The following is a 112160-nucleotide window of genomic DNA, read 5'->3' as shown; positions in this document are numbered from 1 at the left end:
GGCACGTCGGAGCAGGGACCGTTCTGATTTCCATCTAGCGCGGTGACCGCCTCTTCGTCGTCAGGCGGGTACGAAGCAGCATTCACCGTCGAGGCATGAGCGCGACGGCAAAGGGACTCTCCGGCCCCCGACCTCGCGTCTACGGGCGCCTACCGAGCGGCGCTCGGCTCACGACGCCGCCTCCTTCGGCTCGTCCTGCGCGTACGGGTGCACGTAGCGGCCCTCGTTGAATGGCGTGAACCACGAGCCGATCGACATGGGCCCGATGCCGAGGGCCTCCCCGACGGGGCTCTCATCGATCCCGTCCGTCGCGTCGTCGTACAGCCACTCGTGGTCCATGTCCTTATGGAGGTTCGCGGCGAACGATTCGAGCGCGTCCGATACCCCGGAATCAAGGAGACCGACCCCGTCCAGGCAGACCTCGGCCTCGCGCAGCAGCAGCCGGAGGGCGAGCTCCTCCGCAAGACAACTGAGCTGCTCGAAGCTGCCGCTGGTGAACCGGGTGGTCATGGCAATCGCGGTCACCAGGAAGCGGCGCGCGAAATGGGCGTCGTACTGAAGGGCATAGCGCTCGGGCAACTCTTCCAACAGCCAGAACGGCCGGTCGCACTCGGCGACGTTGGTGCGCTCCCGGCTCAGCGTCTCCACGTCCTCGAAGAGTTCGTCCACCAACAGGTGCATCCCGTACACCAGGGCGCCGGCCGCAAGCTTGGCATCCTCCGGCAGGGCACCGAAGTCCCGCTCACCCCCCTCTTCACCCTCTTCCTCCTCGTCATCGAGCACGCCGAACATCACAGGTGAAAAGGAGCGCAGCTCAACCGCCATGGCCAGCATTCGGTCCCGTGTCGCCGCAGCATCTGCCGCCGCGTCATAGTCGTTGCCCCCACTTCCAGCGGCAGCCTGTGTGGCATGGCGGGCCTTGCGGGAAGCCGGATCATCGGGAGGAGCGTTCGGGCCGTCGGCGGCGTCGAGGCTCTCCTTGGCCAGATCGGGGTGGAGCTGGACCTCGCACTTGTCGACCGTCCACTCCGCCAACAGCTCGGAGCGCTCCAGCAGTTCTTCCACCACCGAACGCACTGCCTCCTCGGCGAACTCCAGCGCCGGAGCGTCCACGAAGATCTTGAGCAGCGCCCCGCCCGGATGAACGGCCACGATCGTCTCGTGAAGGTCGACCTCCATCCCGTCCGGGCCTTCGATGCCCTCCACCGAGTCGAGCCCGTCCTCAAGGATCGCTACCGCGCCTGCCCGTTGCAGGGGGTCCATCTCCGGAGCACCCTCCGGGATGTGGGTTTCCACGCTCACGACGTACGTCACGACGACCAGCGTGGCAGCGCCGGACCATGCCGCGAAGGAAAAGGCCCATTTCCCGAGCGCCCTTGCCCTCGTAGCCTGGCTGTCCCGCCGCACAGCGTGCACCGGCCACGGAGCTGATCCGACAAGCCATCGCGCCTCCATGGGCCGCCTCGGCCACCGCATGCCCTAGCCATAGCCTCCAGACCGGAAACCCCGGCCAACAACGGAGCAGCCCAGACCGCCCCGGGAGCCATTGGATCTCCCGTTTTCGCAGGTCAGATAACACACCAGTCCCGCAGACCTCGTCGATTCCCAAGCCCGCAGCATGGGTTCGAGTTCCTTCACTTGCTCCACGAACCCCTGGCCAGCGGCCTGGGGCTTCTTTGTTGTTCAGACCACTTACGCACCGCCGTGCCCTGACGCCCTTCGGCCACCGGGGGCGCCGGTTGCGTCAGCGGAGTTGTCGAAAGGCGGCGTTGGCGAAGACGAGGGGTGGCGCCGTCTGCAGGTCTCCGCAGGACAGAACGGCGCCGATCACCAGGCAGTGGTCCGCGACAGCCTCGATCCTCTGCGCTCCGCACTCGAAGTAGCCGATCGAGTCGGTGAGCAGGAGGCAGCCGGTCCGGGATCCCGCTTCCGTGGGTATCTCCGCGAACGCGTCGGCGCCACCTCGGCGTCCGGGCTGGGCGAAGTTCTGGGCGAGCGGTTCCTGATCGCGTGACAACACGTTGAGAGCGAAGACCCGTGTGTCGGAGATGTGTTCCAGGGCTCGCGAACTCGACCCCAGAGACACGAGGAGCAGCGGCGGGTCGAGGGAAATCGTGGTGAGGGAGTTGACCGTGGTGCCGTGCGGCGCTCCGGTGGCGTCCTTCGTGGTGAGTACGGCGACACCGGTGGGCCACAGCCGGGAGGAGGCGCGGAATCGGGCGGCGGTGGGCAGCTCCGTGCCGGCTTCTGCGAGGCCGGGCCCGCGCGCAACCGACCCTGATCGTGCGGGGGCCGAGGCCCGGTCGGACGTGACCATCGTTCTCACTTGACGGGCTGCCACTGGCGCACGCTCCTGCTGATGAGCGGGGGCACACCGACCAGGAACAGCGCCAGGCCCATGAGTACCAGCGCGCTGCTCGGGCTGCGCCAGGCGGTGATGCCGCCGGCGAGGAGCGGCCCGAGTGCTACGGAGGCGGTGACGGTGGTCTGCAGGAGGGCGAAGACCCGGCCGCGCAGTTCGTTGGGGATCTGCGTCTGGATGTAGGCGCTGACGCTGACCGACGCACCGCCCGAAGGGATGCCGAGGACGACGAACAGGACGACGGCGAGGGGCAGGCTGGGCGTGAGGGCGATGGCGACGACGGTCAGTGCCTGGGCCGCGCAGTTCACCGCCATCAGGGTCCCGCGGTACGCCCGCATGCGCGGTATGCGCAGCAGGAGAAGACCGGAGAAGCGCCCGACGGCCCACGCCGAGATCAGCAGGCCGTAGCCCTTGGGGTCGATGACGCCGTGCTGCAGGAGCAGCGCGGGGAGGAGAAGGGTCACCGCGGCCCCGACCAGGTCGATCATGGGCAGGGTGGGGGCGATCTTGCGGAAGACCGGGTCGGCGAGAGCGACCCTCACGCCCTCTTTCGCCTCGCGCAGGATGCCGGTGCGAGTGGCGGGGCCCGCCGGTGATGGGGTGGTGAGCAGACGCCGGGCCGCCAAGAGGCCGAGCAAGGAGACGCAGAACGTGGTGGCGTCGATCAACAGGGCGGTGCCGAGCCCATGGACGATGACGAAGCCGGCGACGAGCGGCCCGAGGATCGTTGCGATCATCCGTGAGGCGAGCAGCCAGGAGTCGAACCGGAGCAGAGTCGTGTCGTCCTGCGCGACCTGCCCGAGCAGCGAGTGCATGCTCGGCTGGAAGAGCAGGCCGGTGACCTGGACGATGACCACGGTGGCGAGCAGCAGCGGCAGGGACATCGGCTGGGTGATCAGGAAGATCCCCAGGGTTGCCGTGACGATGGCCCGGACGGCGTCGGTGTTCAGCAGCAGCCGGTGGCGCGGGTAGCGGTCGACGATGACGCCGGCCAGCGGGAGCAGCAGGGCCGTCGGCAGGAAGAGCGCCAGCCCGACGCTGATGGCGCCCTGGACATCGCCGAACAGCGAGGTCGCCGACCAGGCGACGGAGGCGAGGAAGATCGCATCGCCGAGGTTCGAGAAGGTCTGAGCCACCCACAGGCGGATGAAGTCCGTGCGTCGGTGTGTAGCGGGTGCCGGCCCGGGTGCAATGCGGGCGGGGATGCTCACGCCGTCACCGCTTCCAGATGCTCGTTGACGACGGGGGCGGTGGGGTCCACGGCGAGGGAGCGCCGGTAGTGCTCGGCCGCTTCGGCGGGTGACCCGAGTTGCTGGTGGACCCAGCCGAGGTAGAAGAGCGCCGCGGCGACGGGCAGGCCGCCCTGCGGAAGCGTCTGCTCCCATGCGACGGCTGCGTCTTCGAGGTGCCCCGCTGCCACGAGTGCTTGCGCGCGGACAGCCCAGGCCCGGTGGTCGTAGGGGCTGAGGTGGGTCAGACGTTCGCTCGATGCCAGCGCTTGCTCGGTCTTTCCCTGGGCGAGAAGGGTCTTGGACAGCGTCTCGAACATGGGGAAGGCATGGTCTTCCCAGGCAAGGCGCTGCAAGCCGGCATCCGGCGACGGGCAAGCGTCCTCCAGGGCGAGCGCGGCCCGGTCCAGGAGTTCCATGGTCTGATCGCCGTCCTTGCGCAGGAACGGCACGTAGGCGATGGCCCGGTACAGGGTGTGCTCCGCCAGGTGACGGTCCATGCCGCTGCCGGTGATCTGCGCCATCGCCTGCTGCCCGAACCAGGCCGCCGTGTGCAGGGCCAGAGTCTGCGTTCCGCGCTTTCCGTTGCGCACCACCACGAAGTTGGCGAGTGCCAGACGGGCCCGGGGCGGCAGGCTCTCGTCGGCGGCGGCCTGCAGCGCCCGTTCCTCCAGGATGTCCTGCGCTCCGGGATGCAGCCGGAACAGGACGGCGAGCTCTGCCCGCACGGTCTCGGGGTGGAACACGTGGGTGTGGATATCGGCGTCCAGCAGGCCGAGGACCTCACCGGCGCGTCGGGGGTAGCCGAGCCGCAGCAGAAGGTCACTGGCGGCGCGCCCTTCGGCGCGGGTCAGTTCGCCGGGGCTTGCGCACACCGCGCCCACGCAGTGCCAGAGGTCGCCGGCCAGGTCGGCGGGCATCTGGTCGAAGTCGCCGGTCATGGCATCGAGCCGGGCCCAACTGGCTGCTTGAAGGATGCGCAGGGCCGGGGGTGGGGCGGTGTTGAAGACGGGCAGCTGGTCGGCGGTGCCGTCCACAAGGTGGCGGGCGATGGCATGGGTGATCGTCGCCAGACTGCTGGAGCCGGGCACGGGATCACCGAGCCCGACGTGAATGGGGCAGACGGCCGGGGTCCCGGCGGTCATGAGCGCGCGCAAACGTTGGGCGAATGCGGGAGCGCCCGGGGTGGGGACGTGTTTGGGGAGGGTGGGGATGGTCATCGCAAGGTGCCTTCGCAGTGCTGGAGCCATGTCTTCATTGCGTGGAGTGCCTGGACCACGGATGAAGCCCGCCGGGGTATGTGCCCCTCGCCGGGCAGGCGGGTCAGGACGATCTCAGGAGCCGCGGCGCACGCTGCCTCGACCAGATCGACGGGAGCGATGAGGTCATCGGTCCCGTGCACGACTGCGGTCGGCAGCTCGGCGCGCAGCCGCACCTCGGGCAGGTGCACCTGTCCCCCGGGAAAGGCGTGCGCGAGGAACGAGCGCAGATCCCCCGGGGCAGGCACCCCGTCATCGATCAGCCGCTGCAGGTCCTGGCTGCGCCACAGAGCGCTCTGGAGGAAAACGCCGTTCACGATGCCGGGGAGCCGGGCGGAGGTTCGGGCGGCGAGGAGCCCTCCGTAGCTGAACCCGTACATCAGCAGGGGCCGTTGGGAGGCCAGTGCGGTGACGGCGTCGGTGATGCTCTCGACGTCCTTGCTGCCGAAGTCGCCTGGTACGAAGCGGGTGTGGGCGCGGCGCAAGGAGGCCGTGTACGGGGCTTCCACCTGATGGACGCGATAACCGTGCGCCGTCAGGAGCTGCATCTGGGGATCCCAGCGCGGGATCCACACACCGAACGGACCTCCGTGCAGCATGACGATGTCGCCGACCGGATCGGCCGCAGGGACGGTCAGGACGCGCAGGCTTCCCCAGCGAGTGGTGACCGCGTGGTGCCGGGGCGGATCCTGGCTGCCCGCCTGGTCGATGAGTTCGGCGAGGCGGACCACTGACGGCGGGTGGTCCGGGCGCGTGCAGTGGACCAGCGGCCCGCTGGCATCTTCGAGGAGGGCCAGGACGGAGGCGTCGATGGTGTGGGAGTCCATGGTGCCGCCGGCGCAGGGCACCTCCAGGACCTTGGCATAGGGCCAGGAATCGTCCACTGCCAGCAACGTGCAGCCGGAGATGAGGACAGCAGTCCGGCCGACACCCGTCACGATGCGGAGCCGGGAGCCGGTCGCGGTGTCGAAGATATGGGCTTCGCGGCCTTCGACCGTACGGACGGCGACCGACAGATGACAGCCGTCCGGACAGAGCGTGAGTTCAGTCGGCACGGCCGAATCCGACGCCTTCAGCAGTGAGCGAAGGGCTTCAAGTCGGCTTTCCAGAACTACTTCTGACCGGCTACCAGATCCTTTGATTCCAGCGATCACCCGGCCGTCATCGCTCGCCGCAAAGGACGATACGGAAAAGGGGAAGCTCTGCCGCTTCCTACTTTCTCCGGGCGTGATGCGCGTCACGCCGGCAGGGCCTGCATGGTAAACAAATCTTCCTTGGACAACGACCTGGCCAGGTTCATCCAGAGTCGCAAGGACTTCGGATTCGTGCCTTTGTACAGCGCGCAGGGTACGGAAGGTCCCGTCGAGAGTGGACAGCACGGCGCGGCCGTCGGCCAGCAGGCCGTGCAGCTCTACGTCATCGTGCGGGCCGGCGGGCATCCGCAGACCCGATCCCTCTGGGCCGATGAGTCCTTCCAGTAGAACGTCGTCGCCCTGGGCGACAAGGACAGTCGCCGTGGCCTGCGACGATCCGACCGCGCGCTTAACGATTCGGGCACGTTGCGCCCCCTCGACCACCGCGGGAGTGGCGGTGAGGCTTCGGCTCCGGGCCACGTGGATCTCCTCCTGGAAGAGCGGATGAGGGGTGCCCTGCGCCTCGACGGCGCACGGCACCCCTCACATCACATCGAGCGGTGATTTTCAGGGGCGGTGCCCCTTCGCATTACGCGTACTCAACGTTGTTGAGGGCCTCGAACTCCTCGGCCATGATCTCGACGATCTCCATGCTGAAACACCTCCTCCCGCCATATCGGTGCAGAAATTCTCAAGGGCAGCACCCCATCGAATTACGCGTACTCCATGTTGTTGAGGGCCTCGAACTCCTCGGCCACGACCTCGACGATCTCCATGCTGAAACACCTCCTGCCCTTATGAATTCTCTCCGGAAGGCCGACGCCCTCCGGAAGTTCATCTCTCGGCACACACGCGACAGCGCGGGTGGCGAGGAAGCTCAATGCGCTTGCCATCGAAGAAGCTCTTTCCTTCGGCGAGGTAGGCGTTCCTGGTGGCCGGCTCCGCCATTCCCGACAGGAAGCGGTACGCCTCCAGGACAATGACGCCCGCCTCGGCGGCCGGATAGGCGACGAGAGACCCTGCGGAACGGCCCGGGAAAACGTTGTCCTGCTCCATGAGGACGTCGCGCGGGCTGCCGGGCTCCGCCTGGGATGCCTGGAGGCAGCCGCTGCAGCTGGACACACCGGGAAGGAAGAACGGTCCGACCCGGCCGCCACCGGCCTCCAGAACCGGAACGCCGCCCAACAGGGCGCCCGCAGCGACCCACCGCCGGATCGTGCGGTGGGGCTGATCCGCCACGTTGATGATCAGGTCACAGCCCTCGGCGAGACGGGCAACGTCATCGGGCGCCGTGACGTACTCAAGGCAGCACTCCACCCGCAGCCTGGGCGCGAAAGCCGTCAGGCGCTCGCGTGCCACTTCGGCCTTGGACCGCCCCACCGTCTCCTCGTCGTAGAGGATCGAGCGGTTGAGGTTGGACAGGGACACCACGTCGGGGTCGACCAGCCGGAGCGAACCCACCCCGGCTGCGGCCAGGCCGTAGGCGATCCAGCTGCCGAGGCCACCGGTGCCGATCAGCAGGACCCGGGCGTCGCGGACGCGGGCCTGCATCTCGAATCGATTCCCGCGGCCATTCTCTTCCGCCGAAAGAAACTCGACCGTACGGGAGTTCCGCTCCAGATCGGCATCCGTGAAATCGTGCGGAACATCCAACCGTTCCAGTGCCCTGATTCCATCCAGGGCTCCAAGGGCGGATTCTAGGTCCTCGGCAGAGATTCCAGAGGATCCATCAAGAACCTCACGTCTACTGGCGCCTTCTGCCAGCTGCGCGACAACCCGGCGATTCGCCGGACTGTCCGGCAAGGAGATCCCCCGATCCCGCATGATGAGCTTTATACGGTCACCATCGATGAACTTCATGACCCTCTGCCGAAGGCGTACGCGTTCCATCACAGTCCTCCTCACCGGGGATTTTCATCCGGCTCTGCCAGGACTGGCCCTACGTCCCGTCCCACGGCCGGCCTTGCCTGGGATCATGCTGAGCGAATGTCCCAGACATGGTCCTGAACTGGTCCGAAGCTCACATCTCGCGCTTCGACCGCACCGACGGAACCGGCGCACAACCCAGTGAAAATTCCCCAGGCCGCTGCCACCGCGGTCAATACAAGGACGCTCTTGCGGAAGGTAATGAACACCCTTCCCCCATTCATATCTTGCCGATCCGGCGCGTTTCCCCCGGCCGGTGATTGAAGTTTGACCCGGAGCAACAGCCTCGATCAACGGTTAGAGTTCGGCACTAGTTACAGCGCCAGAAGGTGAGCCCCGAACCAATGTGCTCCAAATCGGACAAAGACGGTCGAATCGACCTCGGGCTGTGCGATATCGGAGTGCAGTTCTACGCCGATTGCGTGCGCCAGGGTTCGGCCAGCGAGGAAGGAATGCCGTCATGCCTGACCCGTATGGAACTACTGCAGCGGATTCCGGGCTACGACGGCCTTGTCGCCCCTATCCGTCCCTCCACGGCCCTGGCCATGTTGGTGCGCCCCCTCGAAGAGGAGATCCAGCAGCGCCAACGGCGCGCTGCTGACCTTCAGGTCGCACTCGGACCGATCCAGGCGATGTACGAGGCGCACGCCCATCGCTCCCGCGCCAGCGTCACCCTTCTCGTGGGCCTGCCCGCCATCGACGCAGCCGTCGAAGAAGCGGCCACCGCGTGCAAGGAGGAATCGATCACCGTCCAGCCCGGCGGCGGCCGGACGCCGGCGACCCTGACCTCCGCGCTGGAACGCGCCAGGGCACTCGCCGATCGGGGGGTGCGAACCCGCACGCTGTATCAGCACACCGTGCGCCACAGCGCACCCACCATGGCCTACATCGAGAGAATGGCTGAAGTGGGAGGGATCGAGTTCCGCACCCTCGACGAGCTCTTCGAGCGCCTCATCATTTTCGACCGGACGACCGCGTTCGTCCCCGCACGCAGCGACCGCCAGGCCGCCCTGGAGATCCGTGAGCCCGCCCTGGTGAGCTATCTGGCCGGAGTCTTCGGACACGCCTGGGACCGGGCAACCCCGCTGAACGAACCCGCGGGCACGGATCCGACACCGGGCGACCCCATCCCCGAGGTGCAGCGGAGCATTGCCCGGCTCCTCGTCGAGGGCTTCATGGACGAGAGCATCGCCCGCCGCCTCGGCATGAGCGTGCGCACCTGCCGCGCCCACATCGCCAAACTCGCCACCCACCTCGGCAGCACCAACCGCACCCAGCTCGGCTACCTGATCGCCACCTCACCCGAGTTCTCCGACGGCTCGTGACCTCGCCCCGCGTCCGGGAGCCGGTCCGTCGGAACCGTCAGAGGTCTTTGCACCCGAAGAACCCGTTCCGGTCGCACGTATCGCCAAACGTGAGCGAGGGTCAGATGCGCCACCCGCGCTCCCGGGACTACCCGCTCGCCGCGATGTTGACCGGCCGGCCCTACGCCGGGGTGGGCTCGCCGGCGAGGCGGGCGACGGTCGCGTCAAAGGCCCGGCGATCCGCGTGGATATGGCGGGCCCGGGACCACACCCAGCCGAAGAACTGGCGCTGGACCGGAGTGGTCAGCTCCACCAGCAGTTCCAAGCGCTGCGCCCTTACCCGCCGCACGTGCTGATCGCCACGAAGTTCGGCGTGATACGCCCCGGCCCCGACCATTGGGTGCCCCTGGGCCGGCCGGAGTACCTGCGCGCCGCCGTCGAGGCCGGCCTGCGCCGCCTCGCGGTCGGGCGCCCGGAACTGTGCTCCCTCCACCGCATAGACCCCGCGGTACCCCTCGCCGAGCAAGTCGGTGCGCTTCGCCTGCTCCAAGAGGAGGGGAAGATCGGCCACATCGGCGTGTCCAAGGTCGACGTGGAGCAGATCCGTACGGGTCGGCCGAGATCCAGGTCGCGGCCGTGCAGAACGCGTTCAACCGCGACGAGCCGGATGATCCTGCGGTCGACTACGGCCGGGCGCACGAAGTCCCGTTCATCGCCTACCGGCCTTTGAACGCCGGCGCGCTGTCCGCAGCAGCGACCGGGCCGGGCGAGGCCCTGCGATGGCTGCTGGAGCAAGGCGGTTGGCTGCTTTCTCCGGGACCATCCGTCCCAGTATCAGGCTGTCCAGGTCAAGGAGGGAACTTCAGACGTCGCCCGTCGTCCGGAATGAACGCCGTAGGAGCGGCTCAAAGATATGCGCAGATTGCTCATGCTGGCGACTGCGAGAATCGAGGAAACGTGGGTCAGCTGCCTTCGGAGACCCGGGGCTGCCACGAGCCCTCGGGGCCTTCCGGGTTGTGAGTCGGATGCCCAGTGGGAAGTGGGATACCGTCATGTTTGCCTCGCCGCCGGGGCCGCCCGGACGGCCTCCAGCTGTTCCGGACAGCGGTGCCGTGCCTGCGCCACCATGCGTTGGCCCACAGCGCCTGGACCCCTATCAGCATCAATGTCGTTGCCAGCGCGTCCGCGACTGAGAGCCAGTTCGGCGCGGTGAGGAATTCGTCGGCCGAGTGCGCCAGCAGCACCAGCGTCACGTTCGTCCAGCCCAGAAAGACCAGTAGCACGCACGCGGCGGAACCGATGGCCATGAGCACTGCGTAGGTGCGCACGCTGCGCCGCTCGACGCGGTCCAGTCCGGAGAGTGGCGAGGACGTCGCCCGGCCGAGGCACCTGGTCAGGACGTGCTGGCAGTACTGCAGGGCATCGCGGTACAGGTTGCGGCAGCCGAGCAGGTCCTGCAGCAGGAAGTAGAGGTCAGTCCGCATGAAGACCATGAACTCAGCTGCGACTGCGCCGAGTTCCGTGACAGCCACGACCGAAAGAAGTCGGCTGGAGCCGGTTGCCGCCTCCAGGAGGATGCAACCGCCGAACACAGTGAGATCCAGCATCATGCCGGAGAGATACACCGCGATCCGGGTCGGCCTTTCGCGTAGCCAGACCCCTGAGACATCCGTCTGAACCACGAGGAACTGAAGACGCGTGCCCATCCTGATGACGCCGGGAACGTCCGCTGCCCTGGCGGTGAACAGGTGGGCGAGTTCATGAAAGAGGATCAGCAGCCAGGTCAGGGCCGCGTCCCCCAGCAGGGCCGGACTTCCGTGATCACTCCAGAGCAGATCGCCCCAGTGGGGGCGCAGCTCGGGTCTGGCTGCCATCATGATCAGACCGGTCAGGGCAACCGTGACGAGCACCCCGTGGAGAACGGGGCTGAGCATCCACCGGACATGCCCGGGTCGAACGCGCGGAAGCGTCGGGCGCGCGGCCGGCGGGGAGTCGATGCCGTGCCCGTCCATGGAGCGGATGAATCCGAGCGCGGCCATGGACCTGACGAACTGTTCGACGTCAATGCTCTTCCCCGATTCGTTCAGCATTCGCTGCTGCACTTCGGGAGGCGACATGCCGTCCTTGAGCAGCCGGATGGCCGCCATACCCTCCTGGGGGACCGTCACATACGGTCCGGTGTCGCTCCGTCCGACGATCCAGTGGCGGCCGTCAGCCCGGAATCCCAGAGGATGGAATACGACACAGTGTGCTTCGGTGTCCGCCATGTGTCCTGTCTTCGAAGACCCTATGCGTTGCAGTTTCCGCACTCCGGCAGAGCCGGATGCCGTACGTGGACGTGATCGTCCGGGGAGATGAGATTGAGTCCGCGCACGTACCCCGGCGGGTTTCGTGAGATCCCCGTGAGCAGTGCGATGGTCTCGTAGGCGACCAAGTGGCCGGAGATCGCGGCGGACGGGGCGATCACTCCCGGACCACCCAGATGGGGTGGGGTCGATCCTGGCGGGATCAGGGCCTCCTCGCCCGCGGCAAGGCACTGGAAACAGGGACCGTCCGGGCCGAAGACGCCAACGGTCACCAGCGGGCCGTTGTATCCACCTCCGACCCATGGGATGCGGGCCTCGGCACAGGCGGCCGAGGCCCAGCCACGGATCGTTTCCGAGTCGGGTTCGTCCGCGCAGAGGGCGAGCACGTCATACCCTGCAAGCAGGTGCGCCAGCTGCTCCTGGGTCTCCACCCTGCCGAGGTCGAAGGTGACCTCGGCAGCGGAGTTCACACCACGGAGCTTTTCCGCCGCGACCTCGGCTTTCGCGCGGTCGAGGTCGGCCTCCGTGTATAGCGCCTGCCTGGTCAGATTGCTGAGTTCCACCGTGTCGCCGTCCACACAGTGGATGTGGCCGACGCCAGCAGCGGCGAGCGACCAGGCCGCGTGGCTTCCCGTGCCGCCGAGTCCGAGGATGAGGACCCGCGATCTACTCAGGGCGATGTGGGCGTCCCAGGGCCCCTGTTCCTGATTCAGGCCGACACGTCGGAAGAATGCCTGGTTTCGGCTGTACTTCGCCATTTCGTGAGCGCTGAGTTCCTCCGGAATGCGGGCAGCGGCGTCCTCGCAGTAGCCAGTGGCAATGAGCTGCGCGACCAGTCCGGCAGCGGTCTCCGGCGTCAGGGCGGGGTACTGAAGACGGAGCAGTTCGGCGATCTCCGGTTCGGTGTGCCGACCGTCCATCAGGGTGAGTGAGGCCCAGATCCACCCGTGTGGATCACGGATAGCGGCGGCCAACCCGTAGAGCTCGCCTCCGATGCGGACCGTGCCGTCCTCATGCCGGTAGGGAAGATGCTCTTCTTTCACCATTGGGTTTTTCATGGCGCTGGCTCCTCGTAGGTGGGGCCGGCGGGGCGGGTTGAATCCTGCCCCGCCGGCGCCTTCAGTGGTGGGACATCAGCCCGAGGAAGCCTTCACACGGATCGTCTCGATCCTGTCGAGCAGCCGGATCTCGATCAGATCGGCAGCGGCATCCCCTGCCGGCACCTCGATGATCTCGGTGCACGAGTTCTCGTCAGACATGTTCATCCTCTCGATTGTGGTTCGGTCGGCAGGTCTAGTTGCTGCAGGAATAGCCACAGTTAGGCGTGAAGCAGCACGTCTTGTAGCAGAACTGGTTGCCGTAGCGGCAGGGAATCCTCTCGCAGTCGGGAGCACAGCCGGCCGAGGCAGTCTTCCGGCCGATCATGGCGGTCAGAATTCGGTCGCCGAGGTTGCGGGTCATTGCTGCTTCCTTCAGGGTTGGTAACGGATCTATGTATCCCGTTGCTTAAGGCGCTGAAATTGCATCAGGCCTCGCGACGGAAATCTGCGGGACGGTTTTGCGGCCGCGCGGAGCCGACAGCCTGTCCGGCTCGCGGGCGCAGCACTTTGCCGACGATTTCGGCGCCCGCCACGTAGCCCCACTGCTTGGAGTCCTCGCTGGCCCGATGGCGGCCCAGCACCAGGTATCGGCCTTCGGGGGTGCTGTCACCTGCGGCGGCGCCGGTGACACCGACGAAGAGCTCGGGCACCCGATCGCCCGGTGCGGCCACGACGTTTTTGATGAACAGTCCAGGGGTGCGACCACGGTCTCCACCGCCCGAGCGCCTCACGACGACCACGTCGTGCACTTTCGGGCGGCCGAAAAGCCCGCCCTTGACGGCCAGTACGCGATCCCCGTCGTAGTACTGGGGCTCCATGCTCCGACCTCGCACGATGACGAGAAATATCATGCAACGTGCCGCAGCGAGAAGCGCAAGGAATGCAATGGATATGGAGATGATGAGATTCATGGGTACGGGAGGTTCAATCATCAGTAGTAGCTAGGGATATCGTCAATGTTAGACGTAGTCACCGTACGGCGAGGATCGACGTTCCGCCCTGACCGGTGCACTGTTTCCCCGGCCCGGGCGGTTGAATGAGGCGGTTCGATGCGTCATGAGTATTGAACATATCCTGCGGGTGGGCCGGAATAATTCGCCGACGGGCCGGAAGGGACGATCAATGCTGATCCTCGGTCTCGGACTTCGAGTCGGAAGATCGAACGTCGAAACCGTACAGCTTTTTGCCACCCGCTTGGCAAGAGGAATATCAGGGATGTGATGCGCATCACACTCCGAATGGATGTGAGCTGATTCTCGCGACCCGTTCCCGGCGAGTAGGGAATGAAGAGGAAATGCAGAGGGCGACTGGGCAGAATAAGGCGTGCATTCGACAACCGTCCTCCGCCGCTCTCGATGGCGGGGCCCAAGTCTGAAAATCCGCAGGCCACATAGTTAGGGAAGACAATGCTTGTCACGTTGTGCGTGCTCGCCGCGGTCCTCGGGATCGCCACAGCGCTCAACCTCTCTCTCACCTTCGCCGTCATCCGCCGGGTGAAGGACATCGAGGCCGGCTCGGGCGAAGGCGGTAGGAAGCTGCCGCCCGTAGGCCTGTCGGTAGGCGAGTTCCGCGCCGAGACCGTCACCGGCCGACCGGTCGCCAGAACTGACGTCGCGGCCGGTGAGCGATTCGTGGGCTTCGTGATGGTGGGCTGCGGTCCGTGTGCCCAGTTGATCGAATCACTCGACGGTGACGGCGGCTTGCTGCGCACCGGCGGCACCGAGCCACTCTTCTTCGTCGTCGGTGAGGCGGGCTCGGAGGTGATCGCGGCCAAGCTCAGTGCGGTAGGGGAGGTCGCCGTGCTGGCGGACGAGACGGAGGTCGCCGCCGCGTTCGGGAATGTCGCCTCCTACCCCACTCTGCTCAGGCTGCGTGATGGGGTGGTCACCCACGCCGGTCACACTCTCGACGGCGTGGGACTGTCGCTCCCGGAGGGCCGGCCGGTGCGGTCCAGGGAGACCGTGTGACCTCGCGGGCGGCGGCCCGTCTGCGAGTCACGGGCCGAGCACTCCAGCTGGGCTGGCATGCCGCCCCGATGGGAATGGTCGGCCAGCTTTTGCTGGCTTTGCTCTCCGGTGCCGTCCCTGCGGGGGCCGCCTACCTCGGCAAGCTGCTGGTCGACGATCTGGCCGCGCCCGGCGCGGAGAGCGGCCGGGTAAGCCTTCTGGCGGCGGGCGTTGCTGCGCTCGCCGGCCTGTCCGCTGTCCTCAGTTCGGTCTCCGCCCTGACAACGGCCACGACAGGGCAGGCCGTCAACCTCAGGGCACAAGACCTCCTGTACCGCCGTATCAACGACTTCCGCAGCCTCCGGCCTTTCGAGGACCCGGAGACTCAGGACACCATCAGGCTTGCCGAGCAGTCCGCACAGAATGCTCCCCGCCAGGTGCTCGACTTTCTGCTGGCCACCGTACGCAGCAGTATTACCGTCGCGGGGTTCCTGGGCGCCGTCCTTGCGCTCTGGCCGCCGATGGGGCTCTTGCTGGTAGGCACTGTCGCGGTCTCGGTCGCGGGTCAACTGCGGCTGGCGCGGCAGCAGGCCGACACCACGAAGTCCATGATGGCCACCGCACGGCGCCAGTTCTTCTACCGGGCGCTGCTGACGGACCGTCGGGCGGTCATGGAGGTGCGACTGTTCGGCGCCGGCCCGTTGATCCATCGCCGGGCGATGGACAACCTGCGACAGACCAGTGCCGCCACCCTGGCGGTCACCCGGCGCGACGCCGCCGTCCAGTCGGCCCTGGCCGTGCTCGGCGCCGCGGTCGCCGGGGTCGCCGGGGTCGTCATAGCCCGGCAGGTGCTACGAGGAGGCGTCACCCTAGGTGAGATGACCCTCTTCACCGCAGCGGTGGCAGCGATCCAGGGGGCACTTTCCTCCGTGCTGATGCAGCTGGGCCGCACAGACGAGGCACTCCAGCTGTTTGCCCGCTACCTCACTTTGCTGCGGATGCCCGCCGATCTGCCCAGCGGCGAGCTGGTGCCGCGTGCACTGCGCCAAGGCATCGAGTTCGATGGCGTGTGGTTCCGCTACAAACCTGACGACCCGTGGGTGCTGCGAGGCCTCGATCTCATCCTGCCGTATGGACAGGCAGTCGGGCTGGTGGGTGCCAACGGCGCGGGCAAGAGCACCCTCGTCAAACTGCTGTGCCGCTTCTACGATCCCGAACGCGGGCGAATCCTGTGGGACGGGCAGGACATCCGAACTCTGTCGGTGGACGAACTCCGCCGCCGGATCGGGGCCACCTTTCAGGACTACATGACGTACGACATGAACGCCCGGGACAACATCGGCATCGGCTCGCCGGAGCTGATGGATGACCTCGAACGGGTTCGCACCGCCGCGGCTCGAGCCGACATCGACGAGACAATCGCCGGATTGCCCCGAGGATACGACACCATGCTCAGCCGGATCTTCCTGGACGCCTCGAACGAGAAGGGGGTGCTGCTCTCCGGCGGCCAGTGGCAGCGGGTCGCACTGGCCCGCTCGCTGTTTCGGGAGGACGCCGAGTTGCTGGTCCTCGATGAGCCGAGTTCCGGTCTCGACCCGCTTGCCGAGCAGCGCGTGCACCAGGCCCTGGCCCGCCATCGCGCCGGACGGACCAGTCTGTTGATCTCCCACCGCCTTTCGGCACTCCGCGATGCCGACACCATCGTAGTGCTCGCCGGCGGGCAGGTCGTCGAACAGGGCAGGCATGAGCAGCTGATCGAACACGGCGGCCAGTACGCAGAACTCTTCGCCGCCCAGGCCGAGGGATACCAGTACGCGCTGTCCGAGGAACCCCGGTGAGACGGCACCGGACGTGGTCACCCCACCTGCATCGGCTACTACGCGGCCCGATCCATCGAAACACTGAGACGTCTCTGAGCCCGCACCACATCTGGAGGACGACATGACCGTCACCGAGCTGGCCGCCCGGGTCATGCTGGCCGTGGTCTTCGCTGTCGCGGCGATCAGCAAGTGCCGCAGCCGCGCGACGATGACCAGGTTCACGGCGGGGCTCGACGACTTCGTCTGGCTCCCGGCCCGGTTCCGAACACCCACCGCGATCGGAGTGGTGATCAGCGAGCTCGCCGCGGTGCTGTTGTTGTTCACCCTGCGGGAGGCGGGAGCCGCCCTCGTGCTTGGTCTCCTCGTCGCCTTTACGGTGGCCACTGTCCAGGCGGGGCGGGCCGCTGCCTGCCGCTGTTTCAGCTCGGCTACCACTCCAGGGACGGGCAGTACCGCCGCATTCGTGACGCGCAACGCACTGCTCGCAGCCGCCGCGTTGGCTGCCGGGCTGCTACCCGGCGGTGCCGAGACCCTGCCCGTGTGGGGAGCTGCGGCGGGTGCCGGGGCGATAGCGGGAGCCGTCACCATCGGCTGGGACGAGCTGGTCTACCTGCTGGGCGACTCCGCCACGTCCGCCTGATCGTCTGCGGCGCGCCGGGGGAGCGAGTCGGGGACCCCTCGCAGTTCGGCCCGCACCTCGTCCGCCGTGGAACTCCCGACCTCCGACAACACCTGCACAGCCTCGCGCCAGGCATCACGTGCCTCGTCAATCGAGCCCCTCATGGTGAACGTGATTCCGATCTGGTCCGGTATCTCGCCCACCAGCAGTGGATTGCCGGCACGGCGGGCGCCGGCGAGCGCCTCACGGCTGAGGGCAAGCCAGTCCTCCCCCGCGCCGAGCCGCACCGGGGCCGGACCAGATGGCCACGGACGCGCCTGCTCGTGGGCGCCCAAGTTCGATCGGGTCAGGCCGAGATTACTCAACGCCAATGCCGGCATGCAGCGGTAGTCGAGGTCCCGCGCGGATTCCACTGCCGCCACGCCGACACGTGCGGTCTCGGCCAGCAGCCCGAGATTGAGTTGGTGATTCCCGAGATCGAGCCGATTTCCGGCAGCCCGCCGGGTCTCACCGTGGCGGACGGAGATCGCAATTGCCCGCTCGAACGGGTCCGCACTCCGAGGATCGAGCCGCGTGGAGTAGGCGATTCCCAGGTTTGGCGGCGATCGCCGCAGCCTCCAACTCCATCCCAACCTCTCGCGCCGCGTGCTCACCCAGCTGCTGGGTTTCCACCAGCAGATCGAGACGGTGGCGCCTCATCAGATACGTGGATATCGAGGACGATAGTTGCCACACCACGCGGTGATCACGCCGCGCCACGGCCAGCCGGATCAGTGACGCCACAGCCTCTATCTCCTGGTCGAACCAGCGCAGCGCCTCGTCCTGGTCCTCGAACGGCGACAGACCCGACGAGAGATGCTTAAGATCCGGTACAACCCTCGCGCCACCGGGAGTGAGGACTTCGTGAGCTGAGGCTGAGGCACTGATGTACCAGTCGAACAGCCGATCCATGGCTAGCTCCTCCTCGGCCGGTGACAACGGCGCCACCTTCCGGCTGTACAGCCGCACCAAATCGTGCATCGAATATCGGTCGTGCTCCGTCTGATCGAGCAGATGGACCGCATCGAGCGCGCGAAGCGACTGCCGCACCAGCACCGAAGATGTCCCGCCAAGCGTTTCCTGCCGCCCGGCGACTGCCTCGGCGGCTGCGGAACCCAAGCTCGCTCCGGGATGGAGGCTGAGCACCCGGAACAGCCGGGCCTGCTCCGCAGTCAACCGCGCATACGTGTGATCCAGGGCCCGGGACACCGTGTGATCTTCACCCGGCAGACCCAGGCCGGCCAGCCTTCCCTCCTCCGGGGTCAGCTCGGCTACCAGCACAGCTACTGGGATCATTGGTTCCTCGACCAGCCGTACCGCAGAAATCCGCAGAGCGAGCGGCAGACCGCCGCACAACCGGGCCAGATCCCGGGCTGCACCCGGGGCAGCCTCAACCCGCGGAGCCCCGACAATCTGACCGAGTGCCTCCACTGAATCCTCCAGCGTCAGCAGCCCGAGCGGGATGGACACGGCACCTGTCTCCGTCACCAGCCTGCCCATCTTTCCGCGACTGGTCACGAGGGCGAGACACTGTGCCGTCCCGGGAAGAAGCGACCAAACCTGCTGGTAGTCCCGTGCGTTGTCGAGGACCACCAACATGCGGCGGTTGGCCATCCGGGAGCGATACATGTCCTCGCGGTGCGCCATGTCGGCGGGGATTTCGTACCCGGGGACGCCCAGCGCCACCAGGAACCGTTCCAGCACCCGGCCGGGGACCTCGGAGTCCACCGCATCGTAGCCGTGCAGATCTGCGAACAGCTGACCGTCAGGGAAGTCGCCGACCCTGGAGTGGGCCCATCGGAGCGCCAACGACGTCTTGCCCACCCCGGCCGGACCACTTATCAGCGCGACGCCGGTGTCACCCGGTGCGGAGCCGACCAGAATTCCGAGCTTGGCCAACTCTGCACCCCGCCCAACGAATCCTGCTGTCGCCCGGGGCAGCTGAGCAGGACGATGAATTCGGAGCTCGCGGTCGGCCAGGCTGTCGCTCACCGGGGCGGGCCGAACTGGCACAGCGGGCCCGGACGGTTGCGGCGAAGACTGCGGCGAAGACTGCGGCGGGAGGGTACCCCTCAGAATGGCAGCCTCAAGCTCCACGAGGCGCTTCCCAAGGTCCAGGCCGTACTCGTCGGCTAGCAGTCTGCGCAGCCTGCGCACTACCGCAAGAGCGTCGGCCTGCCGTCCACTGCGGTAGAGCGCCACGGTCAGGCGCTCCGCGATCGACTCACAGGCCGGGTACTGGTTCAACAGGTTGGTGAGCTCCGGAAGCAGCTCATGGTGCCTTCCGAAGCTCATCTCAAGGTCTGCCAGCAGTTCGTATGCGACGAAGCGTTCTTCCTCCAACCGAGCGCGGGCCGGTCCCGCGAAGGGCGCCTCCAGCCCGGTCAGCGCATCCCCACGCCAGAGGCCCAGGCCGGACCGCAACAACCGGGCCGCCTCCTCCTTCTCGCCGCTCTCGGCGAACTCTCGTGCGGCGGTGAACCGTCGACTGAACTCCGCTGAGTCAAGGTCCCCCTCCGCCACGCGCAGCCGGTATCCGGACCCCTCTGAGGACAGCCCTCCGGCAAGCTCGTCCGGTAGCCCGCTGCGCAGTGCTGAAACCGCTGTGTGAATCTGGGCACGGGCGGTACGCGGCGGTTCCTCGCCCCAGAGCCCGTCGACCAGTTGCTCGGTGCTGACCCACCGATTGGCGTGAAGGAGAAGAAAAGCGAGTACGGCACGTCGCCTCGGACGGGCCACTTCAACGAGTCGGCCGAAGGACTGGACCTCCAACGGCCCGAGAATCGCGTAGGGCAAGGCAAGCCTCAAATCAGTGGTCGAGCAACAAGCGAACATCCCTCACCCGATGTCGTCTGAGGGGCCTTGTGCTTCTCGGACAGTGGTTTGATGGGCTTCTACGCCGCGAATTGCCTTTGCTCGTAGTCGGATTGGACCTTCCGAGGGGTCCTGTAGCCGAGCCCGGAGTGGAGGCGTTGGCGGTTGTAGAACACTTCGATGTAGCGGATGATCGCGCGTTGGGCGTGTGCGCGTCGGAAATGCGGTGCGGTGAACGAGTTCGAAATGACCTCGTTCGGGATCGCGTCTCACTACTCGGGTTCGGTGAGCCAGCCCCGCCGGCGGATCAGTCCATCGCGGAGCTCCAGGTTGCGCCGTGTTCGCCGGGTGGTCAGGGCGGCGGTCAGCGCGGTCAGGCCGGTGATCGCTGCGAGGGCGGCGAAGCCGAAGCGAGTATCGCTGTGGTCGGTGAGCGTCGCGACGGTGAGCATGACCAGGATGGTCGAGGTGAGTCCGATCGCGTTCGCCCGGCCGAAGACCCGGCCCACCTGGTCGTACGGGGCCGCCTCCAGCAGCAGGGCCCGGCTGGCTATCCGGGCCTGGCCGAAGCTCCATGCACCGAGGAAGACCGTCGCGGTGAGCACAGTCGGGCCGAAGTGGGGCTGCAGCGCCAGCATCGTGTCGTTGACCAGGTAGCCGACCAGCGCGATGCGCAGGTCGGGAAATCGATTGATCCGGCTGTAGGCGAAGGCGGCGAGCAGGAACCCGGTGCCGCCGACGGCATCGATGATCCCCAGCAGACCCGGCCCGTCGGCCAGTTCCTTCAGCACGAGGATCGGCAGGAGCGCGTTGAAGACAGTCACGACGATGTTGCCCTGGGCGTACAGCAGGATGAGCGGCCCGACCGGCATGCGCGAGCCATCGCCGCCCACCGGCTCGCCGGGCGCGGTGGACAGCGGCTTTGCGGGCCGCCTGCCGACTTGGTAGACGAAGAGCCCGGAGACCGCGAAGGTAGCCGCGTTGAAAGTGAACAACAGGTCGGGTCCGAGGCCTTGCACGGCCCATCCCCCGACCGAGGCCGAGAGGAGCGAGCCGGCCTGGAGCGCGATCTCGTACCGGGCGTTGAACCGGCGGAGTTCACCGGATGGCACTCGTTCCTTGATCAGAGCCGCGCTCGTCGGCATGAACAGCGCGCTGACCACGGCGAGTGCGAAGTTCGAGCCGTACACGATGTGGCTGCTGTGGCCGCCCAGCGGAAGGGCGAGGGCGGCCACAGCGCTGGTCAGGTCGCAGCCGAGCCAGAGCCTGCGCCGGTCGAACCGGTCGGCGAGCCGGCCGAACCACGGGGAGAGCACCGCCTGGGGCAGCGCGACCGCGATGAACAGCCAGCCGACCGCGAGCATCGTCCCGTTCGCCCGGACGAGCAGCAGCGTGGAGGCGATCAGCTGGATGTTGTTCCCGAGCGAGGTGACGAACGTCGCCGGGACCAGCAGCCGCGCACTCAGGAGAACGCTCCGGCGTGGGCGGTCGCCCAGTCCTCGAAGGTGCGCGCGGGGCGGCCGGTGACGACCTCGACCGTCGGCAGGACCGGGGCGTCGTCGAAGTCTCCGTCGGAGAAGAACCGGAAGAAGGCGTCGACGTACCGTTCCGGGACCGTACGGCTCATCTCGGCCCGCGCCTCGGCGTCGGGCTGGGCGCGGAACGTCAACGGGCGGCCGAGGACCCTGGCGAGGGTCGCCAGGCGGTCGGCCGGGCGCAGGGCCTCGGGGCCGCTGATGTGGAGGTGCCTGCCGTGGTAATCCGGGTCGTTCAGCACCGCCGCCGCGACCGAGGCGATGTCGTACGGGTCGATGACGGCGATCCCGACCTCGGCGAAGGGCGCATGGACCTCGTCGCCGTCGCGGAGTTGCGGGACCCACTCGAAGGTGTTCGACATGAAGCCGCTGGAGCGGAGGATCGTCCAGCCGACTCCGGACCCGCGGACCGCCGCCTCGGAGTCCTGGTGCATCGCCACGATCGCGTTCGCCGGGTCGCCGCCTGCCACCGACCGGGACGACAGCAGAACGACGTGTCCGGCCCCGGCCGAGCGGATCCGGTCCAGGACGCCGAGCATGTCGGCGAACCCGCCGAGAAGGAAGACGCCCTCCACTCCGTCGAGCGCACCGGTCAGGGTCTCGGCGCGGTTCAGGTCCCCGGTCACGACCTCCACGCCCGGCCGGGCCTCGAACCTCTCCGTGTCGCGGATCAGCGCACGCACCGGCCGTCCGGCCGCGGCGAGCACGCCGACCAGCTCACCGCCGACATTGCCGGAAGCCCCCGTCACCAGGATCATTTCTCAGCCTTTCCGTTGTTCTCGAAGTCCAGGGCCAGATAGCGGGAGTCCTGGTACCGGCAGAAGAGGGTCATGCAGACCACGGCCGCGGGGACGCCCAGCGGCACCATGAACGCGGTGTGCTCCCGCCCCGAGATCGACACTGCGACAAGGACCGCGCCCGCCCCGGCGACGATGCTGTTGATCGCGGCGACCATGCTCGCGGTGGTGGACAGCCCCAGCAGCCGGCTCCGCCGGGTGCCGAGCGAGGCGAGCACCTCGGCGCGCTCGTCGTGGCGGGTCCCGCCGCCCCACTCGGTGAAGAAGTACGGCGCCCGGGGATCCAGTTCCCGGTAGTACTCGCGGATCCGGGCGATCCCCGCGAGGTACCGGAGGTTCTGGACGCCCGTGTCGACCAGCCGCACCGAAGTGAAAAAGCCGAGGATCAGCAGTGCCGGGATCAGCGTCGCCACGAACGGTACGAACATGTGCGGAGACTGGGCGGCGAAACCGGTCGCTACCAGCGAACTGGAGAGCGCCGCCAGATAGAGCGAAGCCCGGCCGGTGGACTCGCTGACCGTGGTGGAAGCCGCCGACTGCAGGACGAAATGCTCTGTCACCAGGGCCGACATGAACGCGGCCTGATTGTCGTCGCTCATCGGGCCGGCACATCGAAGACGGCCTTGCCCCGCAACGTACGGCCGGTCAGCGCGTCTGCGGCCTCGGCAAACCGCTCCCACGAGCCGTGCCAGCCGATGGCTGCCCGGAGCCGCCCTTCCGCGACCAGCTTCAGCAGGACCTTGAGCTGCTGCTGCCGGTCGGTGATTCCGCCGCCGTTGAAGACCGAGGTGATCGATGTCGGATCCTTACGGCCCAGCGTCGACCCGGCAGGGAAGAGCGCGGCCTGCCCGGAGGCCCAGCCGACGCTCTGCACGTTCCCTCCCGAGGCCAGCAGCGCGTACGCCTCGACCAGCTGAGGCCCGCCCACCATGTCGATGATCACGTCGACCGGCTCCGCCACCCCGTCCAGGCCGAGAACGACCTCGGCCGCGCCCAGCTCTGCCAGACCCGTGCCGGAGGTGCGGGAGCCGACCGAGGCGATCACGTGCGCGCCGCCGATCGCGGCGAGCTGCACTGCGAACGAGCCGACTCCCCCGGACGCCCCGGTCACCAGGACCCGCCGTCCGGCGATCGGCCCTGCCTGCCAGACCGCGCGCATCGCCGTACCTGCCGCCACCGGTAGGGTCGCCGCGACCGCCAGGTCCACCGAGTCCGGCACCACCGCCACATCGGCGCTGTCGACCGCGCGGAGCTCAGCCCAGCCGCCGCCTTCAGCGAAGGAGACAACCCGGCTGCCGACCGCGGGCCCGCTGCCGTCGGCGGCCGCCGCGACCACGATGCCCGCAGCATCGAAACCGGGAACCGCCCCCGGTTCCGACAGCCCGGCGAACCGCAGTTCGGCAGCGTTCAGCGAGGAGTTCAGAACCTCGATCAGGACCTGTCCGGGGCCCTGCACCGGGACCGGTGCCTCGCCGAACCGGATCTTCGAGTGGCCGGCCGGATCAACGATCAGGGCGCGCATGGAACGGTCCTCCTTCATGGGTTCCGCGGCCAGGAGCCGAGGAGCCGGGTGGGGGCGGGCATTACGGTGTAGGTCATCGCGAGGGTGCAGAGCCTGGTGACGGCCAGATTCCCCCGGAGCACGAACCGGTCCCGCCGGCATCACCGAACCGACGAGGACGGCCAGGACCACGACAGTCGGAACCGTCTGCCTCAGTTCGGACTTCTGGTGACCCCGGATCCGGGCATGAACGTGTGCTCCTGGAAGCAGGTGGTCAGAACATCGCGCCGTTGGCGCGCACGGTCTGGCCGGAGACCCAGCCGGCCTCGGCGCCTACCAGCCAGCCGACGACGGGCGCGACGTCCTCGGGCAGGCCGAGGCGGTTGCGGGGGCTGTGATGGGTGGCGGCCTCGATCGACTCGGGCGTCTCCGCGCCCCGGTAGAACGAGTCGTCGATCGGGCCGGGAGCGACCGCGTTGACCGTGATGCCGCGCACCCCGAGTTCCTTGGCTGCGGCGAGCACCATGCGCTCGACGGCGGCCTTCGAACCCGAGTACAGCCCGTACGGGCCGGTCATGATCGAGGTCAGCGTGGTGGAGAGCACCACGTAGCGCCCGCCGTCGGCGAGAGCGTTGGCTGCGGCCCGCAGCGTGTTGAACGCGCTCCGGGTGTTCAGATTGATCAGATGGTCGAAGTCCTCGTCGGTGAAGTCGGCGAGCGGCTTCTTGATGACCGCGCCCGGCGTGTGGACGACGATGTCGATCCGGCCATGGCGGGCCACAACGTCGTGGAACAGTTCGTCGACGTCGGCCGAGGAAGTGGCGTCGGAACGGACCGCCTCGGCCGTCACGCCGTGCTTTTCCAGGACGGTAACGGTGTCGAGAGCAGCCTGCTCATTGCCGAGATAGCTGATCACGGTGGTGGCGCCGCGGGAGGCGAGGTTCTCAGCGAACGCCGCTCCCTGGTTGCGCGAGCCGCCGACCACGAGAGCGACTTTCCCTTCGAGGTCACGTACCGGTACGGATGGGGGCATGGGCTCGTCCTTTGCCAGGCTTGAGGGGAACTGGGCCAGTGTGGATTTCGGCCGATCGCCGGGTCCAATACGCATCAGCTATCGACTGATGCCCGAAGGGTCTGTCGGGATCAGCCAGGACTGGGCGCTCGCGGTCGCCAGGACCGTCTGGAGCAGGAGCAGCCCGGCCGGGCACAGGTCGTCGGGACGCCAGAAGATGTCAAGGTCGATCGGTGGCAGATCCTCGTGGAGCGGCACCGAGACGAGATGCCCCGGCAGATGCGGAGCCACCGATCTCGGAACGAGGGTGAATCCCTCACGGCCTCGGAGCGGGGTCCGCCGCAATCCCGGCAGTGGATGCTCCCAGAGCGGGAAGTCCGCCTCGGCGGCGCCGAGCGCCTCCACCACCTGGTCGTAGTAGCCCGGAGCGAGATGCCGCGCGAAGAAACAGAACGTCTCGCCGTGCAGGTCGCCGAGCGAGATGGCGGGAACGGCGGCCAGCCGATGCCCGGCGTCCACGATCGCCACCAGCGGCTCACGACGCAAGACGGCCCTGAGCAGGCCGTCACGCTGGACCATGCCGTACGACAGAGCCAGGTCCAGCCTGCGATCGCGCAGCGCCAACTCCAGATCGGGCGTCCAGGCCTCGCGTGCGTCCACCTGGATGCCTGGATGGCTGTCGTGGACGGCCGCCAGCAGCCTCGGCACGGTGTCATAGCCCGCGACCCCGACGTAGCCGAGCCGGGCATGCCGGGTGCCGGCTGCCCTCAACGTGCGTTCCACCAGCCCGTCGGCCTCGGCCAGCAGCAGCCGGGCCGACTCCACGAAGACCTCTCCCGGCACCGTCAGCCTCGTCGGCCGTCGGTCGAACAACCGTACCCCCATGGCACGTTCCAGATCCCGGATCTGCCGACTCAACGATGGCTGCGCGAGATGCAGCCGTGCGGCCGCCCGCTGAAACCCTCCCTCGTCCGCCACCGCGATCACGTACCGGAGCACCCTCAGATCCACCTGCACACTTCACCCCTCGATCAATGGAGAAGGACCACCCCGCCGGTCACACCCCGGTGGACAGGGTCGTGGAGACGCCTGGCAAACCGCTGGTAGCGCGTGTCAGCGATTCAGGTCGCCCTGGCCGCGGGCGAGTTCGGCCTGGGCCTGACGGAACCGGGCCAGGGCCGAACGGCTCGGGCAGACCCCGGCCGGGGCAGGCGGAGGACCTCCGTCCACCAGGTCCAGGACCCGGTGGAGCCACAGGTCCGCCTCAGCACGGCACCCTCGGAGCAGCCAGTACCAGACGAGCGCTCCGCAGAGCCTCAGCAACCGTTCGACGTCACCGGCCGAGATCGCCCAGTCGAGGGCCGCCACGCAGTTGTCGTTCTCGACGATCAGCCGGGCGATCCAGTCGGCCTGTTCCGAGGTGCGCAGCATGGGTTCGGCTCGCTCCACCAGGTCCAGGAAGTAGTCGGCGTGAGTCCTCGCCACCGCGGTGCTCTCCCCCGCCGCCGCCAGTTCCTCGGCGGCGTACGCCCTGATCGTCTCCAGCATCCAGTAGCGCTCACCGTCGGTCTCCACCAGGGACTTGTCCACCAGCGAAGTGAGCGTTTCGAGCACGTCGCCGCCGCAGACCCGCTCGGCGCTGTCCATGGTCGCGGTTCCGGAGAAGACCGAGAGCCTGCGGGCGAGTTCGCGCTCAGGGCCGGTGAGTGACTCCCAGCTCCAGGCGACGACGGCGCGGAGGGTCTGATGCCGGGGCAGCGCCGCCCGGCTGCCGCCGGTCAGCAACCGGAACCGGTCATCGAGCCGGGCCGCGATCTGAGCCGGGCTCAGCGCCCGCAGCCGGGCGGCGGCGAGTTCGATGGCGAGCGGCAGACCGTCCAGCCGACGGCAGATCGCGCAGACGTCCGCGCAGTTGTCCTTGTCGAGGACGAAGCCGGGCCGCACGGCCACGGCCCGGTCGGTGAGCAGCCGTACGGCCGGGAAGCCGGCCGCCTCGGCCACGGTGGCGTCGGCCGGCGGAAGCGCCAGCGGCGGCACCGGGCAGAGCATCTCGCCGTCCACCCCGAGGGGTTCCCTGCTCGTGCAGAGCACCGTCAGCTCAGGACAGCGGGCGAGGATCCCGTCGATCAGCGGGGCCACCGCCTGCAGCAGGCGCTCGCAGTTGTCGACGATGAGCAGCAACCGTTTGCCGGTCAGCACCGCCACGAGCTGGTCGGACGGGTCGCCTTCGAGGATGTCGCGGACGCCGAGGGCCGACAGTATCGCACTGCCCACCGACGCGCCGTCGGCCACCGGGGCGAGCTCGACCAGCCAACTCCCGCTGGGCCAGCGGTCGGCCAGCCGGATCGCCGCCTCGCAGGCCAGCCGGGTCTTTCCGACTCCGCCAGGGCCCACCAAGGTGACCAACCGGGTGGCCTCGAGCAGCGCACCGGTCCGGACGACCTCGGCGTCCATCCCGACGAAGCTGGTCAGCCTGCTCCGTAGATTGGTCGGCGGACCGACGGGGAGCATCGTGATCCGCAAGGCCTCGGCCAGAGCGGGCGACGGATCGACTCCCAGCTCCCCGGCGAGCAGGTCCCGGGTCCGTTCGAAGGTCTCTGTCGCCTCGGATCGCAGCCCTGCCGCCGCCTGGGCCCGGATCAGCCGGGCCGCGAGGGACTCGCGCAGCGGCTGCGCGGCGGCGGCCGCCGCGAGTTCCCGGACGAGCTCAGCGGCCCGGCCGAGAGCCAGGTAGGCGTCCGCCCTGGCCTCCACGGAGTCGAGCCGCTGGTCCTCGAGGAACCGGAGCTCCGCCGGGGCGGGGCCGCGCCAGAGTTCGAGCGCCTCGTCGAGCAGGGCCGCCGCAGAGCTGGCGTCGCCACGCCGCAGGGACACTCGGCCCTGGGCGGCGAGCCGGGTGAAGCGCTGGACGTCGACGTCCTCCGGCTCGATCGCCAGGGCGTAACCGGAAGCCCCCGCCACGATCGGAAGCTCCGGGCCGAGGGCGGCGCGCAGCCGTTTCACCAGCGTCTGCAGCGCGTTGGCCGCGTTCGCCGGAGTCCGTTCACCCCAGAGTGCGTCGACCAATTGGTCGGCGGGGACCGTCCTTCCCGGTTCCACGGCGAGGAGGGTCAGCAGCGTTCGGACCAGCGGACCTCCGACGTTGACCGGCGTTCCGTCGGCGCGCAGGACCCTGACCGGGCCCAGCAGTGCGACCCACATCAGACGTCACCCGGCTGGTGCACCTTGACCGACAGGAGCACGGCGAAAATACCACCGAGGAGAAGCGCCGGACCGTGGATGTTCTCGGCGGCGGTCAACCCGACCCCGACCGCGGCCACAGCCAGGGCCGTCGGCCGGCCGACGGCCACCCGGTTCTCCGCGCAGATCCGGATCAGCACCGAGCCGGCCACACAGACGAGGGCCGACAGGAGGTAGCCGCTCGACCAGAGGGTGCCGACCAGGGCTCCGCTCCAGAACAGCAGCGCCTGCGCCGTGTATCCGGGCAGAGATGCGTCCTCCTGCCAGAGTGCCAAGGCGACCGCACCGGCCAGCCCGCAGACCGCGATGGAGTTGCCACCGCCGACCGGCTGCCAGGCGTATCCGACGAACTCCGAGGCCAGGCCCACCCCGAAGTACTGCAGGAGCCAGCGCGGCCTCGACAGCGTCTGCTCGGCGATCGTGCCGATCACCAGCAGGAAGACCAGGTTGGTCACCGCGCCGAAGATACCGCCGTCCTGAACGAAGAGCGCGGTGCCCGTACGCCACCAGCCGCCGTGCAGGCCGGCCGGGGTCCGCTGCAGATCCTCGAGGACTCCGTGCGCCGAGAACTGCACGACATCGACCCCGAGAGTACTCAGGAACACCGCTGTGGTCAGCATCGGAAAGCGCTTGAAGATCGGCATGCGGCAAGTATCAAGTCGGAACGGAGGCCTGCGGCAGAGCCGACCGGTCCTGCTCTCGCCAGTACAAATGTCCCGCCGACGAGAGACTCCTGAGGCATCGACCGGTAGCCCACAGGTCTTGGACCGGGTAACGCCGCTGACCGAAGAATCGGACCGACTGAAAAGGGGACCTCACCATGAGCTATACCACCCTGTCCGGCAGGACGGCCGTCATCACCGGCGCGGCGAGCGGCATGGGCGCCGCCGCGGCGCTGCTCCTCGCCGAGCACGGCGCGAGCGTGGCTCTCCTGGCCCGCCGCGAGGAACGCCTCAAGGAACTCGCGGACCGGATCGATGCCGCAGGCGGCCGCGCGCTCGCGTTGCCCGTCGACGTCACCGATCGGGACGCCGTCACCGGCGTGGCCCGACGGGCCAAGGCGGAGCTGGGACGGGTCGATCTGGTGGTCAACGCGGCCGGGGTGATGCTGCCCAACCCGATCGAGCACGGCAGGGCCGACGAGTGGGCCCGAATGATCGACACCAATGTGACCGGTGTCCTGAACGTCATCGAGGCCTTCACCGCCGACCTGATCTCGGCAGCGGCGGACGGGCACACCGCTGACCTGATCAATATCTCCTCGATCGGGGCCCATGTGGCCTTCCCCGGCTACGCGGTCTACGGTGCGACCAAGGCCGCCCTCACTCAGCTGTCGGCCTCGCTGAGAACCGAGTTCGGCCCCCGTGACGTCCGGGTCACGAACATCGAGCCCGGGCTCACCGACACCGAACTCGGCAACCACATCGACAACCCCGGGCTCGGCTCGGACGGCCAGCTCGGCGAGCTCTTCGACCTCATCGGCCCGCTCACCGCCGAACAGATCGCCGACCTCGTCGCCTACGTCGCCAGCCGCCCCCGCACGGTCAACCTCCGCCAGATCGTCGTCCTGCCGACACGCCAGGCCTGAGGAGCCCTCAGGGTTACCGGAGCGCGACCCGGCACCACCGAAGGATTCGCCACGCCAGCGGCTGAACTCCCGTGCCATGAAGGCCGGATCTGCCGGACACGCCGGCGGGCGTTCCGACAACGCAGCGGGGTGCCGTAGCTGTCGTCGGGTGCCCCGCCAGGGACTACGGGACAGCCCTCAGTCGTCGTGTGGCGGCGGCAGGCGGCTCGTCGGGCTTGTGCCCGGACAGCCTGGTCTCGAGCTTTTCGATCTTCGATCGTACCGCCTCCGAAAACCCGTCGGTAAGCCCCGGCCTGCGGTTTCTTTCGACCCTGGTTGATGCAAGAATCAGATGTTTTTCAAGATCGGGGGACAAGTGGACGTCATCATTTTCAACCTCACCACCGCGGCACTGATGGTGCTCATGTTCCGCTGCGGGCTGGCGCTGCTCGGCGAGCGGCCGTGGGAGGGCCGGCCGGTGCCTTGGGCGGCCATCGCGGTGACCACGGTGGCCGTCGGGGCGGTGGTACTGCAGCAGGTTTGGAGCGGGGCAATGGATGCCCTCGACGCCGATCCTGCCAAGAGCGGGTGGTGGCGCGTCGTGACGTCGGTGTTCATGCAGAACGGCGGCATCGGCGGAACGGCCTGGAACCTCGCCACCCTCGCCGTCATCGCGGCCTTCGCGCAGTGGTACTGGAAGTGGCCTATCGCGACCGCGCTGTTCTTCGCGGGCATCCTGCTGCCGTCCTGGATCGACGCCCTCTTCGGCGAAGAACGCAGCACCGACCCGAGGAACTTCGCCGGCAGCTCCGGCGCGACCTACTTCCTCGGCTCGACCCTTGCCGCCGCCCTGCTGCAGCACGCAGCGAATCGCAATCAGCGGTTGCTCGCGCTCGCCGTCCCGGCCCTGGGCCTGGCCATGTGGTTCGGGCAGGACAACGGCCACGGCCTGGTCTCCGCCTACGGCTTCGTTCTCGGACTGGCCGTCCTGTTCGTCTCCCGCCGACTCACCGATCGTGTGCTCGTCGGATCCGCCTGAGGTCGCTCCGCTGATCCCCGGTTCAAAGGCCTCGGACGGCTCCAGGGGACGACAAGTCGTTCTGGTGGCAAGGCTGGTGGCCCAGCCTGCCCTGCTCCCACCCAAGGTCGACCGTTTCGGTTCTCGCGCGGTCGCGTCACTATGGTCTCGGAGGCTTCGTCCCATTGAGCTCCGAGCTGGTCACCCGCGGCGCCCGCCCCCGGGCAGCGATCGACCCGGCGAAAGTGCCGGGGCTGTCCCGTGCCTACCCTAAGGCCAGGTTCAGCTGTCGGTCGCCGCCCGGGTCCTCCGAACTCGCGGATCCGATGGATAGCGGCGAGTCAGGCTCGGCTCTGCACCCGAGAGCCTGTACGGAGCAGGAGGCAGCCGGTGACGAACGTCCATGCCTGCATGCCGAAGACCGCGAACCGTTCCATGCCGCCCATGCCCAGCCCCAGGTAGATCTGGGCGAAGAACAGGAACGTGGCCAGCAAGCCGGCGAGGCCGAGGCAGAGGGCGAGAACTCGGTCGGGCCGCCGCTGGTGCCGCCATCCGTGCAGGATCAGGCCGAGGTTACCGAAGACCGTGACGAGCAGCGCGCCCAGGACGTGCAGGTTCTCGTTGGAGTCCGCAGGCACGAACCCGACCATGATCCATGCGCCTGCCGCGACGCACAGGAGGCCCTGCGCAAGGCGCCGTTCCCACAGGGAGCCGATCACGATCAGGCCGGTCAGGAGCAGCAGTCCTTCCAGCGCGATCCCCACGTTCATCAGGTTGTGCAGCGGCGAGCAGACGTACCGCTTGTTGTCGCCCCACGGCCCGCACCGCAGGTTGCCCAGGTCGCTGACGTTGTTGCGCGACCAGCTGTAGGACGGGTTCTTCCAGCTCAGTTGAACGATCAGATGGATCAGGAAGAACTGGGCGGCGCCCACGATCCACGCCACCGCGCCCGCTCTCGTCCGTGTGGCCGTCGTCATCCGGTGCCCCTCTCAGTCGGTGTGAACACAACCGACGATGCCGGGGCGGGCCCCGTCCCGGCATCGCGGGGACGAGCCAAATCGGCCTCCCCCGTACGAGGGAGAAACGGGACGCTCGGATGAGTGGTGGCACACACCGGATGCACATTGAAAGGATCAGGGCATGTTGCGGATGCTGAGACCAGTGCTCCACGTGGGTACCTACGTCGGCTGGGTGTACGCCTTCACCGGCGCGCTGCTGGGGCTGCTGCCGGTGCTGCCCGCCGCGGCGGCCGCCGCCATCGTGCCGTCCGGGACGTTCCGTACGGTGGCGTTCAGCGTCGTCTACCTGCTGCTATTCGTCCTGCTCGGCTACCCCGAGGCCGCGCGGACGGCCTCAGTGCATGGGGCCAACCGGCTGCTCGGAACGGCCATCCCGGTGCCGATGCACGGCACCCGGTTCCGGGTCTCACGCTGGCTGCGCACGTCGGCCTGGCTGGGCGCGCACGCCTTCACCGGGGCCGTCCTCATGGTCGCGACCGCGCTGCTGCTCGTTCCGGCGCTCACGTTCCCCCTGGTGTGGCGGGACGGCGGCGACCGCGTCGACCTGCCCGGGGCGTCCGTCCGGGTCGGCGGCGGATGGGCGGGCGCCTGGAGCGTTCCGGTGGCGCTCGCCGCGCTGGCGCTGACGGTCTATTTGAGCGCGGCGGCCGTCGCTCTGCTGCGCGGATCGGCCCCGTTCCTGCTCGCGCACGGCGCCGCCGAACGCCTCACCTCCCTGGAGGAGCAGCGCGATCGGCTCGCCCGGAGCAACCAGCTGGCGCAGGAGCTGCACGACTCGATCGGGCACACACTCACCGCCTCCACGATCCAGGCCGCGGTGGCCGCCGAACTGATGGAGACCGACCCGGTCGCCGCCCGCCGCGCCCTGGCGGGCATCGAGGACACCTCCCGCGCCGCGCTCGAGGATCTCGACCACGTCCTGGGCGTCCTGCGCGCCGAACCCACCGCCGCCGATCCCCACCGGACCCTGGACGACCTGCGCGAACTCACTGAGAACGTGCGCGCCGCGGGCACCGCCCTGGACATCGAGGTGGACGGCGATCTCGCCGACGTTCCCGCCGACATCTCCCGCGAGGGCTACCGCATCGTCCAGGAAGGGCTCACGAACGCCATGCGCCACGGCGCGCCCGGCCGCATCACCCTTCGCCTGCGCATCGTGGGCCGCTGGCTGCGCCTGGACCTCGCCAACCCGATCGCCGTCGCCACGCCCTCGCGCGAGCTCCACGAGCCCGCGGGTGAAGCTACCGCTCCCTCTCCGCCTCCGCGCGGGCGAGACGGGATCACGAACGCCAGCACCGCGCCCCGTGGGCGGCGCGGGCTGGCCGGGATCGCCGAGCGGGCCCGGCTGCTGCGCGGCGAGCTCACAGTGGGCCCCGAGGACGGGCAGTGGCGGCTGTTGGCCCGGCTTCCGCTGCGGGACGGGCGATGAACGTCAGCGTCGTTCTCGTCGATGACGACGAGCTCGCCAGAACGGGGTTGCGCACGCTACTGACTGCCCGTGGCCTGACCGTGCTGGCCGACGTCGCCGACGGGACCCAGGCGCTGGCGACGGTCTCCGCGCACCGGCCGGACGTCGTCCTGATGGACATCCAGATGCCCGGCCTCGACGGCATCAAGGCCACCCGGCTGCTCCGCGCTGAGCTGGCCGACCCTCCCAGGATCATCATGGTCACGACGTTCGAGAACGACGAGAACGTCTACGACGCGTTGCTGGCGGGTGCGGACGGCTTCGTCCTCAAACGCACTCCGTCCCAGCAGATCGCCGACGCAGTCCGCACCATCGCGAAGGGCGAGGTGATGCTCTTCCCCGATGCGGTCCGCCGCCTCGTAGGCGCGCACGCCCGCCCCGTACGGCAGGCGGACGCCAAGCTCACCGAACGCGAACTGGGGGTCCTCCAGCTGATGGCGACCGGCCGCACCAACCGCGAGATAGCCGAGACCCTGGTCGTCAGCCTCGAAACCGTCAAAACCCACGTCAGCAGCGTCCTCACCAAGTTGAACGCCGCCAACCGCACCCACGCCGTGGTCCTCGCCTACGAGCACGGCCATGTCATCCCGGGCCACAGCGACCGCTGACCACCCGCTCGGCCCCCCGAGGTGTCGAGACTCGCACACTGCCGCGTCCCGCCGGCAGGGCTGATACGTTCTCAGGCTGCGAGACGAAACAGGTCGAGTACGTGCTCGGGCCGTGAGGTGCCCCCCGGAGTGTGGACACAGGGGTTCATGCTGCGAGTGAGAGTTTAGTTGTCTTGTGGTGCTGCTGTTCGAACTCCATCGGGGAGAGGTAGTTCAGCGCGCTGTGGCGTCGGCGGGCGTTGTAGTAGGTGAGCCACTGGAAGATCTCCAGCCTCGCCTGCCGCATGGTCGAGAACAGCTTCCGGTGCATCGTTTCTCGTTTCAGGCCCTGCCAGAAGCTCTCGGCGAGGGCGTTGTCATAGCTCGAGCCGACCCGGCCCATGCTCCTGCGGATGCCGTACCGGTCGCAGACCTGGGCGAACGCGGCCGAGGTGTATTGCGACCCGCGGTCCGCGTGGAAGATCACTCCGGCGGCGTTGCCGCCGCGGGTCGCGACCGCGGCCTGGAGCGCGTCGATGACGAGCTCGGCCCGTATGTGCGGGGCCATCGAGTAGCCGATCTCGCGGATCTCCTCGACCAGGGCGTCCTCGGCTCCCTGCCGCTCCGACCGCGCCTGGGCGCCGGCGATCCACCGGTAGTAGCCCGAGCGCGGGCCTGGGCGCCGGCGATCCACCGGTAGTAGCCCGAGCGGGAGACCTCCAGCACCCGGCATATCCGCTTGACGCCGAGCATCCCGGCGTGGGCGGAGACGAAGTCCCAAGCGGCGGTCTTCACTTCATCTCCCGCGCGAAATAGGCGGCTGCCCGTCGCAGGATCTCCCGCTCGAGCTGCCATTCCTTCTCCGCCTTGGCCAGCCGGGCGTTCTCCGCCCGCAGCCGGGCCAGCTCGGCCTCGGTGTCCTGCGACGCGCCGGAGGTGACCGGACGGCCGTCGGCGTCACGCACCCAGGTCCGCAGCGTCTCGGGATTGACGTTCAGATCGGCCGCGACGTCCCTGAACGTCCGCCTGCCGGCCGAAGCCCGCCACAACGCGATCGCGTCGGACCGGAACTCCGCACTGTACTTCGAGGGCCTTGCCACGTGGATCTACACCTTCCAGGATCAACAAAATCCATTGTCAGGTGTGTCCACACCACGGGGATCACCTCACCTGCGCCCTGGTACCCCGGCGGAGACACGGTCCAGGACGCCGACCGCCAGAACAGCCCCGCCATCCCGGCCGACGCCCTGACAGGGAGCCGACATGCGTGACCAGATCGACATGACCCCCGCCCTCCTCGACTACGTCCGCGACGTCTCGCTGCGCGAGGAACCCGTGCTGCGAAAGCTGCGCGAGGAGACCGCCGCGCTGCCCGACCGGATCATGCAGATCCTCCCGGAGGAGGCCCAGCTCCTCGCGCTCCTGATCCGCCTCACCGGCGCGCGCGAGGTCCTGGAGATCGGCACCTTCACCGGCTACAGCTCACTGTGCATGGCCCGCGCCCTGCCCGCCGGCGGAAGGCTCGTCACCTGCGACCTGAGCGAGGAATGGACGGCCGTCGCCCGCCGCGCATGGCAGGAGGCCGAGCTCCTCGAACGCATCGAACTGCGCCTCGGCGACGCCCTGGAGACCCTGGACGCCCTCTTCCTCGAGCGCGGTCCCGCCTGTTTCGACATGGTCTTCATCGACGCGGACAAAGCTCACTACCCGCAGTACTACGAACAGTCCCTCGCCCTCACCCGGCCCGGCGGCCTGATCGTCCTCGACAACACCCTGTGGTCCGGCCGGGTGACCGACCCCACCCAGCAGGACCCCGACACCCTCGGCGTCCGCTCCGTCAACGACACCCTCCTCGCCGACGAACGCATCGACCTCTCCATGCTTCCGATGGCAGACGGCATCACCATCGCCCGTAAGCGCTGACTCACGTCGGTCACGTGGGAAAGGTGCGGCGCGACACCATCGGTCCGCCCGCACGGCAGGTGCGTATGGGCACTCACAGGGCCCCGGAAGCCAGGTACGGCTCCCGGGGCCCGTCCACGCGTTCCCCAGGAGACCGGATGCCCCGGGTCCGCACGACCCCAGGCACCGACGGCGCTGGTCAGCGTCTGCGTGGGGAGGTGGCGGTGGTTGCTACGAGGGCCTCGGTGACGAGGCGGACGCCGCGGGCGAGGCGGCTCAGTTGTTCCAGCTCGACGGCGTAGAGGCGGATCGTGTTCTCGATGACGGCCTCGACCATGCCCATGGTGGGCAGCTCGGCCCGGCTGGTGGTCATCGCCACCTGGACCGCGCGCATCTCGTACTGGAGCTGGAGCTGTGCGTGGCGGGCGAGCAGGGCCGGGTGGCGGGTGAGGGTGGAGTATCCGGCGTAGCGGGCCGGCAGCAGGTCACGCAGCCAGCGGGTGGCGGTGCGTTCCCAGTCGGGGTTCCCGGGTGATTTGACCTGGCAGGGCCAGTCCGGGCTGAGCGTGGTGAGGGTCGTCTGGGACATTCTCGTCGCTTCCGAAGAGTGCCGAACTCTGATCAAGAGGTTGTTGGCTGCCTCGGCCCAGGGGTTGACCGAGGCTGCCGTGGGCGCTCCGCGGGTGCGAGCGCCCGGTGTGAACACCCCGGGCGCGCCACGAGGAGGGAGCGTCGGCCCGGGTGTTCCGTCGGGAGGGCGGGTCACGCTCTCCAATGGCGTCCGGTGGGCCCAGGCGCCGCTTGCAGTAAACATATATACCGTCGAGTACGCAAGGGTATGAAAAAATTCATACATTCCGGGCAAGGCGGCGCCGCACGGGCGGTGAAAACGGTTTCTAGAGGGTTCTCCAGCGGGTTCTCAGAGGAAGAAACCGTGCTGATCGGCGACCTGCTCGTACCCCTCGAGCCGCGCCTGCGTCCGCCCAGGATCGGCGTCGGCCATGGCCTGCAGCAGGGCCGCGGAGAGCATTCCCGGGGCCGCGTAGGAGTCGAAGACCAGCCGCGAGCCGGTGCCGGCGGTCAGCACCACGTCCGCCTCGTCCACCAGCGGGCCCAGGGTGAGATCCGTGATCAGCGCGATGCGCAGCCCGGCGCTGCGGGCGGCCCGCAGCGCGGCCAGGGTCTCCTTGGCGTGCCGGGGCATGGCGAACGCCAGCACCCACGCCCCGCCCGCCGCCCGGGACTGCAGCAGCGCGTCGAAGGCGACGCTGCCGCCGCGGGTCACCACCCGCACATCGGGGTGGATGCGGCGGGCGGCATAGGCGAAGTACTCCACGAGCGGCGCCGAGATCCGCAGTCCGAGAACCGTCAGCGGCACGGAATGGGCCAGCTCACGGCCGATGTCCAGCACCTGGTCGGTGTCGGCGAGCAGCCGCCGCACGTTCTCCAGGTTCTCGATCTCGGTGTCGACCGCCGCCTGCAGCTCATTGCGGCGGACCTGCTCCCGGCTCTCCGGCGACCCGGCGACCGCGCTCAGGGCGATCGGCTGCAGCACGTCCCGCAGGGCGGGGTAGCCGCTGAAGCCGAGGGAGGTGGCGAAACGCGTCACGGACGGCTGGCTGACGCCCACCCGCTCGGCGAGCTCGGTGATCGAGAGGAAGGCGGCCTCGGTGAGGTGGTCGATCAGGTACTGGGCGATACGGCGCTGTCCGGGGGACAGGCGATGGCCGTTGAACAGCGCGTGGACGCGGTCCGCTGGGGCACGCTCCTGCTCCTGGGGCTGCCCACCCGGGGTGATCGCAGCCGCCTGTGCCCGTGCCTGCTGCCCCGATGGCACCGGTGCGCCTCCTTATCCATGCCGCTCCTGCTCAACATAGCTCACGCCCTGTGGTCGGCCGGGAAATCTCCCCAGGGCGGTGTTCCACTGCTGAGCGATGGCGTCCGCACGGGCGAAGTGCTCGGTGGCCTCGGCGTCGCGGCCGGGGAGCCGTGCGAGCTCGCCGAGCGTGTACGCGACCGGCCGGATCGCCACGGTGGAGCCCGAGCTGGGCGGCGGTGCGTGGCGGTAGGGCAGCAGCGCCGCGTACGGCTCCTCGGCACCCTCCTTCTCGCCGAGCGCGACCATGGTCATCGCACGGAAGGTCGCGAAGACCTTGAAGAAGTGGTCCGGCCGGACCGGCGGCGCCCGCGCCAGCACCCGCCGGGCCCCGGCCGGCTGCCCGGCGGCGGCCAGGGCCGCGGAGAGCAGATCGCAGGCGATCGGGCCGTAGGCGTCGAAGGCCCGCCGGGCCGGCGGTACGAACTCGCCGGGCTGCTCCTTCGCGAGCGCCCCGTCCCGTCGAGCGCCCCCACGACAGCGGGGCCGGCCGCCCGGGTGGCTTCCCGGACGGCCGGCCCCGCTCTGAAGCGGTGAATTCCGTTCAACACAAGCTCAGTTGGACGTCACCAAGCGGACGGGGCCGGCGGTGCGACCACCGCCGGGCGGTCGTCGCAGGTGATGGTGTTCGGCAGCTCCCAGGGCGCGAGCCAGGGGCCGGTCGTACCGCCGCCGTCGTTGCCGCCGAGATCGGTCAGGGCGAACTCGGATCCGGCGGGCGTGAAGTGGAACGAGCCGCAGTTGTTGACCCCGACCGCACCGACGTTACGGGCGTCCACGTTCTCGAAGGACGAGGATCCCGCCGCGCGGCCGCTGACCACCGAGGTGCCCGTGCCGTCGACCCTGATGTCCTTGAAGTGGACGTTCGTGATCGAGTACAGGTCCTTCACCGGCCAGTCGGAGACCAGCATGATCGCGTTGTAGGTGTTGTCGAGGAAGTGGTCACCGGTCACCCGGATGTCCGCGTCGATGTTCTTCTCCAGCGCGAAGAACCAGATCGCCCCGAGCCCGATGTTCCAGTTCAGCTCGTACGTGCCGGCACGGACCGTGGTGTTGTCGGTGATCCACAGATGTCCGGTGAACGCCTCGGAGCCGAAGCGGGAGCCGACCTGGATGGCGCTGCCCTCCCGGATCGGGTCCGCGATCAGGTTGTTCGAGACCGTGTTGTCGGTGCCGCCGTAGATCGCGATGCCGTTGGCGAGCACCGGTGTCTGCACGGTGTTGTGGTCGAAGGTGTTGCCCGCGTTCCCGGTCTTCTCGGACCACATGGCGAGGCCGTCGTCACCCGAGTTGCGGACGAAGTTGTTCGACACGAGCGAGTGCGTGACACCCGTGTGGAAGTTGAGGCCGTCGGCGATCTGGTCGGCGATGACGTTGTCGGTGATCCGCAGATTCGTCATCGGCCCGTCGAACCACATGCCGACCTTGGTGTGGTGGAGGTAGAGGCCGTCGATCGTCGAGTTGTTCAGTGCCCCGCCGATCCCGTTCACCTGGTCGGTGTCGACCCGGTCGCGCACATCGCCCTCGACGGCGAAGCCGGACAGGTGGACGTTGCTGCTGCCGCCGGCCGCCGCGTCCTTGCCGTAGAAACCGACCCCGGTGTGCACCGAACCTCCCCCAACCTCCGGCCGGGGGTGCCCCCCTAGTGGCGTACTGAGGGAGACCTGGTGACCCTTGATGATCGTGTACCAGCTGCCGGCGCCCTCGATCGTCACGTTGTCGACGACGATGTGGCGGTTCACCTGGTAGGTGCCCGGCGGGAGGTAGACCTTGAGGTGCGTCCGCTGCGCGAAGGCGATCGCCCGGTCGATCGCGTCGGCCGAGTCGCGCCGGCCCGACGGGTCGGCGCCAAACGCCAGCACGTTCGCCGCGACGACGGCGACGTGCGGCGCGCCCACGAGCTGGGAGTCGAGCAGGTCGATGGTGGTGGCCGAGGCCTTGCTCCCGGCAGGAACGGTGAGCCGCACCTTGTCGCCCGCGCGGTACTTCCTGCCGAGCGACAGCCGCTGCTCGTCGTAGAAGTGGTTGGGGCGGAACGGCGTCGCGAACTCCGGGGCGGGCGTCGTGGCGGCGGGCACACAGGCGCACTCGGTGACCCAGTAATCGGGGTGCAGCAGCCCGGCGTTCGGGTCGTTCGAGAACGGATACTGGTTGTACAGCCAGGAGTACTGCGACGTCAGGGTCGCGGTGGTCCGGTTCCTGCCGTTCACGGTGACGTCGAGCGGTGCGGTGATCCCGCCGCCGCCCGGCGCGTCCGGAATGCTGTAGCGCACGGTGATCGCGTCGGCCGCGGCGGGCAGCGTGAACTCGACGTACTGGCCCGGCGTCAGGGAGACCGCCCGGCGCCCGGACGCCTCCGCCGGCAGCGTGTACGCGGTGCGGCCCGGGCCGATGACCGTGCCGTTCGTCGCGGCGTTCTCCGCCTCCTGCTCGGCGAATCCCACGCTCGCGCCCCGGCCCGCGACGAGCGCCGGAGCAAGGGCGGCACGCGTCACCACCGGGCCGGCACCGCCACCCGCGGCAGATCCCGCCGAGGCCGTCCCACCGGCCAGAACGCTGAGCCCGACGGCCGCCGCGGTCAGCGACGCGACCGCCACCGCGGCTCTTCGCCGCGGTGCGTCCGACCACTTCGCCACAGCACCGGTGATGCTCCGTGACATCGCATGCTCGTTTCTCTCGGGAGGACGAACGCCTGGGACCCGCACGGCGAAGCAGCCGCCATGAGGGTGAGGTGACAGTAGGACCCCACTCCCGGTTCCACAAGGTTCCTACCGAAGAATTCCGTCGACTTACCTTCTAAATACGGCAGTCCGTCGAAGTCTTGCGTCAACTTCCTTGATTCATTGCGCCGGTGCCATCCGGACGGTGGCCCGTCGCGACATGCAGGCCGTAGCGGTTCCACAGGAAGCGCTGAACGAAGAGGGTGACCGTGCCGGCCAGCAGCATGCCGGCGAGGTTCACGCCGAGCTGCTGGAACGAGGCGGCGACCTCGTGCCAGTGCGCGAGCGCGACGGCCACGGCGATGTTGCCCGCCGCCGGGACCGTGGTGACCGAGATGAAGACGCCCACCAGGGCCGCGGACTTGCCCGCGGTCATCGACAGGATTCCCGCGACGCCGGCCAGCAGCGCCACGATGAACGACCACTTGTCCGGGTGGATGATGAAGTCGGTCGTCGGTCTGTTGTCCAGCATGTCCGGAGTGATCCAGCCCAGCAGCCGGCTGGTGACCGCGCAGGCCGTCGTGATCGCGATCGCGACGGCGAAACCGATGACGAGGGTGCGCACGGCCGCGCCGATCAGCCGCAGATCGCCCCGCAGCACGCCGAAGCAGGCCGCCGCCACCGGACCGAACTCGGGGCCCAGCACCATCGCGCCGACGATCAGGATCGGCTGGTCCAGCAGCGCGCCGATCGCCGCGATCTGTGTCGCGAGCGCCAGAAAGGCCAGGAACGCCCAGGTGAGGCGGGTCTCGGCGGCGGTGCGCGCGGCCAGTTCCTCCCAGACGACGGCGTCGTCGGGTTCCCCCGGTGCGAGCTCCTCGGCCTTCTCCGCGGCGGTGGAGATCGACAGATACAGCTCCTCGACGGTGATCCCGCCGCTGTCCTTCAACCCCAGCGCGCGCAACCGCGCGAGCACGCCGTTGGCCGCCTCCCTGGCCACGTCGAACTCGACGACGTCGCCCGGCGGCGCGTACGCCGCGCCGGACAGTCGCACCACGTTGACCACCGCGGGGCAGTCGGTGGCGGTCCTCAGCACCTCGTCGGTGCGTTCCACGGGACTGATCACTCGCACATGCAGCACAGCGTCATTGTGCCCGGGTTCGCCCTCCCCGGGCCGGCGCCGCCAGGCCGGCGGCGCCGTCACGCGGAGGCGTAGCGCTCCGCGAGGGTCCGGGACGTCTCGGCCAGCCGGGAGCGCAGTTCCGGGGGGCCCAGGACGTCGACGTCCGTGCCGAGGGCGAGGAACGTGCCGTGGGCGTGGTCGAGGGACTCGATCGGAAGCGTCGCGCGGGTCCAGCCGTCCGGTTCCGGGGTTCCGGTGGCGGCCAGGGCGCGGGCGGCGGCTCCGGTGAGCCGGGACGCGGCGCCCGGCGCGAGCCGGACCAGCGCCTCGCCCTGGTGGAGGCGGGCGTGGAAGTCCGCCTGGTAGCGCTGCCAGTAGCCCGCCAGATCGAAGTCCCCAGGTGGCTGGAACTCCTCGTCGAGCACGGTGAGTTCGAGGATGTGGTCGACGCGGTAGGTGTACGGCCCCGGCCCGGCGACGATGTACCAGCGGCCCGCCTTGAGCACCAGCCCGTACGGCTCCAGGCGCCGGTCGACATCGGTCGGCGCCTTCCAGCGGCGGTAACGGACGTCGAGCACCCGGCTGTGCCACACCGCGTCCGCGACCTGCGGCAGATGCGGGACGTCAGCGTCGTCCGCGTACCAGCCGGGCGCGTCGAGATGGAATCTCGCCTGCATGCGTTCGGCCTGGGCGCGCAGCTCGGGCGGGAGCGCCGCGCGCAGTTTGAGCTGGGCGCCGGCGAGGGCGGCGCCGAGTCCCAGCTCGGCGGCGGGGCCGGGGATCCCGGAGAGGAAGAGCGCCTCCGCCTCGCCCGCGCTCAGTCCGGTCAGCCGGGTGCGGTAGCCGGCGAGCAGCTGGTAGCCGCCGGAGTGCCCGGCGTCGCCGTAGAGCGGGACGCCCGCCGCGTGCAGCGCGTCGACGTCCCGGTAGACGGTCCGTACCGACACCTCCAGCTCCTGCGCGAGCTGGGCGGCGGTCATCCGGCCCCGGGTCTGGAGCAGCAGAAGAACGGAGAGCAGACGGCTGGACTTCACTGACACAAGATGTCAGTGAAGTGGCTCTACGGTCCAGCCATGGCTTTCACGGAGAAACTGCTGCGGGTGCTGCCACCGGTCGAGGTGGGGGGCCGCTCCATCAAGCGCTACCACGTCACCGCCGACCCGGCGGGGATCGAGCCCGAGGTCGAGAAGGCCGCGTACGCGATCCTCCCCGAGCTGCTGCCCGAGCCGGACGGTACGCCGCAGGCCACCTTCATCGTCCTCCACAGGGGAGGGGACGACGGAGCGTACCTGAACGCGTACAGCTGGGCCTGGGACAACGCCCTGCACTTCGCCGGGGCGGCGGGCGGTCAGCCGGTGCTGGGCTGTGCCGACAACGACCCGACGCACTTCGTCCGGCTGGAGCCGACGCTGATCGGCTGCGTCTGGGAGCTGGCACCGCTCCTCCATGAACGGGACGCCTGGGTACGGCACATGCTCGCGCCCGACCGCCCCGACCTTGCCGCCTATCTCGCCGACTCGCTCCCCGAGGGCACTACAGGAGACCGCTCATGAACGACTTCGACTTCCTCACCGGCAGCTGGGACGTCGCCAACCGGTGGCGCACCGACTTCCTCGACGAGACCAGCGAGTGGGAGGAGTTCCCGGCCGTCAGCCACGCCTCGGGGCACTTCGAGGGGGGCGCGAACTTCGACGAGATCGTCTTCCCGACCAAGGAGTTCGCCGGGCTGACCGTGCGGCTGTACGACACCGAGCGCAAGGAGTGGTCGCTGTACTGGGCCAGCAACCGCACCGGGACGCTGTTCCCTCCGGTGACCGGAACCTTCACCGACGGCGTCGGGGAGTTCTACGGAGACGACATGCACGCGGGGCAGCAGGTCAGGGCCCGTTTCATCTGGTCGGCGATCACGGAGGACTCCGCGCGCTGGGAGCAGGCGTTCTCGGTGGACGGGGAGAAGACCTGGGTGACCAACTGGATCATGGAATTCACCCGCCGCTGACCCCTCTGACCCCTCACCGCTGAACTCTCACCACAGCCCGCCGCCGGCCACGCGCGGGGAGGGGGCCGGGTCGCCGGAGGAGATGGGCCGGCGACCCGGAGTGGTGCGTGGCAGGCGTCAGCCGTTGTGGGCGCCGTTGCCGGAGAGCACCGGGATCTGGTTCAGGATGTGCGACGCGGCCTCGTCTCCCTTGCCCTGGGTGGAGTTCTCGGCGCACTGCTGGTTCTGCGGCGACGCCAGGACGTTGATGTCCTGCGCCGTGACCGGAACCAGGATGCCGACGAGCGAGCCGACGTTGGCCTTGACCGGGACGCCCGCGCAGAGCTTGTTGACCGAACCCTGCACGAGGCCGATCTGCGGGCTCTGCATGCCGTCGGTGTGGGTGTTGCCGTAGGACTGTTCCGACCCGTTGCCGTTCACGGTGTTGAGACCCGACTCATCACCGATGGCCATCGCCTGCGGGGCCGTGGCGGCACCGACGGCGACGACAGAGGCCGCCAGGGCGGCGCCGGCCAGGAACTTCTTGATCATGATCAGTCCTTTGTCTGCGGGGGGATGCCCTACGTCGGGGCGAAGAGATCAACCGTTCAGAACGGGTTTGGTTCCGGAGCTTCATTCCATTGGCGGAAATCGCCCCGCACAGTGAAGTCAGCCGCCGAGGGGCAGGCCGCCGAGCAGCGACGTGGCCTTCGCGGCGCCGGCCAGCGTCGGCGTCAGGTTCTTGGCGGCGTCGGTCGTCTGGCCCAGGAGCGAGTTCGTGGAGGTGTCCGACCGCAGCTTGTCGGTGGTCTTGGAGACCGCGCCCACCACGGGTCCGAGGCTGGCGTCGCCCGCCTGCTGCACCGGCTGCGCCGCGAAGGCCTGGTCGAGGCCGCCGTTGATGCTGGTCGGCATCGGGGCCCCGTCGGCGGCGAACGCCGGCGCGGCGGCACCCACGGCCATCACGGAACCGGCGACGACCACAGCAACCTTGGAGAACTTCACTGTCAACCCTTTCAGTGGCGGCGCCCGGGACGGCCACCGAGGTGGCGGCCGGGTGAGCGGCTGGTGGCTCACGACGCCGTAGTCCCCCTGGCTAACGACCCCGCCGCGCAACGGAAACCATGAGGAAAGATCCTTCTTGGCAATCACTCGAAAGTGAAGAACTCATGCAATTCTAGTATCAATTGAGTTCTCTGGATTCCGGCCCGTGAGTACCGGAAAGAGGCGAACGCATTTGAAACAAGCGAAATGACATATTCTCGTTCGCGTGAAGTCGCGGTGCGGCCAGGGGGACCGTGGCGTCCGGCCCGTACTATCGAAGACGCACGAGGAGTCCGCAGATTCCTGCGCACGGCCTGCCCGAGGTGGGCCCCCAGCCGCCGGCGAATTCGCCGATTCGGGCACCTCGCGAATCTCCTGTCGCGGGACACCGGGGCAGGCCGTTTCCCCATCGCGTCAACGGATCAATTCGATCAGACCCTCGCGGCGCGCGTTCGGCGGTAGAGCATTGCTCCACTCAGCAGCAGCCCGGCACTGACCGCTCCGGCCGTACCGAGGTCCCCGGAACCCGTCTCGGCGAGCTGCGCGCGCACCGGAACGACGGGCCGGGTCGCGGCCGCGTGCTTCGGCGGCGTGACCTGCTCGACCGGCGGCGGGGTGAGGTGCGTCGGCGGCGGGGTGTGCCGGACCGGCGGCGGCAGGGGGTGCGTCGGCGGCGGGGTCCACTCCTCCCCACCGCAGTTGGCGCCCATGGCCGGGTTCAGCAGCGCCACGACGTCGATCGAGTCGCCGCACACGGTGACCGGGGCCTGGACGGGGACCCGGACGCTGTTGCCCGAGCCCACACCGGGCGAGCCCGACGTGGTGTTCGCCTCGTCGTGCCGCATGCCGTGGTGGCCGCTCTGTTCCTTGCGGTGCCGGCCGCCGTGCTGGGCCTTCCCGTGCACGGGTGCCCCGGTGTGCTGCGTGGGTGCCCCGGTGTGCTGCGCGGGTACCGGCGCGTGCCGCTCGTGCGCCGGGGCGGACCCGTTGCCGCAGCCGTTGCCCATCGAAGGGTTCAACAGGGCCACGACGTCGACCGTGTTGCCGCACACGTTCACCGGCGCGTCCACCGGGACCTGGATGCTGTCGCCGGACAGCACGCCCGGCGAGTTCGACGTGGTCGCCTGGGCCTCCGTATCGGCGTGTGCGTAGCCGCCGGTCATGGCGAGCACTCCGCTCGCCGCGGCGACGGTGATCAGACTCCTGCTCAAGGCCTGTCGCATCGACTCTCTTCCCTGCCATGGGTGTTTCACGAAGCGCGCGGGAAGGTCTCCCGCACGCCGCAACCGAAGCGGCCCCGGAGCACAGGCGAGCGCTCCGGGGCCGCAACGGGTCGCCCTCACGGGCTGGGGACCAACGTCACTTGTTGGTGCAGGCGTTGCCGAACGCCGGGTTGAGCAGCGCGATGACGTTGACCGTGTTGCCGCACACGTTGACCGGGATGTGGATCGGGATCTGAAGGCTGTTGCCCGACAGCACACCCGGCGAGTTCGTGACCTCGGCCTGGGCGCCGGCGTCGGCGAATGCGGGGGCAGCGCCACCCATGACCATCAGCGTTCCTGCGGCGATTGCGGCAACCTTCGAGTACTTCACGTTGAGCTCCCTTTCCGTAGGGGCGTCGATCACAGTCACGACCGTCGTGCTGCCCGGGGGAATTTCTTGCCGCCCGTAACGCCGCTACCATCCGGGGTAACGACTGCCGATGGCTGGAGAAACCCTTCACGTACCGCTGCCGTGATCATCCACCCGAATGCCGTAACTTCGGCTTCCGTAATTCACGAATTGCCGTACTGAATACGGCTCCAGGTGCGAATTAGGGCAACGCAAAACAGCCCTGGCCGCCGGTGGTGGTCACCGGCGGCCAGGGCCTTCAGGCAATGCGGATCAGTGGTTGCCCGCGCCGTTGCCGGAGAGGACCGGGATCTGGTCCAGGATGTGCGACAGCGGCTCGTCGCCCTTGATCTGCGAGGAGTTCTCGGTGCACTGCTGGTTCTGCGGCGACGACAGGACGTTGATGTCCTGGACCGTGATCGGAACCAGGCCGACGAGCGAACCGACGTTGGCCTTCGCCGGGAGGGCGATGCACGGCTTGTTCAGGGAACCCTGGACGAGCGCGAACGAGGGGCTCATGTAGCCGCTGGTGTAGGTGTTGCCGTACGACTGCTCGGAACCGTTGCCGTTGGTGGTGCTGGCACCGCTGTCGTCGCCGATCGCCATCGCGGGCGCGGCCATCGCGGCGGTGGCGCCGACGACGGAGACAGCCACCGCAGCCGTGGCGAGGAACTTCTTGATCACGATGATTCCTTCTTGTGCGAGATTGCCCCGGTACCGGGTCGGACTGATCAACCGTCCATCGCAGGTTTGGTTATGGTCCTTCACCCGAACGGTGACAGCCCCGGCCCGGACGACGAGCCGTGCGGTCAGCGGTTCACGCAGGCGTTGCCGAATACCGGGTTGAGCAGGCCGATCACGCTGACGGAGTTGCCGCACAGGTTGACGGGCACGTGCACCGGGACCTGGATCTGGTTGCCGGAACCGACACCGGGCGACTCCACAGCGGCACCCTGGGCACCGGAGTCCGCGAAAGCGATACCGGACGCACCGGCGACAGCGGCACCGGCGAAAGCGGTCAGAACGGTTGCCTTGGCGAAGCGTGACAAGGGAGCACCTTTTTCTACTGGAGGGCCGGAAAGCGGCGTTGGCCCGGATGGGCCAACGGCACTATCAACGCACCGGCACACCCGGGGGTATCTCCCCCGGAAGGTGAATTCCCGCGCATGTGTACGGGCTGCGGAACGGTTCGGCACCCGCTTTCGTGAACCCGTTCGACAAACGTCGGTACGTCAACGCATGTCATTGATTGATCAGTTGGTCGTAAGAATGTGCTAGGAACCGTGGTCAGCGCGTCCTGCGTGATTTTCAACCCGCGCTCTGTCACGGTGCATTCCTGTTCGGATGGTTGACTGTGGAGAGCAACCAGCATTCCGCCGGCATTTGCGAGCGGGCGAACAGGAGTTCGTCAATCGACCTGCGGGCGCCGGTCGGTGAACCAGGTTCCGCCGTTGGCCGCGGGCGGCACTGAGCTCCGATTTCGCGCCGGCGCGCCGAACAAGGATTACCTGCCCGGCCGACCCCTCGTTGATAGCGAGACAGCCCGCTGATGTGGCGGACAGGGCAGGCAGCACACATCCGATTCTTCATGTCGCGGAGAGAGAGAACGGCGCGCGATGCCGCAACACCAGCAGGACCCGGGCCGGCTGACGGTGCTCCACCTCGTTCAGCCGGTCGACGGCGGGGTCGCCCGCGTCGTCACCGACCTGGTGCGGGCCCAGGTACGTGACGGGGTCCGTGCGGTCGTGGCCTGCCCTCCCGGCGGTGTCCTGGCCGACGACGCGGCCGGGGCGGGCGCCGAGATCGTGCCCTGGGCGGCGGGCCGTTCCCCCGGCCCCGGGCTCCCCGCCGAGACCGCCCGCGCCCGCCGGGTGGTCCGCGAGGTGCGTCCCGACCTGCTGCACGCCCACAGCGCCAAGGCCGGACTGGCCGGACGGCTGGCGGTGCGCGGCCGGGTCCCGACGGTGTTCCAGCCGCACGCCTGGTCCTTCGAGGCGGTCGGCGGAGCGACCGCGTACGCCGCTCTGCGCTGGGAGCGGTGGGGCGCGCGCTGGGCCACCCGGGTGCTCTGTGTCAGCGAGAGCGAACGGCTGACGGGGGAACGCGCCGGGATCGACGCCCGCTGGGCGGTCGTTCCCAACGGCGTCGACCTCGACCGTTTCACCCCCGACGGCGGTCCGCCGGACGCGGCGGGCGGGCTGCGCACCTCGCTGCCCGCCCTCACCGACCTGGGTCCCGCCGACCGCCTGGTGGTCTGCGTGGGCCGGCTGTGTCCGCAGAAGGGCCAGGACCTGCTCCTGCGGGCCTGGCCCGAGGTCACCGCCCGGCTGCCCGCCGCCCGGCTGGTCCTGGTGGGCGAAGGGCCCGACCGCGCCCGGCTGCTCCGGGACGCCCCCGAGGGGGTGCTGTTCGCCGGGGCCACCCGCGACGCCGTCCCCTGGTACCGGGCCGCCGACGTGGTCGTCCAGCCGTCCCGCTGGGAGGGGATGGCGCTGGCCCCGCTGGAGGCGATGGCCTGCGGCCGCCCCGTGGTGATGACCGACGTCGACGGCGCGCGGGAGAGCCTGCCGCCCGGTCAGGACCGCTTCTGCCTGGTGCCGCCGGAGGATCCGGGCGCCCTCGCCCAGGCGCTGCTCGGCCTGCTGACCAACCCCGGCGTGTGCGCCACCGCGGCCCGCCGGGCCCTCAACCACGTGCGCACGACATACGACGTGCGGCGGACGACGGCATCGGTCGCGGACCTCTACCGCGACCTGCTCGATCCGTCGCGACCCGAGTGCAGGGAACGCATCACGCGATGACGACGGAGAGCGCAAGCGCGCCCCACCCGGCCCGGAACGTGCGGCAGACCACGGTCGCACCCGCCACCCACGCCCCGATCTCGCCACCCCGGCAACCGTCCGACGCCGCCGTGCAGCGGCGCCCCCACGCACGGGTCGCCGTCCGCCACCGGGCGGTCGTCCCGCTCGTCGTCACCGACTGCCTGGCCGCCGCCGGCGTGCTGGCCGTCCGCCCGGGTTCCCCGGTGCTGCTGCTCGGCCCGCTCCTGGTGTGCCTGACGCTCCTGCACACCTACGCCGGGCTCTACCGCACCGGCCTCGACCCGGCGGCACTCGACGAGTTGCCCGCGCTGGTGGGCTGCTCGGCCCTCGCCTGGTGCGCCTCCGCCACCACCCTGGCCGCCGTCCGCCCGGCGCACTCCCCCGGCTGGCCGGTGCTGCTCACCACGATCGCCGCGACCAGCCTGCTGGCCTGCGCCGCCCGTGCCGTCATCTACCGGTTCCAGCGCTGGTCGGCGCGGCGCCACCCGAGCTCGACGCTGCTCGTCGGGGCGGGTCCCGTCGTCCAGCAGGTGGCCGACGTGCTGTACGCGCACCCCGAGTACGGCATGCGGCCGGTCGGCGTGGTGCACCCGTACAACACCCCGGGCACGGACTCGCCGCTGCCCGTGCTCGGCTCCGTCGGCGACATCCACCGGGCGATCATCCAGAACTCCGTGCGCTACGCCGTGTTCGCCGGCCCCCCGGCGGGCAACCCGGCGGCCGCGAACCTGGTCCGGCTGCTCGCCGCCCGCGGCTGCTGTCTGTGGCAGGTCACGTCGGGGCCCGGCTCCAGGACCGCCGGGCGGCCGGCGGCCGGGCATCTGTGGGGCTTCGCCTGCGCCCGGCTCGACCCCTACCCGCGCCCCGGCGCCGGCCTGATCGCCAAGCGGGTGCTGGACGCCCTGCTCGCCTTCCTGGCGCTGCTGCCCGCCGCCCCGATCCTGGCGCTCAGCGCACTGGCCGTCCGGCTCTCCGACGGCCCGGGGGTGCTCTTCCGGCAGGAGCGCGTCGGCCTGGACGGCCGGCCGTTCGTCCTGCTGAAGTTCCGCACCCTGCGGCCGAGCGACGAGCGGGAGTCGGCCACCCGGTGGAACGTCTCCCACGACCGGCGGATGAGCGCCGTCGGCCACTTCCTGCGCCGTACCTCGCTGGACGAGCTGCCACAGCTGTGGAACGTCCTGCGCGGCGACATGAGCCTGGTCGGCCCCCGGCCGGAACGGCCCTACTTCGTCCGCCAGTTCAGCCAGACGTACCCCGGCTACCAGGAGCGGCACCGGATGCCCGTCGGCATCACGGGCCTGGCGCAGATCCACGGGCTGCGCGGCGACACCTCCATCGAGGACCGGGCCCGCTTCGACAACCACTACATCGAGAGCTGGTCGCTGTGGCAGGACATCCGGATCCTGCTGCGCACCGCGACGGCGCTCTTCCGGTTCGGGGGGAGCTGAGCGTGGCCGTCCTCCCGGACACCGCCCCCGCCCCGTCCGGCACGCGCCGGCCGCCCGCCCCCCGGCCCGCGGCGCCGTGCGCCGATGGGCCTGGCTGGGCCCGCTGCTGCCCGCGGTGGCGACCGTGCTGCTGCTCGCGGCCCCCGTCGGCGCGGGGGATGTGAGCGCCTCCGGGAAGATGACCCCCGCCGACGCGGCCTCGGGAGTACTGGTCGCGTTCTGCGCCGTCCGGGCGCTGCGGGCGCCGACGCGTCCGCTGACCGCGGGGGCCGCCCTCGTCCTGGGCGCCCCCGTCGTCGCGATCGCGGTGGCCACCCTCACCGCCGCCGATCCGGCGGCCGGTGTCGCCGGATTCGTGCGGTACCTCCAGGTCTTCGTCCTCGTGCCGACCGCGCTGGTGCTGCTGCTGCGCACCCGCCGCGACTTCCTGGTGGTGGCCGGCTCCGTCGTGCTGCTCGCCCTGGTGCAGGGCGCGTTCGGGGTCTACCAGTACGCGACGGGCACCGGCGCCTCGTACGTCGGCGAGAACATCCGCGCCGTCGGCACGTTCGGGCCGTCGGACGTGATGGGCATGGCCACCGTGGTCGCCTACGGGCTGGTGATCTCCGTCGGCCTGGCCCTCGCGCCGGCCGCGCCCGGCTCCCCCCGCCGGCTGCGGCCGGTCGCGCTCGGCTGCGCCGCCGCGCTCGTGGTGCCGCTGGTGCTGTCCTTCAGCCGCGGCACCTGGATCGCCACCGTGCTGGCGTGCTCGGTGATGACCGTGCTGGCCGGCTGGCGCCAGGCGGTACGGATCCTCGCGGTGACGGCCGCGGCGGGTGTGGTGCTGGTCGGCGGCGCCGGGGTGGGCTCCCAGCTGATCAGCGACCGGGTCGCGAGCATCACGCAGGTGACCGACGCGCCCGACTCGTCGGTGACGGACCGGTACAGCCTGTGGGCCGCCGCCACCGACATGTGGCGCGAGCGGCCGGCCACCGGCGTCGGCCTCAAGGGCTTCCCCGCCCACCGCGACGGGCACGCCGCGCTCAACCTGTCGTCCGGCAGCGACACCGACGGCGCGGGCCAGGGGTTCGCGCGCGAACCCCTGCTGTCGCCGCACAACATGTACCTGCTCATCCTCAGCGAGCAGGGGCTGATCGGGATCACGCTGATCGTCGGCAGCTGGGCGGCGCTGCTGGCCGTCGGGCTGAGCCGGCTGGCCGGCGCCCGGCGCGCGGGCCGCGGCACCGAGTGCGGGCTGATCGCGACCGGGCTGCTGCTCTGGCAGTGCGTCGACTTCCTGTACGCGGACATCGGCGGGCCCTCGACCGTGCTGACCGCCATGCTCTTCGGGCTGGCCGCCGCCTGGGCACTGCGCCCGGAGGCCGCCCGGTGACGGACACCACGGCGCCACCCGAACCCCCCGCGCACCCGCCGCGATCCGCCGTCTCCGAGGGCGTCCCAGCAGTCGTTCCCGGTGTCGTCCCGGGTGCCGTCCCCGCTCCTTCCCTCTCGCCGGACGGCGGCGGACCGGCGAAGGAGCAGCCCCAACCGTCCGGCCTGGGGCGGGTGCTGGCGCGGGCCGCGGCCGTCACCGCCGCGCTCACCGCGCTCGGCTCGCTGCTGGGCCTGGTCCGCGACCAGACGATCGCCCACCTCTTCGGCGCAGGACCCGCCACCGACGCGTTCCTGGTCGCCTGGACCGTGCCGGAACTGTCGTCCACCGTCCTCATCGAGGACGCGATGGCCCTGCTGCTGATCCCGGCCTTCAGCCTGGCCCTGGCCCGGCGCGGAGCGGGACAACGGCCGGACCCTGTACGGGCGTTGCTCACGGCCACACTGCCCCGGCTGCTGCTCGCCCTGGGCGCGGCGATGGTGCTGCTCGAACTGGGCGCGCCCGTCGTCGTCGGGATCCTGGCGCCCGGCCTGAAGGACCCCGCGCTCGCGGTCGACTGCACCCGCCTCACCGCCGCCACCGTCCTGACGTTCGGCCTCACCGGCTACTTCAGCGCCGCGCTGCGCGCCCATCGCCGGTTCGTCCCGCCGGCGGCCGTCTACGTGGTCTACAACGTCGGCATCATCGCCACCCTGCTGCTGCTCCACGCGCGCTGGGGAGTACGCGCCGCCGCGGCGGGGGTCGCGGTCGGCGGGCTGCTGATGGTGCTCGTCCAACTCCCCTCGTTCCTGCGCCGGCTGCCGCCGCGCGGGCCGCGCCCGCGGCGCTCGGTGCGGGCCGCCGCACGGGCCGCCGGAGCCACCGGCGCCGCGCCTCTCGGGGTCGCGCTGCTGGCGCCCGTCATCATCTTCAGCCTCTGCCGCCAGGCGCAGGTGCTCATCGAACGGTTCCTCGCCGCCTCGCTCCCGGCGGGCGCCATCTCGCATCTGAACTACGCGCAGAAGGTCGCCCAACTGCCGATGGTGCTCTCGTTGATGATCGTCACGGTCACCTTCCCGGTGGTCGCGCAGGCGCTGGCCGACGGTGAGCCGGAGAAAGCCCGGCGCCGGGTGGAACGTGATCTGACGCTGGCCGGCATCGTGGTGCTGCTCGGCACCGCGTTCGTCATCGCCTGCGCGCCGCAGATCATCCAACTGCTGTTCCAACGTGGCGCCTTCGACGCGGCCGACACCGCCGCGACCGCGTCCGTCATGCGGGTCTACGCGCTGGGCCTGCTCGGCCAGAGCATGGTGGGAGCCCTGGTCCGGCCGTTCTTCTCGGCCGCCCGGCCCACCTGGTACCCGGCCGCCGCCATGGGCGCCGGACTGCTGATCACCATCACCGCGGGAGCCGTCACCGTCGGGTACTGGGGCATCTACGGCATCGCCGGCGCCAACGCCGCGGGCATCACGGCCACCGCCGTGCTGCTGCTGCGCGGCCTCGGCGCGCAGGTGATCGCCATCAGGGCCCGCACCGTCGCGGCAGCTCTCGGCCGGCTCGTCGTGGCCGCCGCGGCCGCCACCGGGGCCGGCTGGGCCACCGCCCGCCTGCTGCCGGGACCGCTCCTGTCCACCGCCGTCTGCTGTCTCGTGGTACCGGCCATTTTCACCGCGGCCGCCGCCGCCGTACGGGTGCCGGAAGTCCCGCACCTGCTCGCCACCGTGAAACGGAAGCTGCCCCATGTCCGCTGATATCGCACCCGCCCACGTCCCTCCGCGCCGCTCCGCCGCCCGCGACACCCTGTCCAGACGAGGCCGTCGGACAGCGCCGTGGGTGCTGATGTACCACTCCGTCGGGGAGTGCGCCGACGATCCGTATCTGATCACCGTCAGCCCCGACCGGCTCGAACGGCAACTGCGGTGGCTGAACAGCCGCGGCCTGACCGGGGTGGGTGTCGCGGAGCTGCTGCGCACCCGCGCGGACGGGCGCGGGAAGCGGCTCGTCGGGCTGACCTTCGACGACGGCTACACCGACTTCGTGGAGCACGCGGTACCGCTGCTGCTCCGGTACGGGCACTCCGCCACCGTCTTCGTGCTGCCCGGCAGGCCCGGCGGCGGCAACGACTGGGACGAACTGGGGCCGCGCAAACCGCTGCTGACCGAGGAGGGCATCCGCGCCGCGGCCGCCGCCGGCATGGAGGTCGGCTCCCACGGCCTCGTCCACCTGGACCTGACGGCCACCGCCGACGACGTGCTGGCCGCCGAGGTGCGCGGCAGCCGCGACCGGCTCCAGGAGATCACCGGGAAGGCCCCCGAGGGCTTCTGCTACCCGTACGGCAAGCTGGACGCCCGCGTCGTCAACGCCGTACGCGCGGCCGGCTACGCGTACGGCTGCGCCGTCGGAGCGGGCCCGCTGACCGGGACGCACGCCCTGCCCCGCGCCTACGTCGGGGAGCGGGACACCGCCGGGCGCCTCCACCTCAAGCGCCTGCACCACCTGCTGCGCCGCCGCCCGCTGCCGTTCGAGGCCGGCTACGCCGCGCTGCCGTACGCCCGCACCACCGGCGCCACCGACACCGCCACCCGGGATGCCACGGCCGCCCCCGAAGTGCCGGACGCGCGTGCCGCCGAGGGCTCGCCGGTCCCCTCGGAACCCCGGGTCGAGCAGGACGGCCGATGAAGGTCCTGCACATCATCACCGGGCTCGGCATCGGCGGGGCCGAACAGCAGTTGCGGCTGCTGCTGCGGCATCTGCCGCTGTCCTGCGAGGTCATCACCCTCACCCACCCGGGCCCGGTCGCCGAGGGCATCCGCGCCGACGGCACCCCCGTCACCCATCTGGGCATGACAGGGAACCGGGATCTCACCGCGCTGCCCCGGCTCACCCGGCTCATCCGCGCCGGGCGCTACGACCTCGTCCACACGCACCTCTACCGGGCCTGCGTCTACGGCCGGATCGCCGCCCGGCTGGCCGGGGTGCGCACCGTGGTCGCCACCGAGCACTCCCTCGGGACCACCACGATCGAGGGCCGCCCCCTCACCCGCGGCACCCGCGCCCTGTACCGGGGCACCGAGAAGCTCGGCAGCGCGACCGTCGCCGTCTCGGACACCGTCGCCGAACGGCTGCGCGCCTGGGGCATCCCCGGGCCGCGGATCCACACGGTGCCCAACGGCATCGACGCCGGGGCGTTCCGCTTCGACGCCGCGGCCCGCAAGGCCACCAGGACCCGCCTCGGACTCCCGCAGGACGCCTTCGTGGTGGGCGGCGTGGGGCGGCTGGTGCCGAGCAAGCGGTTCGACCTGCTGGTGCGCGCGGTCGCCGGGCGCCCCGGCGCCCAGCTGCTGCTGGCCGGCGCGGGACCCGAACGCGACGCCCTGCTGAGCCTGGCCGCCGGACTCGGCGCGGCCGACCGGATCCATCTGCTGGGCGAGAGCGGCGGCGCGGACGACCGCGGCACGGCGCCGGCCCTCCCCGCGCTGCTCGCCACCGTCGACCTCTTCGTCTCCGCCTCCCGCGAGGAGACCTTCGGTCTCGCCGTACTGGAGGCCCTCGCGGCCGGGCTGCCCGTCCTGTACGTCACCTGCCCGGCCATCGACGACCTGCCCGCCGCGGACGCACCCGGCGCACGGCGTATCGGCGCCGGCGCCGACGCGCTCGCCGCCGCCCTGCGGCAGCACCAGGAGGCCGGACCGCACCGCCTTCCGGTGCCCTCCGCCGTCGGCCACTACGACATCGCCGGCACCGCCGGCCGGCTGGCCGAGCTGTACGCGCTCGCCGCCGCCCGGCCCTGACCCGAGCCCACAGAAAGAGCGAACCCATGGACGAGACCCCCACCCACGCCCCCGGCGCGCCGACCCGGCTGCGGGACGCGTCGCGGCGGCTGCCGCGCTGGTGGCCGCTGCCGCTGTGCATCGGCCTCGGGCTGGCCGGCGGCCTGGGCTACGGCCTGGCCACCCCGCCGCAGTACTCCGCGACCAGCTACGTCATCGTCGTGCCGCAGCACTCCGACCCGGCCACCGCCCTGGGGTTCGCGCAGGCCTACGGCCGCGTCATCACCGGTTCCACGGTGCTGGCCGACGCGCAGGAGGACGCGGGCGTACCCCTCGCGCGGCTGCGCGAGAACGTGCAGGTGGCCACCTCGCCCGACGCGCCGATGATCGCGATCACCGGTACCGGTTCCCGGGCCCGCGACGCCTCGGACATCGCCAACGCGGTGGCGAACTCCCTGACGGCCACCGGCAACCGGAACGCCGCCAACACCGGGGTGCGGCTGCTGATGTTCTCCCCGGCCGCCGTCCCCGCCTCGGCCGCCTCGCCCTCGACGGCACTGTCCGGTGCCGTCGGCGGCAGCGCCGGCGGCCTGATCGGGGCGCTGGTCCTGCTGGTCCGGCCCGGCAGCCGCGGCCGCCGGGCGGCCGGTCACGCCACCGTTCCCGCCCCGGCCCAGGGCAGCCGTCCGCCGGTCAAGGAAATGGCGTGATGACCGGGGGCGACACCACGGCCGTCCGCTCGGTGACGATGTGCCGCGACCCGCTGCAGTTCGCCGCGCTGCGGGAGGAATGGGGGCGCCTGCACCGGCACTGCCGGACGGCCACCCCGTTCCAGAGCCACTCCTGGCTGCACTCCTGGTGGACGTCGTACGGGCGGCCCCGCCGGCTGCGGGTGCTGCTCGTCCGGCAGGACGGGCAGCTCATCGGCGCCGCGCCGCTGATGCTCGTCCACCGGCCGCTGCCCGTCCTGGTGCCGCTGGGCGGCAGCATCACCGACTTCTCCGACGTGCTGCTCGACGACAACGCCACCGACGCCGCCGTCACGGCGATGGCCACCGGACTGCGCCGCGCGGCCCGCGGCGCGCTGATCGACCTCCGCGAGGTACGGCCGGGCGCCGCCGCCGAACGGCTCCACGACTGCTGGCAGGGACCCAAGCGGCGGCTGGCGGACTCCGTCTGCATGGAGTTGCCCGGTGTCCCGCTGGCCGAGCTGATCACCCGGATGTCCACCTCTCGCGGCCAGCGCACCCGGGCCTATGTGCGCAAGCTCGACGCCCTGGGCATCGAGGAGCGCGTCGTCCCCGAGCACGAGGTGCCCACCGCCGTCGAGAACCTGCTGCGCCTGCACATCCTGCAGTGGGAGGGACGCGGGGTGACCCCGGAGCACGCCAGGCCGCGCTTCGCCGCGCACCTCAAGCGGGCCGGGCAGCACATGGTGGCCGGCGGCGACGCCGTCATCACCGAGTACCGGCTGGACGGCGAAGTGCTGGCGGCGGACCTCAAAGTGCTCTCCCCGCAGCTCGTCGGCGGCTATCTGTTCGGCGCCGACCCCCGGCTGCGCGCCACCAAGGCCGATCTCACCACCATGCTGATCAGGAACGGCGCCGGTCACGCCACCGCCGCGGGCGGCGGCGGAGCGCTGAGTCTGCTGCGCGGCAACGAGGCGAACAAGCTGCCCTGGTGCCCCGACCTCGTGGCCAACCAGCGGCTGCTGATGACGTCGCCGCTGTTCGCGCCCGCCCTCCGGCTCCAGGTCGCACGGGCCGCGCTCCGGGACCGGGTGGCCGCGGCGGTGCGCCGCCATCTGCCGGTGGTGCGCGGCTGGCGGTCGCGGCTGAACACCTGGCGGGCGAAGCGGGTCTGAGGCCGCCTTCCCGCCGGCACCTTCCGGAAACGACCACGACCTGCGGCGCGCGTCCATCCGCGTGCCGCAGGTCGTCGGGGTCCTGAACGCGTCAGCCGGGGAGGTCGCTGAGCGGCAGCGGCGGGACCGGGACCGGGAGGGCCGGGAGCGCCGGGAGCTTCGGCAGGCCGGGCAGGTCCGGGGCGGGCAGCGCACCGCCGAGGACCGTGGCGACCAGGAAGTTGACCAGGCCGGTCACGGTCGCGAGCGCACTGCTCAGGACACCCGCCACGTCACCCGACGTGGCCGCCTTCAGCAGGTTGTCGACGGCCGTCTGCAGACCGGCCAGCGCGTCACCCGCGACGTCGGCCGCACGCGGTGCGGAGCGGTCCGCGGCACTGACGCCGTGCGTCGGCAGCCCGGGCACCGCCGGAACCGCGGACAGCGCGGGGGCGGCCGGGACAGCCGGGACGGCCGGGAGGGCAGGGAGGGCAGGGACGGCAGGGACGGCAGGCACAGCGGGAACCGCCGGCACGGCCGGGGCGGCCGGAACAGCCGGAGCGGCGGGCGCGGCCGGGACGGCCGGCGCCGCGGGGACCTTCGCCGCGGCGATCGCGGCCTTGACCGCGTCGGCGTGCTTCGTGGCGTCTTCCGGCGACAGCTTGTTGCCGGGGGCCGCGAGCACGGCCTTGACCGCGTCCGTCACCGGCGTCAGGACGGCGCCGACATTGCCGAGGGAGGTGACTTGGGCGAGTAGTGCGGCGGGATCAGGAGCCGCCGGGGCGGTGCGACCGGTGAAGGTACCGGTGGGAGCGACGTCGGGGGACGCGAATGCCGTTCCGGCAGTGCCGAATGCGAGTGCGCCGACGAGGGCGGTGGAGACGATCACGCCGGTCGTCCGGTGGGTGCGCATGAAGATGTTTTCCCTTCGCTGAACAGACGGGTGTACTCCACAACCGTCGAAAGCGAACGGCGGCCCCGCAACCTGTCAACTACCGGCACCCGCGTGTCGCGCCGCCCCGTCCCACCGGGACCGGCGGTGAACAGCCCCTGGACACAGCACATTCGGCGGCCCGAGCCGCCGCGAAGGGATTGACGGCGGCCGCGTGCGCCAACCGGGTGCCCCGGGAAAACCGGGGGCGCCGGAAAACGCGACGGTGGCCGCGTACGGAGTACGCGGCCACCGTCGTGCGATGAGGTGTCAGCTATCAGCCGTTGCCGACGCCGTTGCCCGAGAGCACCGGGATCTGGCTCAGGATGTGCGACAGCGGCTCGTCGCCCTTGATCTGCGAGGAGTTCTCCGTGCACTGCTGGTTCTGCGGCGACGACAGGACGTTGATGTCCTGGGCCGTGATCGGCACGAGGCCGACGAGCGAGCCGACGTTCGCCTTGAGCGGCAGGCCGACACACGGCTTGTTGAGCGTGCCCTGGACGAGGCCGACCTGGGGGCTCATCACACCGTCGGTGTGGGTGTTGCCGTAGCTCTGCTCCGCCCCGTTGCCGTTCGTGGTGGAGGCTCCGTCGTCGTTACCGATGGCCAGCGCCTGCGGGGCAGCCATGGCGGAGAGACCGACGATGGAAACGGCAACTGCTGCACTGGCCATGAACTTCTTAAGCACGGTTCGCCCTTCTTGAAACGATGTTCCTGTCATTGAAGCGAACTGATCAACTGCCCATCTCTGGTTTGGTTCCGCGATTTCACTCCACTAGCCCAACCGATTTTCCATGCGGGCGCCCGGCGGCATTGCCGCCGGGCGCGTCGCGTAACGGTCAGCTCTTCTTGGGGGTCTGCCATTCGACGCGGAAGCACAGCTTTCCGGTGCCGAACTGGCGCTTGAATTCATCTCCCATGTCGAGCGGCAGGCAGACCTCGGCGGGCGCCGTGGGTGAACCGAGCGTCGGAGCGGGCTTGAACGGCCCCACCGGAACCGCCGTGCACACGGGTCCGGCCACCTGGACGATCGGCGCCGGCGGCACGGCCGCCGCGGACGACGTGGGCGACGTGGGCGACGTGGGCGACGGAGTCGGCGTCGGGGTCGTCGCGACCGGTGCGGGCGACAGGCTGGGGGCGGGACTGAAGCCGGGGTCCGGCGTCGGCGTGCAGGGCGCACCGATCGTCGGGAGGGTCACCGGCACCGGAACCATGACGGTCGGAGCGGGCGCGGGGGCCGTGCCGCCGGTGGCGGCCGGGTCGGGCCCCGGAGCCGGCAGGGGGGTGAGCGTCGCGGCGGGACTCGGCGCGGGCGCCGGGCTCAGACCGGGAGCGGGCGCCGGAGCCACCACCGGATCGACGGTCGGCGGCACCGCCGGAGCCGCGGGCGGCGTCACCGTCGCCGGCGGCGTCGTGGCGTCACCCGGCGCGGGGCTCACCGGCGCGGCCGGGGACTCCGCCGGGGCCGGGGACTCCGCCGGGGTCGTCGCACCGTCCGTCGGCGTCGGTGCCGGTGCCGGTGTGGGCACGACCGCGGGCGTCGGCGGCACACTCGGTGTCCCGCTCGGCGTGGTCGTCGGCGTGGTCGTCGGCGTCGTCGTCGGCGTGGGAACGGTCGTCGGCGTGGTCGTCGGCGTCGGCACGGTCGTCGGCGTCGTCGTCGGCGTCGCAACAGGGGTCGGTACCGGCGCCGGCGTCGGCGTCGGCTCGATGCGGGCGAAGTTCGTCGAGCGGAACACCTTCGACGACTTGGGGTTGTCCGTGCACTGCCACACACCGTGCGGGCAGTAGTCGGTGAGCGTCTGGTAGACCGGCCGGTGATCGTTGATCCACCCCAGCATCATCCGCATGTAGTCCGCGTTGTCGCCGTTCCGGAAGAGTCCCCACTCCGGATAGGAGATCGCCTTGTCGTGCTCGGCCGCGAAGTCCACCTGGGCCTGGAGACCGAACGGCTCCTCGACCTGGTCGTAGAAGGAGTCGCCCGGCGGCTGGTCGTAGGAGTCCATGCCGATGATGTCCACGGTGGAGTCACCCGGGTAGCACGACGTCCAGCCGATGGCGTCCTGGCCGCGGTTCGGCGCGAAGTCGAACCGGAACCGCTGCCCGGGAACGGCGCGCATCGCCGTCACGATGCGGTTCCAGTACGTCTTCCAGGACGCCGGATCCGGACCGCAGCGGTGGGTGTACGTCGTGCCGTTCATCTCCCAGCCCAGCACGACGACCGTGTCGGGCACACCCAGCGCGACCAGTCGCCGCGCCAGCTCCGTGAAGTGGCTGTCGAACCGGCCCGCCGCGCCGGAGCGCAGCAGCGACCGCACCTGGCTGTCGGAGATGTGCTGCTCGTTGCGCTCCTGCATCGGCACGTTGAGGACGAAGAGCCGGTCCGGCTCCGCCTTCTTCCACTTCGCCCACGGCTGCAGCAGCTCGGGATCGCCCTCGATGTTGTCCCAGCTCTCACCGGGGAGGTAGGTGTGGCCCACGGTGAGGTTGGTGCCGCCCAGCCACTGCTGCAGATCGGCGATCCGCTGCACACCGTCGGCACCGGAGGACGTGAACGCCCCCATCGGCGTGTATCCGGCGGTCGACGCGGGGCGCGTGACCCCGGTCGATCCGGGCCCCGGCGGTCCGGCGGCCGGTGACGGCGGTGCCGCATCGGCGGTGTCCGCCGCGATGCGCAGGTCGTCGACGGCGGTGTGGGTCATCCCGAGCATGAGCAGGCCGGCGGTGGCCGCTCCGACACATGCACCAGTCAGTCTCTGGCGTCGGTGGGCCATGTTTGCTCCTCCTGCGACGTTACCGACGCGGAGCACTGTCTCCGGACGGTAATTCAGAAGGTATGAGCAACCGGGTGAGCGGGCCTCTTCTGATAGTCCATTAGGAAACGTGCACCGGTCAGAACCGCCGGAGAATCCGTCGGGTCGTCAGATCGGGTGAATACCCGGGCCCCGGTTGACTTCCGCCGCCGTACATCGGATTTACGTTCGTCACGGGTCTGAGGCAAACGCCACCCGCACGAATGGAGTTCTGTACTCCGGCTGCCGGGATGAGCGAGCGCCTCACGCCGGGAGCAGGATGATGGTGCATAGCTGACGGACAGTCGGCGCCGCCCGTCCGGGCGAATGCGGCGCGATACCGCCGCTCCTCACAGGTCCGGCCCTGTCGGCCGATATCGAGGAGAGCTGAGCATGAGCGAAGCCAAGGAAGACGGCGGCGGGAAAGCGTCGCCATCCGCCCACACCCGCCGCCGGGTGCTCCGGGCGGCGTTCACCGCGGCCGTCGCCGTCACCGGCACGACCGCGGTACTGCACCCGATCATCACGGCCGGGGAGTCCGAGGCCGGGAAGACCGGGAGCGGGAAGACCGGGTCCGGCCGGTCCGACTCCGGCAGCGACCAGGCGCGGTCCGCCCCCGATGCGGCCGCCGGGGCCTTCGACGAGGTCTACCGGGGCCGCCGCATCCAGGGTGTGCCCACCGGCACGGCCGGCGCCGCCACGACCGAGGGTTCCCCCGTCGTCATCCTCATCGACGGCCGGCAGCTCCACCTCATGCGGCGCGCGGACGGCAGCTACCTGAGTGTGGCCAACCACTACCAGCCGTACGCCACCCCGCTCGACACGGCCCGCGGCGCGGTCGACGTGATCGGCAAAGCCAAGCTGTCGCTCGCCGGCGGCGCCTACCACCACTGACCGCGGAAGGGCCGACACGGTGTACACCCGCCAGAACCAGAAGAACATGACCAGTGCCCAGCGGGCGAAGTTCGTCCGCGCGGTTCTGAAACTCAAGAGCAAGGGCATCTACGACGACTTCGTCCGCATACACGGTCAGTACTACGTCTCCGACGGCGACACCGGGCTCCGGGTCGGCCACATGACGCCCTCGTTCTTCCCGTGGCACCGCCGGCTCATCCTGGAGTTCGAGCGCAAACTGCAGTCCGTGGACCCGAGCGTCACCCTGCCCTACTGGGACTGGACGCGGGACAACGCGAAGACCTCCTCGATCTGGGCGTCCAACTTCCTGGGCGGTGACGGCCGGCAGTCCGACGGCCAGGTCATGACCGGCCCCTTCGCGTACGTCAACGGCGACTGGCCGATCACCGTCGGCGTCACGGACGAGAAGTATCTGACCCGGCAGTTCGGCCGCCCGGACCGCCCGATCGGGCTGCCCACGAAGGCGGACCTCGACAAGGCGGCCGCGGAGTCGGTCTACGACACCTCCCCGTGGAACTCCACCTCCACCACCAAGGGCTTCCGCAACAGGATCGAGGGGTGGACGGTCAGCGAGACGCAGGGCGGATTCCTGCACAACCGGGTCCACCAGTGGGTCGGCGGCCATATGACGGGCGCCACCTCGCCCAACGACCCGGTCTTCTGGCTGCACCACGCCTTCATCGACCTCATCTGGCTGCGCTGGCAGCGCAAGTACCCGAAGTCGGGCTATCTGCCGGCCCGGCCGCTGGCCGCCTCCGACCCGCAGCACGGCCGCGTCGTCAGCCTCAACGAGCCGATGCCGCCGTGGAACACGAAGCCGTCCGAGGTCATGAACCTGCAGAACATCTACCGGTACGAGGAGAACTGACCCGTACCGGGAGCAGTGCGCGAACGCACGAGTGCGGCCTCCCGCGAAGGCATCGCGGGAGGCCGCACCAGTTGGATGGGGGTGTTCACCCCGGGCCGCCGGACGGACAGGTGACGGGACGGTCAGACTGCGTCCCGCCGGCCCGCTGTGCCGGGCCGGTCGTCGTCCGGTCCAACGGCCTTACAGCTGTTGAGAACCGGGACTACCAGCCGCCCGAGACGTTCTCGCAGTGGTTGCCGAACGCCGGGTTCAGGAGACCGATCACGTTGACGGAGTTACCGCAGACGTTGACGGGCACGTGAACGGGGACCTGGGCCTGGTTGCCGGACAGAACGCCGGGCGAACCGACCGCAGCACCCTGGGCACCGGCGTCGGCGGCAGCCATGCCGGCGCCCGCGGCCAGAACGGCACCGGCCGCGGCGGTGATGGCGGCTGCCTTGGCGATACGCGACATCGAAATCTCCTTGATGGTGAAACCCAACCGCAGGACCTGCGGCATTGACGCCCTGCGCAACGCGTATGTATGCCGCATAGTCACGCAGGTTGAGCTGAACTGGTGAACGTCACCGCCGGTGAGGGCGGCCCCGACACCAAAGGCTCCGAAGCTTGGACGCTCCGGAGCCTTCGCGCGGGGGTGATGCGCCCTGTCCAACGACCACGGGCCCCACCGGTCACGGGCGGGGGTGGTGCATCACGCCTCTTCCACGGACATACCGTCGTATCGCATGTGCGATCGACAAGACCTCGTTCGGTGGGTTTAGCGGTCAGGACTCGCTCTCTCAGGTGACACGCGGGCCCGGTCGGGCCCGGCCCGCCGTTACAGTCCGTTGCCATGAGTCAGACCAGCACCGCTCCGGACATCACCCGGCAGAGCCAGATGGGCACCCTCGCGGTGATCCCCTGGGCCGGCGAGCACATCGAGGACCAACGGGACATCGCGTTCCTCCTGGCCTACTCCCTCGGCGATGTCGAGGGCGGCCACGAGGTCGCGGAGGCGGCCATCACCGCGGCGATCGAGGAGGTCGGCCTGCCGCTCGGCGGGACCATCCTGGACATCGCCCAGGTGCCCAAGGCCCCCGTGAAGCTCCTCGTCGAGGGCGGCCAGGCCGTCCTGACCATGCCGTACCTGCACGCGGCCTGCCCCGTGCCCGAGCAGTGGGTGGACGCGGCCCGCGAGCGCGGCATGGTGTATTTCATGTTCGCCACCCGGCCGTGGCCGGAGGCGGCACCGGGGAAGCCGGTCAGCGAAGAGGTGCTCAAGTCCTTCGTGGGCGACGAGACGATGCTGGCCGGTTCCGCGCACTGCTTCGTCCCGGTCGGCTCCCTCCAGGGCTGACCGCCCGGCTGTCAGAACACGAAGGTCCCCCGCCGGAGAGTGCCCGGCGGGGGACCTTCGCGCTGAAGTGCTGAAGCGCTGACGTTCTGACGTGCGTGTTACGCCTGGGTGAGCAGCCCGGTGCGCAGCCGGGTGAGCGTCCGGGTCAGCAGCCGGGAGACATGCATCTGGGAGACGCCGAGCTCGGCACCGATCTCGGACTGCGTCATCTCCTGGCCGAAGCGCATCCGCAGGATCGCGCGGTCCCGCTCGCCGAGTTCGGCCATCAGCGGCTTGAGCGCCTGGAGGTTCTCCACCGCCTCCATGCCCGGGTCGTCCTCGCCGAGCCGGTCGACGAACGAACTGCCCGCGGCCTCCTCGGTGTTCTCCCCCGCGGGGAGGTCCAGGGAGCCGGCGGTGTAGCCGTTGCTGGCCACCAGCCCCTCGTTCACCTCGGCCGGGGTCAGGTCCAGGTATTCGGCCAGCTCCGCGGTGGTCGGGGAGCGGTCCATCCGCTGGGAGAGCGCGTCCTTGGCCTGGGCCAGCGCGATCCGGCGCTCCTGGAGGCTGCGCGGTACGTGGACGGCCCAGCTGGTGTCACGGAAGAAGCGCTTGATCTCGCCGGAGATGTACGGAATGGCGAAGGTGGTGAACTCGACCTCGCGCGACAGGTCGAACCGGTCGATCGCCTTGATCAGGCCGATCGTCCCGACCTGGACGATGTCCTCCATGTCCTCCGACCGGTTGCGGAACCGGCCGGCGGCGAACCGGACCAGGGACAGGTTCAGCTCGATCAGGGTGTTCCGCGCGTACTGGTAGTCGCGCGTCCCCTCCTCCAGGCTCTGCAGGCGGTCGAAGAACAGCTTGGACAGGGCCCGCGCATCCTTCGGCGCGACCTTGCCCGCCTCCTCGATCCACGGCAGCTCCGTCATCGACGAGGCACAGCCGCCCGTGGTCGGGACATCAACCACAGCTGTGTCGTCCGAGTTCACTAGCGCTGTCATGTTCCTCATCCTCCCAGGAGCAACCGGCAATGGCACCCGCCTACCCGGGTCCATCGGTCCCACACCCATGAATCCCGAAATCGCTGTTGCACGTCCGTGACAGCGGTCACACACGCCACGGACGTTGAATCGTCACCCTTCTCCTATCAACGTCCTTGGGGGGAACCGCTCATGTCCGCTCGTACCCGTGGCAGCACCGCCGTCGCCGTCGCTCTCACCGCCACCCTCACCGCCGCCACCGCGGCACTGCTCACCGGCTGCGGCCCGACGTCGGGCGCGCGGGCGGTCAGCACTCCGCCGGCCGCCACCGGCGCCCCGGGCGGCGGCGGTTCCACCGCTCCGGCCGGCGGTGCGGCCCCGTCGGCCACCACCGCTCCGAGCACGAGCGCCGCCACGACACCGGCCGGCGGCTCCACCCCCGCGGGCACGGCCACCACGGCGGGCAGCACCCGCGCGCCGGTCCTGAACGGCACGGCGCACAGCGGACTGACCATCAGCGACGGCACCCGGTACGTGGTGATGAACGGCACCAGGGTGGACTTCGGCACCGCCGTCAGGGATCTGGCCTGGTCACCGGACGGCCGCAAGGCGGCGTTCATCGACGGCGCGGGCAACCTCGCCGTCGCCGACCCGAACGGCACCGGCCGCGTCACCGTCGCCAGGAACCCGGGCGGGCAGAACTGGTCGCACCCGACGTGGCAGGTGACGGGGTACGACACGATTCCGGAGCTGTCCCGGCGCAACAACATCTTCTTCGCGGTCCGCAGGAACGGCGTCTCCGAGCTGGACAGCGTGCCCGCGAACGCCGTCAGCGGAACCCCGAAGAAGCTCGGCCTGGGCGGGGAGCCCGGGGACGGTGCGCAGCGGATCCCGCAGACCGGCAACTCCTGGCCGAGTGCGGGCGGCACCCACGGCAGCGCCGTGTACGCGAACTCCGGCGGCGAGGTCTTCATCCGTGACGACTACGTCCGTCAGCAGGGTTCCGTGCTCACCCACGGCTCGCAGCCGGCGATGTCGCACACCGACGGCGAGGAGATCGTCTTCGTCCGCTCGGCCGGCGGCCACGACCACCTGTTCCTGGAGACCCCGACGGACGCCGGCCCCGTCTTCCGGGACCTGACGCCGCACGCCACCACGGACTACACGGAGCCCGCCTGGTCCCCGGACGGCAGCACCATCGCCGCCAGGACGCCGGCCGGCATCGTCACGCTCTCCACGAAGAGCTCCGCCACGCCGGAACTGGTCTCCACCTACACCGGACTGCCGTCCTACCGCGGCTGATCCCCGGGTTCTCCCGGCCGGTCCCGGGCGGCGAGTTCGGCGCGCAGCTCCTCGAGGTGCGCGTCGGACGTGTCGTGCGGCAGGAACTCGACGATGTCGAGGAACCGGAACAGCACCTGGGTGCCGGTGACGGCGAACTCGTAGTCGCCGAAGCCCACCACCGCGCCCGTCGCGCCCCGCACCGCGCCCCGGACGACATGCCCGGTCAGCTCGTCCGGCTGCTGCGCGGACAGCCCGCGGCGCGCGTTCGGGCGGGCCAGGTAGGGGCAGACCATCGAGGCGTAGAGCATGCAGGCGCGGTGCCCCGGGCCCTCCAGGGTGGGGGCGAGATTGCGGTACGGCCGCCCGGCGGCCAGCGCGTCGGCGATGGCGGCGCTCTCCGAGGCGCCCACCACACGCCACACCGGTCCTGGCCGCATGAGCGTGTCGCAGACCGAACACCGCCGCATACGGGCGCAGTCGGCACTGCGGTCGTAGTCCGTCAGCGCGAACTGCGGCGCGTCCCCGTCCCACGGGGTGATGGCCGGTACGGGATAGCCGCGGAGGTCACGCGGCCTGGCCCGGACGGTCGACGGCATCGGCACTGTCTCGAATCGCACGGGCCATGCCTACCAGGCACGTGCCCTCGCCGGCAGGCCGGGTGGGGGATGGGTTCCGAACATCGAGGTCTTGGGTTCTGTGGGTCGTGGAGATTCCCGCGCTCCGGGGAGGCGGTCTCGACACGACATGTGGTGCTGTGGATCAGGGGTGTCGGTTCAGACGTACTGGTCGAGATGGTCGCAACGGTCGCGACGGTCGAACGAGGGTGGTCCTGACCGGGTCAGGCCGCGCAGGGGAGGCGGTCGAAGCGGTCGTCGTCCGCCGGGACCAGGGTGTCGGCGGGGGCGTCGGCGGCGGGGGTGAGGTGCGTGTCGCCGAGGCCCGCGGTGCGCTGCCGGGAGACGGGTGAGGCGCCGTGGGCCTCGGCACGGATGCGCTGCTTGATGGTGGGCGGCAGGGACCGTTCGCCGCGGGGCGCGCTCCCGGCGAAGGCCGCGAGGGGCGACAGCGGGGCGGCCGGCGCGATCCGCTCGGCCGCCGCGACCTCGCGACGGGCGGCACGGGCCGGGGCGGTGAGCCGCAGCGCGGTGAGGATCCCGGCGAGAACGCCGAGGAAGACGGTCCAGAACTGCGCGACCCTGGTGGTTGCGGCAGTTGCGGCGGTTGCGGTGCTCGCTGTGGTGGCCACGGCCCCTCGCTTTCGATCGGTTGGTCTGCGTATGTCCCTCATCATGTGGACGGGGCACGGCGATCTCGGGATCCGCGCCGCTTTTCGTATGAACACCACTCGGACGGGCCAACGACCCCGATCCGGGGCCCGTACCCCGGGCTACCGTGTATCCGCGACGGACCGCCGTAGCGTGCTGCCCGTCCGAACAGATCCGCTCCGCCAGGAAAGAGCCCGCCATGTCGGACCGGCGTCCCCGGGCACTGCGCCCGCACAAGCGAGACCAGCGCGACCAGGCCGCGGACGCGGCCCCCGAGCGCTCGATGGAGCCCCGGCACCCGGCGGAGGAGACGACGGAGTCGGGTCCCGTGGAGAACAGCGTGATCGACGCGGCGCTCTACCGCGACGGCCGCCGGATCGACACCCCGGCCACCCTCACCGAGGCCTACCGGAAGCTGCCCGACACACCGGACGCCATGGCCTGGATCGGCCTCTACCGGCCGGCGGAGGACCAGCTGCTGGCCGCGGCGGCCGCGTTCGGGCTGCACGAGCTGGCCGTCGAGGACGCCGTCGTCGCCCATCAGCGGCCGAAGCTGGAGCGCTACGGCGACACCCTCTTCGTCGTGCTGCGCGCCGCCCGCTACCTCGACGACGCCGAGGAGGTCGACTTCGGCGAGCTGCACCTCTTCGTCGGCCCGGACTTCGTCCTCACCGTCCGGCACAGCCAGTCGCCCGACCTGTCGACCGTGCGCGCCCGGCTGGAGGCCGACCCCGAGCTGCTGCGGCTGGGGCCGGAGGCGGTGCTCTACGCGGTGCTCGACTCCGTCGTCGACGGGTACGCGCCGGTCATCGCGGGGCTGCAGAACGACATCGACGAGATCGAGACCGAGGTCTTCGGCGGCGACCCCAAGGTCTCGCGCCGCATCTACGAGCTGTCCCGCGAGGTCGTCGAGTTCCAGCGCGCCACCCGCCCGCTGCTGAACATCCTCTCCGCGCTGACCGCCGGATTCGAGAAGTACGGCACCGACGAGGAGCTGCGGCGCTATCTGCGGGACGTCGACGACCACGCCACCACCGTCGTCGAGCGGGTGGACGGCTTCCGGCAGATGATCGCGGACATCCTCGCCGTCAACGCCACCCTGGTCACCCAGGCGCAGAACGAGGAGATGAAGCAGCTCGCCGAGGCCAGCAACGCCCAGAACGACGAGATCAAGAAGATCTCGTCCTGGGCGGCCATCCTCTTCGCCCCGACCCTGATCGGCACCGTGTACGGCATGAACTTCGAGTCCATGCCCGAGCTGAAGTGGGCCTTCGGCTACCCGTTCGCCATCGGGCTGATGGGCGTGGTCTGTGTCGGGCTCTACATGGTCTTCAAGCGGCGCAACTGGCTGTGAGGGGCGGGGCCCGGACCGCCCGGGATCAGGTCCAGAGCGTCTGGGCGAGGGCCACACCGGTGTAGACGGCGCCCAGTCCGGCGGTGATGCTCACCACCACGTTCGCGGCGGCGAAGAACCGGGCCCCGCTCTCGGCCAGCCGCAGCGTCTCGAAGGAGAACGTCGAGTACGTCGTCAGCGCCCCGCACAGGCCGGTGCCCAGCAGCAGCCGCACGGCGGACGAGGCGGCCCCGGCGGTCACCGCGCCGGTGACGATGCCGAGCACCAGGCAGCCGGCCACGTTGACGGTGAACGTTCCCCAGGGGAAGGCCGTCTCGTGCCGGGTCTGGACGAAACGGTCGGTCAGATAGCGCAGCGGGGCGCCGACGGCGGCGCCGGCGATGACGAGCAGCCAGTTCACCGCGCCTCACCCCTGACCGCCAGGCGGCGGGTCAGCACCGCGGCGGTCCACACGGCCGTCAGGGCGGCGAGCGCCGTCCCCGCCAGATAGGCCAGACCGGTCCTGGCCTCGCCCCGCTCCAGCAGGTCGCGGATGTCCACGGCGTAGGTGGAGAACGTGGTGAAGCCGCCCAGCACCCCGGTCCCGAAGAACGGCCGCACCAGCCGGTGCACGGTCCACACCTCGCTGATCAGCACCATGAACACCCCGATCACGGCGCAGCCGACGGTGTTGACCAGCAGCGTCGTCCACGGGAAACCGCCGGCGGGCGTGGGCCAGAGCAGCGCGGCGCCGTACCGGGCGCAGGCGCCGGCCGCACCGCCCAGCGAGATCACGGCGAGTACCGGCACCTGGCGGCGCAGCAGCTCGTCGCGCTGCGCCGGCACGCGCAGGTCGGCATCGGGGTCGATGGGCTCGTTCACCACCTCGCGACGGGACATCGCACGTCACGATAGCGGCCGGGGCCCCTTCAGCCCCGTGGGTCGGCGCGTCAGCGGGTCAGCGGGTCAGCGGGTCAGCGGGTCAGCGGTTGAAGGTGTCGATGTTGCCGATCTTCCAGACACCGTCCTGGTGGACGGCGTCCACGGCGAACATGGCCGCCGCGTAGGTCGTCTCCTCCTTCGGCGCGGTACGGGTGTTCCGCTGGTCCGCGAAGATCAGCACCCGGGCCCGGTCGCCGTCGATCAGCTCCACACCGCTGTCGGTGACCGTCGTCGTGAGGACGAGCTTCTGCACCGGCGCCTGCTTGCGCACCTGGGCGAGCATGTCCGCATACTGCTGCACCGCCTTGCCGGTCAGCAGCTTCTTCGCCGCCTGGTCCGTCCGTGCGGGGTCCGCGTAGTTGTAGGAGAAGACCGAGTTCACCGCCTGCGTCACCATGCCCTTGACCTCGCTGGTACGGGCGGTGTCGGTGAGGGCGGTGTTACGGGTCGCCGCGGTGTCGTGGAGCGTGGCCGCCTCCATGGCGGCCCAGCCGGCGAAGCCGCCGAGCAGCACCGTCAGCACGGCCAGGGCCACCACGACCCGGTACCGCACGCTGCCGACGCCACCCCGGTCGGGCTCCTTGGCCGACGGCTTCGGCGCGGGCTTCGGCGCGGGCTTCGGTTCCGGCTTCGCCCGGGGTTTCCGATCCTGCTGGTCCGGCTCCTCGGGCGCGGGCGGCGGTCCCGGGCGCGTCCGGTTCGCGGGCGGTGCGGCGGCCAGGCGGCGCTGCCGGTTGATGAGGTGGCGGGTCGTCGACATGTACGCGGGTCCTCTCGGGTCCTCTAACCGGCGGCGGACGGCTGCGGAGTGGGGGCGGTCTCGCCGACCGGCGCCTGGCCGAGGGCGCTGAGCTTCCAGCCGTCGGGCGTACGGGTCAGCTCGCCGAGCAGCCGGCTCTCCTTCGCCGAGGGCTGGCTCTTGGGCGCGGTGACCGTGATGCGCAGCGCCACCATCACGCTCGCCTTTCCGGTCCGGACGTCCAGCTCGGTCACCGAGCCGGACAGCACCTTCGCCGTGGTCACCGTCTGCGCCTGCTGCACCTGCTTCTCGAACGCCGCCCTGCCCTGCACCAGTTGGGTGCGCAGGTCTCCGGTGGTGGAGTTCTGCCAGGTGTCGAGCCCCTGGGTCAGGTTCCTGTGGTCGAGGGTGTTCATGTTCTGCACGCCCTGTTCCCCGGCGGCCAGCACCTGGTCACGGGTCTGCGCGTACGCGGCGGAGTCGTCGTGCGCCGCCCCGTACCAGGACCGGCCGCCCCAGCCCGCGGCGGCGACCGCGAGGACGGCCAGCGCGACGGCTGCCACCAGCAGCGGGTTCCACGTCTTCGTACCTGCCATCTGCCTCTCCCCTACCGGGACGTGATGTCGGTGATCTGCCAGTGACCGTCGTGGAACCGGGCGGTCACCGACAGCTGGGCCGCCGCGGTGGTGGCCTTCTTTCCCTTGCGCTCCGCCGTCTGGTCCAGGAAGACGAGGAGCTGTGCGCGGTCGCCGTCGAGCCGGCTGACCCCGGCCCGCACCACATGGGTGGTGAGCGTCAGCTTCTGAGCGGCCACCTGCTGCTTGACCTGCCCGAACAGCGCCTCGTACTGTCCGGCCGCCGTTCCGGCGAGCAGTTCCCTCGCCGCCAGCTCGGTGGCCTGGGTGTCCTCGGGCGTGTAGGAGAAGACCTTGCCGAGGGTGTTGCTGACATCGCCGATGACCCGGCTGGTGGCTCCGGTGTCGGTGAGCGCCGTGTTGGACGTGGCTCCCGGGTCCGTCAGCCGGGAGGTGCGGATCAGCAGTCCGACGCCCGTCAGCAGCAGTACGGCGAGCAGGCCGGCGACGATCGCGGCCGCCCTGGTGACGCGCCGCCGCCGGCCCGGTGCGGGCGCGTCCCCGGTCTCCTCGGCCGCGTCCACCGTCCCGACCGTCTCCGCCGCCTCGTCGGCGGGCTCGGTCCTGGTGTCTTCCGTGGTGCTCACGTTCGCCGCCCTCTCTCCGGATCAGCCCGCGCCGACGGGTACCGCGTTGATCGCCGTGAGCCGCCAGCCCCCGGAGGTCCGGGCGAGCCCGGCCTCGAAGCGCTTGCGGTCGGTGGTGGGCGCGCCATCGCGCGGGACCACCGCCACCTGCACCGTCGCGATGAGCCTGGCCGTGCCCGAGCGGGTGTCGAGTTCGGTGACGGCGGCGTCGGTGACGGTGCAGCGGGCGCTGGTGCCGGCCTGTTGCAGCGCGCTGCCGCTCTTGGCGTTGGTGCGGGCCATCTCGTCGTGCAGGGGTCCGGTGGTGGCGTCGAGCCATTGCCGCAGACCGGCCTGGACGTGCTGGGCATCGGTGCCGTCGATGCTGTTGAGGCGGACGATGTTCTGCCGCCCGTCGGCGAGAACGGCGTCGCGGGCCTTGGCGTAGGCGAGCGACTCGTCCGTCCGCGCCTGCCGGTACGACCAGCCCGCGAAGGCGCAGAACACCACGATCGCCGCCGCCACCGCCCAGGCGACGGCTCCTCTGACCGCCGCCGGAACGGTCGGCGGAGTGGGAAGGGAGATCCGCCGGCCGGTCACGGGCGCGGCTCCAGTCCGAGCAGTCCGCTCATGCCGGAGGGGCCGGCGGCCGGCAGCGACGGCAGGCCGAGGGCCGCGGGAAGGGTGCCGCCCGCGTCGGTGCCGAGCAGCAGCGCACCGGGCCGGGTCGCGGCCGGTACGCCGCCCTTCGGGGCGTTGGCGGACCCGCGGACGTTGGTGCCGCTGCCCGGCGAAGCGGTGCAGCGCGCCCCGGTGTTGAGGGCCGGCGCGGCACTGAGGTCGAGCCCGTTGCGGTACGGGGTTCCCCCGTATCCGGCGGTGCAGGGCAGCGGCGAGAAGAACGTCACCGACATCCCGAGGTTGGCGCCCTTGCCGTTGATGGCCGTGGCACCGGCCGCGGCGACCGCCGGGAGCCGGACCAGGAGCTCCTCGATGCCGTGCTGGCGGGTGACGGCCACGTCCGACGTGGTCAGCAGGTTCGCGAGCACCACGCTGAGACTGGGGTTGAGGTCCCGCAGCAGCGCGCTGATCTGGGTCGCGGCCTGCGGCGCGGCCGTGATCAGCCGCCGCAGATCGGCGTCGGAGCCGCTCAGCTGGGCGGCGAGGTCCTTGGCGCTGGTGGCGAACGACCGGATCGCGTCGCCCTCCTGCGCCTGGGTGCCCAGCACGGTCGCCCCGTCGATCAGGAGTCTGGTGGTGGTGGGCTCGGCCCGGTTCGCCGCCTGGATGAAGTCGGTGCTGTTGTCGACGAGGGACTGCAGGTTGTCCCCCTGGCCCTGGAACGCCTTGCCGAACTCGTCGACCACGGTCTTCAGCGACGCCAGCGGCACGGAGGAGGCCAGGGTGTCGACGCTGGTGAGCAGGTTCGTCACCGGGGCGGGCGTACGGGTGTCGGAGACCGGGACGCGCGAGCCGTCCGCCAGGTACGGCCCGCCGTCCGCCGTCGGGCGGAGGTCGATGTACTGCTCGCCGACCGCGGACAGATTGGCGACCACGGCCTGCAGCCGGGAGGGGATGGGCGGCGCCGAGTCGTTGATCCGCAGCTCGGCCTCCACGCCGTCGTCGGTGAGCGTGATCGGTCCGACCCGGCCGACGGAGACTCCGCGGTAGGTGACGTTGGAGTGGGTGAACAGGCCGCCGGTCTCCGGGAGTCGGACCTTGACCACGTAGTAGCCGCGCATGCCGAAGTAGTGGCCGAGGTCGGCGTACCGGGCGCCGATGAAGCCGAGGACGAGGACGGCGATCACGAGGAAGGCGACGTTCTTCAGCCGGGTGCCGAGGGTGATCATGAGTGGCCCCCCGCCGAGGGGGACGGCACGGTCCTGACGGGGCCGACGGACGGCAGCGGGAAGAGCGACGACCTGACGCCCTCCGTCCCGCCGACGTCGGCACCGCCGGTATCGGTACCCGCATCCGTACCGCCGGTATCGGTACCGGCATCCGTACCGCCGGTATCGGTACCGGCGTCGGTGCCCGCATCCGTACCGGCATCCGTACCTGCGTCGGTGCCCGCGTCCGTTCCCGCGTCCGTCCCGGCATCGGTCCCCGCGTCCGTGCCTCCCACGTCCTCGCCCGGGTCGCTGGTCGGCGGCGGGTAGACGTTGTCGGCGAAGTCGAGCTCGGGGACGATCCGCGTGCCCGGCGCGGCCGTCATGTCCAGGTAGACGTTGAGGTAGTCGCCCTTGACGCCGCTGAGCACCTCGTCCGTGAACGGGTACGTCAGCAGCACCTGGAGCGAGTCCGGCAGCGCCTTCCCCGAGTCGGCGAGCCGCTGCAGGGTGGGCGCGAGCGCCTTGAGATCGGCGACCATGTCGTCCTTGCTCCTGTTCACGGTGGTGACCGCGACATCGGACAGGGTGTCCAGCGAGCGGAGCATCGTCACGAGCGAACCGCGCTGCTCCTCCAGCACCTTCAGGCCGGGGCTGAGACCGGTGAGCACCGTGCCGATCTGCCGGTCGCGGGTGGCGAGGGTCGCGGAGAGGTGGTTGACGCCGTCGAGCGCCGCGGTGATGTCCTGCTTGTGGCCGTCCAGGTCGGTGACGAGGGCGTTGACGCGGGTCAGCATGGAGCGCACCTGCGGTTCGTTGCCCTGCAGGGCCTTGTTGAGCTCCACGGTGATCGTCTTCAGCTGGTTGACGCCGCCGCCGTTCAGCAGCATCGACAGCGCGCCGAACACCTCCTCGACCTCCGGGTTGCGGTTGGTGCGGTCGAGCGGGATGCGGGCGCCGTCGCCGAGCCGGCCGGTGCCGGTCTCCCCGCTGGCCGCCCGGTCCGGGGCGGCGAGCTGGATGAACTTCTCGCCGAGCAGGCTGGACTGTTCGAGTTGGGCGTACGCGTTGGCCGGCAGCACGACCTTGCCGTTGACGCGCATCGTGACCTTCGCCGTCCAGCCGTTCGGCGCGAGGTCGATGGCGGTGACCCGGCCGACGGCCACGTCGTTGACCTTGACCGCCGACTGCGGGACGAGGCTCAGGACGTCGGCGAACTCGGCGGTGACGGTGTACGGATGGCTGCCCAGGTCGGCGCCGCCCGGCAGCGGCAGGCTGTCGATCCCGCCGAGCCCCGGCGCCGAGCAGCCGGCCAGCACGAGCGTGAGGGCCAGCGCGGCGGCGGCCCGGTTCGTCTGTCTCACCGGGTCGCTCCCCGCGTGCCGTAGACGGTGCCGACGGTCGGCAACGGGAAACTCAGCTCGTTGATGTCGGCCCGGCCGTCGATCGTCCGGTGCTCCGGGTCATAGGCGTTGAGGACGTTGTCGGCCGCGAGCGGCGCCGTGTCGAGCGCCTCCGCGATGGAGGCCCGCTGGTCGACGAGGGACTGGGTGAGCGGCGCGAGCTGGTCGACGACCGACTTGAGCCGGGTCCTGTTGTCGTGGATGAAGCCCTTCACCTCGCCCAGAGCGGTGGCGAGCTGCTTCAGGGCGCCGGCCAGGTTCTCCTTGTCCTCGGCGAGGAAGCCGGTGACCTCGGAGAGCTGCTGCGCGGCCCGGCGGACGTTGCCGTCGTTGTTCTTCAGCATCGTCGTGAAGGACTGCAGATAGCTGATCGTGTCGAAGAAGTTGCCGCTGTTCAGCGAGAGCGTCTTGGTGACCTTGCCGAGCTGCTCGATGGTGTCGCCGAGCAGCTTGCCGTTGCCGCCGAGGTTCGCGGCGCCGGTGTCGAGCAGCGCGGACAGCGAACCCGTGGAGTTGGCTCCCTTGGGGCCGAGCGCGTCACTGATCCTGGTGATGCTCTGGTAGAGCTGGTCGACCTCCACCGGGCTGGCGGTGCGGCTCGACGGGATCGTCGCCCGGTCGCCGATCTGCGCGCCGCCGGTGTACGCGGGGCTCAGCTGGATGTAGCGGTCGGAGACGATGCTGGGCGCCACGACGACGGCACCCGCGTCGGCCGGCACCTTCACCCCCTTGTCCAGCGTGAGGTTCACCCGCACCTGGCGGCCTTCGGGTGTCACCGAGTCGATGCTGCCGACCTTCACGCCCAGCACCCGCAGATCGGAGCCGGGGTACACGCCGACGGCCTGGTCGAAGTAGGCGGTGATGCGCTTGCCGCCGCTGCCGCCGAAGACGTACACGCCGCCGGCGACCGCGACCAGGACGAGCAGCAGGACGGTGCCGAGCGCGATGCCGCGCCGTCTGGACAGGTGTGCCGTCATCAGCGACCGCCCTGGGACTTGGGTGGCATGCATCCGGTGGTGGGAGGCGTGCCGGCGGGCAGGTAGGTGCGCGGGACGAGCCCGCAGAGGTAGCTGTCGAACCAGCGGCCGTTGCCGACCGTGTTGCCGACCAGCCGGTAGTAGGGCCCGATCGCGGCGAGGGCGGCGTCGAGGCTCTTCTGGTTCTTCAGCAGGACGGTGGTGACCCGGCCCAGCGCGCTGAGGGTGGGCTCCAGCTGCTTGTTGTTGTCCTCGACGAGGCCGGTCAGCTGGGTGCCGAGGTCCTGGGTGCCGGTGAGCAGCCCGTGGATGGCGTCCCGCCGCTTCTGCAACTCGCCCAGCAGCAGGTTCCCGTCCGTGATCAGCTTCTCGAACCTGCTCTGCTGGCCGGCCAGCGTCCCGGTGATCTGCTTGCTGCCCGCCAGCAGCTCGGCCAGCTGGGTGTCGCGGTCGGAGACCGTCTTCGACAGCGCGGAGAGCCCGGTGACGGCGGTGCGCACCTGGGGCGCGGTGTCCTTGAACGTGGCGGAGATGGTGTCGAAGCTCTCGGCGAGCTGCGCGGTGTCGATCTCCCCGAAGGTCTGCCCGAGTCCGTTGAACGCCTGCGTCACGTCGTACGGGGAGGTGGTGCGGGTGGCTGGGATGCGCCGCCCGGGGTTCTGCGCGGCGGAGCCGAGCGGGTCCAGGGCCAGGTACTTCTCGCCGAGCAGCGTCTTGATGCCGATCGCGGCCCGGCTGGCGTCGCCGATCCAGGTGTCCTTGACCTTGAAGGTCACCTTCACCTTGCCGCCGTCGAGCCCCACGCCGGTGACCTTGCCGACCTTCACCCCGGCGACCCGCACCTCGTTGCCGGGGTCGAGCCCCGCCGCCTCGGTGAAGTCCGCCGTGTACGTGGTGCCGCCGCCGATGAACGGCAGCGCGTCGGCGTTGTAGACGACCACGCCCAGCAGGACGAGAACGAGCAGCCCGACGATGCCGACGGTGACGGGGTTGCGTTCCGCCATCGGCTTCGGGCGCCGCCCCGCCGCCCGCCGGCGCAGCCGCGCCACCCGCCCGCTCATGACCTGCACCGCGCTTCGGTGATCGCGATACCGGTCGGCGCCTTGCTGCCGTCCGAAGTGGTCACGCCCGACACCTTGGCCTCGCAGAGGTAGAGGTTGAGCCAGGACCCGTACGACGCGAGGCGGGTGATCGTCCGCATCTTGACGGGCGTCTTCTGCAGGAAGTTCTCGATCTGCGGGGTGCTCGCGGCCAGGTTGGACGACAGCCTGCCGAGCTGGCGGATGTCCTCCTTCAACGGCGCCCGGCCGTCGTCCAGCAGTCCCGCCGTGCTGGTGGTGAGCTGCGAGATCGCGGTGATCGCGTCCCCGATCGGCTGCCGGTCGCCCGCGAAGCCGGTGACGAGGGTCTGCAGGGTGCCGACCAGCTCGTTGAAGCCCTGTTCACGGGTGTTGACACTGGTCAGGACGGTGTTGAGGTTGTCGATCACCTCGCCGATGACCTTGTCCTTGGCGGCGAGCGTGGTGGTCAGCGAACCCACGTTCCTGATCAGGCTGTTGACGGTGCCGCCCTCGCCCTGGAGCACCTGGATGATCTCCCCGGCGAGCTGGTTGACGTCCTTGGGCGACAGCCCTTCGAAGAGCGGCTGGAACCCGTTGAACAGCTGGGTGAGGTCGAGGGCGGGCGAGGTGCGGTCCAGCGGGATGGTGGAGCCGGGCGTGAAGGCCCGGTCCATCGGCCCCGTGCCCTGCTGCAGGTCGATGTAGCGCTGGCCGACCATGTTGAGGTACTTGATCGACGCGGTCACCGAGGCGGGCAGTGCCCGGCCCTTCTCGACCGAGAACGTCACCTGGGCGAGCCGCCGGTCCACCACCCGGATGTCCTCGACCTGGCCGACCTTCACCCCGGCGATCCGCACGCTGTCGCCGGTGATCAGCCCGGTGGTGTCGGTGAACCGCGCCTTGTAGCCGACGGTGTCCGCGATCCCGGTGTTGGCGATGCTGAAGGCGAGCACCGTGGTGGCCAGGGCCGTCACGACGATGAAGACGATCGACTTGATGAGCGGTCCCGCGATGCTCCGGCGCCTCACTGGAGCCTCACCTCCGCACCGCGGAAGACCGGACCGGCCAGCAGGCTGCTCCAGTCGGGAAGGGAGTCCGGCGAGGCGTTCAGCGCCGGTGCCAGCAGTTCGTTGACGAGTTCGTTCTCCTGCGGCGAGTTGGGCAGCCCCAGGCCGCCGTTCCCGCTTCCGGCACCGGTCACGGTGACGCCCGTCGTGGCTGCCGGGGGCGTCGTGGCTGCCGGGGGCGTGAGGCCCGGCGACACCGTGTCGTCCGTCCGGATCGGCCGGCCGAGGTACGGCACCGGGTAGCAGTTGGGCCCGGTGCTCGCCGTGTACGACGGCTTGTCCTTGCCGGGCAGGTACTTGCCCCGGGAGGGAACGGTCCGCACGGTGACGTGCAGTCCTGGCTCATTGGTCCCCTTGCCGAGCGCCTTGTCCATCGCCGGCACGAAGTTCGCCAGCGTGCGCAGGGTGCAGGGGAACGAGGGCGCGTACTCGCCGAGCAGCTGGAGCGTTCCCCTGCTGTCCGCCGACAGCCGGATGATGGTGTCCTGGTTCTGCCGCAGGAACGCGGTCAGGTCCTGGGAGGTACTGGTCGTCGACCCGTACAGGGTGCTGAGGTTGGCGCGCTGCTCGGCGATGGTGCCGCTGGTCGTCGTGAAGTCGGTGAGCGCCTGAAGGATGTCGGGGGCGGCGTCGCCGTAGACGCGGCTGACCTTCACCAGCTCCTGGATGTCCCGGTTGAGGGCCGGCAGGTTCGGGTTGAGTTTCGCCAGATAGGCGTCGAGGGTGACGAAGCTGTCGCCCAGCTTCGTACCGCGGCCCTGCAGCGCCTGCGAGACGGCGCTGAGGGTGGCGGAGAGCTTCTCCGGCTGCACCGCCGTCAGCAGGGGCAGGACGTTGTCGAGCACCTGCTCCAGCTCGATGGCGTTGCTGGAGCGGTCCTGCGCGATGGTGCTGCCGGCCAGCAGCTTCGGCCCCGAGGTGCTCCGCGCCGGCGGCACGAGGGCCACGAACCGCTCCCCGAACAGCGTCGTCGGCAGCATCTGCACGGTGACGTCGGCCGGGATGCCGTTCAGCTTGTCGCGCTGGATGGCCAGCGTGACGCGGGCGCCGTCGCCGTCGGCGGTGATGCCGCGCACCTGGCCGACGACCACCCCGCGCAGCTTCACGTCCGCGTACAGGTGCATCGCGTTGCCGACGCTGCCGGTCCTGACGGTCACCGTCGCGTCGTCGGAGAACTCCTTGTCGTAGATCGCGACCGACAGCCAGATGAGCAGCGCCGGGACCAGCAGGAACACCACTCCGGCGAAGCGCCGCCGCACGGTGAGGGCGGTCATCCGGCCACCCGCACCGTCGTCGTGGTGCCCCAGATGGCCAGGCTCAGGAAGAAGTCGGTCACGCTGATCACCACGATCGCGTTCCGTACCGACCGGCCGACCGCCACCCCGACGCCGGCCGGTCCGCCCTCGGCGTGGAAGCCGTAGTAGCAGTGCGCGAGGATCACCGTCACGCTGAAGACGATCACCTTGAGGAACGACAGCAGGACGTCGTCGGGCGACAGGAACGTGTGGAAGTAGTGGTCGTAGGTGCCCGCCGACTGGCCGCTCACGAAGACCGTGACCAGCCGTGAGGCGACGTACGAGCTGACCAGGCCGATGCCGTAGAGCGGGATGATCGCGACGACGCCCGCGATGATCCGGGTCGTCACCAGGTACGGCATGCTGCGGATGCCCATCCCCTCCAGGGCGTCGACCTCCTCGTTGATGCGCATCGCGCCGAGCTGCGCGGTGAAGCCGGCGCCCACGGTGGCCGAGAGCGCGAGGCCCGCCACCAGGGGTGCGATCTCCCGGGTGTTGAAGTACGCCGAGACGAAGCCGGTGAACGCGGCGGCGCCGACCTGGTTGAGCGCCGCGTGACCTTGCAGGCCGACGACGGTGCCGGTGAAGAGCGTCATCGCGATCATCACGCCGACGGTGCCGCCGATGACCCCGAGCCCGCCGCTGCCGAACGCCACCTCGGCCAGCAGCCGCTGGATCTCCTTGAGGTAGCGGCGCAGGGTCTTGGGGATCCACAGCAGCGCGGTGATGTGGAAGATCAGATGGTCGCCGAGCCGGTCCAGCCAGCCGAACCAGCGGTCGGACCGGGCGCCGTGGCGGTACTCGGCCGGTGCGTTCCGGTCCGGCGGGACGGGGGCGTCCTGCGGCGCGTCCTTGTCGAGAAGGGCCATCGGTCAGGATCCCTTCGCGGGGACGATCTGCAGATAGATCCCCGTGAGCACCATGTTCACGAAGAACAGCAGCAGGAAGGTGATGACCACCGACTGGTTCACCGCGTCGCCGACGCCCTTCGGCCCGCCGCGCGGATTGAGGCCCCGGTAGGCGGCGACGATGCCCGCGATGAAGCCGAAGATCAGCGCCTTCAGCTCGCTGATGTAGAGGTCGGGGAGCTGGGCGAGGGCCGAGAAGCTGGCGAGATACGCGCCCGGCGTGCCGTGCTGCATGATCACGTTGAAGAAGTAGCCGCCGAGCGTTCCGACGACCGAGACCAGTCCGTTGAGCAGCACCGCCACGAACATCGCGGCCAGCACCCGGGGGACGACGAGGCGCTGCACCGGCGAGACGCCCATGACCTCCATCGCGTCGAGCTCCTCGCGGATCTTGCGCGACCCGAGGTCCGCGCAGATCGCGGAACCGCCGGCGCCCGCGATCAGCAGGGCGACGATCAGCGGGCTCGCCTGCTGGATGATGGCCAGCACGCTGGCGCCGCCGGTGAACGACTGGGCGCCGAGCTGCTGGGTCAGCGACCCGACCTGGAGCGCGATCACCGCGCCGAACGGGATCGACACGAGGGCGGCGGGCAGGATCGTCACGCTCGCGATGAACCAGAACTGCTCGATCAGCTCCCGGACCTGGAACGGTCTGCGGAACATCGCGCCGACCGTCGTCACGGCGAGCGAGAAGAGCCGGCCGGTCTCGCGCAGCGCGCCCAGCCCCGGGACCGGCCGCCGCACGGGAGGCGCCGCCGGCCGCGGCGCGGGTGCGGGGTCCCGTGGCGGATCCAGTGCGGGAGCCGTCATGACGGTCCTCCGCCCGCGCGGCCGGCGGGGGCGGCCCGCTGCCCGGCGGCGACGTGCCCGGTGCGGTCGAAGCTGGACTCGACCGCGTGCCGCGCGGCCGGCGGCAGCGTGTCCAGCAGGCCGAGCACCCGCTCCCTGCGGCGCAGCACCGCCTGCCGGACCGGCAGCCCGGGAGTCGGCTCCAGCTGCGGTTCGATGGTGCGGGGCACCGAACTGCTCCCGGTGACGCCGTGCCGCTCCTCCAGGGCCATCGTGGCCTCGTCCTTCTCCTCCGACATCCCGATCGGACCGGCCCGGTGCCCGCCGAGGAACTGCGCCACCACGGGTTCCTGGCTGGTCAGCAGCACCTCGCGGGGGCCGAAGGCCACGAGCCGGCGGCGGAAGAGCATGCCCATGTTGTCCGGCACGGTCGAGGCGATGTCGATGTTGTGCGTGACGATCAGCATCGTCGCGTCGAGCTGCGCGTTCAGGTCGATCAGCAGCTGCGAGATGTACGCGGTGCGGACCGGGTCGAGGCCGGAGTCCGGCTCGTCGCAGAGAATGATCTGCGGATCGAGCACCAGCGCGCGGGCCAGTCCGGCGCGCTTGCGCATGCCGCCGGATATCTCGCCGGGCAACTTCCCCTCGGCGCCCAGGAGTCCGACCATGTCCATCCGCTCCATCACGACGCGGCGGATCTCGGATTCCTTCTTCTTCGTGTGCTCGCGGAGCGGAAAGGCGATGTTGTCGAAGAGCGACATGGACCCGAACAGCGCGCCGTCCTGGAACATCAGGCCGAAGAGCTTGCGCGCCTCGTACACGTCGCGTTCCGGGCTGTTCACCATGTCGACGCCGTTGACCATGACCCGCCCGCGCTCGGGCTTGAGCAGCCCGATCACCGACTTCAGGAACACGGTCTTTCCGGTACCCGAGGGGCCCAGCATCACGCTGACCTCACCGGGCGGCAGAGTGAGCGTCACGTCCTGCCAGACGGTCTGACTGCCGAACGACTTGGTGAGGCCTTCGACGACCACTTCGATTCCCATTACACCTCCCGGGATGGTTGGCCGGCGCCGTCCGCGGCGCCGGTGGCGGACTGGTCAGCGGTGCGGCAGCGGCGGGATCTGGATCTCGGTACCGGTCGAGGCGTCGCAGCCGAGTCCGGCCCAGGGCGCGCAGAGCGTGCCCTGGTTGAGGTTGAGCGAGTTCCCCGGGCCTGACACCGCCGCGGTGAAGAGCGCGTCGAGGTTCTCGCCGTGGGTCCCGCAGCCGGTGAAGGCGGGGATCGTCAGGTTCTCCTGGTGCAGCGGGCCGCCGTCGAGAATCGTGTAGTCCGGCTTGCCGTCACCGCCGCCGGGCATGTGCGCGTCCTGCAGCCCCACGAGCGCCAGCTGGATCGGCGCCCTGGTACGGCAGTTCGGTCCGACGTCGAGCGGGGTGCCGTTGATCCTGACGTCGTAGAGCCGGAGCCACTGATATCCGTAGATCGTGGTGATGACGTTCTGCTCGACGAAGTTGGTACCCGTGGTGACGATGGTCAGCAGCGGTTTCACCGGATCGGGCGTGAGCGCCATCTTCGCCGTCGTCGGCACGAATCCGTAGGTCAGGAACGTGGAATCGGCGACCGGCAGCGTCATCGAACCGAGCGAGTCGAACTCGTAGTACTGCGGGGGATTGGGCTGGACCGCCATCCGCACGTTCATGTTGATGTAGGTCAGGGAGGGGCCCCTGGCGCTGTGCGCGTCATTGATGACGGCGGCGCCGCTGAGCTTGTGGACGTTGGAGTATCCGGTCGCGTAGGCGCACGAGCCGAGATCGAAGGTGGTCTCGGTGACCGTCGCGCCGGCATCCTGCTCGTCCTTCAGCGGAATGTGATCGAAGTCCAGCTTCCCCTTGGGCAGGACGTCGCAGTCGTACGTGCCGGAATGCACCGGCGGTTCGACCTTGATGGTGCTGTTGTGCGGCGCGCCCGGCTCGGCCGACGCAACCGGTGACGTACCCGCCGGCGTACCCGGTGACATACCGGGGGCGGAGGGCGTCGCGGAGGAGGACGGTGCGGCCGGTCCCGATGACGAGGGTGACGACGGGGGCGAGCCCGACGGGGTGGGGTCCGGCACGGGCACCGGCACCGCGCCCAGCAGCGCGTTCTGCCCGGCCTCCGGAGTGCAGGCCACCTTCACGGGGGCGGCGGTGGCCGGTACGGGCGACGGCGTCGCGTCCGTCGCGGCGGCCTTGCCCGGTGTGAGCTCCAGGGCCAGCGCACCCGCGCCGAAGCTCACCTCGCCCGCCGCGGTGACGGTCACCGGCGGCACCTCGCCCTTGAACGTCAGCACGAGATCGTCCTTGCCGGTCACCGGAACGGCGGGGGCCCGCAGTCCGGGCCAGGGGGCGTCGGCGGCCGAAGTGCCCTGGGTGACACGGGCGGTGAGGGTTCCGGTACCGGCCAGCATTCCGGTGGCGTCCGGCACGAGACCGTCGACGGCGGCGCGCGGCACCGTCAGCGCCATGGTCAGATCACCGGGCTGGATCGGCTTGTCGACCGCTCCGGTGTCCGGGAAGAGCTGGGTCAGGACGGCGTGCACCGGCTGACCGCCGCCGGGGAAGGCGCACTGGTACGCCATCGTCAGCGGCCCGTCCCGGCCGGCCGCCGCGGAGCCGGACCCGGACAACAGCCCCGCCACGAGCGCCGCCGCCGCGAGGCCCGCCAGCCGCACCGTACGGCGTGGAACACCTGCACCCCTCATTGCGGCACTCCTCGGACTGGCTCGGCGCATACCTGCGGGAAATCGCGAACTCGGTCGGGACGCAGGACACTACGTGCGGGTAATAACGAGGACAAGTGATCGAACACAGGAATGTTCCGCGATCTCCAGGCCGTCGGATTTCTTATCACTGGATGATAAATACGTAGCGGAGTTTTGTATTCCATTGAGTACCGGTGGGCAGCCGGGCGCCGGTGGCCGTCCGCTCCGCGGCGCGGGACCCCGGCCCGTGGCTCCGGGCCGGGGTCCGCACAGCGGGTCGGCTCACGGAGAGGTGATCTGCAGGGTGGCGGGGCTCAGGACGTAGTTGGCGCTGTAGACCGCGCTGTCACCGTTGTTGATCAGACCGAGGCAGATGCCCGAGACGTTGTACGCCTTCAGGTTCCCGCCGCTGACCGTCAGCACGTGGGTGGAGTTGGTGTACTTGCCGGTGAGGGTGGCGGTGCTGCCGGCCGTCGGGCCGTTGAAGTCCGCGTTGCACAGACCGCTGATGTGGGCCTTGACGCCGGTGATGGTGCCGGTGGTGACGCCCGCGGAGTACGTCGCCGCGTTGAGCTTCCAGGGCAGGCCCTGGGCGGTGACGGTGAAGGAGATGCCGGCGGGACCCGAGCAACTGGTCCAGGTGACGGAGGAGATGCTCGCGATGGCGGTACCGGAGAGCCCGGTGCCGTTCGCGGCGCTGCCGGCGGCGTTGGACTTGGTGCACTTGAGCTGGGTGCCGGTGTTGGTGTCCGTCAGGATCGGGCTGGTCGCCACCGCTGTGAACGAGCCACCGCCGGTCACGGTCCAGGTGCCGGCCGCGGAGGCGGGGGAGGTGGAGAATCCGACGGCGGCGGCGAGGGCCGCACCGACGACGATGGTGCTCTTGGTCAGCTTGCGCACGGGCTGATCCTTTCAAGGAGTTGGCGTACCTGATTAACCGTGATCCCCGCTGTTCAGGCGGGGATTTCGACTGCGGCTCAATACCTGGAACGCGGCACCGAATGAATTCGGCTGCCCTTGCGAATGGGCACGTTACGCATCGGTAACCGGGTGGCGCAATACTCCAGTCAGAGATTGGGAGAACGACCTTACTCCCGAGTATTTTCTTATCTCTGGAGCAATAAATTCCGGCTGCGAACTGTCCGGAAGTGAGCACGCACGCCCACCGGTGACCGGCCGCCGGTCACATGGCCCGTGCACGTTTACGGCCACTGGGTGCTGCGCTCCGGCCGCCGTTGGTCTATGTTTCGACGAGCTACGACGTGTCGTACGTCACTCCCGGCATGTCCGATGCCCCACCCTGCGCCGCCTAGTTGAGGGGGGACGAGCGTGTCCGGAGCGAGACGGGCCGCGGGACCGGCCGAGCCGCTGCGACCGATCCCGCAGGAGCTCGCGGCGATCATGTGGCCCGAACTGCCCAGCCTCTTCCAGGAGATGTCCGCCGAGATCATCGGGGCGTTACCGGAGTACTCCCACATTCTGGACGGGCCCTATGGGCACGCGATACGCATCGGCATCGAGCAGAACATCGCCACCTTCGTCGACCAGATCGCCGCGCCCACCACGACCTCCACGCTCCGCGACGACATGTGCCGCAGGTTCGGCCGCTTCGAGGCGTACGAGGGCCGCAGCCTGGACAGCCTGCAGGCCGCGTACCGGATCGGCGCCCGGGTCGGGCTGCGCCGGGCGATGAAGGTCTCCGAGCGCTACAAGCTCCCGCCCTCCGTCATGATGACCTTCGCCGACTCGCTGTTCGCCTATGTCGGCGAGCTCGCGTCGCTCTCCCGCGAGGGCTATCTGGAAGCCATGGCCGAGCTGGGCGAGAAACCGGACAACCGCCGCCGCCGGGTGCTGCGGCTGATTCTGGCCACCCCCTCCGTATCGCTCGCCGCGATCGCCGAACTCGCCGAACACGCCGCCTGGCCACTGCCGGACGAGGTGACGCTCGTCGCCCTGGGCCCCGAGTCCAAGCTGACCCGGGCGGCCCTGGACCGCGACATCCTCGTCGACCTGTCGGGACCCGAACCCCATCTGCTGGTCCCCGGACCGCTCGACGACGTCCGGCGCGCGGCCCTCGACACCGCACTGACCGGCAGCCGGGCGGCGGTCGGCCTGACCACCCCGCTGGGGGACGCGGCGGACTCGCTGCGCTGGGCGCGGCAGACCCTCGCGCTGGCCGACGCCGGGATCATCGACGACCGTCCGGTGGTGCTGTGCGAGGACCACCTACTGCCGTTATGGCTCCTCGGGGACCCGGCCCTGATCAACCAGCTCAGCAAGAAGCACCTCGGCCCGCTCGTCGGCCTCACCCCCACCCAGCGCACCCGGCTCGTCGACACCCTGCGCACGTGGCTCACCACCCGCGGCACCGCCGCCCAGATGGCCGAACTCCTCGAAGTGCACCCGCAGACCGTGCGCTACCGCATGCGGATCCTCGACCGCGCCTTCGGTGACCAACTCTCCGATCCCGACGCCCGGTTCGCGACGGAGATCGTGCTCCGCGCCCTGCACCTCCAGGAGCGCGCGGGCCCGTCGGGGCTGCCGGGCCTGCCGCCCGGCGTGCGCGAACCCTTCTGACGCCGGAAGCCGGGAACGGCCGCGCCGGGGGTCAGGGAGCCGGGGGGCCCGTCTCCGGCCGGTCGTCCGCCCCGAGCCACCGGAACTCGGCCCACACCGACTTGCCCTCCCCGCGCGGCTCCACACCCCAGCGGGTGGCGAGGGAGTCGATCAGCAGCAGACCGCGGCCCGAGGTCGCGGCCTCGCCCGGGGTCCTGCGGCGGGGCCAGACGCTGGAGCGGTCCTGGACGGCCAGCCGCACCCGGTGGGGCCCCCGGATCCGTACCGAGGGGACGATCTCCAGCGTCATCACGGCACCGCCCTCGGTGTGCAGCAGGACGTTGGTGAGGAGTTCGCCGGCCACCAGCTCGACATCGTCGGCCAGTTCGCCCGCGCCCCAGTCCGACAGCGCCTGGCGCAGCACCGCGCGGGCCTCGGCCAGCCCCTCCGGGTCGGCCTGGTGGACGTACTGGTGGATGCGCGGGGCCTTGGCGGTGCCCAGGTCGGGCGCCCGGCGCAGCAGGAGCAGCGCCATGTCGTCCTCGGCGCCCGGCCGGGCCCACAGGCCGTCGGCGAGATGGTCGGCGAGCGCGGCCGCGCCGTGCGGTCCGTGCCGTACGGCGTCGGCGAGTTCGTCCATGCCCTCGCCGATGTCCTTGCCCGGCTGCTCGACGAGCCCGTCGGTGCAGAGCAGCAGGGTCTCCCCCGGCACCAGGTCCAGCCGGGTCTCCGGGTACTCGTGGTCCTCGAAGTGGGTGGCCAGGCCGAGCGGCAGCCCGCCGCGGACGTTGGGCCAGCCGGTCCGCCCGTCGGTGTGCCGGATCAGCGGCCCGAGGTGCCCGGCCCGCACCACGCGCACGTCGCCGGTGGCCAGGTCGACCTGGGCGTAGGTGCAGGTGGCGAAGCGTTCGGTGTCGAGCTCGGCGAGGAACTGCGAGGCGCGCGCGAGCACCGTGGAAGGGGCGTGTCCCTCGGCGGCGTAGGCGCGCAGCACGATGCGGAGCTGGCCCATCATGGCCGCCGCGTGGGTGTCGTGGCCCTCGACGTCGCCGACGACCACGCCGATGCGGCCCTGCGGCAGCGGGATGACGTCGTACCAGTCTCCGCCGACCTCCCGGCCGCTCCAGGCCGCGTGGTAGCGCACGGCGATCTCCCCGCCGGCGACCTCGGGGATCCGCCGCGGCAGCATCGACGCCTGCAGCCCGGTGGCGAACTCGCGCTCCTGGTCGAAGAGCATGGCGCGCTGCAGCGACTGGGCGACGATGCCCGCGAGGGCGAGGCAGAGGTTGCGGTCCTCGGCGGTGAAGTGGGTGCGGTCCCGGTAGAAGAGGCAGAGGCCGCCGATGGAGCGGGCCTGGGCCACCAGCGGGAGGTAGGCCGCCGCCTCGATCTCCAACTCCGCCATGTAGGGCCGCAGCCGGGGGAAGCGGTCGGCGAGTTCCGCCAGCGAGCCGACGAACCGGGAGCGCTGTTTCCGGATCGCTTCGGACAGCGGGAGGTCGTCGTCGATCCGGGTGAGCCGCAGGTCCGACAGGACCTCCATGGACCGGCCGGTCAGCGCGATGATCTTGAGCATGCTGCCGTCGACCAGCCCCAGCGCGAGGCCGTCGGCCCCGAACCGCTCCAGCCCGCCGGTGCCGGTCAGCGCGGCGGTGACGTCGTCGACGGTGACGGCGCGTGACAGGGCCTGGGTGGTCCGTTCCACCATGGAGGTCTGGCGTTTGCGGTCCTCCTCCAGGGTCCGCAGCAAGGTGGAGTGGGTGAGTTCCGCGGTGGCGTCCCGGACGATGCCGATGACGCGCACGGCCTTGCCGTCCTCGTCGCGCAGGATGCGGCCCTGGGTGTGCGTCCAGCGCGGTGTGCCGTCCCGGAGGAACGCCTGGAAGTACATGCCGTACGACGACGCCCGTTCGTGCAGGGCCCGGTTGAGTACGGCGTCGAGCCGGGCGCCGTCCTCGGGCGTCACCCGGCTGTACAGGGAGTTGGGCCGGCCGTTGAACTCCTCCGGCCGCAGGTCGAAGACCTCCAGGGCGGCCGGGTCCAGCTCCAGGGTGCCGAGCCTGAGGTCCCAGTCGAAGCTGCCCATGTGGTTCAGGGCGAGGCGTTCGGCCAGACCGGTGCGGGGCGTGCCGGTGCCCGGGAGCTCGCCGCGGTCGGGCGGCCGGTCCTGTTCGGGCATATCCGTACTCCCGGGGTGTCGCGGTTCCCGCCGGTCAACCCGACAGGATCTTCGCCTTCTCGGCGGCGAACTCCTCTTCCGTGAGGATTCCCTGGGACTTCAGCCCCGCCAGCCGCTCCAGACGGCTGAGGGTGTCGTCGGCGGCCTGCGGCGCGGCGGGCGGCGCCGCCTGGGCCTGTGGGGGCTGCGCGGCCTGCTGCTCCTCCTGGCCGGCGGACTTCTGCTCCTGGTGCTGCCGCACCCGGCCGCTGACGGCGGAGGCGGTGCCGGCCACCACGGCGGTGCGCGCCACGGCGCCCAGCAGTCCGGGCCCCCTGCGGTTCATGGCTCCTCTGCGGAACGGCATGTCGGGACGTCCTTTCCGAGTCGTCGGACCGGCGGGCGGAGCGTCAGCGGGCTTCCGCGAGAGCCCGCTCCGCGACCTCCGCCGGGATCTGCTCATGGGCCACGGTGATGCCGCCCGCACCGCGGACGGCATCGGTGAGCGGCACCGCCCACAGGTCCTCCCAGACGATGAGCGCCGCCGAGCTGCCCGGCGGCACGCTCCGGGCGAGCGCCTGGATGTCCGCGTCGTTGAAGAGCCCGGCGATGGTGCCCTCCACCGGGTCGTAGGCGACCAGGTCGTCGGGGTCGAGGTCCTGGAGCTCCACACAGTCGATCGTCCCGTCCGCCGCCCGCCGGACGAAGGTGATGTCGAGGATCCGTACGGTGCGGGACGCGACGATGTCGGCGAGCGCGGGTGCGATGCGGCCGGTGAACCGGCTGCCGGGAAATGCGACGACAAGGTATTCGACGGGTCCGATTCCCACGGTCCGTCCTCTCCTGGGTGCGGTGTCCGATTCCGCTACCGGAATCGGATCGCCAGCATAACTTTGGGAGTATTTGTCTGCATTCAGACTATGGCATTCCCGTCCCCCAACGGCCCAACGTGACGGCTCCCGACAGGACAGCGGGAGCCGCGCCCCGCAGGCTGGGCGGAGAGCCGGTGACGACCGACGCCGTCCATGCCCCGGAAGGGACCTCGACATGACCGCAGCCGGTGGGCTCGCCCTCATCATCATCGGGGCGATCCTGAGATACGCGATCACCTGGCAGACCCGGTGGATCGACATCGGCGTCCTGGGCACCATCTGCATGCTCGGCGGAGCCGCGAGTCTTCTCATCGGCATGCTGCTGGCCTTCGGCCGCCGCCGGCGTACGGACCGCCGCCATGAATCCGAGCGCGTCTACGAGCAGCGGTACTACGAGGACCCCCCTCGCCTGTGACCGTTCTCGACCGGGTGCTGCGCAGGGTCCCGTTCATCGGACGGCTCGTCCACGAGTTCAGCGTGGTGAACGTCCTGGACTGCGCCACCCGGCTGGCCGCCCAGGCCTTCCTGGGCGCCCTGCCCGCGCTCTTCGTGATCGCCGCGTTCGCGCCCCAGGGGGTCCGCGACCAGCTCGTCTCCTCGCTGCACTCCGTACTCGGGCTGCACGACGACGCGCTGGACCAGGTCCGGCAGGTCTACTCGGCCGACGACACCACCGAGACCAACTCCATCGGCATCGTCGGCGTCATCGTCACCCTGCTCTCGGCGACGGCCTGCAGCCGCGCCCTGCAGCGGACCTGCGAACGGGCCTGGCGGATGCCCAGGGCCGGCGCCCGGCTGGTCGCGTGGCGGTGGGTGGTCTGGCTCGCGGTCTGGCTCGTCGACCTGCTGCTCCAGGGCCCGCTGCACGACGGTTTCGGCGTGGGCGCGGCCCTCGGCGTCCCGCTGCAGTTCGTCTCCGGGACGCTCCTGTGGTGGTGGACCCAGCGCTTCCTGCTGGGCTCCCGCATCCCCTGGCCGCCGCTGCTGCCGGGGGCGATGCTGGTGTCGGCGGGCGTTCTGGGGGTCGTCGGGTGGTCGGCGATCTACATGCCGGGGGCCGTCGAGCGCAGCCTGCGGCAGTTCGGCCCGTTCGGGTCGCTCTTCGTCCTGCTGTCCTGGCTGATCGTGCTCTTCACCGTCATCACGATCGGGGTCTGCGTCGGCTATGTGATCGCGCACGAGAAGCCGGTGGCCCGGCGGCTGGGCACCCCGCCCCCGCCGGCCCCGCCGGCCGGGCCGGCGGCACCGTCCGTCACCGCTTCCGGGCCGTAACCCGCTCCCGCCGCCGCTACTTCTTCCCGAAGCTCCGCAGGAACAGCGCCTCGGACAGCGCCATGTTCGCGATCTCGGTCGGGTCGACGCTCTCGTTCGGCGCGTGGATGAGGCACAGCGGTTCCTCGACGCCCATCAGGATGATCTCGGCCCCGGGGTAGGTGTCCGCGAAGACGTTGCACAGCGGAATCGAGCCGCCCTGCCCGAGCGTCGTCATGGGCTTGCCGTACGCCTCCTCCATGGCCGCCCCCAGGGCGGCGTAGGCCGGCCCCGTGGTGACGGCCTCGAAGGGCGCGCCGGACGACTCCCGCTCGATCTCCACCCGCACTCCCCAGGGCGCGGCCTTCTCCAGGTGCGCGGCGAGCGCGTCCTGCGCCGTGCGCGGGTCGGTGCCCGGCGGCACCCGCAGGTTGAGGCGCGCGGCGGCGGTGGCCTGGATCGCGGCGGAGGAGCCGACGACGGGCGGGCAGTCGATACCGAGGACGGTGAGGGCCGGGCGGGCCCACAGCATGTCGGAGACGGTGCCGTCGCCGAGCAGCTCGGTGCCCGCCACCATGTGCGCGTCGGTGCGGAACTGTTCCGGGTCGTAGCCCTCCCCGGTCCACGTCCTGGTGTTGTCCAGGCCGTCGACGGTGGTGTTGCCCCGGCTGTCGCGCAGCGACGCGAGCATGTGGATGAGCGCGGCGAGGGCGTCGGGGGCGGGCCCGCCGAACATCCCGGAGTGCATCTCGGAGTCCAGCGCGGTGACGGTGACCACGACGTTCGCGAGCCCGCGCAGCGTGACGGTCGCGGCGGGGACGCCGACGGCCGCGTTGCCCGTGTCGCAGACCAGGATCGCGTCGGCGCGCAGCTCCTCGGCGTTCTTCGGGACGAAGTCCTCCAGACCGCCGGTGCCCTGCTCCTCGGATCCCTCGGCGATGAACTTCAGCGTGACGGGGATGTCGTCGCCGAGCGCGCGCAGCGCTGTGAGGTGCATGGCGATGTTGCCCTTGCAGTCCGCGGTGCCGCGCCCGTACCAGCGCCCGTCGCGCTCGGTGAGCTGGAAGGGCGGGCTGGTCCAGGCGGCGTCGTCGAGGGGCGGCTGCACGTCGTAGTGGCAGTAGAGCAGCACGGTCGGCGCGCCGGGCGGGCCCGGCCGGTGGCCGAGCACGGCCTTGCTGCCGTCGATGGTGTCGGCCAGCCGCATGTCGGTGAAGCCCAGCTCGGTGAAGGCGTCCGCGACCCACCGCGCGGTGCGGTGGCACTCCTCCGCCGGGTACTGGCGGGGGTCGGCCACCGAGGTCATGGCGACCAGCTCCGTCAGGTCGGCCTTGGCGCGGGGCATCAGGCCGCTGATGCGCTGTTTGAGGTCGTCGGACATCACACGGCTCCTGGAGGGTGCGGGGTTGCGGTGGCGGCGGTCACTTCTTCACGGTGTCGTCGTACTTGAGGCCGCCGTACGCCTTCTCGAAGTCACCGAGCTTGTCCGGGCAGTAGACGGAGACGGCCAGCGAGGCCGCGCTGATCGCCTCGCTGTCGGCGATGACCGGGCGCGTACCGGGTCCGCTCGCGCCGTTGACTAGTGCCGCCTTGGCCTGGGCCTTGATCAGGGAGTTGCCCGGGTCCCTGCACAGCGACGCGCCGTCGTCGCCCAGGGTCCGGACGATCAGGTCGTGGTCGGGCACCGGGTAGCCGGCGTCGGTGAGCAGCTTGGAGAGCTGATTGGCCTTGTCGTTGGCCTTGGCCGTCTCGCGCAGGGTCGTGTACTGGATGATCCCGATGACGGCGAAGACCACCAGCAGCACGATCGAGCCGATGTAGATCCACCGGTGCTCGGACGCCATGAGGGTGCGCTTCATGTTTCCCGCGCTGCGCTTCATGCGTCGACTCCCGCCTCTGCCGGGTCCTCGTCCACGTGCTGGCGCCAGCTGGGCTTGCGCAGTGTGTAGAACAGGTACGGCACCAGCAGCCCCAGCAGGAGGAGCCCGGCCGTGACGATGCCCACGTAGGCGAGGACGCTGCCGCCGCCGAACTGCGAGGACGGCACGAAGCCGATGACGAGCGCCGCGAGCGACGACAGCAGGCCGACGACGCACAGCACGGGCAGCGCGGGGGCCCGGTAGCCGCGTGGATGGTCCGGTTGGGTCTTCCGCAATCGGATCGCCGCCGCGAACATCAGCAGATAGACGATCAGGTAGATCTGCGTGGTGATGACGGAGAAGATCCAGTACGCGCTGGAGACGTTGGGGATGAACGCGTAGAGCAGCGCGATGACGGTGGTGACCACACCCTGCGCGACGAGGATGTTCTGCTGGACGCCGAACCTGTTGAGCCGCTGCAGGAACGGCGGCAGATAGCCCTCCTGCCGGGAGATCAGCAGCAGGCCCTTGGACGGTCCGGCGAGCCAGGTCAGCATGCCGCCGAGCGCCGCCGCGACGAGCATCACGCCGAAGACCGGCGTGAGCCAGCCGACGTTGAAGTAGGAGAAGAAGGCGTCGAACGCCTGGATGACCCCGGCCGTCAGGCTCAGGTCGTGGGCCGGGACGACCCAGCTGACCGCCAGCGCCGGAAGGATGAAGATCAGCAGCACCAGGCCCATCGCGGTGAACATCGACTTGGGGAACTCCTTGTCCGGGTTCCGCAGCGAGGAGACGTGCACCGCGTTCATCTCCATGCCGGAGTACGACAGGAAGTTGTTGACGATCAGCACGAGGCTCGCCAGCCCGGTCCACTGCGGCAGGATGTGCGAGGCGTCCATCGGCGCGGCCGAGGTGTTGCCCTGGCCGAGGAAGACGAAGCCGAGGATCACCAGTACCGCACCCGGGATGAGGGTGCCGATGATCAGGCCGCCGCTCGCCAGGCCCGCCACGGCTTTCGTGCCGCGCGAGGAGACCCAGACACCGGTCCAGAACAGCACCACGATCACGATGGCCACATAGAGGCCGTTGCTCGCCAGCCGCGGATCGATGATGTACGCGAAGGTGCTCGCCACATAGGCCAGCAGGCTCGGGTAGTAGAAGATCGTCATCGCGAACTGGCACCACACCGCCAGGAAGCCCATCGGCTTCGACAGCCCCTCGCTCACCCAGCGGTACACACCGCCGTTCCAGCCCGACGCCAGCTCGGCCGAGACCAGCGCCGTCGGGATCAGGAACACGATCGCGGGCACGACGTAGAGGAAGACGGCGGCGAGGCCGTAGACGGCCATGGACGGCGCCGCGCGGAGGCTGGCCACCGAACTGGTGGTCATGAACGCCAGCGTCAGCCACGACATGTACTGCTTGCCCGGCACACGCGCCGCGCTGGTGGCCGGCGAAGCGGCTTTCGCCGCGTCCTTCCCACCGGCCGGGATGTCCATCGACGCCATGGCTGACGACCCTCCGATTGCCCTCTGAGCTGTCCGGCACAGGATCACCCGGTTTGTCCACCCCCGCATCCGGGTGTCCGCCGACCGGTTGAGGGGCGGGCCCCGTACCGGGACCCGCCCCTCAACCGTCAGCCGCTACTCCTGGGGCTCGCGCACGTGCTGCCGTTCCGCCTTGGGGCTCTCGTTGTGCTCGAAAGCGTCCAGGTTCTCCCGCACTTCGTTGGCGCGGTGCTTCGCCTGCGCGGCATCCACTTGCTCGGTATGCCTCATGCCCTTGGAGTGGGCGCTGCGGGCTGCGTGCTTGGACATGACCATTTCCTCCTGAAAGGTGTCCAATTCGGACTACCTCAGGCAAACACCATTCCTCAGCACCCGCTACCGGGGCGGGCCGCGCTCAACCGCCCATGGCGCGCGCGAGGTTCGGCACCGGGTGGAATGCCTCGGCAAGGCCGGTCAGCCGCAGCAACCGCAGGGTCGACGGGCGGTCGCAGACCGTTCTCAGCTCCCCGCCCCTGGCCTGGACACGGCGGCGGGCACGGCAGAGCAGGGACAGGCCGTAGCAGTCGATGAACTCCAGCGGGCACAGGTCGACGACGACCCGGAGCGGTGGCGGTCCGCCGGAGACGAGATCCAGGTGCGGGGCCACGAACCGCGCGGTGTCGATGTCCAGTTCACCGCGCAGCTCCACGACGGTGAACCCGTCGATCCGGTAGGTGCGCGCATACGGATTGGCCGGGGGTACCAGATACGGCGGGCCGATCGGCGGATCACTGTGGGCATCATCCTGCACCGGTGTCCCCTCCCGCGGCCGACCGTGCGAGCGACCACCGGGGCCTGGGTGACCTACGGTCACCGTATCCGGAGGAAATTCGCACAGGGGAGGCGGTAGCCCGGAACAGATACGTATCTTCACCCGTCCGAGTGAAGATCGATCTGACGGCCGTGCAGAGCCGGGCTACCGGGGCGTCGGAGTGCTGGTCAGAACGGGATCGGCGTCCTGGTCCGAGCGGAAACGGGAGCGCCGGTCAGAACGGGAACCGGCTGCGTCCGTGCTGGATGGAGATCCACTTCACGGTCGTGAACGCGTCCACCGTGGCATCGCCGTTGAGCCGCCCCACACCGGAGGCCTTCTCGCCGCCGAAGGGCACGATCGGCTCGTCCGCGATGGTGCCGTCGTTGACGTGCATCATCCCGGTGTCGATGCGCTGGGCGAAGCGCACACCGCGCTCGATGTCCCGGGTGTGGACGGCGCCGCTGAGCCCGAACGGGGTGTCGTTGGCGATCCTGACCGCCTCCTCCTCACCGTCGAAGGGCACCACCAGGACCACGGGACCGAACAGCTCACGGCGCAGGATCGCGGCGTCCGCCGGGATGTCGCCGAGCACGGTCGGTGACACGACGGCTCCGTCGGCCTCACCGAGCAGCAGCGCCGTGGCGCCCGCCTCGACGGCCTGGGCGACCTCGGCCGTGATGCGCTCGGCCTGGAGGGTGTTGATCAGCGGGCCGATCTGGGTGGCCGGGTCGGCCGGGTCCCCGACGATCAGCGAGGCGGTCTTCGCGACGAACTTCCGGGTGAACTCCTGCTCCACCGAGCGGTCCACCAGCACCCGGTTGGCCGCCATGCACACCTGGCCCTGGTGGGCGAAGCGGCTGAACACCGCGGCGTCGACCGCGTAGTCCAGGTCGGCGTCGTCCAGGACGACGAGCGCGCTGTTGCCGCCCATCTCCAGCACGGTCCGCTTGAAGTGCGAGGCGGCGACCGTGGCGACGTGCCGGCCCACGTGGTCGGAACCCGTGAAGGAGATGACCTTGGGCACCGGGTGCTCGATGAAGCTGTCGCCGATCTCGGCGATGTCCGTGATGACGACGTTGAAGAGACCGGCCGGCAGGCCCGCCTCCTCGAATATCCTCGCGATCAGCGTGCCGCCGACCACCGGGGTGTTCTGGTGCGGCTTGAGCACCACGGCGTTGCCGAGCGCCAGCGCCGGGGCTATGGACTTCAGACCGAGGAAGAGCGGGAAGTTGAACGGGCTGATCACCCCGACGACGCCGACCGGCTTCCGGTAGAGGCGGTTCTCCTTGCCGTCCACCGGGGAGGCCAGGATCCGTCCCTCGGGGTGCAGCGCGAGCTGCATCGACTGCCGCAGCATGTCCTTGGTGAGGGCGAGCTCGAAGCCGGCCTTGAGATACGTGCCGCCCAGCTCGGCGATGATCGCCTCGGTGATCTCGGCCTCGTGCTCCTCGATGACCTTCAGCGCGCGCTCGAAGACCAGCCGGCGGGCGTACGGGTTGGTCTCGGCCCAGGCGGTCTGGGCCCGTTCCGCCGCCCGGTACGCCTGGTCCACCTCGGCCTTCGTCGCCACCGTGATCGAGGCGAGTTTGTCCCCGTTGTAGGGATTGAAATCGACGATGTCCCAGGAGCCGGAGCCGGAGCGCCACTCACCGTCGATGTACTGAAGAGCCAACTCGGAGAAGTACGACACTTTATCCCTTTCGCGGTGGCCGATGCGGCACGCGTTAGTGATGCTGCGTCATATTACCTTCGTATCAAGCCTGTTGATGGATCTTGCGGAGTCGCTCGAGCGAGCGCTCGGCGGAAAGACTGTCCGCGCAGAGCCTTTCCATGGTCTTGTCGTAGAAGTCCACTTCCTCACGCTTGTCGATGTACAGCGCGCTGGTGAGCTGCTCCAGATAGACCAGGTCCGACAGGTCGGATTCCGGGAATCGCAGCAGGGTGAACGCACCGCCGCCCGCCGCGTGGCCGCCGATTTCGAACGGCAGGACGTGGACGGTCACATTCGGCTGCTGCGCGACCTCCATCAGATGGCTCAGCTGCCCGCGCATGACGTCGCGTCCGCCGAACGGCCGGTACAGCGCGCCCTCGTCCATGACGGCGACGAAGTGCGGCGCCCGCTCCGAGACCAGCAGTTTCTGCCGCTCCATCCGCAGGCCGACCCGGCGCTCGATCTCGGACGTGGCCGCACCGGGGTGGCCGAGCTCGACGACCGCGCGGGAGTAGTCCTCGGTCTGCAACAGGCCGTGGATGAACTGGACTTCGAAGGTCCGGATCAGCGAGGCGGACTCCTCGAGACCCACATACGTCTGGAACCAGGCCGGGAGGACGTCCCCGTACCCGTGCCACCAGCCGGCCACGTTCGCCTCACGCACGAGTCCGAGGAGGGCCGCGCGGTCCTCGTCGTCGACCACGTTGTAGAGGGTCAGGAGGTCGGCCACATCCCGTTCCTTGAAGCTCACGCGTCCCAACTCCATGCGGCTGATCTTCGATTCGGACGCGCGGATCGAATAACCAGCGGCCTCACGGGTGATTCCTCCCGCTTCGCGAAGCCGCCGCAGCTGAGCTCCCAGCAGAATTCGTCGCACGATGGACCCGCCTCCCGGCTGCCCTGTGGTCATTTACGTCACGCTCCGCCCCTAGGTCGTCAGCAGTCTGCCACTTCTGCGCTGCGTTGAGTACTCGCCCGGTCACACAGCACCATCACGTGCATCATTCCTTGCATCTGCACGTGCATCCGCCCTTGCATACCGTGTGGGCGTTGGGGACCATGGGGTTCGTGCAGATACCCAGTGGGCGCGCATGAGGACTGAGGCCGCAACTGTGCTTGAGCCGTTATGGGATGGAGTGCTCGCCCCCGGGGGCCTGGCCGCGTCCAGCGGCGCCACGTGCGAGCTGCCAGGACGCTTCGAAGCCGTCCGCGACGCCCGAAGATTCACCCGGGCGACACTTCAGCGCTGGGATCTGGCACCACTCTTCGACAGCATCGAGCTGGTCGCCTCGGAACTCGTCACCAACGCGCTGCGTTACGCCGTGCCCCCCGGCACCGGCGGTGCCCCGGTCCATCTCAGTCTGGTGCGCTGGACCTCACGCGTGGTCTGCGCCGTGCGCGACCCCAGCGCCATCGGTCCGGTGGCCAGGACGCCCGACTTCGTCGCGGAGTCCGGACGGGGGCTGCACCTGGTGGAGTCCTACAGCGAGACCTGGGGCTGGCATCCGCTCACCGGGGCGGGAAAAGTCGTCTGGGCCCTCTTCCATTCTCCGATCGGAATGGACGAAGACCCGTCGCTATAGGTTCATATACGGTCACATGAGGTGGTCGAACTCACCATCCTTGACCCCGAGAATCAGTGATTCGATCTCGGCCCGCGTATATATCAGGGCCGGTCCGTCCGGAAAGCGTGAATTGCGTACCGCCACCTCGCCGTCGGGCAGCTGTGCCAGCTCAACGCACGTACCGTTCGCGTTGCTGTGCAAACTCTTCTGCCAGACGACTCCCTGGAGATCTGTCGAGGCCATGCCATTCTGTGTCCGGCTCATAAGACGCTCCCCAAATTCCCCGTAACTGCCTTGCTGGGTAAGCCAGATGATAACCGGTTGCACCAGCACGTGCATGTGCACGTGCATGCGCACGTGCAGTCACCCACCGTGATCAACAACGAGGCGCCGGCCCCACAGGTTCCTGGCCGTCTCCCCCGCGGTGCTCCCCGGCTGCGCCTGTCGCCTGCCCGCCCGATGCGGCCTCCGGAGGAAAACAAGAAGGGGTGCCCGGGGGGTCGGATACGATATTGACGGTCCGTAGATCAATCACTCACCCCGCGTAACGAATTGGGAGCAGCCTGCAATGGCTCGACACCTCATCACCAGCGCCCTGCCCTATATCAACGGGATCAAGCACCTGGGCAACATGGTGGGGTCGATGCTCCCGGCCGACGTCTACGCCCGCTACCTGCGCCAGACCGGGCACGACGTCCTCTACATCTGCGCCACCGACGAGCACGGCACCCCGGCCGAACTCGCCGCCAAGGAAGCCGGACTGCCGGTCGACACCTTCTGCTCCGAGCAGCACCTGGCGCAGAAGGCGATCTACGACGGCTTCGCGCTGCGCTTCGACCACTTCGGCCGCAGCTCCTCCGCGGAGAACCGCGATCTGACCCAGCACTTCGCGCGCCGCCTCCAGGCCAACGGCTTCATCGAGGAACGCGCGATCCGGCAGGTCTACTCGCTCACCGACGAGCGCTTCCTGCCCGACCGCTACATCGTCGGCACGTGCCCGCACTGCGGTTACGACAAGGCCCGCGGCGACCAGTGCGAGAACTGCACCCGGGTGCTGGACCCCACGGACCTGATCGACCCGCGCTCCGCGATCAGCGGCAGCAGCGCGCTGGAGGTCCGCGAGACCAAGCACCTGTTCCTCCTGCAGTCGAAGCTGGCCGGCGAGGTCGAGGCGTGGATCGACGAGGTGGGCGGCGAATGGCCCACCCTCGCCTCCTCCATCGCCCGCAAGTGGCTCACCGAGGGCCTCCAGGACCGCGCGATCACCCGCGACCTGGAGTGGGGCGTTCCGGTCCCGGCCGACACCTGGCCGGAGCTGGCCGCGGACGGCAAGGTCTTCTACGTCTGGTTCGACGCCCCGATCGAGTACATCGGTTCCACCAAGGAGTGGGCGGACGCCGCTCCCGCCGGGGAGACCCGGGACTGGAAGTCCTGGTGGTACGAGGCGGACGACGTCCGGTACACCGAGTTCATGGCCAAGGACAACGTCCCGTTCCACACGGTGATGTTCCCGGCCACCCAGCTGGGCACCCGCGAGCCGTGGAAGAAGGTCGACTACGTCAAGGCCTTCAACTGGCTGACGTACTACGGCGGGAAGTTCTCCACCAGCCAGCGCCGCGGCATCTTCACCGATGCCGCGCTGGACCTGCTGCCGGCCGACTACTGGCGCTACTTCCTGATCGCCAACGCCCCGGAGTCCGACGACACCTCGTTCACCTGGGAGGTCTTCTCCTCCTCCGTGAACAAGGACCTCGCCGACACCCTGGGCAACTTCGTCAACCGCGTCCTGTCCTTCTCCCGCAAGCGCTTCGGCGACGACGTGCCGGCGGGCAGCGCGGCCGGCGAGGCCGAGGCGAAGCTCGGCGAGCAGATCGCCGGGCTGCTGGCCGAGTACGAGGGCCACCTGGACACCCTCCAGTTCCGCAAGGCCGCGGCCGCGCTGCGCGCCCTGTGGAGCGCGGGCAACTCCTACCTGGAGGAGAAGGCCCCCTGGATGGAGATCAAGACGGACCCGGACGGCGCGGCGCTCACCCTGCGCACCGCGATGAACCTCATCCACCTGTACGCGGTGGTCTCCGAGCCCTTCATCCCGTCCTCGTCCGCCGCGATGCGCAGCGCCTTCGCCCTCCCCGACGACAACCGGACCTGGGTCAGCCAGGACGAGGCCAAGTCGCTGTCGTTCCTGGCGCCCGGCATCCCGTTCACCGTCCCGCCGGTGCTCTTCGCCAAGATCACCGATGAGGACCTCGACGCCTACCGCGAGCGCTTCGGCGGCAACCCGGACACCGCCGAGTAGTTCTGTACCGCGCCATGACGATGGCCGCCCCGGTCGGGGCGGCCATCGTCATTTTCGGGGTGCGGCGGACCGGCTCCGGGGTGCGGCGGATCAGCGGCTCAGTGCCGCGGCGTCGCCCATCACCACCACCGGGTGCCTGGCCGGGTCCAAGGTGCGCAGCAGCTGCTTCATGACGTCCTGCGCGAGCGAGACACAGCCCTGGGTGGGACCGCCGTGGTCGACGTGCAGCCAGATGCCGCCGCCCCGGGAGCCGCCGAGCGGGCGCGTCCAGTCCCGCGGGGTGGTGCCGCGCACGTGGTTGTAGTCGATGGAGATGACGTAGTCGAAGGAGCCGGTCAGCGACTCGCCCTGGAAACCGGTGCCGGAGATGCCGAATCCGCGCGGGGCGTGGTCGTAGCTGAGCTTCGTACCGGGGTCGGCGAGCCGGCCGCCCGCGTCGGTGAGGGTGAAGACGCCGACGGGCGACCGGAGGTCGCCCTCGCGGTGGTCGTCGGTCCAGCCCTTCAGGGCGTTGTGGGCGGGCCAGGCGGCGCCGGCGGTCCAGCCCGCGTCCGTCCGCTCGTAGAGGATGACGGTCGAGCGGGACGACGAGGCTCCGTCGCCGGTCACGACCACGGCCTGCCGGGCCTCGTCCGGGACCGTGCTCAGGGTCTTCGGGCCGAGCCCGGGAAGGCGTTGCGGCAGGGGAGCGGGCGCGGAGCGGCCGGCCCGGCCGGCCGCCGGGACGGCGTCGGCGGCCGGAGAAGGGGAGGCCGCCATCGTCCGGACGTCACCGCCCGGGGAGGCCATCGCGCCACCGGCGCTGCAGCCGGCGAGTCCGGCCAGGGCGGCCGCGGCCACCGCGCACACGGCCGTGGTGCGGAGGTACCTGCTGTACAGCGCGTGCATGGACAAAGGGCCTTTCGGAATGTCCTCAGAAGATCGCGGACGATCAGAGGGTGACGGAGGTCATCGCTTCGCGGACCTGCTGGAGCCGCGCCGGGGTCGCCCGGTACAGACAGGCCGTGACGGTCACCACCACGTCGGAGGAGCGGTCCGTGGCGGCGGTCGCCGAGGCGAGCTGCTCATCGGCGCCGAACCGCTGGCAGGACTTCAGAAGCTCGACCTTCTGCACCTGGTGGAACCCGCGGATCTTCGCCGCCAGGATCCCGGCCGGGTCGGCGATCTGGAAGACCAGCACCGCGCCGTCGGGGCGCAGCGGCTGGTTCAGCGGCGAGCAGTAGCCGTCGATCCCGTCCCCGCACGGCTTCTTGGACGCGGCCATGGGCTGTGTGGCGGCGAAGCCGGCCTCCGCCATCCGCAGCACCCGCCACTCCCTCGGCAGCGCGGCGGACATCCCGCCGATCTCGGGATACCGGGTCCTCGCGTCGGGCGTGGGGGTGGTGGTCGGCGGCGGCAGGCTGCTGCTGCCCTCCGGGTCCGGCACCCCGGCCTCCGGCGCGGGCAGCGCGCCCGTCCCGGGAGCCGACGCCGGCGGTACGGACTCGGGCCGCGCCCGGTCCCGTACGAAGCCGGGCACCAGCAGTCCTGCCAGGGCGACCGCGCTGACGGCCAGCGTCGCGGTTCCGGCCGCGCGGCGGCGGCGACGGCGCCGCACCCGGTCCCGTACGCCGTCCAGCCGCTGGGCGGGCGCGGGCAGTTGCGGCACCACGCGCTCCAGCAGGACGCGCAGTTCGCGTTCGGTCTCAGCTTCCGTCATGGCGTTCACCACCGTCCACCAGTGCCGCGGCGGGCAGATGATCGCGCAGACTGCGCAGCGCCTTGGAGGCCTGGCTCTTGACGGTGCCGGTCGTACAGCCCAGCACCCCCGCGGTCTCCTCGACGCTCAGGTCCTCGAAGTACCGCAGGACGACCACCGCGCGCTGCCGCACCGGCAGCCGCCGGACGGCCACCGCGAGCGTCTGCTCCAGGTCGACCCCCGCGAAGGCGTCCGCCCGGTCCGCCGACTCCGGCAGGTCGCCGTGCGGGACCTCGCCGCGCCAGCGGCGACGCCACCAGGAGGCATGTGTGGTGATCAGCGCCTTGCGCAGATACGCCTCGGGGCTGCCGTCGGCTATCCGGTGCCATTGCGGCCAGGCCTTGGCCAGCACCGTCTGCAGCAGGTCTTCCGCGAGATGGGCGTCGCCGGTCAGCAGCCAGGCGACGCGCAGCAGTCGCGGGCCCCGCGCCGCCACGAACTCCTCGAAGTCCGGGGGCGTCAGCATCGTCTACTCGCCATCGTGTCCCTTCCACATCAGTGGAACGCGATGGCACTCCTTCCGGGTTGCCTCCGGTCCCGGACGGAATGCGTCCGGAACCGGGGGCCGCCGGTCAGACCTTCGGCTGCGGCTTGCGGAGCTGGATGTGCAGCTCGCGCAGCCGGCTCTCCTCGACCTCGCTCGGCGCGCCCATGAGCAGGTCCTGGGCGTGCTGGTTGAGCGGGAAGGCGATCGTCTCGCGGATGTTCGGCTCGTCCGCGAGCAGCATGACCATGCGGTCCACGCCCGGGGCGATGCCGCCGTGCGGCGGGGCGCCGAAGTGGAAGGCGCGGAGCATGCCGCCGAACTCCTTCTCCACGGTCGCCTGGTCGTAGCCGGCGATCTCGAACGCCTTGTACATGACCGCGGGCTCGTGGTTCCGGATCGCGCCGGACGACAGCTCGATGCCGTTGCAGACGATGTCGTACTGCCAGGCGAGGATGTCGAGCGGGTCCTTGGTCTCCAGCGCCTCCAGGCCGCCCTGCGGCATGGAGAACGGGTTGTGGGAGAACTCGATCGCGCCGGTGTCCTCGTTCTTCTCGAACATCGGGAAGTCGACGACCCAGCAGAACCGGAAGACGTTCTCCTCGAAGTGGCCGGCGCGCTTGGCGGCCTCGACGCGGACGGCCGCCATGATCTTGGAGACCTCGGCGAACTCGCCGGCGCCGAAGAAGATCGCGTGACCGGGCTTGGCGTCGACGGCGGCCAGCAGTGCCTTGACGTCGTCCTCGGTCAGGAACTTGGCGATCGGGCCGGTGAGGGCGTTGTCCTCGCCGACGCGGACCCAGGCCAGGCCCTTGGCGCCCTGCTCGACCGCGTACTCGCCCATCTGGTCGAAGAACTTGCGCGGCTGGGCCGCGGTGTCCGGCACGGCCAGCGCGCGGACGTGCTTGTCGGCGAAGGCCTTGAAGCCGGAGCCGGCGAAGACGTCCGAGACGTCGACGAGTTCGAGCTTGGCGCGCAGGTCCGGCTTGTCGTTGCCGTACTTGAGCATCGACTCGCGCAGCGGGATGCGCGGGAACGGCGAGGTGACCTCACGGCCGCCGCCGTACTGGGTGAAGAGGTCGGTCATGACCTTCTCGATGACGCCGAAGACGTCCTCCTGCTCGACGAAGCTCATCTCGATGTCGAGCTGGTAGAACTCGCCGGGCGAGCGGTCCGCCCGGGAGTCCTCGTCGCGGAAGCACGGCGCGATCTGGAAGTAGCGGTCGAAGCCGGCGATCATCAGCAGCTGCTTGAACTGCTGCGGTGCCTGCGGGAGCGCGTAGAACTTGCCGGCGTGCACCCGCGAGGGCACCAGGAAGTCGCGGGCGCCCTCGGGGGAAGTGGCCGACAGGATCGGGGTGGCCAGCTCGTTGAAGCCGAGCGCGGTCATCTCCTTGCGGAGGAAGGAGATGACGTCCGAGCGCAGCATGATGTTCTTGTGCATGCGCTGCCGGCGCAGGTCCAGGAAGCGGTTGGTGAGCCGCGCCTCCTCGTTGGCGTTGTCCTCCGGGAAGACCGGGAAGGGCAGCGGGTCCGCGGCGCCGAGCACCTCGAAGGAGGTGACGTCGATCTCGATCCCGCCGGTCGGCAGGTCCGGGTTCACGTTCTCCGCGCTGCGCGCGAGCACCCGGCCGTCGACGCGGACGACGGATTCCTTGGACTGGCTGCTGAGCTGCTCGTACCCGGGCGAGCCCGGCCGCACGACCAGCTGGACGAAGCCGTAGTGGTCCCGGAGGTCGACGAAGAGGACGCCGCCCAGATCGCGGCGATTGTGCAGCCACCCGGACAGGCGGACGTCGGTGTCGACGTCAGTGGCGCGCAGCTCGCCGCAGGTGTGGGACCGGTACCGATGCATCGTTCATCCAAGTCGTCGGATTTCGGTGAAGGAGCCCAGAAGGGGCCCGTCACAGCCTACCGGCGCCAGGCCGTCCACCCCCATTCGTATGAGTCGGCCAAACCCTCATAAACTGTCCTAATGCGCACCGAGGACGTTCTGGCAGCCGTCGGCACGGGGCTGTGGCACTGGGACGAGACCGCCGGCACCGTGGCGATGAACGCGACGGCGGCCGCGCTGCTGGGGCTTCCCGCGGACCCGGTCACGTCCCGGTCGTCCGCCGTGCGCGCGTGCCTGCACGCCGAGGATTTCGTGGCGCTGAACGGCGGGCTCGCCCTCGCCCGCGCCGAGGGCACCGTGGTGGAGTCCCTGATGCGGGTGATCGGCGACGACGGCAGCATCCTGCGGACCGTACGCATCCGGATGCGGCCGACCGGCCGGCTGACGATGGCCGGGACGCTGCACGAGGCGCGCGCCGCCACCTCGGGCGGTGCGTCGCCCTCCGGGGACTGGCGGCGGGCCCGGGAGGCCTTCCTGCTGGACGCCGGACGGGCGCTGGCGGAGGCGGACAGCACGTCCGAGGTGCTGCGGGTCGCCGCGACGCTGTCGATGCCGGGGTTCTCACCCGACGGGCTGGCCGTCTTCGGCGTCCGGGGCGACCGGCTGGCGATCATCGGGCACCACGGCCACTCCGTCGGCACCGACGGCCCGTTCACGGACATGCCGATGGCCACCGACTACCCGGCCACGCTGGTGGCCCGCACCGGCCGGGCCGTCTATCTGCCGACCCCCGAGGCGTACGAACAGCGCTTCCCGGCGACCTGGCCGCTCGCCAGGCCGTTCGGCCGCTCCTCCTGGGCCTTTCTGCCGCTGGTGGTCGCGGGCAACACGATCGGCGCGTGGATGGCGGCCTTCCGCGAACCGGTCGCCTTCACCCCCGACGAGCGCTCCGTCCTCACCACCGTCGCCCGGATGCTCGCCCAGGCGCTCTCCCGCGCCCACCTGCACGAATCCGAGCGGGAGCTCTCCGACGGCCTGCAGCGCACCATGCTCCCCACCCGGGGTCCCGGCATCGAGGGCATGACGGTCGCCGCCCGCTATGTGCCGACCGGCGGCGGGCTGCAGGTCGGCGGCGACTGGTACGACGCGATCGACCTGCCGTCCGGCCGCACCGCGCTGGTCATCGGCGATGTGCAGGGCCATGACGTACGCGCCGCCGGGCTCATGGGCCAGCTGCGGATCGCGCTGCGCGCCTACGCCGCCGAGGGCCACCACCCGGACGCGGTGCTGTCGCGCACCTCACGGTTCCTCGCCGGGCTCAGCGACCCCGACCACGGCGACGACGACCGCTTCGCGACCTGCCTGTACCTGGAGGCGGACCCGGCGACCGGCACCCTGGACGTGGTCAGGGCCGGGCACCCGGAGCCCGCCATCCGGATGGGCGACGGCACCACGATCATCCGCCGCACCGCGGGCGGCCTGCCGCTGGGCATCGCCCCGGACAGCGATTACCCCACGACCCGGCTGGTGCTGGATCCCGGCGAAGTCCTGCTGATCTGCACCGACGGGCTGATCGAGACCGGCGGCCATGACCTGGACACCGGTTGGCAGCGGCTGCGCGCCGCCCTGGAGACCGGGCCGTCGGACGATCTGGAGGCGCTCGCCGACCATCTGGTGCGGGCGGTGCACGGGCCGGCGTCGCACCACACCACCGGGCCGCTCGCCGACCGCCGCGAGGACGACATCGCGCTGATGCTGCTGCGCCGCGACCTGGACGGGCCGAGCTGCCACGTACCGGTGCGCCGGACGGTACTGACCATCTCGCAGAGCGCGCCGCGGCAGATCCGCGAGGCCCGCCACGAGATCCGCGCGCTGCTGCACGACTGGACCGTGCCGGACCAGGTGGACGCGGCGGTGCTGCTGGTCTCGGAGCTGATCACCAACGTGCTGGTGCACACCGACGAGGACGCGGTGCTGACCGCGCGCCTGATGGGGGTGCCCGCCAGGCGCCGGCTGCGGATCGACGTGGGCGACCGCAGCGACGACATGCCGCATCGCCGCAGCCCCGGCGAGATGGCCTCGTCGGGGCGCGGTCTGCTGCTGATCGAGGAACTGGCCGACGCCTGGGGCGTCGATCCCCGGGGCGACGGCAAGGCGATCTGGTTCGAGATCCACGAGGCCGCGGCCTCCGACGGCCGGCCCTGATCGGCCGACCGTCGTCACCGGTCCGGGGTCAGGCCCCGGCCGGGATCCGGCCGAGGCGGCCGGCCTGGAAGTCGTCGAAGGCCTGCGCCAGTTCGGCGTGGGTGTTCATCACGAACGGCCCGTACTGCATCATCGGCTCGCGGATCGGCTGTCCGCCGAGCAGCACGAACTCGAAGTTCGGACTGCGCGACTCCTGCTTCTCGTCCGCCTTGACGGTGACCGAGTCGCCCTTGCCGAACACGACCGTCTGCCCGGTGCTGAACGGGCGGCCCGACGGTCCCGCCGTGCCACGCCCGGCGAGAGCGTAGGCGAGGGCGTTGAACTCCGGCCGCCAGGGCAGCGTCACCTCGGCGCCCGGGTTCAGCGAGACGTGCATCATCGTGATCGGGGTGTGGGTCGCCCCGGGGCCGGCGTGGCCGTCGAGGTCGCCCGCGATCAGCCGGATGAGCGCTCCGCCGTCGGCGGACGTCAGCAGCCTGACCTGGCCACCGCCGATGTCCTGGTACTTGGGCGGCATCATCTTGTCGCTCTTCGGCAGGTTGACCCACAGCTGCAGCCCGTGGAAGAGCCCGCCGGTGACGACCAGCTCCTCCGGCGGCGCCTCGATGTGCAGCAGGCCGCTGCCCGCCGTCATCCACTGGGTGTCGCCGCCGTTGATCACGCCGCCGCCACCGTGCGAGTCCTGGTGCACGAAGGTGCCGTCGATCAGGTAGGTGACGGTCTCGAAGCCGCGGTGCGGGTGCCAGGGGGTGCCCTTCGCCTCGCCCGGCGCGTACTCCACTTCACCCATCTGGTCCATCATGATGAACGGGTCGAGGTTCTTGTAGTCGATGCCCGCGAACGCGCGGCGGACGGGGAAGCCCTCGCCCTCGAAACCGCTCGGCGCGGTGGAGACGGCCAGCGCCGGACGCGGCACCGCATCGGCGGGCGCGGAGACGCGCGGCAGGGTCAACGGGTTCTCGACGGTCACGGCGGGCATGGCGGTCCTCCTCGTGTTCTGGATCCAACTTAGTTGAATACTGAACATTCGGCAAGGCGTGCAGTATTCCCGCAGCTCAGCGGGGTGGAATCAGCTCGCGTCAGCCATACATCCGGCGCATCGTGAACTCGACCATCTGTTCGACGGCCTTGGCGTCGAAGACCATCCGGTGCTGGCCGTCGATGTCGAGCACGAAGCCGTAGCCGGTCGGCAGCAGGTCGAGCACCTCGGCACCGGTGATGACGAAGTACTTGGACTCCTTGCCCGCGTACCGCCGCAGCTCCTTGAGCGAGGTGAACATCGGGATCACCGGCTGCTGCGTGTCGTGCAGCGCCAGGAATCCGGGGTTCTCGCCGCGCGGGCAGTAGACCTTGGACGTCGAGAAGATCGCCTGGAAGTCCTCGGCGGACAGCGAACCCGTGGTGAAGGCCCGTACGGCGTCCGCGAGCGAGGGCGGGGACGGCTCGGGGTACACCCCCGGCATCGGGGCAGCGCCGGGCGGTGGGCCGGGATGCGAGGTCTGGTCGTAGCCGTACACGTACCCAAGACTAGCGAGTGTCCCGTCACATCCGGGCGGGAAGGGGTTGCTTCTTATTACCGGCGGGTAGCATCATTCTGTATTACTGCTTGCTGTAGTACTGCCACGTAACTGATCGAGTGCGATACGGAGCCGTCGTCATGGGCCACTACAAGTCCAACCTCCGCGACATCGAGTTCAACCTCTTCGAGGTGCTCGGCCGCGACAAGCTCTACGGCACCGGCCCGTTCGCCGAGATGGACGTGGAGACCGCCAAGACCATCCTCAGCGAGGTCTCGCGCCTCGCGGAGAACGAGCTGGCCGCGTCCTTCACCGACGCCGACCGCAACCCGCCGGTCTTCGACCCGTCGGACAACACCGCGCCGGTGCCGGACACCTTCAAGAAGAGCTACCAGGCGTACATGGACTCCGAGTACTGGCGTCTGGGCATCCCCGAGGAGATCGGCGGCACCAAGACCCCCGCCTCCCTCATCTGGTCCTACGCGGAGCTGATCCTCGGCTCCAACCCGGCCATCTGGATGTACTCCTCCGGCCCGGCGTTCGCCGGCGTCGTCTTCGAGGAGGGCACCGAGGAGCAGTCCAAGGTCGCCAAGCTCATGGTGGACCGCCAGTGGGGCGCCACGATGGTGCTGACCGAGCCCGACGCCGGTTCCGACGTCGGCGCGGGCCGCACGAAGGCCGTCGAGCAGGAGGACGGCTCCTGGCACATCGAGGGCGTCAAGCGCTTCATCACCTCGGGCGAGCACGACATGTCCGAGAACATCATCCACCTGGTGCTGGCCCGCCCCGAGGGCGCCGGCCCCGGCACCAAGGGCCTGTCGCTCTTCATCGTGCCGAAGTACGACTTCGACTGGGAGACCGGCGAGCTGGGCGAGCGCAACGGCGCCTACGCCACGAACGTCGAGCACAAGATGGGCCTCAAGGCCTCCAACACCTGCGAGATGACCTTCGGCGACCAGCACCCCGCCAAGGGCTGGCTGCTCGGTGACAAGCACGACGGCATCCGCCAGATGTTCCGCATCATCGAGTTCGCCCGCATGATGGTCGGCACGAAGGCCATCGCGACCCTCTCCACCGGCTACCTGAACGCGCTGGAGTACGCCAAGGAGCGCGTGCAGGGCCCGGACCTCGCGCAGTTCATGGACAAGACCGCGCCGAAGGTCACCATCACGCACCACCCGGACGTGCGCCGCTCGCTCATGACGCAGAAGGCGTACGCCGAGGGCATGCGCGCCCTGGTGCTCTACACCGCCTCCGTCCAGGACCAGATCGCGGTCCAGGAGTCGGCGGGCGAGGACGCCAAGGCGCTGATCGGCCTCAACGACCTGCTGCTGCCGATCGTCAAGGGCTACGGCTCCGAGAAGTCCTACGAGCAGCTCGCCCAGTCCCTGCAGACCTTCGGTGGCTCCGGCTACCTGCAGGAGTACCCGATCGAGCAGTACATCCGGGACGCCAAGATCGACACCCTCTACGAGGGCACCACCGCGATCCAGGGCCAGGACTACTTCTTCCGCAAGATCGTCCGCGACCAGGGCCAGGCACTGACCACCCTGTCCGAGGAGATCAAGAAGTTCCTCGCCGAGGCCGTCGGCGGCGAGGAGCTGGCCGCCGCCCGCGAGCAGCTCGCCACGTCCGCCGTGGACCTGGAGGCCATCGTCGGCACCATGCTGACCGACCTGGCCGGCACCGAGAAGGACGTCCGGTCCATCTACAAGGTCGGACTGAACTCCACCCGCCTGCTGCTCGCCTCCGGCGACGTCGTCATCGGCTACCTGCTGCTGCGCGGTGCCGCCGTGGCCGCCGAGAAGCTGCCGTCCGCCGGCGCGAAGGACACCGCCTTCTACACCGGCAAGATCGCGGCCGCGAAGTTCTTCGCCGCCAACATCCTGCCGAACGTCGGCGTCCAGCGGTCGCTGGCCGAGACCGTCACGCTCGACGTGATGGACCTGCCGGAAGAGGCGTTCTGACGGCTGGGACCCGCCCTGGGTCCCGCCCTGACCGCACCCTGTGACAGGCCGCGCCGTCCGTTCCCGATTCCCCGGGCGGGCGGCGCGGCCTTTCGCGTCCTCCGCCGCCGCGGACGACCGCCCGCCGCACGGACGACGCCTGTCGCACGGACGACCGCCCGTCGCACGGACGAAACCGGCCCATGCCACGAAGCGGGGGCTTCGCGGCATGGGCCGGCGAACTGGCGTCAAAGGCCGTTCACACCGTGATCCGGCGTTACGGAGCGCACTCCGCGACGGCAGTGATGGTGTCGCCGAGAGCGCCGAAGGCGGTGACGTTCCACTGGTTGGTGTTGGTCGCGTCGCGGCTGTTGTCGAGGACCTGCAGCGTGACCAGGCCGCCGATGCGGTACCCGCCGCCCAGCAGCACCGTGCCCGCCGGGCAGGTCGCGGTCGCGGTGACCGAGCCCAGCAGGGTGTTCACCGGCGTGCCGACGACCTGCTGAGTGGTGACCGGTCCGGCGGGGCCGGCCGGGCCGGGAGCACCCGGCGCGCCAGCGGCACCCGGGGCGCCCGGAGCACCAGCGGCACCCGGAGCGCCATCGGCACCGGCCGGGCCCGGAGCGCCCGCGGTACCCGGAGCACCCGCCGGACCCGGAGCGCCGTCAGCACCCGCGGCACCCGTAGCGCCCGGAGCACCCGGAGTACCCGCCGGGCCCGGAGCGCCGTCCGCACCCGCGGCACCGTCCGCACCCGCGGTACCCGGAGCGCCGTCAGCGCCCGCGGCACCCGTGGCACCCGTGGCACCCGGAGCACCCGGAGCACCGGGGGCACCCGCGGCGCCCGCAGCGCCGTCAGCACCGGGCGGGCCGGCGGGGCCGGGCTGACCGGGGTCACCCTGCGGTCCCTGCGGGCCGGGGGGACCCTGCGGTCCGGGGGGACCCGTCTCAGGGCCGCCCTCGTGGTCGCAGCCGTAGCTGTTGTCGCACGCGGCGACAGCGCCCTTGGCCCCGGCGGAGGACAGACCGTGTCCGGTCGCCGCGATGGCCGTCCCGACGGACGCGGTGCCCGTGAAGAGGACGGTCGCGATGCCCACTCCGCCGGCCAGACCCCACAGCCGTTGACGACGTGCGCGACTGGATATGGCGTGCCTCGATCGTTCGCTCATCAGCTCACCTTTGTGAGAGAAGGGAAGGGAGTCGCCCGCGTGTTCGGAGCGACCGAGGCCCATCCTTACCTTCTGTTATCGATCTCGCACTTTGAGTAACCCACCGGAGTCAAAACCGATCGCTTCCGCCGGCGGCGCCGCGTTAGCGTCGCAGCATGCCCGAACTGCGTACCGACCGTCTCCTGCTCCGCCGCTGGCGGGATTCCGACCTCGAGCCGTGGGCGGAGATGAACGCCGATCCCGAGGTCCGGGAGCACCTGGGCGAGCTGCTCACCCCCGAACAGAGCGCGGCCTCGGTGGCCCGCTTCGAGGAGGGGTTCGAGGAGCGGGGCTTCGGATGGTTCGCGGTCGAGGTGGCGGACACCGGCCGGTTCATCGGTTTCGCCGGGCTGGACCCGGTCGACGAGGGCTTCGCCTTCACCGGAGTGGAGATCGGCTGGCGGCTGTCCCGGCAGGCCTGGGGCCACGGCTACGCGACCGAAGCGGCGCTGGCCGTCCTGGAGTTCGGCTTCGGGACCCTCGCCCTGCCGGAGATCCTCGCGGTGACCACCGCCACCAATGTGCGCTCCCAGGCGGTGATGCGGCGGATCGGCATGACCAGCGACCCGGCCGACGACTTCGACGATCCGGACTTCCCCGACGGCCCGCTGCGCCCGAACGTACTGTTCCGGATCCGCCCGTAGCGCCATGGTCCGGTCCGATTCGGCCGGATCCGGTCGGGACCAGGCCGGATCCGGACGTCTCAGCAGGTAGGGGACCCCTGAAAGTGCCCCGGGCACCCCGCCGGCGGCACCCCGCGACGGCGGACTTCTATGCTGGCACCATGAGCGTCCACCCTCACTTCACCCGCGCCCACACCGACGACCTGGTGGCCTTTGTGCAGGCCAGCCCGTCGCCCTACCACGCCGTGGCGAGCGCCGCGGAACGGCTGGAGAAGGCCGGGTTCCGGCAGGTCCAGGAGACCGAGGCCTGGGACGGTGAGAAGGGCGGCAGGTACGTGCTGCGCGGCGGCGCGATCATCGCCTGGTA

Annotated in this window: 113 protein-coding genes and 1 pseudogene (1 of these 114 only partly in view); 35 read left to right on the top strand and 79 right to left on the bottom strand. The window is 70.1% G+C overall.

What is annotated here, in order from left to right:
• Positions 1 to 168 precede the first annotated feature (168 nt).
• From LNW72_RS21725 to LNW72_RS41710, 5 genes are all read right to left on the bottom strand, one after another.
• Positions 169 to 1314 carry a hypothetical protein gene (locus LNW72_RS21725; RefSeq protein WP_250976937.1) on the bottom strand — a complete coding sequence of 382 codons (1146 nt, stop codon included), beginning with the start codon at positions 1312 to 1314 and terminating at the stop codon, positions 169 to 171.
• Positions 1315 to 1744: 430 nt separating this feature from the next.
• Positions 1745 to 2317 carry a flavin reductase family protein gene (locus LNW72_RS21720; protein WP_250976936.1) on the bottom strand — a complete coding sequence of 191 codons (573 nt, stop codon included), beginning with the start codon at positions 2315 to 2317 and terminating at the stop codon, positions 1745 to 1747.
• Between the two features lie 5 nt (positions 2318 to 2322).
• Positions 2323 to 3573: an MFS transporter gene (locus LNW72_RS21715; RefSeq protein WP_308401999.1), complete on the bottom strand. Its 1251-nt coding sequence runs from the start codon at positions 3571 to 3573 to the stop codon at positions 2323 to 2325.
• Positions 3570 to 4811 (bottom strand): tetratricopeptide repeat protein, encoded by a 1242-nt coding sequence (locus tag LNW72_RS21710; RefSeq protein WP_250976934.1) that lies wholly within the window; start codon positions 4809 to 4811, stop codon positions 3570 to 3572. The genes LNW72_RS21715 and LNW72_RS21710 overlap by 4 nt, the downstream gene beginning before the upstream one ends.
• On the bottom strand, positions 4808 to 6091 hold the full coding sequence (locus LNW72_RS41710; protein WP_250976933.1) for a S9 family peptidase: 1284 nt from the start codon (positions 6089 to 6091) through the stop codon (positions 4808 to 4810). The genes LNW72_RS21710 and LNW72_RS41710 overlap by 4 nt, the downstream gene beginning before the upstream one ends.
• A 33-nt stretch (positions 6092 to 6124) precedes the next feature.
• On the opposite strand from LNW72_RS41710, the gene LNW72_RS21700 reads away from it, so the two are divergent.
• The gene (locus LNW72_RS21700) at positions 6125 to 6331 is read left to right on the top strand and encodes a hypothetical protein (protein ID WP_250976932.1); all 207 of its coding nucleotides are present in this window, start codon (positions 6125 to 6127) and stop codon (positions 6329 to 6331) included.
• A 486-nt stretch (positions 6332 to 6817) separates the two neighbouring features.
• Here the strand turns inward: LNW72_RS21700 and LNW72_RS21695 are convergent, their stop codons facing one another.
• Positions 6818 to 7843, bottom strand: a complete 1026-nt coding sequence (locus tag LNW72_RS21695; protein ID WP_250976931.1) for a ThiF family adenylyltransferase — start codon at positions 7841 to 7843, stop codon at positions 6818 to 6820.
• A gap of 611 nt (positions 7844 to 8454) precedes the next feature.
• Here LNW72_RS21695 and LNW72_RS21690 point away from each other — a divergent pair.
• Together LNW72_RS21690 and LNW72_RS21685 are read left to right on the top strand one after the other, a co-directional pair.
• Positions 8455 to 9234 (top strand): LuxR C-terminal-related transcriptional regulator, encoded by a 780-nt coding sequence (locus tag LNW72_RS21690; RefSeq protein ID WP_250976930.1) that lies wholly within the window; start codon positions 8455 to 8457, stop codon positions 9232 to 9234.
• A gap of 229 nt (positions 9235 to 9463) precedes the next feature.
• Entirely contained in the window at positions 9464 to 9943 is a 480-nt protein-coding gene (locus LNW72_RS21685) for an aldo/keto reductase (RefSeq protein WP_250976929.1), read from the top strand.
• Between the two features lie 232 nt (positions 9944 to 10175).
• On the opposite strand, the gene LNW72_RS21680 is transcribed toward LNW72_RS21685, so the two are convergent.
• The 4 genes from LNW72_RS21680 to LNW72_RS21670 all read right to left on the bottom strand — a co-directional run bounded on the left by LNW72_RS21680 (position 10176) and on the right by LNW72_RS21670 (position 13530).
• Positions 10176 to 11480, bottom strand: a complete 1305-nt coding sequence (locus tag LNW72_RS21680; protein WP_250976928.1) for a hypothetical protein — start codon at positions 11478 to 11480, stop codon at positions 10176 to 10178.
• 20 nt (positions 11481 to 11500) lie between these two features.
• On the bottom strand, positions 11501 to 12577 hold the full coding sequence (locus tag LNW72_RS21675; RefSeq protein WP_250976927.1) for a ThiF family adenylyltransferase: 1077 nt from the start codon (positions 12575 to 12577) through the stop codon (positions 11501 to 11503).
• Between the two features lie 75 nt (positions 12578 to 12652).
• A complete protein-coding gene (locus LNW72_RS41240; RefSeq protein ID WP_285369674.1) occupies positions 12653 to 12784 on the bottom strand; it encodes a hypothetical protein in 132 nt (43 codons plus the stop codon).
• Between the two features lie 260 nt (positions 12785 to 13044).
• A complete protein-coding gene (locus LNW72_RS21670) occupies positions 13045 to 13530 on the bottom strand; it encodes a S26 family signal peptidase (RefSeq protein ID WP_250976926.1) in 486 nt (161 codons plus the stop codon).
• 495 nt (positions 13531 to 14025) lie between these two features.
• Here LNW72_RS21670 and LNW72_RS21665 point away from each other — a divergent pair, with 495 nt between their 5' ends.
• From LNW72_RS21665 to LNW72_RS21655, 3 genes are all read left to right on the top strand, one after another.
• A complete protein-coding gene (locus tag LNW72_RS21665) occupies positions 14026 to 14586 on the top strand; it encodes a hypothetical protein (RefSeq protein ID WP_250976925.1) in 561 nt (186 codons plus the stop codon).
• 68 nt (positions 14587 to 14654) lie between these two features.
• Entirely contained in the window at positions 14655 to 16403 is a 1749-nt protein-coding gene (locus tag LNW72_RS21660) for an ABC transporter ATP-binding protein (RefSeq protein WP_250976924.1), read from the top strand.
• Between the two features lie 103 nt (positions 16404 to 16506).
• Positions 16507 to 17025: a MauE/DoxX family redox-associated membrane protein gene (locus LNW72_RS21655; RefSeq protein ID WP_250976923.1), complete on the top strand. Its 519-nt coding sequence runs from the start codon at positions 16507 to 16509 to the stop codon at positions 17023 to 17025.
• Here LNW72_RS21655 and LNW72_RS21650 read toward each other — a convergent pair.
• From LNW72_RS21650 to LNW72_RS21600, 11 genes and pseudogenes are all read right to left on the bottom strand, one after another.
• Positions 16992 to 17426 carry a hypothetical protein gene (locus LNW72_RS21650; RefSeq protein WP_250976922.1) on the bottom strand — a complete coding sequence of 145 codons (435 nt, stop codon included), beginning with the start codon at positions 17424 to 17426 and terminating at the stop codon, positions 16992 to 16994. The two genes, LNW72_RS21655 and LNW72_RS21650, sit on opposite strands and share 34 nt — an antisense overlap.
• Positions 17427 to 17511: 85 nt before the next feature.
• On the bottom strand, positions 17512 to 19839 hold the full coding sequence (locus LNW72_RS21645; protein WP_250976921.1) for an AfsR/SARP family transcriptional regulator: 2328 nt from the start codon (positions 19837 to 19839) through the stop codon (positions 17512 to 17514).
• A 98-nt stretch (positions 19840 to 19937) separates the two neighbouring features.
• Positions 19938 to 20100 (bottom strand): annotated as a pseudogene (locus LNW72_RS42115) (IS3 family transposase); the annotation flags it as partial.
• 29 nt (positions 20101 to 20129) lie between these two features.
• Entirely contained in the window at positions 20130 to 21308 is a 1179-nt protein-coding gene (locus LNW72_RS21640; protein ID WP_285370571.1) for an MFS transporter, read from the bottom strand.
• Between the two features lie 11 nt (positions 21309 to 21319).
• Positions 21320 to 22150: an NAD(P)H-binding protein gene (locus LNW72_RS21630; protein WP_285369673.1), complete on the bottom strand. Its 831-nt coding sequence runs from the start codon at positions 22148 to 22150 to the stop codon at positions 21320 to 21322.
• Positions 22147 to 22788, bottom strand: a complete 642-nt coding sequence (locus LNW72_RS21625) for a hypothetical protein (protein WP_250976920.1) — start codon at positions 22786 to 22788, stop codon at positions 22147 to 22149. Before LNW72_RS21625 ends, LNW72_RS21630 begins: the two co-directional genes overlap by 4 nt.
• On the bottom strand, positions 22785 to 23711 hold the full coding sequence (locus LNW72_RS21620; protein ID WP_250976919.1) for a zinc-binding dehydrogenase: 927 nt from the start codon (positions 23709 to 23711) through the stop codon (positions 22785 to 22787). The genes LNW72_RS21625 and LNW72_RS21620 overlap by 4 nt, the downstream gene beginning before the upstream one ends.
• A gap of 253 nt (positions 23712 to 23964) precedes the next feature.
• Entirely contained in the window at positions 23965 to 24723 is a 759-nt protein-coding gene (locus tag LNW72_RS21615; protein WP_250976918.1) for an SDR family oxidoreductase, read from the bottom strand.
• Positions 24724 to 24801: 78 nt separating this feature from the next.
• Complete coding sequence (locus LNW72_RS21610) at positions 24802 to 25701, bottom strand: LysR substrate-binding domain-containing protein (RefSeq protein WP_308402146.1); 900 nt, start codon at positions 25699 to 25701, stop codon at positions 24802 to 24804.
• A 114-nt stretch (positions 25702 to 25815) separates the two neighbouring features.
• Entirely contained in the window at positions 25816 to 27903 is a 2088-nt protein-coding gene (locus LNW72_RS21605) for a BTAD domain-containing putative transcriptional regulator (protein WP_250976916.1), read from the bottom strand.
• Positions 27903 to 28586 carry a rhomboid family intramembrane serine protease gene (locus tag LNW72_RS21600; RefSeq protein ID WP_250976915.1) on the bottom strand — a complete coding sequence of 228 codons (684 nt, stop codon included), beginning with the start codon at positions 28584 to 28586 and terminating at the stop codon, positions 27903 to 27905. Before LNW72_RS21600 ends, LNW72_RS21605 begins: the two co-directional genes overlap by 1 nt.
• Before the next feature lie 176 nt (positions 28587 to 28762).
• On the opposite strand from LNW72_RS21600, the gene LNW72_RS21595 reads away from it, so the two are divergent.
• Together LNW72_RS21595 and LNW72_RS21590 are read left to right on the top strand one after the other, a co-directional pair.
• Positions 28763 to 29530, top strand: coding sequence for an SDR family oxidoreductase (locus LNW72_RS21595; RefSeq protein WP_250976914.1), 768 nt, complete (start codon positions 28763 to 28765; stop codon positions 29528 to 29530).
• 355 nt (positions 29531 to 29885) lie between these two features.
• Positions 29886 to 30548, top strand: coding sequence for a hypothetical protein (locus LNW72_RS21590; RefSeq protein ID WP_250976913.1), 663 nt, complete (start codon positions 29886 to 29888; stop codon positions 30546 to 30548).
• 320 nt (positions 30549 to 30868) lie between these two features.
• Here the strand turns inward: LNW72_RS21590 and LNW72_RS21585 are convergent, their stop codons facing one another.
• The gene (locus LNW72_RS21585) at positions 30869 to 31504 is read right to left on the bottom strand and encodes a DUF998 domain-containing protein (RefSeq protein ID WP_250976912.1); all 636 of its coding nucleotides are present in this window, start codon (positions 31502 to 31504) and stop codon (positions 30869 to 30871) included.
• 163 nt (positions 31505 to 31667) lie between these two features.
• Here LNW72_RS21585 and LNW72_RS21580 point away from each other — a divergent pair, with 163 nt between their 5' ends.
• Together LNW72_RS21580 and LNW72_RS21575 are read left to right on the top strand one after the other, a co-directional pair.
• Positions 31668 to 32975, top strand: coding sequence for a histidine kinase (locus LNW72_RS21580; protein ID WP_250976911.1), 1308 nt, complete (start codon positions 31668 to 31670; stop codon positions 32973 to 32975).
• Positions 32972 to 33622, top strand: coding sequence for a response regulator transcription factor (locus LNW72_RS21575; RefSeq protein WP_250976910.1), 651 nt, complete (start codon positions 32972 to 32974; stop codon positions 33620 to 33622). Before LNW72_RS21580 ends, LNW72_RS21575 begins: the two co-directional genes overlap by 4 nt.
• A gap of 145 nt (positions 33623 to 33767) precedes the next feature.
• Here LNW72_RS21575 and LNW72_RS42110 read toward each other — a convergent pair whose 3' ends face one another.
• Both LNW72_RS42110 and LNW72_RS42105 read right to left on the bottom strand, forming a co-directional pair.
• Positions 33768 to 34295, bottom strand: coding sequence for an IS3 family transposase (locus LNW72_RS42110; protein ID WP_374117306.1), 528 nt, complete (start codon positions 34293 to 34295; stop codon positions 33768 to 33770).
• A 97-nt stretch (positions 34296 to 34392) separates the two neighbouring features.
• A complete protein-coding gene (locus LNW72_RS42105) occupies positions 34393 to 34701 on the bottom strand; it encodes a transposase (RefSeq protein WP_374117305.1) in 309 nt (102 codons plus the stop codon).
• 163 nt (positions 34702 to 34864) lie between these two features.
• Between LNW72_RS42105 and LNW72_RS21565 the strand changes: the two genes are divergently transcribed.
• Positions 34865 to 35524 (top strand): class I SAM-dependent methyltransferase, encoded by a 660-nt coding sequence (locus LNW72_RS21565; RefSeq protein WP_250976909.1) that lies wholly within the window; start codon positions 34865 to 34867, stop codon positions 35522 to 35524.
• Between the two features lie 178 nt (positions 35525 to 35702).
• Here the strand turns inward: LNW72_RS21565 and LNW72_RS21560 are convergent, their stop codons facing one another.
• The 6 genes from LNW72_RS21560 to LNW72_RS21535 form a co-directional block, all read right to left on the bottom strand.
• Entirely contained in the window at positions 35703 to 36092 is a 390-nt protein-coding gene (locus tag LNW72_RS21560; protein WP_250976908.1) for a hypothetical protein, read from the bottom strand.
• Between the two features lie 330 nt (positions 36093 to 36422).
• A complete protein-coding gene (locus LNW72_RS21555) occupies positions 36423 to 37340 on the bottom strand; it encodes a MurR/RpiR family transcriptional regulator (protein ID WP_250976907.1) in 918 nt (305 codons plus the stop codon).
• 12 nt (positions 37341 to 37352) lie between these two features.
• Positions 37353 to 37700: a hypothetical protein gene (locus tag LNW72_RS21550; protein ID WP_250976906.1), complete on the bottom strand. Its 348-nt coding sequence runs from the start codon at positions 37698 to 37700 to the stop codon at positions 37353 to 37355.
• A 245-nt stretch (positions 37701 to 37945) separates the two neighbouring features.
• Entirely contained in the window at positions 37946 to 40039 is a 2094-nt protein-coding gene (locus LNW72_RS21545; RefSeq protein WP_250976905.1) for a glycosyl hydrolase family 28-related protein, read from the bottom strand.
• Between the two features lie 166 nt (positions 40040 to 40205).
• Positions 40206 to 41180, bottom strand: coding sequence for a DUF389 domain-containing protein (locus tag LNW72_RS21540; RefSeq protein WP_250976904.1), 975 nt, complete (start codon positions 41178 to 41180; stop codon positions 40206 to 40208).
• Between the two features lie 59 nt (positions 41181 to 41239).
• A complete protein-coding gene (locus LNW72_RS21535; RefSeq protein ID WP_250976903.1) occupies positions 41240 to 42196 on the bottom strand; it encodes a YafY family protein in 957 nt (318 codons plus the stop codon).
• A gap of 39 nt (positions 42197 to 42235) precedes the next feature.
• On the opposite strand from LNW72_RS21535, the gene LNW72_RS21530 reads away from it, so the two are divergent.
• Both LNW72_RS21530 and LNW72_RS21525 read left to right on the top strand, forming a co-directional pair.
• Complete coding sequence (locus LNW72_RS21530; protein ID WP_250976902.1) at positions 42236 to 42715, top strand: hypothetical protein; 480 nt, start codon at positions 42236 to 42238, stop codon at positions 42713 to 42715.
• Positions 42712 to 43161, top strand: a complete 450-nt coding sequence (locus LNW72_RS21525; RefSeq protein ID WP_250976901.1) for a hypothetical protein — start codon at positions 42712 to 42714, stop codon at positions 43159 to 43161. Before LNW72_RS21530 ends, LNW72_RS21525 begins: the two co-directional genes overlap by 4 nt.
• 117 nt (positions 43162 to 43278) lie before the next feature.
• Here the strand turns inward: LNW72_RS21525 and LNW72_RS21520 are convergent, their stop codons facing one another.
• From LNW72_RS21520 to LNW72_RS21495, 6 genes are all read right to left on the bottom strand, one after another.
• Positions 43279 to 43692, bottom strand: a complete 414-nt coding sequence (locus LNW72_RS21520) for a rodlin (protein ID WP_250976900.1) — start codon at positions 43690 to 43692, stop codon at positions 43279 to 43281.
• Positions 43693 to 43809: 117 nt separating this feature from the next.
• A complete protein-coding gene (locus tag LNW72_RS21515; RefSeq protein WP_250976899.1) occupies positions 43810 to 44145 on the bottom strand; it encodes a hypothetical protein in 336 nt (111 codons plus the stop codon).
• Positions 44146 to 44615: 470 nt separating this feature from the next.
• Positions 44616 to 45407, bottom strand: coding sequence for a chaplin (locus LNW72_RS21510; protein ID WP_250976898.1), 792 nt, complete (start codon positions 45405 to 45407; stop codon positions 44616 to 44618).
• Between the two features lie 136 nt (positions 45408 to 45543).
• On the bottom strand, positions 45544 to 45777 hold the full coding sequence (locus LNW72_RS21505) for a chaplin (RefSeq protein ID WP_250976897.1): 234 nt from the start codon (positions 45775 to 45777) through the stop codon (positions 45544 to 45546).
• Between the two features lie 291 nt (positions 45778 to 46068).
• Positions 46069 to 46479, bottom strand: a complete 411-nt coding sequence (locus tag LNW72_RS21500; protein WP_138351300.1) for a rodlin — start codon at positions 46477 to 46479, stop codon at positions 46069 to 46071.
• A gap of 125 nt (positions 46480 to 46604) precedes the next feature.
• Positions 46605 to 46844 carry a chaplin gene (locus LNW72_RS21495; protein ID WP_250976896.1) on the bottom strand — a complete coding sequence of 80 codons (240 nt, stop codon included), beginning with the start codon at positions 46842 to 46844 and terminating at the stop codon, positions 46605 to 46607.
• 567 nt (positions 46845 to 47411) lie between these two features.
• Between LNW72_RS21495 and LNW72_RS21490 the strand changes: the two genes are divergently transcribed.
• From LNW72_RS21490 to LNW72_RS21455, 8 genes are all read left to right on the top strand, one after another.
• The gene (locus LNW72_RS21490) at positions 47412 to 48596 is read left to right on the top strand and encodes a glycosyltransferase family 4 protein (protein WP_250976895.1); all 1185 of its coding nucleotides are present in this window, start codon (positions 47412 to 47414) and stop codon (positions 48594 to 48596) included.
• Positions 48593 to 50065: a sugar transferase gene (locus LNW72_RS21485; protein ID WP_250976894.1), complete on the top strand. Its 1473-nt coding sequence runs from the start codon at positions 48593 to 48595 to the stop codon at positions 50063 to 50065. The genes LNW72_RS21490 and LNW72_RS21485 overlap by 4 nt, the downstream gene beginning before the upstream one ends.
• Positions 50066 to 50141: 76 nt before the next feature.
• Entirely contained in the window at positions 50142 to 51437 is a 1296-nt protein-coding gene (locus LNW72_RS21480) for an O-antigen ligase family protein (RefSeq protein ID WP_250976893.1), read from the top strand.
• Entirely contained in the window at positions 51434 to 53167 is a 1734-nt protein-coding gene (gene murJ, locus LNW72_RS21475) for a murein biosynthesis integral membrane protein MurJ (protein WP_250976892.1), read from the top strand. The genes LNW72_RS21480 and murJ overlap by 4 nt, the downstream gene beginning before the upstream one ends.
• Entirely contained in the window at positions 53157 to 54095 is a 939-nt protein-coding gene (locus LNW72_RS21470; protein ID WP_374117304.1) for a polysaccharide deacetylase family protein, read from the top strand. The genes murJ and LNW72_RS21470 overlap by 11 nt, the downstream gene beginning before the upstream one ends.
• On the top strand, positions 54092 to 55207 hold the full coding sequence (locus tag LNW72_RS21465; protein WP_250976891.1) for a glycosyltransferase: 1116 nt from the start codon (positions 54092 to 54094) through the stop codon (positions 55205 to 55207). Before LNW72_RS21470 ends, LNW72_RS21465 begins: the two co-directional genes overlap by 4 nt.
• Positions 55208 to 55233: 26 nt before the next feature.
• Positions 55234 to 55896, top strand: a complete 663-nt coding sequence (locus tag LNW72_RS21460) for a lipopolysaccharide biosynthesis protein (protein ID WP_250976890.1) — start codon at positions 55234 to 55236, stop codon at positions 55894 to 55896.
• Complete coding sequence (locus LNW72_RS21455) at positions 55896 to 57050, top strand: GNAT family N-acetyltransferase (protein WP_250976889.1); 1155 nt, start codon at positions 55896 to 55898, stop codon at positions 57048 to 57050. The genes LNW72_RS21460 and LNW72_RS21455 overlap by 1 nt, the downstream gene beginning before the upstream one ends.
• A gap of 91 nt (positions 57051 to 57141) precedes the next feature.
• On the opposite strand, the gene LNW72_RS21450 is transcribed toward LNW72_RS21455, so the two are convergent.
• The 3 genes from LNW72_RS21450 to LNW72_RS42100 all read right to left on the bottom strand — a co-directional run bounded on the left by LNW72_RS21450 (position 57142) and on the right by LNW72_RS42100 (position 60662).
• Positions 57142 to 57942 carry a hypothetical protein gene (locus LNW72_RS21450; protein ID WP_250976888.1) on the bottom strand — a complete coding sequence of 267 codons (801 nt, stop codon included), beginning with the start codon at positions 57940 to 57942 and terminating at the stop codon, positions 57142 to 57144.
• A gap of 295 nt (positions 57943 to 58237) precedes the next feature.
• Positions 58238 to 58648 (bottom strand): rodlin, encoded by a 411-nt coding sequence (locus LNW72_RS21445; RefSeq protein WP_250976887.1) that lies wholly within the window; start codon positions 58646 to 58648, stop codon positions 58238 to 58240.
• A 151-nt stretch (positions 58649 to 58799) separates the two neighbouring features.
• A complete protein-coding gene (locus tag LNW72_RS42100) occupies positions 58800 to 60662 on the bottom strand; it encodes a glycosyl hydrolase (RefSeq protein WP_374117303.1) in 1863 nt (620 codons plus the stop codon).
• Positions 60663 to 61145: 483 nt separating this feature from the next.
• On the opposite strand from LNW72_RS42100, the gene LNW72_RS21435 reads away from it, so the two are divergent.
• The gene (locus tag LNW72_RS21435) at positions 61146 to 61646 is read left to right on the top strand and encodes a tyrosinase cofactor (protein ID WP_250976886.1); all 501 of its coding nucleotides are present in this window, start codon (positions 61146 to 61148) and stop codon (positions 61644 to 61646) included.
• Between the two features lie 19 nt (positions 61647 to 61665).
• Positions 61666 to 62535 (top strand): tyrosinase family protein, encoded by an 870-nt coding sequence (locus LNW72_RS21430; protein WP_250976885.1) that lies wholly within the window; start codon positions 61666 to 61668, stop codon positions 62533 to 62535.
• A 202-nt stretch (positions 62536 to 62737) separates the two neighbouring features.
• Here the strand turns inward: LNW72_RS21430 and LNW72_RS21425 are convergent, their stop codons facing one another.
• Positions 62738 to 62989: a chaplin gene (locus LNW72_RS21425; protein WP_250976884.1), complete on the bottom strand. Its 252-nt coding sequence runs from the start codon at positions 62987 to 62989 to the stop codon at positions 62738 to 62740.
• Between the two features lie 378 nt (positions 62990 to 63367).
• Between LNW72_RS21425 and LNW72_RS21420 the strand changes: the two genes are divergently transcribed.
• On the top strand, positions 63368 to 63871 hold the full coding sequence (locus LNW72_RS21420) for a DUF5949 family protein (RefSeq protein WP_250976883.1): 504 nt from the start codon (positions 63368 to 63370) through the stop codon (positions 63869 to 63871).
• A 98-nt stretch (positions 63872 to 63969) separates the two neighbouring features.
• Here the strand turns inward: LNW72_RS21420 and LNW72_RS21415 are convergent, their stop codons facing one another.
• Positions 63970 to 64863: a SigB/SigF/SigG family RNA polymerase sigma factor gene (locus tag LNW72_RS21415; protein WP_374117302.1), complete on the bottom strand. Its 894-nt coding sequence runs from the start codon at positions 64861 to 64863 to the stop codon at positions 63970 to 63972.
• Positions 64864 to 65025: 162 nt separating this feature from the next.
• On the opposite strand from LNW72_RS21415, the gene LNW72_RS21410 reads away from it, so the two are divergent.
• Complete coding sequence (locus tag LNW72_RS21410) at positions 65026 to 66135, top strand: hypothetical protein (protein ID WP_250976882.1); 1110 nt, start codon at positions 65026 to 65028, stop codon at positions 66133 to 66135.
• Here the strand turns inward: LNW72_RS21410 and LNW72_RS21405 are convergent.
• Both LNW72_RS21405 and LNW72_RS21400 read right to left on the bottom strand, forming a co-directional pair.
• Positions 66123 to 66734, bottom strand: a complete 612-nt coding sequence (locus tag LNW72_RS21405) for a hypothetical protein (protein WP_250976881.1) — start codon at positions 66732 to 66734, stop codon at positions 66123 to 66125. The genes LNW72_RS21410 and LNW72_RS21405 overlap by 13 nt on opposite strands.
• A 221-nt stretch (positions 66735 to 66955) precedes the next feature.
• Complete coding sequence (locus tag LNW72_RS21400) at positions 66956 to 67363, bottom strand: DUF6344 domain-containing protein (RefSeq protein WP_250976880.1); 408 nt, start codon at positions 67361 to 67363, stop codon at positions 66956 to 66958.
• Between the two features lie 218 nt (positions 67364 to 67581).
• On the opposite strand from LNW72_RS21400, the gene LNW72_RS21395 reads away from it, so the two are divergent.
• The gene (locus tag LNW72_RS21395) at positions 67582 to 68736 is read left to right on the top strand and encodes a magnesium and cobalt transport protein CorA (protein ID WP_250976879.1); all 1155 of its coding nucleotides are present in this window, start codon (positions 67582 to 67584) and stop codon (positions 68734 to 68736) included.
• Between the two features lie 25 nt (positions 68737 to 68761).
• Here the strand turns inward: LNW72_RS21395 and crcB (LNW72_RS21390) are convergent, their stop codons facing one another.
• The 17 genes from crcB (LNW72_RS21390) to LNW72_RS21310 form a co-directional block, all read right to left on the bottom strand.
• Positions 68762 to 69136, bottom strand: a complete 375-nt coding sequence (gene crcB, locus LNW72_RS21390) for a fluoride efflux transporter CrcB (protein ID WP_250976878.1) — start codon at positions 69134 to 69136, stop codon at positions 68762 to 68764.
• Entirely contained in the window at positions 69133 to 69615 is a 483-nt protein-coding gene (crcB, locus tag LNW72_RS21385) for a fluoride efflux transporter CrcB (protein WP_250976877.1), read from the bottom strand. The genes crcB (LNW72_RS21390) and crcB (LNW72_RS21385) overlap by 4 nt, the downstream gene beginning before the upstream one ends.
• 82 nt (positions 69616 to 69697) lie before the next feature.
• The gene (locus LNW72_RS21380) at positions 69698 to 70417 is read right to left on the bottom strand and encodes a hypothetical protein (protein WP_250976876.1); all 720 of its coding nucleotides are present in this window, start codon (positions 70415 to 70417) and stop codon (positions 69698 to 69700) included.
• 23 nt (positions 70418 to 70440) lie between these two features.
• Complete coding sequence (locus LNW72_RS21375) at positions 70441 to 70962, bottom strand: nuclear transport factor 2 family protein (RefSeq protein WP_250980249.1); 522 nt, start codon at positions 70960 to 70962, stop codon at positions 70441 to 70443.
• 41 nt (positions 70963 to 71003) lie between these two features.
• Positions 71004 to 71618 (bottom strand): hypothetical protein, encoded by a 615-nt coding sequence (locus LNW72_RS21370; protein WP_250976875.1) that lies wholly within the window; start codon positions 71616 to 71618, stop codon positions 71004 to 71006.
• 21 nt (positions 71619 to 71639) lie between these two features.
• Positions 71640 to 72182, bottom strand: a complete 543-nt coding sequence (locus LNW72_RS21365; protein ID WP_374117418.1) for a hypothetical protein — start codon at positions 72180 to 72182, stop codon at positions 71640 to 71642.
• Positions 72183 to 72193: 11 nt separating this feature from the next.
• Complete coding sequence (locus tag LNW72_RS21360) at positions 72194 to 73447, bottom strand: MlaD family protein (RefSeq protein ID WP_250976873.1); 1254 nt, start codon at positions 73445 to 73447, stop codon at positions 72194 to 72196.
• Positions 73444 to 74760, bottom strand: coding sequence for an MCE family protein (locus LNW72_RS21355; RefSeq protein WP_250980248.1), 1317 nt, complete (start codon positions 74758 to 74760; stop codon positions 73444 to 73446). The genes LNW72_RS21360 and LNW72_RS21355 overlap by 4 nt, the downstream gene beginning before the upstream one ends.
• A gap of 26 nt (positions 74761 to 74786) precedes the next feature.
• On the bottom strand, positions 74787 to 75806 hold the full coding sequence (locus LNW72_RS21350) for an MCE family protein (protein WP_250976872.1): 1020 nt from the start codon (positions 75804 to 75806) through the stop codon (positions 74787 to 74789).
• The gene (locus tag LNW72_RS21345) at positions 75806 to 76867 is read right to left on the bottom strand and encodes an MCE family protein (protein WP_250976871.1); all 1062 of its coding nucleotides are present in this window, start codon (positions 76865 to 76867) and stop codon (positions 75806 to 75808) included. Before LNW72_RS21345 ends, LNW72_RS21350 begins: the two co-directional genes overlap by 1 nt.
• Positions 76864 to 77895, bottom strand: coding sequence for an MCE family protein (locus LNW72_RS21340; RefSeq protein WP_250976870.1), 1032 nt, complete (start codon positions 77893 to 77895; stop codon positions 76864 to 76866). Before LNW72_RS21340 ends, LNW72_RS21345 begins: the two co-directional genes overlap by 4 nt.
• Complete coding sequence (locus LNW72_RS21335) at positions 77892 to 79208, bottom strand: MCE family protein (protein ID WP_250976869.1); 1317 nt, start codon at positions 79206 to 79208, stop codon at positions 77892 to 77894. Before LNW72_RS21335 ends, LNW72_RS21340 begins: the two co-directional genes overlap by 4 nt.
• Positions 79205 to 80098, bottom strand: coding sequence for an ABC transporter permease (locus tag LNW72_RS21330; RefSeq protein ID WP_250976868.1), 894 nt, complete (start codon positions 80096 to 80098; stop codon positions 79205 to 79207). The genes LNW72_RS21335 and LNW72_RS21330 overlap by 4 nt, the downstream gene beginning before the upstream one ends.
• 3 nt (positions 80099 to 80101) lie before the next feature.
• Positions 80102 to 80947, bottom strand: a complete 846-nt coding sequence (locus LNW72_RS21325; protein WP_250976867.1) for an ABC transporter permease — start codon at positions 80945 to 80947, stop codon at positions 80102 to 80104.
• Entirely contained in the window at positions 80944 to 81972 is a 1029-nt protein-coding gene (locus LNW72_RS21320) for an ABC transporter ATP-binding protein (RefSeq protein WP_250976866.1), read from the bottom strand. Before LNW72_RS21320 ends, LNW72_RS21325 begins: the two co-directional genes overlap by 4 nt.
• Positions 81973 to 82026: 54 nt before the next feature.
• Complete coding sequence (locus tag LNW72_RS21315; RefSeq protein WP_250976865.1) at positions 82027 to 83670, bottom strand: DUF6801 domain-containing protein; 1644 nt, start codon at positions 83668 to 83670, stop codon at positions 82027 to 82029.
• 282 nt (positions 83671 to 83952) lie between these two features.
• The gene (locus LNW72_RS21310) at positions 83953 to 84570 is read right to left on the bottom strand and encodes a hypothetical protein (RefSeq protein ID WP_138351269.1); all 618 of its coding nucleotides are present in this window, start codon (positions 84568 to 84570) and stop codon (positions 83953 to 83955) included.
• Between the two features lie 429 nt (positions 84571 to 84999).
• Here LNW72_RS21310 and LNW72_RS21305 point away from each other — a divergent pair, with 429 nt between their 5' ends.
• The gene (locus LNW72_RS21305) at positions 85000 to 86247 is read left to right on the top strand and encodes a helix-turn-helix domain-containing protein (protein WP_250976864.1); all 1248 of its coding nucleotides are present in this window, start codon (positions 85000 to 85002) and stop codon (positions 86245 to 86247) included.
• 31 nt (positions 86248 to 86278) lie between these two features.
• On the opposite strand, the gene LNW72_RS21300 is transcribed toward LNW72_RS21305, so the two are convergent.
• From LNW72_RS21300 to LNW72_RS21290, 3 genes are all read right to left on the bottom strand, one after another.
• Entirely contained in the window at positions 86279 to 88405 is a 2127-nt protein-coding gene (locus LNW72_RS21300; RefSeq protein ID WP_250976863.1) for a SpoIIE family protein phosphatase, read from the bottom strand.
• 34 nt (positions 88406 to 88439) lie between these two features.
• Entirely contained in the window at positions 88440 to 88730 is a 291-nt protein-coding gene (locus tag LNW72_RS21295) for an SHOCT domain-containing protein (protein WP_250976862.1), read from the bottom strand.
• Between the two features lie 64 nt (positions 88731 to 88794).
• On the bottom strand, positions 88795 to 89214 hold the full coding sequence (locus LNW72_RS21290; RefSeq protein WP_250976861.1) for a DUF6325 family protein: 420 nt from the start codon (positions 89212 to 89214) through the stop codon (positions 88795 to 88797).
• Positions 89215 to 89431: 217 nt separating this feature from the next.
• Between LNW72_RS21290 and LNW72_RS21285 the strand changes: the two genes are divergently transcribed.
• A complete protein-coding gene (locus LNW72_RS21285) occupies positions 89432 to 89671 on the top strand; it encodes a hypothetical protein (protein ID WP_250976860.1) in 240 nt (79 codons plus the stop codon).
• Complete coding sequence (locus LNW72_RS21280; protein WP_250976859.1) at positions 89668 to 90528, top strand: YhjD/YihY/BrkB family envelope integrity protein; 861 nt, start codon at positions 89668 to 89670, stop codon at positions 90526 to 90528. Before LNW72_RS21285 ends, LNW72_RS21280 begins: the two co-directional genes overlap by 4 nt.
• A gap of 16 nt (positions 90529 to 90544) precedes the next feature.
• On the opposite strand, the gene LNW72_RS21275 is transcribed toward LNW72_RS21280, so the two are convergent.
• The 7 genes from LNW72_RS21275 to LNW72_RS21245 form a co-directional block, all read right to left on the bottom strand.
• Positions 90545 to 91888, bottom strand: a complete 1344-nt coding sequence (locus LNW72_RS21275; RefSeq protein WP_250976858.1) for a dipeptidase — start codon at positions 91886 to 91888, stop codon at positions 90545 to 90547.
• A 40-nt stretch (positions 91889 to 91928) separates the two neighbouring features.
• Positions 91929 to 92387 carry a hypothetical protein gene (locus LNW72_RS21270; RefSeq protein WP_250976857.1) on the bottom strand — a complete coding sequence of 153 codons (459 nt, stop codon included), beginning with the start codon at positions 92385 to 92387 and terminating at the stop codon, positions 91929 to 91931.
• Positions 92384 to 93874: an APC family permease gene (locus LNW72_RS21265; RefSeq protein WP_250976856.1), complete on the bottom strand. Its 1491-nt coding sequence runs from the start codon at positions 93872 to 93874 to the stop codon at positions 92384 to 92386. Before LNW72_RS21265 ends, LNW72_RS21270 begins: the two co-directional genes overlap by 4 nt.
• A 135-nt stretch (positions 93875 to 94009) precedes the next feature.
• Positions 94010 to 94183 carry a hypothetical protein gene (locus LNW72_RS21260; RefSeq protein ID WP_250976855.1) on the bottom strand — a complete coding sequence of 58 codons (174 nt, stop codon included), beginning with the start codon at positions 94181 to 94183 and terminating at the stop codon, positions 94010 to 94012.
• Between the two features lie 85 nt (positions 94184 to 94268).
• Entirely contained in the window at positions 94269 to 94664 is a 396-nt protein-coding gene (locus LNW72_RS21255) for an STAS domain-containing protein (protein WP_250976854.1), read from the bottom strand.
• A gap of 235 nt (positions 94665 to 94899) precedes the next feature.
• Entirely contained in the window at positions 94900 to 96357 is a 1458-nt protein-coding gene (locus tag LNW72_RS21250) for an aldehyde dehydrogenase family protein (RefSeq protein ID WP_250976853.1), read from the bottom strand.
• Positions 96358 to 96421: 64 nt separating this feature from the next.
• A complete protein-coding gene (locus tag LNW72_RS21245) occupies positions 96422 to 97288 on the bottom strand; it encodes a helix-turn-helix transcriptional regulator (protein ID WP_250976852.1) in 867 nt (288 codons plus the stop codon).
• Between the two features lie 181 nt (positions 97289 to 97469).
• Here LNW72_RS21245 and LNW72_RS21240 point away from each other — a divergent pair, with 181 nt between their 5' ends.
• Positions 97470 to 97961, top strand: coding sequence for an ATP-binding protein (locus LNW72_RS21240; RefSeq protein ID WP_250976851.1), 492 nt, complete (start codon positions 97470 to 97472; stop codon positions 97959 to 97961).
• Between the two features lie 12 nt (positions 97962 to 97973).
• Here the strand turns inward: LNW72_RS21240 and LNW72_RS21235 are convergent, their stop codons facing one another.
• On the bottom strand, positions 97974 to 98207 hold the full coding sequence (locus LNW72_RS21235) for a DUF397 domain-containing protein (protein WP_250980247.1): 234 nt from the start codon (positions 98205 to 98207) through the stop codon (positions 97974 to 97976).
• Between the two features lie 304 nt (positions 98208 to 98511).
• Here LNW72_RS21235 and metG point away from each other — a divergent pair, with 304 nt between their 5' ends.
• Entirely contained in the window at positions 98512 to 100239 is a 1728-nt protein-coding gene (gene metG, locus LNW72_RS21230) for a methionine--tRNA ligase (protein ID WP_250976850.1), read from the top strand.
• 90 nt (positions 100240 to 100329) lie between these two features.
• On the opposite strand, the gene LNW72_RS21225 is transcribed toward metG, so the two are convergent.
• From LNW72_RS21225 to aspS, 4 genes are all read right to left on the bottom strand, one after another.
• Entirely contained in the window at positions 100330 to 101127 is a 798-nt protein-coding gene (locus LNW72_RS21225; RefSeq protein WP_250976849.1) for a L,D-transpeptidase family protein, read from the bottom strand.
• Between the two features lie 43 nt (positions 101128 to 101170).
• Positions 101171 to 101938 (bottom strand): hypothetical protein, encoded by a 768-nt coding sequence (locus tag LNW72_RS21220; protein ID WP_250976848.1) that lies wholly within the window; start codon positions 101936 to 101938, stop codon positions 101171 to 101173.
• Positions 101925 to 102443 carry a SigE family RNA polymerase sigma factor gene (locus LNW72_RS21215; protein WP_250976847.1) on the bottom strand — a complete coding sequence of 173 codons (519 nt, stop codon included), beginning with the start codon at positions 102441 to 102443 and terminating at the stop codon, positions 101925 to 101927. Before LNW72_RS21215 ends, LNW72_RS21220 begins: the two co-directional genes overlap by 14 nt.
• Before the next feature lie 106 nt (positions 102444 to 102549).
• Entirely contained in the window at positions 102550 to 104316 is a 1767-nt protein-coding gene (aspS, locus tag LNW72_RS21210; RefSeq protein ID WP_250976846.1) for an aspartate--tRNA ligase, read from the bottom strand.
• 120 nt (positions 104317 to 104436) lie between these two features.
• Here aspS and LNW72_RS21205 point away from each other — a divergent pair, with 120 nt between their 5' ends.
• A complete protein-coding gene (locus LNW72_RS21205) occupies positions 104437 to 106500 on the top strand; it encodes a SpoIIE family protein phosphatase (RefSeq protein WP_250976845.1) in 2064 nt (687 codons plus the stop codon).
• 28 nt (positions 106501 to 106528) lie between these two features.
• Here the strand turns inward: LNW72_RS21205 and LNW72_RS21200 are convergent, their stop codons facing one another.
• Together LNW72_RS21200 and LNW72_RS21195 are read right to left on the bottom strand one after the other, a co-directional pair.
• Complete coding sequence (locus tag LNW72_RS21200; protein WP_250976844.1) at positions 106529 to 107479, bottom strand: pirin family protein; 951 nt, start codon at positions 107477 to 107479, stop codon at positions 106529 to 106531.
• Positions 107480 to 107579: 100 nt separating this feature from the next.
• Positions 107580 to 108017 carry an SseB family protein gene (locus tag LNW72_RS21195; protein ID WP_138351254.1) on the bottom strand — a complete coding sequence of 146 codons (438 nt, stop codon included), beginning with the start codon at positions 108015 to 108017 and terminating at the stop codon, positions 107580 to 107582.
• A gap of 140 nt (positions 108018 to 108157) precedes the next feature.
• Here LNW72_RS21195 and LNW72_RS21190 point away from each other — a divergent pair, with 140 nt between their 5' ends.
• Complete coding sequence (locus LNW72_RS21190) at positions 108158 to 109984, top strand: acyl-CoA dehydrogenase (protein WP_250976843.1); 1827 nt, start codon at positions 108158 to 108160, stop codon at positions 109982 to 109984.
• A gap of 256 nt (positions 109985 to 110240) precedes the next feature.
• Here LNW72_RS21190 and LNW72_RS21185 read toward each other — a convergent pair whose 3' ends face one another.
• Both LNW72_RS21185 and LNW72_RS21180 read right to left on the bottom strand, forming a co-directional pair.
• Entirely contained in the window at positions 110241 to 110447 is a 207-nt protein-coding gene (locus LNW72_RS21185; RefSeq protein ID WP_164608034.1) for a hypothetical protein, read from the bottom strand.
• Positions 110444 to 110860: a hypothetical protein gene (locus LNW72_RS21180; RefSeq protein WP_250976842.1), complete on the bottom strand. Its 417-nt coding sequence runs from the start codon at positions 110858 to 110860 to the stop codon at positions 110444 to 110446. Before LNW72_RS21180 ends, LNW72_RS21185 begins: the two co-directional genes overlap by 4 nt.
• A 426-nt stretch (positions 110861 to 111286) precedes the next feature.
• Between LNW72_RS21180 and LNW72_RS21175 the strand changes: the two genes are divergently transcribed.
• Positions 111287 to 111814, top strand: a complete 528-nt coding sequence (locus tag LNW72_RS21175; protein ID WP_250976841.1) for a GNAT family N-acetyltransferase — start codon at positions 111287 to 111289, stop codon at positions 111812 to 111814.
• Positions 111815 to 111954: 140 nt separating this feature from the next.
• Positions 111955 to 112160, top strand: partial view of a M18 family aminopeptidase gene (locus LNW72_RS21170; RefSeq protein ID WP_250976840.1) — the start only. 1084 nt of this gene lie beyond the right edge of the window; the window shows 206 of its 1290 coding nt (coding positions 1–206); its start codon is at positions 111955 to 111957; its stop codon lies off the right edge, out of view.

It is taken from the genome of Streptomyces sp. RKAG293 (assembly GCF_023701745.1).
Taxonomy (GTDB): Bacteria; Actinomycetota; Actinomycetes; order Streptomycetales; family Streptomycetaceae; genus Actinacidiphila.
This window is presented reverse-complemented; position numbering and strand designations above follow the sequence as displayed.

Coding starts and splice junctions, on each gene's coding strand:
- LNW72_RS21720 (WP_250976936.1), bottom strand. CDS start 2,317: ATGGTCACGTCCGACCGGGCCTCGGCCCCCGCACGATCAGGGTCGGTT.
- LNW72_RS21710 (WP_250976934.1), bottom strand. CDS start 4,811: ATGACCATCCCCACCCTCCCCAAACACGTCCCCACCCCGGGCGCTCCC.
- LNW72_RS21695 (WP_250976931.1), bottom strand. CDS start 7,843: ATGAAGTTCATCGATGGTGACCGTATAAAGCTCATCATGCGGGATCGG.
- LNW72_RS21690 (WP_250976930.1), top strand. CDS start 8,455: ATGTTGGTGCGCCCCCTCGAAGAGGAGATCCAGCAGCGCCAACGGCGC.
- LNW72_RS21685 (WP_250976929.1), top strand. CDS start 9,464: ATGGCGGGCCCGGGACCACACCCAGCCGAAGAACTGGCGCTGGACCGG.
- LNW72_RS21680 (WP_250976928.1), bottom strand. CDS start 11,480: ATGGCGGACACCGAAGCACACTGTGTCGTATTCCATCCTCTGGGATTC.
- LNW72_RS21675 (WP_250976927.1), bottom strand. CDS start 12,577: ATGAAAAACCCAATGGTGAAAGAAGAGCATCTTCCCTACCGGCATGAG.
- LNW72_RS41240 (WP_285369674.1), bottom strand. CDS start 12,784: ATGAACATGTCTGACGAGAACTCGTGCACCGAGATCATCGAGGTGCCG.
- LNW72_RS21670 (WP_250976926.1), bottom strand. CDS start 13,530: ATGAATCTCATCATCTCCATATCCATTGCATTCCTTGCGCTTCTCGCT.
- LNW72_RS21665 (WP_250976925.1), top strand. CDS start 14,026: ATGCTTGTCACGTTGTGCGTGCTCGCCGCGGTCCTCGGGATCGCCACA.
- LNW72_RS21660 (WP_250976924.1), top strand. CDS start 14,655: ATGGGAATGGTCGGCCAGCTTTTGCTGGCTTTGCTCTCCGGTGCCGTC.
- LNW72_RS21655 (WP_250976923.1), top strand. CDS start 16,507: ATGACCGTCACCGAGCTGGCCGCCCGGGTCATGCTGGCCGTGGTCTTC.
- LNW72_RS21630 (WP_285369673.1), bottom strand. CDS start 22,150: ATGATCCTGGTGACGGGGGCTTCCGGCAATGTCGGCGGTGAGCTGGTC.
- LNW72_RS21625 (WP_250976920.1), bottom strand. CDS start 22,788: ATGAGCGACGACAATCAGGCCGCGTTCATGTCGGCCCTGGTGACAGAG.
- LNW72_RS21620 (WP_250976919.1), bottom strand. CDS start 23,711: ATGCGCGCCCTGATCGTTGATCCGGCCGGCCACTCGAAGATCCGGTTC.
- LNW72_RS21615 (WP_250976918.1), bottom strand. CDS start 24,723: ATGCCCCCATCCGTACCGGTACGTGACCTCGAAGGGAAAGTCGCTCTC.
- LNW72_RS21605 (WP_250976916.1), bottom strand. CDS start 27,903: ATGTGGGTCGCACTGCTGGGCCCGGTCAGGGTCCTGCGCGCCGACGGA.
- LNW72_RS21600 (WP_250976915.1), bottom strand. CDS start 28,586: ATGCCGATCTTCAAGCGCTTTCCGATGCTGACCACAGCGGTGTTCCTG.
- LNW72_RS21595 (WP_250976914.1), top strand. CDS start 28,763: ATGAGCTATACCACCCTGTCCGGCAGGACGGCCGTCATCACCGGCGCG.
- LNW72_RS21585 (WP_250976912.1), bottom strand. CDS start 31,504: ATGACGACGGCCACACGGACGAGAGCGGGCGCGGTGGCGTGGATCGTG.
- LNW72_RS21580 (WP_250976911.1), top strand. CDS start 31,668: ATGTTGCGGATGCTGAGACCAGTGCTCCACGTGGGTACCTACGTCGGC.
- LNW72_RS21575 (WP_250976910.1), top strand. CDS start 32,972: ATGAACGTCAGCGTCGTTCTCGTCGATGACGACGAGCTCGCCAGAACG.
- LNW72_RS21565 (WP_250976909.1), top strand. CDS start 34,865: ATGCGTGACCAGATCGACATGACCCCCGCCCTCCTCGACTACGTCCGC.
- LNW72_RS21560 (WP_250976908.1), bottom strand. CDS start 36,092: ATGTCCCAGACGACCCTCACCACGCTCAGCCCGGACTGGCCCTGCCAG.
- LNW72_RS21545 (WP_250976905.1), bottom strand. CDS start 40,039: ATGTCACGGAGCATCACCGGTGCTGTGGCGAAGTGGTCGGACGCACCG.
- LNW72_RS21530 (WP_250976902.1), top strand. CDS start 42,236: ATGGCTTTCACGGAGAAACTGCTGCGGGTGCTGCCACCGGTCGAGGTG.
- LNW72_RS21525 (WP_250976901.1), top strand. CDS start 42,712: ATGAACGACTTCGACTTCCTCACCGGCAGCTGGGACGTCGCCAACCGG.
- LNW72_RS21520 (WP_250976900.1), bottom strand. CDS start 43,692: ATGATCAAGAAGTTCCTGGCCGGCGCCGCCCTGGCGGCCTCTGTCGTC.
- LNW72_RS21510 (WP_250976898.1), bottom strand. CDS start 45,407: ATGCGACAGGCCTTGAGCAGGAGTCTGATCACCGTCGCCGCGGCGAGC.
- LNW72_RS21490 (WP_250976895.1), top strand. CDS start 47,412: ATGCCGCAACACCAGCAGGACCCGGGCCGGCTGACGGTGCTCCACCTC.
- LNW72_RS21485 (WP_250976894.1), top strand. CDS start 48,593: ATGACGACGGAGAGCGCAAGCGCGCCCCACCCGGCCCGGAACGTGCGG.
- LNW72_RS21470 (WP_374117304.1), top strand. CDS start 53,157: ATGTCCGCTGATATCGCACCCGCCCACGTCCCTCCGCGCCGCTCCGCC.
- LNW72_RS21465 (WP_250976891.1), top strand. CDS start 54,092: ATGAAGGTCCTGCACATCATCACCGGGCTCGGCATCGGCGGGGCCGAA.
- LNW72_RS21460 (WP_250976890.1), top strand. CDS start 55,234: ATGGACGAGACCCCCACCCACGCCCCCGGCGCGCCGACCCGGCTGCGG.
- LNW72_RS21455 (WP_250976889.1), top strand. CDS start 55,896: ATGACCGGGGGCGACACCACGGCCGTCCGCTCGGTGACGATGTGCCGC.
- LNW72_RS21450 (WP_250976888.1), bottom strand. CDS start 57,942: ATGCGCACCCACCGGACGACCGGCGTGATCGTCTCCACCGCCCTCGTC.
- LNW72_RS42100 (WP_374117303.1), bottom strand. CDS start 60,662: ATGACCCACACCGCCGTCGACGACCTGCGCATCGCGGCGGACACCGCC.
- LNW72_RS21435 (WP_250976886.1), top strand. CDS start 61,146: ATGAGCGAAGCCAAGGAAGACGGCGGCGGGAAAGCGTCGCCATCCGCC.
- LNW72_RS21425 (WP_250976884.1), bottom strand. CDS start 62,989: ATGTCGCGTATCGCCAAGGCAGCCGCCATCACCGCCGCGGCCGGTGCC.
- LNW72_RS21420 (WP_250976883.1), top strand. CDS start 63,368: ATGAGTCAGACCAGCACCGCTCCGGACATCACCCGGCAGAGCCAGATG.
- LNW72_RS21415 (WP_374117302.1), bottom strand. CDS start 64,863: ATGAGGAACATGACAGCGCTAGTGAACTCGGACGACACAGCTGTGGTT.
- LNW72_RS21410 (WP_250976882.1), top strand. CDS start 65,026: ATGTCCGCTCGTACCCGTGGCAGCACCGCCGTCGCCGTCGCTCTCACC.
- LNW72_RS21395 (WP_250976879.1), top strand. CDS start 67,582: ATGTCGGACCGGCGTCCCCGGGCACTGCGCCCGCACAAGCGAGACCAG.
- crcB (WP_250976877.1), bottom strand. CDS start 69,615: ATGTCCCGTCGCGAGGTGGTGAACGAGCCCATCGACCCCGATGCCGAC.
- LNW72_RS21380 (WP_250976876.1), bottom strand. CDS start 70,417: ATGTCGACGACCCGCCACCTCATCAACCGGCAGCGCCGCCTGGCCGCC.
- LNW72_RS21360 (WP_250976873.1), bottom strand. CDS start 73,447: ATGATCACCCTCGGCACCCGGCTGAAGAACGTCGCCTTCCTCGTGATC.
- LNW72_RS21350 (WP_250976872.1), bottom strand. CDS start 75,806: ATGACGGCACACCTGTCCAGACGGCGCGGCATCGCGCTCGGCACCGTC.
- LNW72_RS21345 (WP_250976871.1), bottom strand. CDS start 76,867: ATGAGCGGGCGGGTGGCGCGGCTGCGCCGGCGGGCGGCGGGGCGGCGC.
- LNW72_RS21335 (WP_250976869.1), bottom strand. CDS start 79,208: ATGACCGCCCTCACCGTGCGGCGGCGCTTCGCCGGAGTGGTGTTCCTG.
- LNW72_RS21330 (WP_250976868.1), bottom strand. CDS start 80,098: ATGGCCCTTCTCGACAAGGACGCGCCGCAGGACGCCCCCGTCCCGCCG.
- LNW72_RS21325 (WP_250976867.1), bottom strand. CDS start 80,947: ATGACGGCTCCCGCACTGGATCCGCCACGGGACCCCGCACCCGCGCCG.
- LNW72_RS21320 (WP_250976866.1), bottom strand. CDS start 81,972: ATGGGAATCGAAGTGGTCGTCGAAGGCCTCACCAAGTCGTTCGGCAGT.
- LNW72_RS21315 (WP_250976865.1), bottom strand. CDS start 83,670: ATGAGGGGTGCAGGTGTTCCACGCCGTACGGTGCGGCTGGCGGGCCTC.
- LNW72_RS21300 (WP_250976863.1), bottom strand. CDS start 88,405: ATGCCCGAACAGGACCGGCCGCCCGACCGCGGCGAGCTCCCGGGCACC.
- LNW72_RS21295 (WP_250976862.1), bottom strand. CDS start 88,730: ATGAACCGCAGGGGGCCCGGACTGCTGGGCGCCGTGGCGCGCACCGCC.
- LNW72_RS21285 (WP_250976860.1), top strand. CDS start 89,432: ATGACCGCAGCCGGTGGGCTCGCCCTCATCATCATCGGGGCGATCCTG.
- LNW72_RS21275 (WP_250976858.1), bottom strand. CDS start 91,888: ATGTCCGACGACCTCAAACAGCGCATCAGCGGCCTGATGCCCCGCGCC.
- LNW72_RS21270 (WP_250976857.1), bottom strand. CDS start 92,387: ATGAAGCGCAGCGCGGGAAACATGAAGCGCACCCTCATGGCGTCCGAG.
- LNW72_RS21265 (WP_250976856.1), bottom strand. CDS start 93,874: ATGGCGTCGATGGACATCCCGGCCGGTGGGAAGGACGCGGCGAAAGCC.
- LNW72_RS21260 (WP_250976855.1), bottom strand. CDS start 94,183: ATGTCCAAGCACGCAGCCCGCAGCGCCCACTCCAAGGGCATGAGGCAT.
- LNW72_RS21245 (WP_250976852.1), bottom strand. CDS start 97,288: ATGACCACAGGGCAGCCGGGAGGCGGGTCCATCGTGCGACGAATTCTG.
- LNW72_RS21240 (WP_250976851.1), top strand. CDS start 97,470: ATGAGGACTGAGGCCGCAACTGTGCTTGAGCCGTTATGGGATGGAGTG.
- LNW72_RS21235 (WP_250980247.1), bottom strand. CDS start 98,207: ATGAGCCGGACACAGAATGGCATGGCCTCGACAGATCTCCAGGGAGTC.
- metG (WP_250976850.1), top strand. CDS start 98,512: ATGGCTCGACACCTCATCACCAGCGCCCTGCCCTATATCAACGGGATC.
- LNW72_RS21225 (WP_250976849.1), bottom strand. CDS start 101,127: ATGCACGCGCTGTACAGCAGGTACCTCCGCACCACGGCCGTGTGCGCG.
- LNW72_RS21220 (WP_250976848.1), bottom strand. CDS start 101,938: ATGACGGAAGCTGAGACCGAACGCGAACTGCGCGTCCTGCTGGAGCGC.
- LNW72_RS21215 (WP_250976847.1), bottom strand. CDS start 102,443: ATGCTGACGCCCCCGGACTTCGAGGAGTTCGTGGCGGCGCGGGGCCCG.
- aspS (WP_250976846.1), bottom strand. CDS start 104,316: ATGCATCGGTACCGGTCCCACACCTGCGGCGAGCTGCGCGCCACTGAC.
- LNW72_RS21205 (WP_250976845.1), top strand. CDS start 104,437: ATGCGCACCGAGGACGTTCTGGCAGCCGTCGGCACGGGGCTGTGGCAC.
- LNW72_RS21200 (WP_250976844.1), bottom strand. CDS start 107,479: ATGCCCGCCGTGACCGTCGAGAACCCGTTGACCCTGCCGCGCGTCTCC.
- LNW72_RS21190 (WP_250976843.1), top strand. CDS start 108,158: ATGGGCCACTACAAGTCCAACCTCCGCGACATCGAGTTCAACCTCTTC.
- LNW72_RS21175 (WP_250976841.1), top strand. CDS start 111,287: ATGCCCGAACTGCGTACCGACCGTCTCCTGCTCCGCCGCTGGCGGGAT.